We start from the raw sequence: 113,325 nt of genomic DNA on the forward strand, positions 1-113,325 counted from the left end.
GCGGGAAAACCCTCGAGCGCCGCGCTCACCCCTCGCCCAGCGCCCTCGCCACCAGGTCCGCCTGCTCGCGCGCATGGATCGCCTGCGAGGACGTCGCGCCCGATCCGTTGGCGGCGCGCGAGACGCAGCGCAGGCGCGCATGTGGCGGCATCGCCGGCTCCAGGTGCTCGCGAATGAAGCTCCAGGCGCCCTGCTGGCGATGCTCCTCCTGCACCCAGGTGATCTCGACCAGCGCCGGATAACGCGCGAAGAGCGCCGTCAGCGCGTCTTCCGGGAAGGGATAGAACTGCTCGATGCGCGCGACGGCCAGGTCCGCGCGCGCCACCGCGCGACGCCCGCGATCGAGGTCGTAATAGACCTTGCCGCTGCACAGCAGCAGCCGCTCGACCTGCTCGGGGCGCTCCACCGACACGTCGTCCAGCACCGCCTCGAAGCGCCCGCCGGTCAGCGCCTCGATCGATGCATGCGAGACCTTCTCCCAGTACAGCGTGCCCTTGGGCGACATCACCACCAGCGGCTTGCGCAGCGTGTCGAAGGCCTGCCGGCGCAGCAGGTGGAACCACTGCGCCGCCGTCGACGGACAGGCCACGCGCAGGTTGTCCGCGCCGCACAGCTGCAGGAAGCGGCTGAGGTAGGCGCTGGAGTGGTCCGGGCCGATGCCCTCGTGGCCATGGGGCAGCAGCAGCGTCAGCGAGGACGTGTCGCCCCACTTCTCCTCGCCGGAGCTGATGTACTGGTCGACGAAGACCTGCGCGCCGTTGACGAAGTCTCCGAACTGCGCTTCCCACACGGTCAGCGTGCGCGAGGCGCCGACGCTGTAGCCGTACTCGAAGCCCAGCACCGCCTCCTCGGACAGCGGTGAATTGAAGATGTCGAAACGGCCGACCGGTCCCGGTCCCGGCCCGTCCCCCGCCGTGACCTGACGCAGCGGCACGAACTCGGCGGCCGCCCCGGCCGCAGCAGGCGCTCCCCGCGCGGGTCCTGCCTCGGACGTCTCCTGCGAGGTCCACACCGCCTGCCGATGCAGGAAGGTGCCGCGCCGCACGTCCATGCCGGACACGCGCACGTGATGACCGCCGCGCAGCACCGTCGCGTAGGCGAGGTTCTCGGCGAAGCACCAGTCCACCGGCTGGGTCGTGTCGGCCAGCCCGGCCATGCGCTGCCAGTGCTCCACCAGCGTGCGCACCATCGCGTGCGGCTCGAAGCCCTCGGGCAGGCGCGTCATCGCCCGCACCAGCGCGCGCATGCCCTCGACGTCCAGCGGCGGCGCCTCGCCGGGGCGGCGCAGCGGCGCGGGCACCGACACCGCGCGATGCGGATCCGGATCGGCGAAGGCCTGATGCGCGCGCACCCGGCCATGGGTGACATGCGAGGCCATGTCGGTGTCCGGCGGCACGACGCCGTCGGCGCGCAGAGCCGCGGTATAACGCTCGACGATGGTCGGATGCGACTGCGTCAGCGCGTGGATGCGCGGGCGCGTCAGCGCGGGCACGTCGCTCTCGGAATGGCCCAGGCGCCGATAACCGATGAGATCGATGACGATGTCGCTGCCGAAACGCGCGCGCCAGGCCATCGCGATCGCGGCGGCGCGCAGCGCCTGCTCGGGCTCATCGGCGTTCACGCGCAGCACCGGCGCGTCGACCATGCGCGTGACGTCGGTGCAGTACTGCGCCGGCCAGGCGCTCATCGGATTGGGCTCGGTGAACCCGACCTGGTTGTTGATGATCACGTGCACCGTGCCGCCGACGGTGTAGCCCGGCTTGCCGCCCAGCATCAGCGTCTCCATCACCACGCCCTGGCCGGCGAATGCCGCGTCGCCATGCAGCATCAGCGGCAGCACCAGGCGTCGGCCGTCCTGGTCGGCGTGCTCGCGGCTCATCGCATCCTGGCAGGCGCGCGCCAGTCCGGTCAGCACCGGATGCACGCTCTGCAGGTGCGAGGGATTGTGCGCCAGCGTCAGCGTGAGCCGGCCTTGCGGCGTGTCCAGCTCGCGCTCGCCGCCCAGGTGGTAGACGAGGTCGGTGTGCAGCTCGGGATGGGGGGACTTGGGGTCGAAGTAATCGAGCACGCGCGCGGGCGGCAGGCCCATCAGGTTCACCAGCACGTTCACCCGACCGCGATGCGGCATGCCCAGGAACACGCGCCGCACGCCCAGTCCGGCGGCGTGCTCGCACAACGCGTCCAGCAGCGGGATCAGCGTCTCGTTGCCTTCCAGCGAGAAGCGCTTGGCATGCGGGAAGGCCTGCGCGACGTGCTGCTCCCAGCCCTCCGCGCGGATGAGGCGCTCCAGCAGCGCGAGGCGCCCGGCGGCGCTGTCAGGTGCGGGCGGCGCGGCCTCCATCTCGTGGAAGAGCCAGTCGCGGCGCGAGGCGTCGCGCACCGCGCTCGCATCCAGCGCCAGCGCGCCGCAGTAGGTCGCCTTGAGCGAGCGATCCAGGTCCGCAACCGTGCGCGCGCTCCACAAGGGCGTGCCGGTCGGAGAGAGCCACTCGCCCGGTTGCAGGCCGAAGCGCTGAGGATCGAGCAGTGTCGGATCGACCGGGCGCGACAAGCCCAATGGATCGAGCCTCGCGCTGCGATGGCCATCTCGGCGGTGCGCGTCGATGAAGGCGAGCACCTCGGGCCGCCAGCGCGCGGCGGGCACGCCGGTCGGCGCGGGTTCATGGATCCGGTCGTTCATCGATGGCTCCCAAGCTTTGCCACGGCCACTGGCCCTCACCCCCTAGGCGATCTCACAGCACAAACGCTCTGACTGCGTTGTTCAGATGCGCCGCCTCATCCTGCAGCGCACGGGCCGAAGCGGTGCTCTGCTCGACCATCGCGGCGTTCTTCTGCGTGGTGTCGTCCATCTGCAGGATGGCCGCGTTGACCTGCTCGATGCCCAGGCTCTGCTCGCGGCTGGACGCGCTGATCTCGGCCACGACGCCGCTCACGCGCCGGATGCCCGAGACGACTTCCGTCATCGTCGCCCCGGCCTGCTCCACGAGCCGGCTGCCCGTACCGACCTGCTCGGTGGACGCATCGATCAGCGACTTGATCTCCTTGGCCGCCGACGCCGACCGCTGCGCCAGCGCGCGCACCTCCGACGCGACCACCGCGAATCCCCGCCCATGCTCGCCGGCGCGCGCGGCTTCCACCGCCGCGTTCAGCGCCAGGATGTTGGTCTGGAACGCGATCCCGTCGATGGTGCCGATGATCTCGCCGATGCGCTGCGAGGACGCCGAGATCGAGCTCATCGTCGCGACCACCTCGCCCACGGCCTTGCCGCCCTGCCCCGCCACGTCCGACGCCGACGACGCGCTCGCATTGGCCTGATCGGCGTTGTCGGCGCTGAGCTTCACGGCCGCGGTGAGCTGCTCCATCGCCGAGGCGGTCTGCTGCAGCGCGCTGGCCTGCGCCTCGGTGCGCGCGGACAGATCGGCATTGCCCTGCGCCACCTCGCGCGCCGCGGCGGAGATGGTCTCGGCGCCCTGGCGGACCTCTGACACGATGCGGTGCAGGCTGCCCACCATGTGCTGCAGCGCGGCGATCAGCCGTCCGATCTCATCGCGGCTCTGCGGCAGGTCATGCGGCGTGAGATCGCCCTTGGCGACGTCCTCGGCCAGCGTGATCGCGCCCTGGATGCGGCGCGTGATCGAGCGCGTGATGCTGAACGCCGTGACCACGCCGAGCAGGATCGCCAGCACCGTCACCACGCCCATCCACAGCTTGGAGCGCCGCGCGTCGTCCTTGGCACGCGTCACGTCCTGGGCCATCGCCTGGGCCTGATGCTCGACCATCTTGTCGATCAGCGCGTAGTAGCGCACCTGCAGCTGCGCCATGTCGCCCTGGTAGACGCTCATCGCCTGCTCGCGCTGGCCGGCGGCGATCAGCTCGAAAAGCTTGCGCACCGCCGCGCCGTAGGCCTTTCTCGCCTCGGACTGCTCCGCGAAGATGGCCTTGGCCTCGTCGGTGTTGAGCAGCTTCTCGAAGCGCGCGAAGTTCTCGGTGTTGGCGGCGCGGACCACGGCGTAGTCGTCCATGTAGCGCTTGGCCTGCGCGGGGTCGGTGGCCATCAGCAGCCGCCCGATGACGATCACGCCGCGATCGCCCACGTTCTTGATGTTGCCGCTCAGCGCGATCTGCGCGTAGCGGTCCTCGACGACGCGGTCCATCGCGGCGTCGGTGCGGTTGAGCACCGACACCGCCACGGTCACGACGAGCAGCAACAGCGCGAGGACGACGGCGAACGCGGCGGCAAGGCGCGTGCCGATATTGAGGTTGGACAGCGTCGGCATGTTTTTTCTCCCTGAAAGCCCACGGTCAGACCTGTCGGGGGCAAGTCGCGGTCCGGGTCAACCCGGCCGCACCCGCCCGGGCATGGCTCACGCCTGTTCGGCGAAGGTCGCGATGTACTGGCAGGCGACGCGATCCGCGTGGGCCACGGCTTCGTCGACGGTGGGGAACTCGTCTTCCAGCTCATGCCAGGCGGTCACGCCGGGGCGGCCGTCCTCGTCACCCTTGACGACGAAACGGCCACGCCACGGGCCTGACGATTGCCCGAGGGTGTCGAGCACGTAGGAACGGCCCTTGTGCTGGCGGACGATGTGCGATGTCGGCATGGTCGGCAACGGACGTACGGACGCTGGAATGCCGGGTCGACGGGCGCGAAGGGAGGGGGCGCGCACGGACACGGGTGACGCGGTGCCCGTGGTTGTACACCGAAGGCCGCGTTCCGTGGATGAAAACTGCTCAGCGAACGCGGTTGCGGCCTTCGCGCTTGGCCGTGTAAAGCGCGTCGTCGGCCTCGGCGATGAGGCTCTCCAGCGTGCGCTCGTCATCGGGCACGCAGGCCGCCACGCCCAGGCTGACGGTGACCACCGGCCCGGCCGGCGAGGTCGGATGCGGCATCGCCAGCGACTCGATGCCCGCGCGGATGTGCTCCGCCACCATCAGCGCCGCAGCGCGGTCGGCACCCGGCAGCAGCACGACGAATTCCTCGCCGCCGTAACGCGCGGCCAGGTCGCCGGCGCGCCCGATCGAGGCGCCCAGCACGGCGCCCACCGCGCCCAGGCACTCGTCGCCCTTGAGGTGGCCCATCTGGTCGTTGTAGCGCTTGAACGCGTCGACGTCCGCGAGCACCAGCGCGAGCGAGGTCTGGCCGCGCCGCGCGCGGCGCCATTCCTCGTCGGCCGCCTCATTGAAACGGCGCCGGTTGGGCAGCCCGGTGACGGCGTCCAGGAAGGACAGCTGCTTCAGGTGCTCGTTGGCCTGGCGCAGTTCCTCGGTGCGCTGGGCCACGAGGCGCTCCATCTCGATCTGGCGCTGGCGGAGCTGCCGCATGCGCAGCGCGACGGCGCCGGCGAAGAACCCGATCGCGGCCAGCGCGACCAGGAAGTGGAACCAGCCCGTCTCGTGGAAACGCGGCCGCACCGTGACGGGGAGCGGCGTGTCGGATTCGCGCCAGCGCTGGCCGTCGGCGGAGGCCGCCAGCCGCAGCTTGTACTGACCGTGGGACAGCGCGGGGAAGGTCAGCTCGCGGTCATTGCCGACATCGGTCCAGCCGCGCGACAGCCCTTCCATCCAGAAGCGGAAACGCACGCGGTCCGCCTCGCGCAGCGTGGACGCGCCCAGGCTGACAGACAGCGCCACCGGACCCGGCGGGAGGTCCAGCGGCTGGCCGTCCAGCGCGAGGGGCTCGCCGTCGACCTGGATCCGCTCGATGCGCGCGATCGGGGGTTCGCCGCCGCCGGGCAGCCGGGCGGGATCGACCACGACCAGGCCGGCGGAGGACGGCAGCCAGGCGCGTCCCTGCGCGTCCATCGCGCCGGCGGCCTGCAGGTTGCCGGCGAAGCTGGTGGCCCGCAGCGTGTCGCCCGGGCCGAAGCCGGTCGAGCGCACCTGCTTGACGCGGCCTTCCAGGAAGGCGTCCAGGTCGGCGCGCGACACGCGATAGAACCCGCGGTTGCAGGTGATCCAGAACTGGCCGTCGCGGTCCTCGAGGAACACCTGCGACAGTCCGTCCCAGAGCCCGTCAGCGGGACGGATCGCGCCGATGCGGCCGTCCTTGAGGCGGTTGATGCCCTCGCCGTTCGTGCCGATCCAGAGTTCGCCGCGGCGGTCCTCGTGCAGCGCGATGACCCAGTCCGACAGCAGCCCGTCGGCGGTGGTGAACTGGCGCGCCTTGCCGTCGCGCCAGCGCACCAGCCCCTGGCCGGTGGTGCCGAACCACAGCGCGCCGGCGCGGTCCTGCAGGATCGCGGCCACGCCCTCGGTGGGCAGGCCCGGCGCGGTGAAGGTCTCGAAGCGGCGGCCGTCGAAACGCGCCAGTGCCGAGCGCGTGCCGACCCACACGGTGCCGTCGCGGTCCTCGAGGATGGCCCGCACCTCGACGCCGGGCAGTCCGGCCTCGACGCCGAAGCGCTCGATGCGGCCGTCGGGCAGACGTCGCGCCACGCCGGCGGTGTAGGTGCCGATCCAGAGCGTGCCGTCGCGCGCCTCGTGCAGCGTGGAGATCTCGTCGGTGGGCAGGCCGTCGGCCTGCCGCAGCGCGGTGATGGCGCCGTCCTTCAGCCGGTTGAGCCCGCCGCCGGAGGTCGCGGCCCAGATCGCGCCGTCGCGCGCGGCGACGACCGAGCGCACGTTGTCGTGGCTCAGGCCCTCGGGCGTGCCCAGCACCGTGAACGCGCGGTTGCGCAGGCGATTCAGTCCGTCGACCCAGGTGCCGACCCAGATGCTGCCCTCGCGGTCCGCGAGCATCGACCAGATCTGGCTGCCCGCCAGGCCGTTGCCGGTGGACACGGTGCTGAAGCGGCCGTCGCGCATCCGGCTCACGCCACCGCCCCAGCTGCCCACCCACAGATCGCCGCGGGCGTCGCGCGTCAGCGCGGTGAGGTGGTCGGAGGGCAGTCCGTCGGCGGTCGTGTAGACGCGCATCGCAGGCTGCTCGACGCCGTGCATCCGCACCAGTCCGGCGCCCGCGGTCGCGGCCCAGATGCCGCCAGCCGGGTCGGCCAGCACGAAGCGCACCTGCGGGTGCGGGAAGCCGTTGCTGGCGTCGAAGACCTTGAACTTGCCGTCCGGGGTCATCGCGAAGAGGCCGGCCCCGGTGGTGGCGATCCACATCGTGCCGGCGGTGTCGAAGGCCAGCGTGCGCAAGCGCGCGGTGGGCAGGCCGTCGGCCGGGCCGAAGATCTTGACCGCGCCGTCCTTCCAGCGGACCAGCCCGCCGTCGCCGGCGGCCCAGATCGCGCCGTCCTTGCCCTCGGCGAGCGACCAGATGCGGCGCTTGTTGACCTGGGCCTTGGTGACGGCCGTCGTGAAGCGGCCGTTCTCGTACAGCGTGACACCGCTGGGATGGCCGATCCAGAGCCGGCCCGCGCGGTCCTCGAGCAGCGCGAAGACCGGCTGGGACGCGACATCGGGCGCCTGCGCGGTCTCGAAGGTCACGAAGCGGCGGCCGTCGAAACGGGCCAGGCCGCCGGCGGTGCCGATCCACAGCCCGCCGTCGCGCGACTGCAGCAGCGCCTGCACGGTGTTCAGCGGCAGGCCCTGCTCGGTCTGCCAGAGGTCGATCTTGTATTGGCTGATCGCGCGGACCGGGTCGCTGAGATCGCCGACCGGCGCGGTCGCGGCAGGTGTCGCGGTAGGTGTCGCGGTCGCCTTGATCGTCTCGGCGGCCACGGCCGCGGTCATCGTCAGGCCCATCGACAAGGCCGTCGACAAGGCCACCGCGGCGACCGCCCCCACGACCTTCGCGAGCCGGCGCAGCGGCGTGCGGCTCGAGGCGTCGACAGCGGGGAGGAAGGACCTGAGGAAAGTCATAGGCGCGGAGTCGCCGATTGTGACCGTTCCCGCGCGGGCAGCCGGCCTGCCGTACGAGTCACGAGTGCGGATCGCGTGAAGCCTTGCCCGGCGACCACCGAGTCGGGGGGAGGGTCAGCGGCCTGTCAGCGCGCCGCGGCGACGCGGTCCCAGGACAAGCCGAACTTGAGCAGGTACTTGCGCAGCCGGTCGGCATCGTTGACCACCGCCCGGGCCTGGCGGCTGGCCTGGAACAGCGCGCGGCCGGCCTCGGACATCGAGCCCGCCGCCGCGCACACGCCCAGCACCGCCGACAGCTGCATCCGGTCAAAGAGGTCCATCGCGTCGATCGCCTCGGCGTCGAGGAGCGCGGACATCAACCCCTCGCCGGTCGAAGGGGCTGCGACGGGGGCCTCGCGCTCCCACAGCCATTCCAGGCGCGCGATCTCCGCTTCCACCAGCGGCAACCCGATGCGCCCGCCCTCGGCCAGCGTGACCAGCCGCGTGACGGAGGCCGACAGGTCGCGAAAGTTGCCGCTCCACGGCGCGCGGCCCGACTGCGCGAACGCCAGGTAGCGGACCTTGGCCTCGGCGTTGAAGCGCACCGCGCGCCCGCTCTCCCGGCCGACCTGCTGCACGAGGTGATCGACGTTGGGCTCGATGTCCTCGGGCCGGTCGCGCAGGCCGGGCAGGCTGTAGGTCCACAGGTTGATCCGCGCGAAGAGGTCATCGCGGAAGCGCCCCGCGGCCACCTCGGCGCGCAGGTCGCGGTTGGTGCCGGCGATCAGCTGGAAATCGCTCGCGACCTCGCGGTCCGCGCCCACGGGCAGGAAGCGCTTCTCCTCGATCGCCTTGAGCAGCATGGCCTGCTCGTCGAGGCCGAGCTCGCCGATCTCGTCCAGGAACAGCAGCCCGCCGTCGGCGGTGCGCAGCAGGCCGGCGCGGTCGGCCATCGCGCCGGTGAAGGAGCCCTTCTTGTGCCCGAACAGCGTGGAGGCCGCGCCGTCGCCGCGCAGCGTCGCGCAGTTGACCTCGACGAAGGCGCCGTCGAGCTGATGCCGCGACTGCTTGAGCTCATACATGCGCCGCGCGAGGAAGGACTTGCCCGCGCCGGTCGGCCCGGCCAGCAGCATGGGCGCGCGCGACTGCACGGCCACGCGCTCGATCTCCTCGATCAGGCCGTTGAAGCGGGCGTTGCGCGTCGCGATGCCGCTCTTGAGGAAGGCGACGGCGTCGTGCTGTTCGGCCTGGAAGCGCTGTGCGATGCGGTCGTAGCGTGACAGGTCCAGGTCGATCAGCGTCATCGTGCCCATCTCGCCCTCGCGCTGCTTGCGAGGCGGCGAGGTCTGCAGCAGCACGCCGGGGATGAAGCGGGCCTCGACCATCAGGAACATGCAGATCTGCGCGACGTGCGTGCCGGTGGTGATGTGGGCCCAGTACTGCTCGCGCGTCGTGTCGAAGCGGTAGGCGCGCACCCAGTCGTAGAGCGTGGCGTAGACCTCGCCGAAGTCCCAGGGATCCTCGGCGGGCATGGGGATCAGGCGGACCTCGGTCTCGGGCGAGAGCTTGGCGATGTCCTCGCTCAGCTGGCGCGCGAGGGCGACGTGCTGCGGCGCATGGAAGAGCTCCAGCCGATGCACGACGACGTCGGGCTGCGCGACCAGCGAGATCGTCGGCCGCCATTTCTCCCAGCGGCCCGCGCCCAGCCCGCTGTCCAGCTGCGAGCCGAGGTATCCGATCACCACATTCTTCTTGGCCATGGGCGGGAGTTTATCCGGGCCACTTCTTGCGCATATCTTTTTCGCTAGTTTCGTATCTCCTCAGCGAGTTCGTTTTGGTGGCGCGGATGAATGGAGGGGTGGGCGAATCAACGCAATTTGTCGTCTTTCTCCTTATCAATCAATGAGTTGAATCCTTCCGACGCAAGACCTGGCACGAGCTGGCACGGGCGTTGCAATGAAGAAGGCAAGACAACAAGACGCACCCTCGACAGGGAGGACAACATGGTCAACACGCAACTCTTCAAGACGACGCCCGGGCAACTGCCCGCCGCCGCGGACGCGGTGAACCAGTCCGGCGCCCGCGCCTATGCCTACAAGACCCGGCACCACCTGGCGCAACTGGCGGCCACCGGCTGCATGACGTCGACTTTCCACGCCGACGCGCAATCCCAGCTGGAGGACGCGCTGGCGCTGGCCCAGGATGTCGACACGGCCTTCCTGGCCAAGACTGCGGTCTACGCCCGTCAGTCCGGCCACATGAAGGACATGCCCGCGCTGCTGGCCGCCGTGCTGGCGCAACGCGAGATCGCGCTGCTGCAGCCCGTGTTCAGCCGCGTCATCGACAACGGCAAGATGCTGCGCAACTTCGTGCAGATCCTGCGATCGGGCCAGACGGGCCGCAAGTCGCTGGGATCGCGTCCGAAGAAGCTGGTCCAGCAATGGCTGCTGGGCGCGACGGAGCAGCAGTTGCTGCAGGCGTCGATCGGCACCGAGCCGACCCTGGCGGACGTGGTCCGCATGGTCCACCCGAAGCCGACTGAAGCCTGGCGCGCGGCCTGGTTCGCGTGGCTGATCGGCCGCCCCTTCGATGAAGCGGCGCTGCCGCCGGCGACGCAGGCCTTCGAGCGCTTCAAGCGCGCGCTGCTGTCGGGCGGGACGGAGGGTGCGACGGCGGAGGACCTGCCGCCCGTGCCCTTCCAGATGCTGACGGCGCTGCCGCTCAACACCACGCATTGGGCCCGCATCGCGGCGCAGGGATCGTGGCAGATGGTGCGGCAGAACCTGAACACATTCGCGCGCCATGGCGTGTACGAGCAGCCAGCCATGACGGCACGGCTGGCGAGGCGGTTGCGTGATCCGAAGGCCGTCGCCGCAGCGCGTGTACTGCCGTATCAGCTGATGACGGCATTCAAGGCCGCGGCGGGATCGCCCGGCGTGCCGGCGGAGATCGGTGAGGCGCTGCAGGACGCGATGGAGGCCGCGCTGGCCAACGTGCCGGCGATCGCCGGGCGTGTCGTGGTGTGCCCGGACGTGTCGGGATCGATGTCCTCGTCGGTGACGGGTTGGCGCGGGTCGGCGACCTCGACGGTGCGATGCATCGACGTCGCGGCCCTGGTGGCGGCGGCGCTGGTGCGCAAGAACCCGGGCTGCCGCGTGCTGCCCTTCGAGCAACGCGTCGTGCCGGTCGCGCTGAATCCCCGGGATTCGGTGATGACCAACGCGGCGAAGCTCGCGGCGATCGGTGGCGGCGGGACCTCGGTGAGCGCGCCGCTGCGGCAGCTCAACGAGGAGCGCGCCAAGGTGGACCTGGTCGTGATCGTGTCCGACAACGAGTCGTGGATCGACGCGCGCCGACATGGCGCGACGGAGACGATGACGCAGTGGGCGGCGATCAAGGCGCGATGCCCGCAGGCGAAGCTGGTGTGCATCGACGTGCAGCCCGGCGCCTCGACGCAGGCGGTGGAGCGCAAGGACGTGATGAACGTCGGCGGTTTCTCCGACGCGGTGTTCCGCATGGTCGGCGACTTCGCCGCCGGTGCGACCGAGGTCGGCCACTGGGTCCGCGAGATCGAGCAGGTGTCGATCGCGCCGCAGTGAACGAATGAAGCGATGAATGCTGTCGCGTGGCGAATGCCGATGGGGATTACATCTTTGCAATCATCCCCATCACCCGTTGGTCGCCACGCGGGGGCTGTGAACGAAGATGAAATGATGCAAGCCGTTGGCGGAGCCGGATCCGGTTCCCGCGGCGAGCGATGAATGCCGGTGGGACTACAGCGCTATCACCGCCCAGGTCGCGGGTTCGAATCCCGCCGGGATCCTCCGGGATCCCGTAGCTCAGTTGGTAGAGCAGGACTTGTCTCACCACTCCTTGTCATCGCTCACCGCGGGGACTGCCCTCCCCGATGGCGATTCCGAATGGAGAAGAACATGAAGAACTACAACGAGATGGAAGTCGCCGGCGGCGTGCCGGTGAAGATGTGGACGCAGGGCGTGCCTGTCGAGGACGAGGCCCGCAAGCAGCTGGCCAACGCGGCGAAGCTGCCGGTCGTGTTCAAGCACATCGCCGCGATGCCCGATGTCCACGTGGGCATCGGCGCGACGGTGGGGTCGGTTATCCCGACGCTGAAGGCGATCATCCCGGCCGCGGTCGGGGTGGACATCGGCTGCGGGATGATGGCCTGCAAGACCACGCTGCGCGCGGAGGACCTGCCGGACAACCTGGCGCCGCTGCGTTCCGCGATCGAAGCTGCGGTGCCTCACGGCCGCACGCCGAGGGGTCGCGACGTGGGCGCGTGGGAGAACCCGCCCGACATGGTTGATGCCGCCTGGGCCGGACTCGAGTCCGACTTCACCGAGCTGTGCCGCGACTATCCGAAGCTGAAGAACACCAACCACCACAAGCACCTGGGCACGCTCGGGACGGGCAACCACTTCATCGAGGTCTGCCTGGATGAGGTGGGGTTCGTGTGGTTCATGCTGCACTCGGGCTCGCGCGGCGTGGGCAACGCGATCGGCACGATGTTCATCGAGCTGGCGAAGAAGGACGCGATGCAGCATCAGGCGAATCTGCCCGATGCGAATCTCGCGTACTTCGAGGAAGGCGCGAAGTACTTCGGCGATTACGTGCGCGCGGTGAGCTGGGCGCAGAAGTTCGCCGAGACCAATCGCGAGGTGATGATGCGTCGCGTCATCGCGGCGGCGAGGAAGGTGATCGCCAAGTCCTTCGAGGCCCACATCGAGGCGGTGAACTGCCACCACAACTACGTGCAGAAGGAGACCCACTTCGGCCAGGACGTGTTCGTGACCCGCAAGGGCGCGGTGAGCGCGAAGCAGGGTCAGATGGGGATCATTCCCGGCAGCATGGGCGCGCGCAGCTACATCGTGCGCGGCAAGGGCAACGCGGAGAGCTTCGACAGCTGCTCGCACGGGGCGGGCCGCACGATGAGCCGCACGGAAGCCAAGCGTCGTTTCACGCTGAAGGATCAGCGCGCGGCGACCGAAGGGGTGGAGTGCCGCAAGGACGCGGACGTCATCGACGAGATCCCGATGGCCTACAAGGACATCGACGCGGTGATGGCGGCCCAGCAAGACCTGGTGGAGGTCGTGCACACGCTCAAGCAGGTGGTGTGCGTGAAGGGATGACGGGCGGATCGCCCGCATCGACAACAAGAAAGGTCGACCGGAACGCCGCGCGGTAGAGGAACCGCGCGGCGCCTGCCGGCGAATGAATCAGATGGACAAGAACAACAAGCTCATTGAACTGGACGGCTCGCACGGCGAAGGCGGCGGGCAGATCCTGCGTTCGGCGCTGGCGCTGTCGATGTGCACCGGCACGCCGCTGCGCATCGAGCGCATCCGCGCCAAGCGCCCCAAGCCCGGCCTGATGCGCCAGCACCTGACCTGCGTGCTCGCCGCGCAGGAGGTCTGCGGCGCCACCGTCATCGGCGGCGAGCTCGGCTCGCAGACGCTCGAATTCCGCCCCGGTCAGGTCCACGCCGGCGACTACCGCTTCGCCGTGGGCACCGCCGGCAGCTGCACGCTCGTGCTGCAGACCGTCCTGCCCGCGCTGATGCTGGCCGACGGCCCCAGTCGCCTGCACCTGTCCGGCGGGACGCACAACCCGCTGGCGCCGCCCTTCCATTTCCTGCAGCGCAGCTTCGCGCCGCTCATCGAGCGCGCGGGCACCAGGCTCGACCTCACGCTGCGCCGCCACGGGTTCTTCCCCGCCGGCGGCGGTGAGATCGAGGCCCTCATCACGCCCGCGGTCGACGGTCTCGCGCCCTTCGACCTGCTGGAACGCGGCGCGCCGTTGGACGCCTACGCGGAGGTCCTCGCCCCGGCGCTGCCGCGCGGCGTCCCCGAGCGCGAGCTCGAGGCACTCGCCCGGCTGACCGGTTGGGATCCCTCGCAGCTGCGCGTCATCCCCGCGCGTCAGAACGAGGGGCCCGGCAACGCGCTGATGATCACGCTCGCGCACGAGCACCTGACCGAGGTCTTCGTCGCCTTCGGTGAACGCGGCCTCGCGGCCGAGGACGTCGCGCGCCAGGTCTTCGCGCAAATGCGCGCGTACCAGGCCTCGGCCGGCGCTGCGGGCGAGCACCTCGCCGATCAACTGGCGCTGCCGCTGGCGCTCGCCGTCGCCGGGCGCGGCCGGCCCGCCGCGTTCAGCTGCACCGAGCTGACCGAGCACAGCCGCACCAATTTCGCGGTGATCGAGCGCTTCCTGCCGGTGCGTTTCGACTCGCGCCTGGAGGTCTCCCGCGCCGGCCAGCAATGGCGCGTGGACGTGCTGCCGGGCTGAGCGCGCCGTCAGGATCTCGCCAGGATTCCGACAAGATCGCGCCGCTATAGTGGCCTCCCAAAGAAGCTTCAGGGAGGACCGCGATGCGGCGTTTCGAGTTGATCGAGGGCAGTTCCAGCAAGTTCTGGGAGGTCTCGCGCGACGGCGAGAACGTGACGGTGCGCTTCGGGCGCATCGGCACCAACGGCCAGGAAAAGACCAAGTCCCACGCCAGCGAGGCCGCCGCGATCAAGGACGTCGACACCCTGATCCGCGAGAAGACCGGCAAGGGCTACAGCGAGGTCGGGGGCGACGGCGGCGCATCTGCGAGCGCTGCCACCGCGACCGCCGCGCCAGCCGCGTCCACGCCCGCTCCCGCGCGCAAGTCCACGTCACCGAAGACAGCTCCGTGCGCCGCGACGCCCGCCCCATCTGCGACAGAGCCGTCCATCGAGCCTGCCGAGCCAGCGCCCGAGACGGTCATCGCCGCGGTCTCGGTCGCACCCGCCGTCGCGCCCGCCCCGAGCGGCCCGCTGCCCGCCATCGACTGGCCCTCGGGCGGCCTCAGCTGGACGCCGGCGTTGATCGCCGCCCTGCCGCCGCTGCGCGGCGTGCACGCGCCTGAACGTCCGGCCTTGGCCTCGCTGGCGACCGAGCTGCCCAGGCACGCCGCCAACTATGTCCGCTACCACAGTCCTGACCTCGAGCGCAGCATCAACAGCGCCTGGCCGGGCTTCGTCGCATGGAACGCCGACCAGCTCAACCAGCAACTGCGACGCGACGTGCTGGATGGGCTCACGCTCGACGGTTGGGTGCAGTCTTTCCTGCAGGCCCTGGTGGCCGACTTCGTTGTCGGCCGCGAGGAGGCCATCAGCGGCAGCCGTCCCCATGCCGGTCTGCGCTGGTTGACCGAATGGGCCCTGGCGCTGCGCGGCGTCGTCTTCGCGACTGAAATCGCGCTGGCCCTTCAGCCGGTCATCGAGCGCCACTACTTCGCCACCACCTGGCTGCATGACTCCACGCTGCGTCCGATCCGCCGCGAACTGGCCCGCTGCGACGACGTCACGCATGCGCAGGTCGAGGCGCTGCTCGAGGGCCTCGACGCCACCGCCGTCGGGACGCAGCGCATTCGCGCGATGCTGTGCCCCCTGCGGCTGGACTGGGTCCGCCAACTCCCGATCCACCAGGACCACGCCGGCGCCTTCCTGGACTCCGCGCTGCCGCTGGACGAGATCCTGCCGCTCGCGCGCGAGTTCATCCGTCACCGCTACGTGTCGCAGATGAAGTCGGGCCTGCTGCTGCAGATCCGCCAGCACGGCGAGGCCGTCGCGCCGTTGCTGACCGGCCTGCTGGCCCTGGTCGCGGGCAAGGAGAACGCCACGACCGTCACCAGCCTGCTGCAACGCTTCCGCGCCCCGGCATTGCCGGGACTGCTCGCGACGATGCTGGACCGCTCGGAAGCCCGCGACCTCCTCGATCGGATCGCCGAGACCCACCCCGCCGCCGTCATCGCGAGCACCGCCGCCCAAGCGCTTTCCGGCAGCGACAAGCTCGTCGAGAGCTGGTTGCAACGCCTGGCCCTGCGCGCCCCCGAGGCCGTCGCCATCGCCGAGCAGGCCCTCGACGCCGAGCAACGCGAGCGGCTGCAGGCACTGCTCGTGCGCAACCTGGCCGCCGAATGCCCGCAGGACCAGCTGCCCACGCTACTGCGCGAGCCGCCGTGGACGCGCAAGGTCAAGCTCACACCGCTGCCCACGCTGGAACTCAGCGCCGCCGGCCATCCGGTGCGCATCACGCTGAGCCCCGCGGAAGTCGCCGCCGCCCGCGCCGTCAAGATCGAGCCGTCCGACATCCGCGGCGGCGAGAACCCGCTCGACGTGCAGATGTCGGAGATGCAGATCCGACCCGAGGGACGCGCCCGCATCATGGCCGGTCAGCCGCTCCAGGACGGCGACTTCGCCGTCACCAAGAGCTGGTTCTACGGCGCCAATACCGACATCCTGATGGCGCTGCCGCCCGCCGCGGCGCTCGCGCTGTGGAACAGCTATCCCGCGCGTCACTGGAACACGTGGTACTGGAAACCGTCGCACGGCCACGTGCTGCTGTACCGACACGGCGAGGCGGCGCTACCGGGGCTGCAGAACCTCGCCGCGGCGCTGCCTGAATTCGGCCTGCCGATCGCGCTGGCCGTCGACAGCGTGAGCCTGGTCCCGGCGGTGCTGCACACGCTGCGCAACCTCAAGAAGGCCAAGCCCGCGGCGATCGCCTGGGCCAACGCCTATCCGAAGACCTTCCTCACCGGCGCGCTCGTGATGGCCTTCAGCGCGGACAAGACCGCGCGCGAGGACGGCCAGCACGGCCTGCGCTGGTTTATCGGCGCGCACGGCGAGGCCCCGGCCCGCGAGGCCGCCGCGGCCTTCGGTCCCGAGACCGAGGCCGCGCTGCAGGCGCTCATCGATGCCGACCCGCTGCTCGTCCTGCCCGCGCGCATGCCCAAGCTGCCCGCGTTCGCCGTCACGCTGGCGATGCGCCGCCCGGTGCTGCGCGACAACGGCCTGATGCTGTCGGGCCCCGCCGCCGAGTCCGTCGCGCTGATGCTGGCCCTCAGCAAGATCGAGGCGCCCTACGCCGGCATCGTCCAGCTCAAGGAGCTCTGCACGCCGGCGTCGCTCAGCGCCTTCGCCTGGGACCTCTGCGAGTCGTGGCTGCAGAACGGCGCGCCCGCCAAGGAGGGCTGGGCCTTCCAGGCGCTGGGCCTGCTCGGCGACGACGACACCGCGCGCCGGTTGGCCGCGCGCATCCGCGAATGGCCCGGCGAGTCCGCACATCAGCGCGCGGTCTCGGGCCTCGACCTGCTCGTGGCCATCGGCACCGACGCCGCGCTGATGCACCTCAACGGCATCGCCGGCAAGGTCAAGTTCAAGGGCCTGCAGGACCGCGCCCGCGACAAGATCGCCGCGCTGGCCGAGGCGCGCGGGCTGACGCCCGAGGAGCTGGCCGACCGCCTCGTCCCCGACCTCGGCCTGGACGACGCCGGCACGCTGACGCTGGACTTCGGCCCGCGCCAGTTCCGCATCGGCTTCGACGAGTCGCTCAAGCCCTTCGTGCGCGACAGCGCCGGCGCGCGGCTCAAGGACCTGCCCAAGCCGATCCGCAGCGACGACGCCGCGCTCGCCACCGCCGCCACCGAGCGCTTCAAGCTGCTCAAGAAGGACGCCAAGGCCATCGCCAGCCTGCAGGTCATGCGCATGGAGCTCGCGATGACGGCGCGCCGGCGCTGGACCGGTGAGGAGTTCCGCCGCTTCTTCCTCGAGCATCCGCTGATGCGCCATCTGGCCGCGCGCGTGGCCTGGGGCGTCTACGACGGCGAGCACGTCACGCGGCTGTTCCGCGTCGCGGAGGACTGGACGCTCGCGAGCGCCGAGGACGACACCGCGCAGCTCGCCGACGACGAGACCGTGGGCATCGCGCATCCGCTGGAGATCCCGCCCGCCGAGCTCGCCGCGATGGGCCAGGTCTTCGCCGACTACGAGATCCTTCAGCCCTTCCGCCAGCTCGGCCGCGAGACCTACGCGCTGACCGACGCCGAGCGCACGAGCAAGGCCATCCTGCGTTTCGCCGACAAGACCATCGCCACCGGCAGCGCGCTGGGCCTGGTCAATCGCGGCTGGGAACGCGGCCAGGCGGAGGACGCCGGCTGGGTCGGCCAATTCGAGCGCCGGATCGGCGACGGCCTGTCCATCGAGCTGGAGCTCGATCCCGGCACCATCGTCGGCGACCCCACCTACGAACCCAAGCAACGCATCCCGCGCATCGTCCTGCGCCGTCAGGGCACCTGGGGCGACGACGGGCTGGAGACCTTCGAGCGCCTGCATCCCGTGCTGGCCAGCGAGGTGTTGCGCGACGCCGAGCTGCTCGCGCCCTGGAAGGAGCCGACGACATGACCCGCAAGACCGCCGCATCGGCATCGGCATCGGCATCGGCATCGGCATCGGCATCGGCATCGGCCGGCGCGCCGATGCAGCGCCCGCCCGCCGAGCTGCTCTACGCCGAGGAACTCGCGCGGCTGGCCACCGAGGACCGCGGCCCGGTGCCGCCGGGCTGGCGCCTGTCCATGGGCGCGGTGATCCGCTTCATCGCCGGCGGCGACGGCATCCGGCGCAAGCTGGTCTGCGCGCCCAGCCTGCTCGAGCGCGCGCTGGTGACGCTCGCGTCCAACCGCGCGCTGCTGCTGGTCGGCGAGCCCGGCACCGCCAAGAGCCTGCTGTCGGAACTGCTGGCCGCCGCGATCAGCGGCACCAGCACGCTGACCGTGCAAGGCAGCGCGGCGACGACCGAGGACCAGATCAAGTACGGCTGGAACTACGCGCTGCTGCTCAACGAGGGCCCGAGCGAACGCGCGCTGGTCGCCTCGCCGCTGATGCGCGGCCTGCGCGAGGGCCGCCTGGTCCGCTTCGAGGAGATCACGCGCTGCCCGCCCGAGGTGCAGGACGCGCTGCTCTCGGTGCTGTCGGAGCGGCTGCTGATGGTGCCGGAGCTGGCCGATGCGGGCACGGTCTTCGCGGCCCCCGGCTTCAACCTGATCGCCACGGCCAACATCCGCGACCGCGGCGTCAACGAGATGTCCGCGGCGCTCAAGCGCCGCTTCGCATTCGAGACGGTGTTCCCGATCGCCGACTACGACGAGGAACTCGCGCTGGTGCGCGCCGAGGTCGACCGGCTGCTCGCGCGCGACGGCCTGGCCGTCACGCCCTCGCCCGAGGTGCTGGAGGTGCTAGTGACCGCCTTCCGCGAGCTGCGCACCGGCGTCGGCCGCGACGGCCAGGCCGGCGAGCGGCTGTCCACCGTCGTCAGCACCGCCGAGGCGGTCAGCGTGGCCCATGCCGTCACGCTGCGCGGTCATTACCTGCGTGGCGACGCGGGACATCCCGCCGACATCGTGGAGGCGCTCGCCGGCGCCGCGGCCAAGGACAACGCCGACGACCTCAAGAAGATCCGCCGCTACCTCGAGCAGCGCGCCGCCAAGCGCGCCGGCGAGCACTGGCAGGCCTTCCACGCGGCGAGGCACCTGCTGCCGGAATGACGCCGCGCATCCTGGGCATCCGCCACCACAGCCCCGCCTGCGCGCGGCTGGTGGCGCGCACCATCTCCGAGATGCGGCCCCAGGCCGTGCTCATCGAGGGCCCGTCCGACTTCAACGCCCGGCTCGGCGAGCTGATGCTCGACCACGTCCCGCCGCTGGCGATCTACAGCCATTCGCACGGCGTGGACGTGCAGGCTCAGGGCGATGACAACGACGGCGATGACGATGACGATGACGATGGCGACGTGAGGCTCACCGGCGGTCCGGCGCAATGCTGGTTCCCGTTGCTGGAGCACTCGCCCGAATGGGTCGCGCTGCGCGAGGGCCATGCCGCCGGCGCCGAGGTGCGATTCATCGACCTGCCGCATTGGCGCTACCGCGCGCTGCCCGACGACGAGCGCCGCACCGCCGGTCAGCCACGCAGCCGGTACGCGCGCGTGGAGTCGCTGCTGCGCGAGCGCCTGCGCCAGGACAGCAGCGACGCGCTGTGGGATCACCTCTTCGAATCGCCGCAGGCGGAGACCTCCTCCGAGGGACTCGCGCGCCGGATCGATGCCTACTTCGACGAGCTGCGCGGCGACGACCCGGGCACGCCACAGGACCGTGCGCGCGAGGCGCTGATGGCCGAGTGGGTGCGCTGGGCCGCCGCGCGCCACGAGCGGGTGCTCGTGGTCTGCGGCGGCTGGCACAAGCCGCCGCTGGACCAGGCCTGCGCGACGACGCCAGACGGCGTCTGGCAACGGCCTGCGCCCGAGGACGCGCCCGAACCCGTGACGCCGGTCCCGTCGGACCCGCGCCGCCACGGCAGCTACCTCGTGCCCTACAGCGACCGCCAGGTTGACGCGCTGGGCGGTTACGGCGCGGGTCTGCCCTCGCCCGCGTATTACCGCTGGTTGTGGCGCGACGGCGCCGAGCGCGCATCGGACCAGGCGATGGCGGCCATCGTGCGCCGCCTGCGCCGCGCGCGCGTGGCGTTCTCCACCGCCGACCTCACCGCCTTCGAGCGAGGCACGCGCGCGCTGGCAGCGCTGCGCGGCCGCACGACGCCGCTGCGCGTGGACCTGCTCGACGGCTTGCTCGGCGCGGCGGTCAAGGAGGCCCTGGAGACCCCCGCGCCGTGGCACACCGGCGGACCGCTGCGGCCCGACCACCACCCGGTGTTGCGCGAGGCGCTGCTCGCCCTGACCGGCGACGAGATCGGCCGCCTGCATGGCGACACGCCGCAGCCGCCCTTGCTGCGCGATGCCGAGCGCCGGCTGGCCGAGGAAGGACTGCTGGTCACCGCGAGCGCGCAGGCGCTGGTGCTGGACCGCCGCGACGCGCGGGACCGGCCGCGCTCGCGACTGCTGTGGCAACTGCGCGTGCTGGACATCGGCGGCGTGCAGCTGCGCGGCACGGCGGCGCCGGGCGGCGCGCGATCGCTCTCGCCCGCCCTGCACTTCGAGGAACGCTGGCAGCTGCGCCGCGACGACCGCTGGCACGCCGACCTGATCGAGGCCTCGGTGCACGGCGCCACGCTGGAGGCCGCGGCGCGCCAGGCGCTCGCGCGACGCGCCCAGGCGCAGGGCGGTGATCCGCAGGCGCTCACGGGCACGCTGCTGGCGGCGATCCGCGCGGGACTGCTGGACATGGGCGAGGACCTCGCCGCGCGCTTGCGCGAGGGCCTGCCGCGCTGCCATGACCACGGCGCGCTGGCCGACGCGGCGCGCACGATGGCGGAACTCGCCCGCACCGGGTTCTGGAGCGACGACCCGCGCGCGATGCTCGAGGCCACGCTGGCCGAGATCGCCGAGCGGCTGCTGTGGCTGCTCGAGGATCGCGGCACGGGCGCGCCCGCCGGCTCAACCCCGAACGCGGCCTCGGCCTCCGCCTCGCCGCCAGGCTCGGCTTCGTCGACGCCGGCCACGCCGCCCGCGCTGGTCGAGGCCGACGTGCGCGCGGTGTCCGTCTTCGACGCGCTGCTGCGGCTGGACCTCGCGTCACCGTCGCGCGAGGCGGTGCTCGACACGATGGGCCGCCTGGCACGCGGCGCGACGCGCCCGCCCGCGCTGCGCGGCGCCTCGCTGGGTCTGGCGTACGCGCAGGATGCGCTCGGCGAGGATCAGGACGCCCGCGGCGCGGTCATGGCCGTGCTGCGCGCGATGCCCCCACGCGACGCGCTGGGCGACTTCCTCTACGGACTCTTCGCCTGCGCCCGCACGCTGGCCACCAGCGACGACGCCATCGCCCGCGCGCTGCACGCGACGCTGGAGGCCATCGGCACCGAGGACTTCCTGACCGCGCTGCCGGCGCTGCGTGCCGCGATGGGTTGGCTGCCGCCGCGCGAGCGAGGCGCGCTGGCCGCGCTCGCCGCGCGCCTGATGGGCGGCGCCAACGGCGCGTCCTCCCCCGACGCCACGGTCGGCGCCTTGCTGCCGACGCTGGTGGGATCGGGTCGACCCGACCTGCTGCTCACACGCCGCATCGAAGCCCGCGCGATGGCCGCGGCCCGGGAGCTGGGACTATGAGCCGCCCGCTGCCCGATCTCGACATCGCCGACCGCTGGCGCCTGCTGCTGGGCGAGGCCGGCACCGGCAGCCTCGGCGCGATCGGTCCGCAGGCCTTCGCGATGGACCGCGCGCTGGCCTGGCTCTACGGGCGCGACGATGGGAAGGACGGCCCGGGCGGACTCGCGCCGGAGGACCGGCTCGATCGCCACGGCGGTCTCGGGCCCTCGGCACTGAGCGTCCCGGACTGGATCAACGAGATCCACACGCTGTTCCCCAAGGAGACCATCGAGCGGCTGGAGCGCGATGCGATCGAGCGCTACGGCATCGATGAGGTCGTCACCAATCCCGAGGTGCTGGCGCGCGCCACGCCCAATGTCGCGCTGCTGCAGGCGGTGCTCAGGACCAAGCACCTGATGAACCCGGCGGTGCTGGCGATGGCGCGCACGCTGGTGGCGCAGGTCGTGCGCGAGCTGATGGAGAAGATGGCCCGTCGCGTCGAGCAGGCGTTCTCCGGCCGCCGCCAGCCGCAGCGCACGTCGGCGCGCGGCTCGGCATCGCAGTTCGCGGCGCGCGAGACGCTGCGCCGCAACCTGCGGCATTACGACGCGCGCAGCGGCCGGCTGGTGGTGCGCGAGCCGCGCTTCCGTGTCGACAGCCGCCGCGTGATGGAACCGTGGCAGCTGCTGATCCTCGTGGACCAGAGCGGCAGCATGCTGGGCTCCGTCATCCATGCCGCGGTGACGGCGGCCTGCCTCAGCGGACTGCCCGGCATCAAGACGCACCTCATCGCCTTCGACACCGAGGTCGTGGACCTCACCGGCCAGTCGGACGATCCCGTCGATCTGCTCATGAACGTGCAGCTCGGCGGCGGCACGCTGATCGGCAAGGCCGTCGGCTACGCGGCGGATCTGATCGAGGTGCCGCGCCGCGCGATCGTCGTGGTCATCAGCGATTTCTACGAAGGCGCGGAGGAGCACCTGCTGATCGGCCATGTGCGCGCGCTGACGGCGCAGGGCACGACGGTGCTCGGGCTGGCGGCGCTGGACGAGCGCGCCGACCCGGTCTATGACCGCGAGCTCGCGGCGCGGCTGGTGGACGCCGGCGCGCATGTCGGCGCGATGACGCCGGGTCAGCTCGCGGGCTGGCTCTCGGAGAAGCTCGGATGAGCGCGCCCGCCGACGCCCCGGTCCGCGAGGACCTGCTGCACCTCACGCCCGAGGCGCTGACCCACGCGGCCAACGCCGGCCTGGTCAAACGCGCGATGCGCGAGCTGGCCGGCGGCGATCGGCCCGAGCTGGACGTCGATGCCCAGGGGCTGCTCCAGGCGAGCTTCAAGGACGGTACCGTCTGCCGCTGGCCACGCGCCGTCGCGCTGCCCGATGTGCGCTGCAGCTGTGGCGCGCCGGGCATCTGCCGGCATCGGCTGATCGCGGCGCTGGCCTACGGACAGGCGGTGCACGAGTCCGCCTCCGCCCCGGCCGACGCCCCCGCGAGCGACACGCCCCGCGCGCCCATCGCCGGCCCGCGACCGGTCCACGAGGCCGACGAGACCACGCTGGTCGCGCTGCTGCCGCCCGCGGTGCTGAAGCACGCGCAGGCGCTGCGCGACCACGGGCTCACGATCGAACTGCGCCCGCGTGGGCACGGCGGCGACGGCGGCGGCGGCGGAGCCGGCAGTGGCCATGGCGGCGAGCCCTGTGATACGGCCCGGCTGCCCAGCGCCACCGTCCGCTTCTGGGCCGGCGCGGGACTGGAGGCCGCCCGCTGCGACTGCATCCGCGCGACAGCCTGCGAGCATGTGGCGCTGGGTCTGTGGGCTTTCCGGGAAGCGCATGCCCAGGGCTTGTCTGGCGCGGCGACGGTGCGTCTGGCTTCGACGAGCGCGGCCAGTGTCGCGCGGGCACCGTTCGAGGCACTCGCCGCCGCGCTGCTGCGACATGGCGCGGTGGGCGGTGCCTCGGCGCTGGCGCAGCCGCTCTCCCTCGCGCGATCCGCGTCAGGCGATGCGGCCTGGCTGCTGGGCGTGCTGGACGAGCTCGAAGCCTGGAGCGACGCCTACCTGCGCCGCAGCGCGCGATATGACGCCGCGGACGGCGCGGACTTGCTCGCCGAGCTCGGCCTGCGCGTGGCCGGCGGCGCGCGCCCCGGCCGAGCGGGCGATGCCTGGGGCACCGGCCAACCGGGCGAGGTCGAGCTCGACCGCGTGCGCCTGACCTGCCTGGGCGCGCGCACCCGGCGCGACGGCGCGGCACGGCGCACCTCGCTCGTGATGGCCGATCTGGACACCGGCACCCGGCTGCTGCTGCGCCACGACTGGTCCGTGCCGGAGGACCGCCTCGACACCGAGGCCGCGGTGCGCGGCAGCGAGCGGCTCGCGCCGGGCCTGCTGCTGTCGACGCTGGGCCACGGGCAGTTGCTCTCGCGACAGGCGCGGCGCCTGCCCGACGGCAGCCTGCGGCTCGCCAGGCATCGCAGCGACCGCAACCAGCCGCTGCCGCAGACGGCGGACTGGCAGTCGCTGCGCATGCCCTTGCGCGCGGACAGCGTCGCGGCGTTGCGGCGGGAACGCGCGCTGCATCCGCATCCGGACCTCACGCCGCGTCACGCGGCGCGCCGCTTCGTGATCTTCTCGCCGGCCGATTGGGGCGACCCCTTCTACGACGCGCACGAACAGACGGTCGCGACCGTGCTGCGTGACGCCGATGGCGCACCGCTGCTCGCGCGACGCGCGCATGAGCGCCACGCGCCTCAGGCGCTGGAAGCGATCGCGCAGGCGCTGTCGCCGCAGGCCGCGCCGCGCCATGTGGCCGGCATGCTGCGCTGGCGCGCGGGCCTGCCCGAGCTCGAGATCTGGGCCATCGCCGGCGACAGCGGGCTGACGGTCCCCGACCTGGCCGCCCGCGAGGGCCCGGCGCTCGCCGCGCTGCCCTTGGGTCACGTGCCACAGGTCGAGGCGCATGGCGGCGGCGCGCTTGGCGGCGACGGCCCCGGCGCCGTGCGCGCGCTGATCGCGACGCTGCTGCATCACGGCCGCTCGCAACTGCCGCCGTCCTGGCGCGGCGAGGCGCGTGCGTTGCAGCGTCGGATCGGCGTCGCGGGCTGGCGCGCGCTCGCCGAGGCGTTGGAGATCCTGCTCACCGCGCTCGATGAGCCCGATGAGCCCGCCACGGGTTCGGCCGGCGCTGCGTTGCTGCGCCTGCTGACGCTGCTGCGGCTGCACGAGGACGCGGCGGAGCTGGAACTCGGCGGTCTCGATGACGCCGGGGACCTCGACGGCGAATGAAACCCGCTTGAAACTCGGCGGCGCGAGGAGGGGCCGCCTGCGGCGTCACAATCGCGCACCCCGAGCGCCCCACCGGCGCCGTCCCTCCCACACGACGCAGGTCCCGCCATGAGTTCCGTGAGCCCCCTCCTCCCGCTGCAGCAGCACCTCCCCACCGCCAGCCCGCTCGCCTACGGCTGCATGGGCCTGGGCGGCGGCTGGGACCGTCAACCCTGGACCGAGGCCGACGTCGACCACGCCCAGGCCGCCGTCGACGCGGCGCTGGACATCGGCGTCACGCTGTTCGATCACGCCGACATCTACACCTTCGGCAAGGCCGAGTCGGTGTTCGGCGCGCTGTTCAAGCGCCAGCCCTCGCTGCGCGATCGCATCGTGCTGCAGAGCAAGTGCGGCATCCGCTTCGCCGACGAGGGCGGTCCCAAGCGCTACGACCTGTCGGGCGGCTACATCGTCGAGGCGGTCGAGGCCAGCCTGAAGCGCCTGGGCACCGAGCGCCTGGACATCCTGCTGCTGCATCGTCCCGATCCGCTGATGCAGCCGGACGAGATCGCCGAGGCCTTCCAGCGCCTGCGCGACGCGGGCAAGGTCTCACACTTCGGCGTGTCCAACATGAACGCCGGCCAGATGGCCTGGCTGGGCCGCGCGCTGGCGCAGCCGCTGGTGGTCAACCAGCTGGAGCTGGGCCTGGGTCATCTGGAGCCGCTGGACGCGGGCACCTGCTTCAACGATCGTCAGGCCGGGGCACGTCCGGGCGCGCTGGCGTGGCCGGGCACGATGGAGCATTGCCAGCAGCACGGCATCCAGGTGCAGGCCTGGGCCGCGCTGGCGCGGGGACGTTTCAGCGGCGACACCGCGCAGGATCCGGCCGACGAAGCGGCGCGCGCGCTGGTGCGGCAGCTCGCGGACGCGCACGGCGTCAGCACCGAGGGCATCCTGCTGGCGTGGCTGATGAAGCATCCGGCGCGCATCCAGCCGGTGATCGGCAGCGCCAATCCCGAGCGCATCCGCGCGTGCGGCGACGCGCTGCGCGTGCAGCTCAGCCGCGGCGAGTGGTACGCGCTGTACGAAGCCGCGCGCGGCGCGCCGCTGCCCTGAGCTCAAGGCTCCGTTTGCGGCCTAGAGGAAGCCCCTCTCCCGCGGAGCGGGAGAGGGGTTGGGGTGAGGGCTCGTGTGAGGGCACGGCGTCCTTCGCAGAGCCCTCACCCCCCGCCCTCTCCCGCTTCGCGGGCGAGGGGGCTCAAGGCGCACCGAGTGACCCCGTTGCTCTCCCGCTTCGCGGGCGAGGGAGCTCAAAGGGCTGACGCCGTAGCTCGTCAGAACGCCGCACTGAGCTCGGTGACGAGCGCGGCGGCGCCGATCTCGCGCAGTGCAGCGAAGTTCTGCCCCGCCCACAGCGGCGAGAAGTCGCCGCTGCCTTGCGCCTCGGCCTTGGCGCGCAGCGGCGCGATGCCGGAGGTCGCGAGCGGGAACTGCGGTGCGACCTCATTGAGCGGCCCGACCTCGCGCATCAAGCGATTGACGATGCCGCGCGCCGGGCGGCCGGTGAAGAGATTCGTCACCGCCGTGTGGTGATGCCCCGGGTCGCGCAGCGCGGCGCGATGCGGCGCGCTCGTCGTGGCTTCCTCGCACAGCAGGAAGGCCGTGCCCAGCTGCACGGCCGATGCGCCCAGCGCCAGCGCCGCGCGGATGCCCCGCGCGTCGACGATGCCGCCCGCGGCCACCACCGGCACCTTCACCGCGCGCACGATCTGCGGCAGCAGGGCCATCGTGCCGGGCTGGCGCGTCAGATCGTCGCTGAGGAAATGGCCGCGATGGCCGCCCGCTTCCCAGCCCTGCGCGATCACGGCATCCGCGCCGTGCGCCTCGAGCCAGCGCGCTTCATCCACCGTCGTCGCGCTGCCCAGCACCAGGCTGCCCCAGCCCTTCACGCGCGCGATGAGCTCGGGCGCCGGCAGGCCGAAATGGAAACTCACCACCGGCGGCCGGAACGGCTCGACCAGATCGGCGATGTCGGAGGTGAAGGGTTGGCGCCCCGACCCCGCGGCGATCGTGGCGGGGTCGATGCCGAACTCGGCGTAGTACGCGCCGAGCCGGTGCCGCCATCCCGCCTCGCGGGCCTCGTCGGCCGCGGGCGGTGTGTGGGCGAAGAAGTTGACGTTGAACGGCTTGGTCGTGCCGTCGCGCAGCGCCTGCAGCTGCGTGCGCAGCGCCTCGGGCGTGAGCATCGCGGCCGGCAGCGAACCCAGTCCGCCCGCGTTGCTCACCGCGACGGCGAGCCGCGCATCCTGCACGCCCGCCATCGGCGCCTGGATCAGCGGCAACCGGGTGCCGAGGAAGAACGGAGCGAAAGGCGCGCTGGAAGTGGGCATGGCGGCGGATCCTGGACGTCTCGAACGGAGACGCGATGATCGCGCAAGGCCCATGCCCTTGTCAGCCGCCCTCCCATTGGAGGGGCGGCCTGCGGAGACCCGCGGCGGGGCGGCCTTGGAGGGCCACCGCCGCGAGCGTCACTTGCAGGTGAAGCTCTTGGAATTCACTTCCTTGACGTTGCCGTTGCCGCAAGTGGCGGTGGCTTGCTCGCTCATCTTGCGCACGTCGTCCATGCGCTGGGTGTTGGCCTCGGTGGAGTTCGGGGCGATCACGCAGCCAGTGCTCAGGAGGGTGGTGGCGGCGGCGATCAGCAGGGTCAGCGGACGGATGTTCATGGTGGGTTCCCTCGGGGAGTGTTGATGTTGGCGCGCAGTCTAGGTCCGCCGCGCCGCCCCTCACCCGTCCTCCGACAGCCCGTCGTCCCGCGACGACGAACTGCAGCCTCAACCGACAGACCGGGGAACCAGACGCCGCCTGCCCCACGCGCCGATCACGGCCGGGCCAGGGCCTCCACCGGGTCGAGCCGCGCGGCGTTGCGCGCGGGCAGGAAACCGAAGATCACGCCGATCAGCGAGGACACCGCGAAGGCGCCGCCGATCGCCGTCATCGACACGATCATCCGGAAGCCCGCGCCGGCGGCGAAGTGGTTGAACAGCAGGCTGGCCCCAACCGCCAGCGACACGCCCAGCCCGCCGCCGATCAGGCACACCAGCACCGCCTCGATCAGGAACTGGCGCAGGATGTCGCCCTGGCGCGCGCCCACGGCCATGCGCACGCCGATCTCGCCGGTGCGCTCCGTCACCGACACCAGCATGATGTTCATCACCCCGATGCCGCCGACCAGCAGCGAGATCAGCGCGATCGACGAGATCAGCAGCGTGATCGTCGCCGTGGTCTGCTCCACCGTCTGGCGGATGCTGTCGGTGTTGAACAGGAAGAAATCGGTGGCGCCGTGGCGCTGCGTCAGCAGCGTCCGGATGCCCTGCTCCGCCGCGGCGTTGGGCACCGCGTCGTTGACCCGCACCGTGATGCCGCGCAGGTAGTCTTGCCCGGTCATGCGGCTCATCGCCGTCGTGTAGGGCACCCAGATGTTGATCGCGTCGTCGTTGCCGAAGGCGCTCGCCTTCTTGGCCGTCACCCCGACGATGCGCACCGGCACCGTGCCCAGCAGGATGACCTCGCCCAGCGCGGGCTCGCCGTTGGGGAACAGCGTCTTGCGCGCGTTCTCGTCGATGACCGCGTCCTGCGCCTGCGAGCGCACCGCCGCGGTGTCGAAGGCACGGCCCTGCGCCAGCGTGTAGCCCTTGACGCGGAAGTACTGCTCGCCCACGCCGGTCACGGTGGCGCTGACGTCCACGTTGCGATAGCGCAGGCCCGCGCTCACGCCCACCGAGGGCGTCACGCTGTCGACGTAATCGAGCTGCGCGAGCGCGTCCGCATCACCCGCGCGCAGCGTGCGGATCGCGCCGGCGCGGCGATCGCCGAAGCCCTCGCCCGGCATGACGTCGATGGTGTTGGTGCCCATGGCGCTGATGTCGGCCAGCACCTTCTCGCGCGTGCCCTGCCCCAGGCCGACCACCGACACCACCGAGGCGATGCCGATGATGATGCCCAGCATCGTCAGCAGCGTGCGCAGCCGGTGGGCCAGCATGGCCTTGAGCGCCATGCGCGTGGCCTCGGCGACGCGCCCGACCACGGCGGCCCACGCCGGTCCCGACGGCCCGGCATCGGGCTTGGCCAGCACCGCCGGCGCGCCCGCCTCGGGTTGGCGGCGGTCCGCGACGATGACGCCATCGCTGATCTCGATCACCCGTTCCGCATGCGCCGCGACCTGCGCGTCGTGCGTCACCAGGATCACGGTGTGGCCGTCGGCATGCAGTTCCTCGAGGATCTTCATGACCTCGCGGCCGCTGGCCTGGTCGAGCGCGCCGGTGGGCTCGTCGGCCAGGATCACGTCGCCGCCGTTCATCAGCGCGCGCGCGATCGACACGCGCTGCTGCTGACCGCCGGACAGCTGCCCCGGCCGGTGATGCAGCCGCTCGCCCAGGCCCAGTCGCGCGAGCAGGGATTTCGCGCGGGCATGGCGGTGCTCGGTGCGCGCGCCGGCGTAGATCGACGGGATCTCGACGTTGCCCACGGCGTCCAGGTCGTCCAGCAGCTGGTAGCGCTGGAAGATGAAACCGAAGTGCTCGCGCCGCAGCCGGGCGAGCTCGTCGGGCCCCATCGCGCCGGTCGCCTGACCCGCCACGCGGTAGCTGCCGCGCGTGGGCCGGTCCAGGCAGCCCAGGATGTTCATCAACGTCGATTTGCCCGAGCCCGACGGCCCCATGATGGCGACCATCTCGCCGGCCTCGATCGTCAGGTCGACGTCGCGCAGCACCGCGACGGTGCCCTCGCCGGCGGGGTATTCGCGGACCAGGCCGCGCAGTTCCAGGAGCGCCGCCATGCTCACATCCGCGGCGGCGGACGACGCCCCTCGGCCGATGCGCCCGGCGGCGCGGCCTCGGCGGTGACCACGCGTTCACCCTCCTTCAGCCCGTCCAGCACCTGCGCGCGCACGCGGTTGTTCAACCCGACGCGCACCGAGCGCGCCTCGATGCGGCCCTCGGGGCCGAGCACGCGGACCTGGTAGCGATCGGCCTTGGCGTCATGCGCGCCCAGCGCCGCCACCGGGATCGACAACGCCGCCTTGGCCTGCGCCAGCACGATGGTCGACTGGGCCGTCATGTTGATGCGCAGCGTGCCGTCGGGATTGGGAACGTCGAAGATGCCGTTGTAGTAGATCGCGCTCGTGCTGCTGGAGGAGCTGGACGTGGACGTCGTCGCGCTCGTGGTGTCGGCCAGCGTCGTGTCGCCGGGCTCCACCGCGCGCAGCGTGGCCTGGATGCGGCGGTCGGGCTCGCCAAGCAGCGAGAAGTGCACCGGCATGCCGGGCTTCACGCGCGGCACATCGGCCTCGGAGATGCGCGCCTTGATCGTCATCGTGTCCAGCCGGGCGAGCTTGATGATCGTCGGCGCCGTCTGCGCCGCGTTCACCGTCTGCCCCTGCTCGGTCACGATGGCCACGACGGTGCCGTCCATCGGCGCCAGCACCCGCGCGTAGGCGAGGTTCACCTGCGCCGAGTCCACGTTGATGCGCGCCTGCGCGACCATCGCCTGCTGGGACTCGACGTCGGCGCTCGCGGTGTTGAGCGCCGCCTCGGCGGCCTCCAGGTCCGCGCGTGCGCCTGCATCCGCCGCGGCCAGCTCGCGTTGGCGGCGGGCGCTCAGGCCGGCCTGCGCCAGCGTCGCCTTGCGCGAGTTGAGCAGCGCCTCGGCGCTGCGCAGCTGGGCCTGCGCGTCGCGCAGCGCGTTCTGCTGCGTGAGCGCGTCGATCTCCGCGATCAGCTGACCTTCCTTGACCTTCTCGCCCAGCGCCACCGCCAGGCGCTTCACCTCGCCGGTCGCTCGCGCGCCGACGCTGACGATCTTGAAGGCGTTGATCGTGCCGGTGGCCAGCACGCTGACCTCCAGGTCGCCGCGTTCCACCGCGGCCGACGTCACCTGCGGCGGTGGCGGCGGGCTGAGCCAGATCGCCTTCACCGCCAGCGCCGCGATCACCACGACCACCGCGACCGCCACGAGGCGGCCCGGTTTCATCCACTGCTTCATTGACTCGTCTCCCGCACCGGCGTCGCTTGTTCAGCCAGTGCCGCTTGCTCTGCTTGTTCCGCCTGTCCCGCCAGCCACCCGCCGCCCAGCACCTTGTAGAGCGTGATCCGATTGAGCTGCTCGCTCAGCCGCAGCGTGACCAGCGACTGCTGCGCGCCGACCAGCGAGCGCTGCGCGTCCAGCAGGTCCAGCTGGGTGGTGCTGCCCACGCGGTACTGCGTTTCCGCCAGCCGCAGCTGACGCTCTGCCGACGCGAGCAACGCCTGCTGCGCGGTCAACCGGTCCGCCAGCGTGGCGCGCACGGCCAAGGCATCGGCGACCTCGCGGAACGCGGTCTGCACGGTCTTGTCGTAGGTGGCCAGCGCGATGTCGCGGCCGGTCTCGACCTGGCGCACCGCGGCCTCGCGCGCGCCGCCATCAAAGATCGGCAGCGCCACCGACGGTCCGAAGTTCCAGGTGCCGCTGCCCGCCTGGAACAGGCCCGACAACGCAGAACTGCCGGTGCCCGCGCCGGCGGTCAGGCTGATGGACGGGAAGCGCGCGGCACGCGCGGCGCCGATGTCGGCGTGCTTGCCGATCAACGCGTGCTCGGCGGCCATCACGTCGGGACGGCGCTGCAAGACGCTCGAAGGCACGCCGGCCGGCAGGTCGACCAGCAGGCTGACCGTGGCCAGCGCATCGGACGCGCGGGGCTCGAGCGCCGTCGGCAGCGAGGCGCCCAGCAGCAGCTCCAGCGCATGCCGATCCTGCGCGAGCGTCGCCGGATAGGTCAGCGCGTCGGCGCGTGCGTTCTCGACCGCGGTCTGCGCCTGCGCGAGCACCAGCCCCGACACCGCACCCGCTGCATGACGGCGCTGCGTCAGCGCGAGCGAGCGTTCCTGGCTCTCCAGCGTCTGAAGCGCCAGGCGCTGACGCTCCAGGTCCGAGGCCCAGCTGAGCCACGCGCTGGCGGTCTCCGCGACGAGCGTGATCTGGACGCTGCGCCGTGATTCGACGGAGGCCAGCAGCGACTGCTCGGCCGACGCGCTGAGGTTGCGCACGCGTCCGAAGAAGTCGAGTTCATAACTGGCCATCGCCAGTTGCAGCGACACCTGCTGCGAGACCTGTCCCGCCGCGCCCGAACGGCTAGCCGCCGCCGAGGCGTTCAGCGTGGGCAGGCGCTGCGCGTCGGTCTGCCGGAACGCGGCACGCGCTTGCTCGACCTGCAGCGCGGCGACACGCAGGTCGCGGTTCTCGCGCACCGCCAGCGCGACGACGGTTCGCAGGCGCTCGTCCAGGAACACCGCCTGCCCGTCCAGCGTCGCGGCATCGGTGGTCGCGGGGATGGCGGCCGCGGTGCGCTCGGGCACGGCGGGAGCGGGCCGCTGATAGTCGGGCGCGAGGTTCACGCAGGCCGTCAGCATCGTGGCGATGGCCACCGCGATCGCGGAGCGCCACGCCACCGGAATGCGGGATGGAGACGCTGGGGATTGAGACAGGAGCGGGGGTCGAGGCATCGTCAAGGCAACGGGCAGGTCGACCCGGTCTTCGGACAGTGCCGCGAATGATGCATCAGGGCGAAGCGGGCGAATTTACGCAGCGGTAAAACCCGATGTCAGACCTGACGCAAGTCGACACACAGCCGGATTCATGGGACGTCGCGCGCGACGTGCGCATGCCGCGCAACAACCCCATTCACACGCGCTTGACGCAAGACAGCTAGCCTGTCGAGGTCGTCAAGCCAGACGACCAGGAGTAGCCGTGACTGACATTCGATCGTTCCAGCGCCCTGCGACCGCGGTGAGCGCCACGGTCGCGGTGTTGCTGTCCCTTCCCCTCGCCGTGATGCTGAGCGCCTGCGAGGCCGATGCCGCGGGACGCCAGGAGCCGCTCAGCGCCCAGGAGATCGCGCAGCATGACCGCTGCGTCGCGCTGCTGCGCCCCATGCTTCACGGGCAGCCGGTGCGCTCGACCTCGTTCGAGCGCGGCCCGCATGGGCTGGACTATGTGTGGATCAACGCCGAGGTCCATGACGACGAGGACGACATCGAGCGCCGCGTCGCCAAGGGCGCGCGCGTGGGCGGCCATTGCCAGTTCGACGATGGCGGCGCGTCGGTCCACTTGCACACCTACGCCCTGGACGTCCCCGACGATGAGGGCACGCCGGCCGGCGACTACCGCTTCGTCGCCGCCAAGGGCGAACTGGTCGCCAGCAGCGACAGCGCCGACCGCTGACCCTCGGCACGCCGCTTGCCAGACGCGCTCGCGCCCGTGGGGCGCGCCGGGGCCGCGTTCGTGTTGGACCGATACTCCCCGGAACCCTGACCTCGCGGGAGCTCGCTTGTTCGTCCCTTCCGATCCCCCCGTGACCTGGCCCTTCCTGGCCGGCGGTGGCGACATGGCCCGGCTCATCGCCGCCTTCGACTGGGAGCGCACCGCGCTGGGTCCGATCGCCGGTTGGCCCGACCACGTGCGCCATGCCACCGCGCTGATGCTGCGCTCGCGCACGCCGATCGTGATGCTGTGGGGCGAACCCGGCGTCATGATCTACAACGACGCCTACGGCGTGTTCGCCGGCACGCGGCATCCCCAGCTGCTGGGCAGCAATGTCCGCGAGGGCTGGCCCGAGGTCGCCGACTTCAACGACCACGTCATGCGCGTCGGCCTGGCCGGCGGCACGCTGCATTACGAGGACCAGGAGCTGGTGCTGCATCGGCATGGCCGCGCCGAGAGCGCCTGGCTGAACCTGGACTACTCGCCGCTGCTGGACGACGCCGGTCAACCGGCAGGGGTCATGGCCATCGTCGTCGAGACCACCGGCAAGGTGCAGGCCGAACGCCGCGTGAGCGGCGAACGCGCGCGGCTGAGCATGCTCTTCGAGCAGGCGCCGAGCTTCATGGCGGTGCTCGCCGGTCCGGAGCACCGTTTCGAGATCGTCAACCCCGCTTATCAGCGGCTGATCGGCGACCGCGACGTGATCGGACGCCGTGTCGTCGATGCGCTGCCCGACGCGGCCGCGCAAGGCTACGTGGGGCTGCTCGACGCGGTCTACGCGACCGGCCGGGCCTACACCGCGCAGGCCGCGCTGTTCGTGGTGGAGTCGTCCGACGGCCAGTCGCGCGAGCACTTCCTGGACTTCGTCTATCAGCCGATCCGCGATGAACAGGGCGCCGTGACGCACATCTTCGTCGAGGGCGTGGACGTCACCGCGCGCGTGCGCGGCGAGCAGCGCGGCGCGGCGCTGGCCGGCCTGAGCGAGCGATTGCGCGAGGTCGGGGCGTCGCCCGCGGACATCGGCTTCGCCTCGGCGCAGATGCTCGGGATGATGCTGACCGCGTCGCGCGCGGGCTACTGCACCGTGGACCATGACACCGAGACCGTGCGCATCGAGCGCGACTGGCGGCTGGCCGGTTTCGACAGCCTCGCCGGCGAACGACGCTTCGGCGATTACGGCCGCCTGGCCGAGCCGCTCAAGCGCGACGAGGTCGTCGTGATCGCCGACGTGCGCGAGCACGAGTTGACCCACGGTCATCGCGAGGCCTTCGGCGCCATGCGGGTGCGCTCGCTGGTGAACGTGCCGGTACTGGAACAGGGCCGGCTCGTGGCGCTGCTGTTCGTGCACGACGAGCAGCCGCGCGTCTGGACCGCCGACGACGTCGCGCTGATCCGCGAGGTGGCGCACCGCACGCGCGTGGCCGTCGAGCGCGCCCGCAGCCAGGCGGTCGCGCTTGATCGCGAGGAGCGGCTGCTGCGCTCCGATCGGCGCAAGGACGAGTTCCTCGCCACGCTCGCGCATGAACTGCGCAACCCGCTCGCACCGATCCGCAACGCGGTCCATCTGCTGGGCGTGGCCGATCGCGAGGGCCGCTTCGCGCCGTTGCGCGAGCTGCTGGAGCGGCAGGTCAATCACATGGTGCGGCTGGTCGACGATCTGCTGGAGGTCTCGCGCATCAGCCGCGGCCTGATCACGCTGCGCGACGAGCCGGTGAGCCTGAACACCATCGTCGATGCCGCCGTCGAGAGCAGCCGCCCGCTGATCGACCGCGAGCAGCACCGGCTGACGCTGCGCTTCGATGGTCCGCCGCCCTGGGTGCGCGGCGACCCGGTCCGACTGACGCAGCTGCTGGTGAACCTGCTCAACAACGCGGCGCGATACACCGATCCCGGCGGCCACATCGAGGTGCACATCGCGCGCGCGCCGGATGACACGGACGACGCCAACGATACGGGCGACGCCATCGTCACGGTCACCGACACCGGCATCGGCATCGCGCCGGAGCAGCTGCCTCAGCTCTTCGAGCTGTTCTCGCAGCTGGATCGATCGCACAGCCGGTCGCAGGGCGGTCTGGGCATCGGGTTGAGCCTGTCGCAGACCTTGGCCCGCCTGCACGGCGGTCAGTTGAGCGCGAGCAGCGCGGGGCTGGGACACGGCAGCCGTTTCGAGCTCCGCTTGCCGGAGATCGAGGCCCCGGCGGCGAGCGCGGCCGCCGCGACGCTCGACGACGAGCCCTTGACGGCGCGGCTGCTGCTGGTGGACGACAACCGCGACGCGGCCGACACGACGGCCGAGCTGCTGCGGCTGATGGGCGCGGAGGTCGCGGTCGCCTACGACGGCGCGTCGGCGCTGGGCACGGTGACCGAGTGGCGGCCCGACGCGATCCTGCTGGACATCGGCATGCCGGAGATGGACGGCCACGAGGTCGCGCGACGCCTGCGCGACATGAGCGCGACGATCGGGCGGCCGCGTCTGATCGCGCTCACCGGATGGGGTCAGGAACAGGACCGCGAGCGAACCCGTGAGGCGGGCTTCGACGACCACATGGTCAAGCCGGTCGACATCGACGCGCTACGCGTCACGCTGATGACCGCGCGGCGGTCGTCGAGGAACGGAACCGGGGAATGAGCCTGCTGCTGCGACTGCATCACGCCGCGATCATCTGCGCCGACTACGAGCGCTCGCGGCGCTTCTACACAGAGGTCCTGGGCCTGCGCGTGGTCGCGGAGACCTACCGCGAGGCGCGGCGCTCGTACAAGCTCGACCTCGCGCTGCCGGACGGCACGCAGATCGAGCTGTTCAGCTTTCCCGACGCGCCCCAGCGGCCCTCGTATCCCGAGGCGCAGGGCCTGCGCCACCTGGCGTTCGAGGTCGACGACGTCGAAGCGGGCAAGCGCGCGCTCGAGGCGATGGGCGTGAGCGTCGAGCCGGTGCGCGTGGATGAACTCACCGGCAAGCGATTCACCTTCTTCGCGGACCCCGACGGCCTGCCCTTGGAGCTCTACGAGCGCTGAGCGGGATCCGCCGCGAGGGCGCAGCCAGATCCCTTGCTCAGGCCTCGCTCAGTTCAGGCGGTAGTTCAGGCGCAGCCAGGTGACGGTGCCCTCGGGGCGATTGCGCACCGAGAACTCCTTCATGACCTTGAAGTCCACGCCCCAGTCGCCGCTTTCCGCCAGGTAGGCGATCAGCGGGCCGGCGGACAGCGCCTGCACCTTGTTGGCGGCCGAGTCGCCGCCTCGATCGGCGGTGAACTGCTTGAGCACGTAGCCCTGCACGCCGAACTTCCACTGGTCGTTGAGCTGATACGTGCCCGACCAGTCCGCGTGCAGGTACTGGCCCGAACGCACGCCGGTGTCGTCATTGCGCGTGTTGAACGAGTACGTGGCGCGCAGGCCGACGGCGAAGCCGTTCTCCCACACGCGCGACGCCACCAGCAGCGGCTTGAACGTCCAGAACTTCCCCGCGCCCGGATTGACCGCGCGATCGGCGTTGTACGAGCCCATCGGCGGATTGAACGCCACGCCCAGCGCGACGCGCGATTCGTCCTGCTGCCAGTCGAGGTAGGCGGCGATCTCGGGATCGGCCATGCCGCTGCGCTGACCCGACAGCGCGGCACCCGCGGCGCTCAGCTGCTGGTTGATCTGCGCGGCCGCGGCGGTCGGCAGACCGGCCGGCAGCACCGTCGTCAGCGTGAAGTCGTTGGTCTGCTTGACCATCGGGAACGCGGCGGAGAAGCCCAGGCGTCCGTCGGCCACGATCTTCTCGGTGACCCAGGTCAGGCGCGGCACGAAGACGTCGGCCTTGATGGAGCCGTTCACCGTGATGGGCAGCGTGCCCACGCCGGGCACGGTCAGCGCCTGCGTGGGCGTCTTGCCGTCGGCGTCACGCAGCTTGTCGGCTTCGTAATGCTGGTACCAGAACTGCGCGTACAGGCCGGGGAACTGCGGCGTCGAGATCTCGTAGGACGGCGCGCCGAGCAGTGCGCGGACCTGGCTGTTCTCGGTGGCGTGCGCGGCGGTGCCGAGCGTGCAGAGCGTGACGAAAGTGGCAGCGAGCGCGAACGGCCGCGCGCGGCATTGGTCGATGAACACGGGGACTCCTCCGGATGTTTCTGGATTTCGAATCGGGGCGCATCGTGCCAGCGGAACGACACGGGGCTTGTGCCAAACGTCACGTGAGACCGTCGTTTAGAGGCACGGCCCCAGTTTCCGGGGCTGACGCGCCACACCTTGCCGCGTTTTAATCCGGTCCGCACAGCGCCCGCGATCGCCGTCACCATCGGCTTGAACTCGCGTCGCCCCGGTTCCGACACCCCGTCGCCATCGCGACAAACGGGCCCGCGGTCCCCCTTACAACATGAAGCGCCACGCCCGCAGGAGACTTTCCATGATTCGTTCCGTTCTCGTCCGTTCCGCCCGGAACGCCCTGTTCATCGGTCTTGCGCTGACCGCGGCCGCGGGCCATGCCTTCGCCGCCGAGGTGGACGTGGAGGGCTACAAGTTCCAGGATGCCGCGACGGTGCATGGCCAGGCCTTGCAGCTGAACGGTGCCGCGACGTCGAGCATCCTGTCGACGCGCTCGACGGCGGTGGCCTTCTACCTGCCGCGCAAGCAGACGACGATGGAACTGGCGGTCGCCGAGAAGGGGGCCAAGCGCATCACCTTCTACATGATGCGCGACGTGTCCTCGCGGGACCTGGCCAACGCGATGCTCGACCGCATCCGTCAGAACGCGGCCGAGGAGTTCTCCAAGAACATCATCCAGACCGCGCAGCTGGGCGTGGTCTTCGGCAATCGCGCGAAGCTGCTCAAGGGCGACCTGGTCGTGATCGACTACGACCCTGCGAAGCAGACGACCGAGTTCAGCGTCAACGGCCAGAAGGTCGGCGACACCATCCAGGGCGAGAGCTTCTTCCCGATGATGATGAAGGTCTGGATCGGCCCGAAGGTGCGCGGCAGCACGCGCGACGGCCTGCTGGGCGCGCCGTCGAAGTGATCAGCGCTCGATCGACGCTGCGTAGAGCATCAGCCCGCGCTTGAGCAGCACGGGCTCCACGCGGGTGAAGCCCGCCTCGGCCAGCGCGACGCGCTGCTCCTCGATGCTCATGTAGAGCTGGTCGTTGCTCATGCCGCCGACACCGGCGAAGTGATCGCAGACGAGATAGCGACCGCCCGGCGCCAGCAGGCCGCGCACCTGCTCATGCAGCGCGCGCGTGTGGCGCTTGTGGCGGAGTTCATGCACGGCCTGGTTCGTGACGACGTGATCGAACACGCCGAGTCCCTCGGTCCAGCTCGCTTCACGGAAGCTGCGCTCGACGAAGCGCACGCGACGCGACGCGTTGCCCAGTCGTTCCTCGGCAAGCGCATGCATGGCCGGCGAGAAATCGAGCGCGACGTAGTCGATCTGGGGCAAGGCGCCGAGCAGATGCTCGGCGAGGAAACCCGGCCCTGAGCCAAGTTCCAGCACGCGCTGCGCGTGGCCGGCTTCCAGCTGCTCCGCGAAGGCGGCGAAGAACTCGGTGCGCCACGGCCTTTTGACCATGGCCTCGTCCGCCCACTGGCGGGCATCGTTCATCTCGCGGAGGTCGATCGGGCTGGGGACGTCGAGGTCGGCCATCAGCGGCCCAGCTGCTTGAGCGCGGCCTGAAGGCCGGTGACGCCGCCCACGCGCTGGTCGTTGATGAAGACCTGCGGCATCTGGCGCACGGCCGGGCCGCACTTCTCGTAGAAGGCCAGGCGCTCGGCCTCGTCGTCGATCAGGACTTCCTGGAAATCCATCCCGCGGGACTTGAGCAGCATCTTCGCCGTGTCGCATTGCGGGCAGGCGGACTTCGAGTAAACGACGATCTTCAGTTCCATGGGGCGGGAGTGTATGCGGCGCCCCTCGGACACGTCGCTGCGGGGTCTCCCTGAGCTCTAGCCCGCGATCGGGCCTGGCATCGGTCCTGTCGTCGGGCCTGAGATCGCGGCCTGGCATAAGCTGCGCCTCCATGGATGCCCTGGTCACCGCCGCAGCCCGTTGCCTCGCCGCTGGAGACGCGCTGGGCGCGCTGCAGCGCGTGGCCCTGCGCGACGATCCTCCGGCGCTGGCAATGCGCGGCATCGCGATGGCGCAACTCGGCGAGCATCCGCGCGCCCGCGAGCTGTTGCGCCGCGCCGCCAAGGCCTTCGGTGCGAAGGAAGCAGTGGCCCGCGCGCGATGCGTCGTCGCCGAGGCCGAGGTGGCGCTCGCGCTGCGCGATCTCGCCGACCCGCCGCGTCCGCTGCTGCAGGCGGCCGCGATCCTCGATGCCCACGACGATCGCGCCAACGCGCTGCTCGCGCGATGGATCGCCGCGCGGCGGCTGATCCTGCTGGGCCGCCTGGACGACGCCGCGAGCGCGCTGCCCGAGGCCGCCCCTTCGCCCTCCTCGCCCCTGCCGGCCTCGCTTGTGGCGATGGCGGAACTGACGCGGGCCGAGCTGGCCTGGCGCTTCCTGCGCAGCGAGGCCGCTCATGGCGCGCTCGATCGCGCGACGATCGCCGCGCGCCGTTCCGGCGTGCCGGCGCTGATCGCCGAGGCCGAGAGCCTGCGCGAGACGATGGCGCAACCCGTCGCGCATCGCCTCGATGCGGGCGAACGTGAGCCGCTGCGCCTGCCGGAGGTGGAAGCGCTGCTGCGGTCGTCCGCGATCGTCGTCGACGCCTGTCGGCGCGCGGTGCGCAGTGACGGGATCGCGGTGGATCTCGCGCGGCGTCCGGTGCTCTTCAGCCTGGCGCGGCTGCTCGCGGAGGCCGGGCCGGAAGGCGTCGATCGTGATCAATTGATCCTGCGCGTCTTCCGCATCCGCCACGCTGACGAGACGCATCGCGCGCGGCTGCGCGTGGAGCTCGGCCGGCTGCGCGCCCTGCTGGCGCCGGTCGCCGGCATCGAGGCGACGTCCAGCGGCTACGCGCTGGTGGCCGCGCCAGGCGTTCCGGTCACCGTGCTCGCGCCCCCGATCGAGGGCGAATCCGCCGCGCTGCTGGCCCTGCTGGCCGATGGCACGGCGTGGTCGACCTCGGCGCTCGCGCTGGCCACGGGCGCGAGCCAGCGCACGGTGCAACGCGCGTTGTCGGAGCTCGAAGCCGAAGGACGCGTGCGCGCGCAGGGACAGGCCCGCGCGCGGCGCTGGCTGGCGCCGGCGCTGACCGGATTCGCGACGATCTTGTTACTCCCGGCCTTGCCGCCGTCTGGATAGATTGCGACCCATGCGGCGGTGGTCGTCGCAAAGGAGATCCCGATGAGCACGAGTACTTCCGACGCCTGCGATCCGCATGCACAAGCCGAGATGGCCTCCAACGAGGGGCTGGTGTCGCCCCATCCCGCGGAGATCGTCCGCGAGTACGGACCGTATCCCGGCGCGCCCGCGGTGCATGGCGTGAGCCATGACGGCGATCGCGTGTGGGCCGCGACGGCGCTGGGCCTCCTGGCGATCGATCCGGCCAGCGGCGAGGTGCAGCGCACCCTGCCCTGCGCGGCCGATGCCGGCACGGCCTTCGATGGCCAGCACCTGTATCAGATCGGCGACGGCCTGATCCAGAAGATCGACCCGGCGAGCGGGCGCGTGGTGGGCTCGATCCCGGCGCCGTCCGGTCAGGGCAGCGACTCGGGGCTGACCTGGGCCGAGGGCAGCCTGTGGGTCGGGCAGTATCGGGACCGGCGCATCGTGCAGATCGACCCGGAGACCGGGGCGGTGCGTCGCACGATCGCGTCCAACCGCTTCGTCACCGGCGTGACCTGGGTGGACGGCGAGCTGTGGCACGGCACCTGGGAGGGCGACGAGAGCGAGCTGCGCCGCGTGGATCCGCGCGACGGCGCGGTGCTGGAGCGGCTCGCGATGCCCGCCAACGTGGGCGTCAGCGGGCTGGAGTCGGACGGCGGCGCGCTGCTGTACTGCGGCGGCGGGGGCAGCGGCAAGCTGCGCGCGGTGCGGCGTCCGGCGCGGGTCTGATCAGCGAGGCTTGGCCAGGTCCATCACCCAGTACTTGCTGTAGGTGTTGGACGAGGAGGCCGCGGGGCGGCAGCTGACGCCGACATCGACGAAGTTGGCCGACATCAGGTTGGCGCAATGGCCGGGGCTGTTGCGCCACGCGTCCATCACGGCCTGGACGGTGGGCTGGCCGGCGGCGATGTTCTCGCCGGCGGCGGACCAGCTGTAGCCGGCATTGGTGATGCGGGTGGAGAAGCTGCGCCCGTCCTGGCTGTCGTGGCTGAAGTAGTTCTTGTTGGCCATGTCCAGCGCGTGGCCGTCGGCGGCGGTGGTGAGCTTGTCGTTCCAGGCGACCGCCGGGACCGCGGGGAAGGTGCCCGAGCTGCCGCAGCTGGCGCCCGCGGCGCGAAGCGCGTTGATGCGGGTGAGCAGGTCCTGCTTGAAGTTGGGCAGGTCACAGGTGCCGGCGACCGTGGGCGGGTCGGTCGGAGTCGGATCCGTGGGGGTCGGCGTGGTGGGAGTCGGGGTGGGCGTGGTCGAGACGGGAGGGGTCGTGCCGGAGGCCGGCGTGTCGCCGCCACCGCCGCCGCACGCAGCCAGACCCAACGCCAGCAAGGCGGAGGCGATCATCGAAAGAGGAAGCTGCCGGTGGGCCGGCTTGTTGGAAGAGACGTCCATTCAGACATCTTAGGAAACGACTCGAAAGATTTCTGGAACGAAACGTACCAAACCGTCAGCCTCTCAATGGCGGCCGGCCGGAATTCCCCTCGCCCGCGCAGCGGGAGAGGGGTTGGGGTGAGGGCTCGTGTGAGGGCACAGTGCCCTTCGAAGAGCCCTCACCCCCCGCCCTCTCCCGCTGCGCGGGCGAGGGAGCCAACATGATCACATCAAGTCGTAACGGTCCAGGTTCATTACCTTGGTCCAGGCCTTCACGAAGTCACGAACGAAGACCTTCTCGCCGTCGGCCGACGCGTACACCTCGGACAGGGCCCGCAGCTGCGAGTTCGAGCCGAACACCAGGTCCACTGCCGTGCCGGTCCACTTCACCGCGCCCGTCTTCCGGTCCCGGCCCTCCAGCACGCCCTCTTCCCCTGCGGACTTCTGCCACTTCGTGCGCATGTCCAGCAGGTTGACGAAGAAGTCGTTGCTCAGCGTCTCCGGCCGGGTCGTGAACACGCCGTGCTTCGTGTGACCGAAGTTGGTCCCCAGCACCCGCATGCCGCCTACCAGCGCAGTCAGCTCGGGCGCGCTCAGCGTCAGCAGCTGCGCCTTGTCCACCAGCAGCTCCGCCGCGCCCTTCACCAGGTCCTTGCGCACGTAGTTGCGGAAGCCATCCGCCATCGGCTCCAGGAAGCCCACCGACTCAACATCGGTCTGGTCTTGCGACGCGTCCGTACGTCCCGCCGTGAAGGGCACGACCACGTCGTGGCCGCCCTGCTTGGCCGCGGCCTCGATGCCGGCGGAACCGCCCAGCACGATCAGGTCGGCCAGCGAGATCTTCTTGCCACCCGACGCCGACGCGTTGAACTCCTTGCGGACCGTCTCGAGCTTGGCGAGCACCTTCTCCAGCTCACTGGGCTGATTGACCGGCCATTCCTTCTGCGGCGCGAGCCGGATGCGCGCGCCGTTGGCACCACCGCGCTTGTCGCCGCCGCGGAAGGTGGAGGCCGACGCCCACGCCGTAGTCACCAGCTGCGACACGGTCAGGCCGCTGGCCAGCAGCTTGGCCTTGAGCGCGGTGACGTCCTTGTCGTCGACCAGCGGGTGGTCGACCGCCGGCACCGGGTCCTGCCAGATCAGCTCTTCCTTGGGCACCAGCTTGCCCAGGTAGCGCGACGACGGCCCCATGTCGCGGTGGGTCAGCTTGTACCAGGCGCGCGCGAACGCGTCGGCCAGCTGCTCGGGGTGCTGCATGAAGCGGCGCGAGATCTTCTCGTACGCCGGATCGACGCGCAGCGCCAGGTCGGCCGTGGTCATCATCGGCGCGTGCTTGCGGGACGGGTCATGCGCGTCGGGCACCGTGCCCGCGCCCGCGCCGCCCTTGGGCGTCCATTGATTGGCGCCGGCGGGACTCTTGGTCAGCTCCCATTCATAACCGAAGAGCGTCTCGAAATAGCTGTTGTCCCACTTGGTCGGCGTGGGCGTCCAGGCGCCCTCGATGCCGCTGGTGATCGTGTAGACGCCCATGCCGTCGCCGAGCTTGCTCTTCCAGCCCAGGCCCTGGTCCTCGAGATCGGCGCCCTCGGGCATCGCCCCGACGTGATGGGCCTCGCCCGCGCCATGGGCCTTGCCGAAGGTGTGGCCGCCGGCGACCAGCGCGACGGTCTCCTCGTCGTTCATCGCCATGCGCCTGAAGGTCTCGCGGATGTCGCGACCCGACGCGGCCGGATCGGGATTGCCATTGGGGCCTTCGGGGTTCACGTAGATCAGGCCCATCTGCACGGCGGCCAGCGGGTTGGCGAGGTCGCGATCGCCCGCGTAGCGCTCATCGCCGAGCCAGGTGGTCTCCGGGCCCCAGAAGATGTCGGTCTCGGGTTCCCAGACGTCGGCCCGGCCGCCGGCGAAGCCGAAGGTCTTGAAGCCCATGGACTCGAGCGCGACGTTGCCCGCGAGGATCATCAGATCGGCCCACGACAGCTTGCGGCCGTACTTCTGCTTGATCGGCCAGAGCAGGCGTCGGGCCTTGTCGAGGTTGCCGTTGTCGGGCCAGCTGTTGAGCGGGGCGAAACGCTGGGCGCCGGTGCCTGCGCCACCGCGGCCGTCCTGCACGCGGTAGGTGCCGGCGGAGTGCCAGGCCATGCGGATGAAGAACGGACCGTAGTGGCCGTAATCGGCGGGCCACCAATCCTGGGAGTCCGTCATGAGCGCGTGGAGGTCCTTGACGACGGCGTCGAGGTCGAGGGTCTTGAACTCGTGCGCGTACTTGAATTCCTCGCCCATCGGATTGGTCTTGGGCGAGTGCAGCGAGAGGATGGAGAGGTTGAGGGCTTCGGGCCACCAGTCCCGGTTGCCCTTGACGCCTGCGGCGGTGTGCCGGTTGCTGGAGCCGCCCGAGAACGGGCACTTGGAATCGCCTGACATGTCTGCCTCCTGAGTTGAGCCTTGGGGGATCAGTCCGCTTGTCCGCAAGGTGCGAGCGCGGATGAGTCTAGGACTGGGCCCGTGACGCAACAACAGTCGGGCTTTATCGGGGCGATAGTTTTTTCGGTGCCACAATCCGTCCCCTTCCCATCCCCTGGAGCCCTCCGTGGACAGTGCCCCCAGTCCCTTCGCGACGCGAGCCGATTCGGCCGTCGCACGACTGCCGCGCTGATCCGCACTCCGGCCGCGCGCCCGTCGCGTGGCTCCCTCGTTCTCCCGTCGCATCGCCCGCCCCTCGTGGCAACCGTCGGCCTCCACCGGCGACTCACCCGATCCGATCCACCTCGCAGCGCCTTGTCATCACACCCGCCCACGGCGTGTCCGACACTGCGCGACGGAGAACCCCCATGCGCTTCCTGCCGTTGGCCCTCTCGGCCGGCCTCCTCACGCCCGTCCTCGCCCTCGCCGCCGGCGGCCACCACGCCGTCGATGACGCCGCCATCGCCGACCCCGGCCAGTGCACCGTCGAACTCTGGGCCGAACGCGGCAACCTCGCCCGTCGACAACTCCAGCATGCCGGCCTGGGCTGCAACGTCCTCGGCGTCGAGGCCGGTCTCAACGTCGACCGCGAGACCGCCCGGGACACCGCCTCGCGCCACGTCCACGGCGCCCAGCTCAAATGGGCCACCGCCCTGCAGCCGCAACTGGCCATCGGTCTCGTGGCCGCGCTCAGCTGGCAAGACCAGACCCCGCGATCGCAATCCTCGCTGCTTGTCCCGCTGAGCTGGCGCCCTCGCGAGGACCTCGCGCTGCACCTCAATGTCGGCCGCAGCTTCCCGCGCGGAGACGCCGACCGCACCCAACGCGGTGTCGCCGTCGAATGGCAGGCCGCGCCGCAATGGCAACTGCTGGCCGAGGCCTTCCACGATGGTCAGAAGCCGCTCGCCCGGCTGGGCATTCGCCGCGACCTCAGCGATCGCCTGTCGCTGGACCTGAGCGTGGCCCGATCGAACGCATTCCGTCAGACGCCGCGTGAGACCTGGTGGACGGTGGGCGCGAACTGGACCTTCGGCCAGTGAGCGAGCCGGCGCCGGCCTCATGTGTCGCGCGCATGAACAAAGTCGCTGGCCGAGTAAGGCCATTGGGCAGACTCTCGTCGTCGTCAAGGGGGAGGACAAGAATGTCAGCCCCCTCCCCGATCCCTCGAAATGCCGAGGAGAATCGCCCGGTTCTGTCCGATCCACCCTCCTTGCGGGTGATCGCCGTTTCAACCTTGGAGCTCACCATGTCTCTGCGCATCAATGACACCGCCCCGAACTTCACCGCCAAGACCACGCAAGGGGAGATCGACTTCCACAGCTGGATCGGCGACAGCTGGGCGATCCTGTTCTCGCATCCGAAAGACTTCACCCCGGTGTGCACGACCGAGCTGGGCTACATGGCCAAGATCGAACCCGAGTTCACCAGGCGCAACGCCAAGCTGATCGGCCTGTCGATCGACCCGGTGGAGAACCACTCGAAGTGGGCGGCGGACATCCAGGAGACGCAGGGCGCCGAGGTCAAGTACCCGATGATCGGCGACACCGACCTGAACGTGGCCAAGCTGTACAACATGCTGCCCGCCGATGAGGCCGGCACCTCTGACGGCCGCACGGCCGCGACCAACGCGACGGTGCGGTCGGTCTTCATCGTCGGTCCGGACAAGAAGATCAAGCTGATGCTGACCTACCCGATGACCACGGGCCGCAACTTCGACGAGATCCTGCGCGTGCTGGACTCGATGCAGCTGACCGCCAAGCATCGCGTCGCCACGCCGGTGAACTGGAAGCACGGCGACGACGTGATCATCGCGGGCTCGGTCTCCGACGACGAAGCCAAGACGATCTATCCCGAAGGCTGGCAAGCCCCGAAGCCCTACCTGCGCATCGTCAAGCAGCCGAAGTGACTCGCGGCGCGGTCGCGCTCACGGCCATGGCCGCGGCGATGCTCGTCATCGCCTCGGCCGTCTGGCTGCTGCCGCCCTCGGGCGATCGCGTCGTCGCCTCCATCAGCGCCGACGCGGCGCACGACCGTTCCCGGTCGAGCACCTCCGTGAGCGCCGCCGCGGCGTCCACCTCGACCGACACCTCCCAGGCGCGCCCGGGCGCCGGATCCGCCTCGTCGGCCGGCATCGGCGCCGGGGCCGACATCCAGGACTACGGCCAACGCGTGCTGGCCGCGATCTATGGCGGCACGCCACGACAGGCCGCCGAGGCGGTCTTCCTGATCGACCGGTGCGACTCGCTGCCCCAGTCGCAGCGTTCCGTGCAGATGCTCAAGGACACCGGCCAGCTCGAGTCCGCGCAAGGCGAGCGCGCCCTGCGCGAGCTCGGCGACGAGAGCCGCCTGTGTCAATCCATCACCGCCGAGATGGCGGGCCAGATGAAGCCGCTCGTCGAGCGCGCATTGCTCGACCACGTGCCCGAGATCGCCGCGGTCTACGGCCGGCTGGTGAAGTACGCCCCCGAACCCGCGATGCGCCAACCGCTGGTGGATGGGCTGCGCGCGGACTTCCTGGCGGGCGAGCCCTTCTCCGCGCTCGCACTGGCCCGGCACCACGGGGACCTCGGCGTGTCCAACGTCGATGCGCGTGCCTACGAGCTCACGGTGCAGCTCGCCTTCCCGGAACTCAGCGACCTGCCGCGCTCGCGCCGCAGCTTGCGCGATGAAGCCGCCCTGACCGACGATGAACGCCGGCAGGCGCAGGCGCTCGCCGCACAATGGGTGACCTTGGTCAAACACCCGCCTGAGCATGGTCCCGGCTGAGCCAGAATTCCGGATCGACCAGAACGACGATCCAGGGAGGATCCATGGCTGACAAGAAGGCCGTCCGCGCGCGGATGAACGAGCTGCTCGCGCAAGGCGTGGGCAAGACCGAGGTGTTCCGGCAGCTCGCCACCACCGACATCAAGCCCCGCGTGCTCGCGGGCTGGCTCGCCGCCACGCCCGACATGAGCGCGCGCCAGGCCATGTCCGTGCACATCACGATCCTCTGCGGCCTCATGGTCGCGCAGGCGCTGATCGTGTTCATGGTGCTGCTCCCGGTCTCGCTCTTCTTCGCGCTCGTTATCGCGATGATCCCGCTGCTGTTCGCCTGGGGCTTCCGCAAGCCTGCAGCGGGCGCGTACAGCGGCTACATCCTGCTGTCGATCATCTCGATCGCGCAGAACGCCGCCAAGTTCCGCGGCATCGACACCCCCACCGTCATCGGCCTGGCCATCGGCATCGCGACGATCTGCTACGTCGCCTGGATCCAGTGGCGCGTCTTCCCCGACATGACCTTCGCCGGACCGAACCGCAAGAGCGGCGAGTACGTGTTCAAGACCTGACGCGCGCGCGCCCCAGGCGCCTCGGCCCGCTCAGGCCTTGGCGTCGAAGTAACCCGCTGACGCCAGGTCCTGGGCCAGCGTCGGATGCCTTGGCGTCCATCCGAGCGCCTCCCGCGTCACGGCGCTCGTCGCGGCCAGATCCAGTCCGGCGAACTTGGTGAACCAGCCGAAGTGCGCCGGAGCCTCCTCCGCAGACAGGCTCACCACCGGCACGCCGAGCTGCTCGCCGATCGCCGCGGCGATGTCCTTGAACAGCAGGCGTTCCTCAGCGACCGCATGCCAGCGTGCCCCCGCGCGCGGGGCCTCGATCGCGCGTCGATACACCACCGCCGCGTCACGGCGATGCACTGCGCTCCACGCGTTCATCCCCTCGCCGATGTAGGCCGATCGTCCGGTGCGTCGCGCGAGGTCGATCAGGATCGGCACGAAGCCGTGATCGCCTGCGCCATGCACCGTCGGTGACAGACGCACGATCGCCGCGTTCACGCCGCGCGCCGCCAACGCGAGCGCCGTCGGTTCCGACGCGCGCGGATAGCCCTCGGACACCGGCAGGCAGTCATCGCCTTCATGGCCCGGCCTGCCGGCGACCTGCATCGCCAGGCCCGAGGTGACCAGCAGCGGCCGCGACGATCCCTCGATCGCCGCGCCCAGCGCCTCGATGGCGACGCGATCACGAACGCAGTTCTCGGCGAAGCGCGAGAAGTCGTGATCGAAGGCCGTGTGGATGACGGCGTCGCACGCCGCCGCGCCAGCGCGCAGGCTCTCCAAGTCGTCGATCGAGCCGCGATGCACCTCAGCGCCGGTGAGCGCCAGCGCTTGCGCCGACGCGTCCGAGCGCACCAGGCCCAACACGCGGTGACCCGCGTCCCTCAATTCCTGTACGACCGCCGACCCGACAAAGCCCGTGGCACCAGTGACGAAAACTCGCATGGGGAAGTCCCTTTCAGATGAACGGACGCGATCGTCGGCGCAGAATCCATCCCGGTGTAGTAGTGACCGTATCCAGGTATACGCCCTAACAGGATGACCGACGCCCTTCCCCCACTCGGCAGCTACCTCCGCGATCGCCGCGAGCGCCTGGACCCCGCGGCCTTCGGCCTGCCGATGACGCGACGCCGCACGCCCGGTCTGCGTCGCGAGGAAGTCGCGCAGCGCGCGCATGTGAGCCCGACCTGGTACACCTGGCTGGAGCAGGGGCGGGGCGGTGCGCCGTCCGAGGTCGTGCTCGACCGCATCGCCACCGCGCTGCTGCTGACCGACGTCGAGCGCGAGCATCTGTTCCTGCTCGCCTTCGGCCGGCCGCCCGAGCGCCGCGCGACGGAGGGCGACGTCGGCGTGACGCCGCGCCTGCAGCGCGTGCTGGACGCGCTCACGCTGAGCCCCGCAATCGTGAAGACGCCGCTATGGGACGTGGTGGCGTGGAATGCCGCCGCGGCGGCGGTCCTGACCGACTACGGCCAGCTCGCGCCCGAGCAGCGCAACATCGTGCGCTTGATCTTCTGCGACCCGCGCGTGCGCGCCGCGCAGGACGACTGGGAGAGCGTCGCGCGTTTCGTCGTCGCGACCTTCCGCGCCGATGCGGCCCGCGCCGGGGATCCGGCCAAGGCCGAGGCGCTGGTGCGCGACATCAGCGCGCGCAGCCCGGAGTTCGAGGCCCTCTGGCGCAACCACGAGGTGCTGGCCTTCGGCGAGGGCATCAAGCGGCTGCGCCATCCGGTCGTCGGTGTGATCGGCTTCGAGTACTCGGCCTTCTCGGTCGATGGCCGGCCCGATCTGGGGCTGGTGGTCTACCAGCCGATGTCGGCGCAGGACGAGGAGCAGGTCAGGCGCCTGCTCGCGCTGCGGGAGCAGCAATTGATCTGAGCCTGACGCACCGAACTCACGGCGCGAAGAGCGCCTGAGCCTCCTCGAAGACGCGCCGCAGGTGATCCGCCACCGTGCGGATCGGACGGTCCTTGCGGTCCTGCCCGCGGATCAGCAGCCACATCTCCCGGGACTCGCGCACCGGCGTCAGCGCGCAAGGCCGGAGGCCAGGCACCTGTCGGCCGATGTAATGCGGCAGCATCGCCAGCCCTGCGCCCGCGCGCGCCGCGATCGCCTGCGACATGTGGTTGTTGGCGCGCAGGGCCACCCGCGCGCGCGGGAAACTCCGCGCGAGCCAGGTGGCATCGGGCATGTCGGCGTTCTCCTCGTCGAATCCGACGAACACCGGCGGCTCGCCGCGCTCGACCGCCTCGCAGCGCGCCGGCGTGCCGTAACACCCGAATCCCATCGTGCCCAGCGGCTGCGCGATGTAGTCGCCATCGCGCGGCCGCGAGAGCCGCACCGCGATGTCGGCCTTGTGCCGGTCCAGGCTGACCGCGCGCAGGTCGGTGGCCAGGTCGATGTCCAGCGCCGGATGCGCGACCGAGAGCGCCGCCAGCCGGTCGATCAGGAAACCCTGCGACAAGGCCGGTGGCGCGTTCACGCGCACCAGACCGCGCACCGCGCCGTCCGCGCCGTCCGCATCCCCCTCCCGCGCGAGCTGCAAGGCCGCGGCTTCCATGTCGCTGGCCGCGGACAAGGCCAGGCGCCCCGCCGCGGTGAGCAGGTAGCCATCGGGCCGGCGGTCGACGAGCTTCTCTCCCAGCCGCGCCTCCAGCGACTGGATGCGCCGCGAGATCGTCGCGTGATTGACCGACAGCGCGCGCGCCGCCGCGGACAGACTCCCGTGCCGCCCCAGCGCAAGGAAGACGCGCAGGTCCTCCCAGTCCACGCCTTGCCGAAGCCCTGTGCGTTTTTGCTCAGCCATTGAGACAGGATAGCGTCTACCGGCCGACAGGGTCCGCTCCTAGATTCATGCCAACGCCGATCGAATCCCGATTCAACCGGCGTCCGTCAATCCACGGGATCGCCCAGATCCCGCATGAACAGGAGCTTCCAACATGTCCGCCTCTACTTCGTCGTCCGCCCGCCAGGTCGCCATCGTCACCGGCGCCTCGCAAGGCATCGGCGCGGCGCTCGTCGCCGCCTATCGCGCACAGGGCTACGCCGTCATCGCCAATTCTCGCCACATCCAGCAGGGTGATGACGCCGACGTCGTCGCCGTTCCGGGCCACATCGGCGACCGGCTCGTCGCGCAGCGCGTCGTGCAGACGGCGCTCGATCGCTTCGGCCGCATCGACACGCTGGTCAACAACGCCGGCATCTTCATCGCCAAGCCCTTCACCGAGTACTCCGCTCAGGACTTCCAGGACGCGCTGGCCGTCAATGTGGCCGGCTTCTTCCACATCACGCAGCTCGCCTTGCCGCAGATGCTGAAGCAGCGCCACGGTCACGTCGTCCAGATCACGACAACGCTGGTGGATCAACCGATCACCGGTGTCCCGGCCGCGCTCGCCAACCTGACCAAGGGCGGGCTGGACGCGGTGACGCGCTCGCTGGCCATCGAGTACGCCAAGTCCGGCGTGCGCGTGAACGCGGTGCGGCCCGGCGTCATCAAGACGCCGATGCATGCGCCCGAGACCCACGAGTTCCTCGCCGCTTTGCACCCGATGGGCCGCATGGGCGAGATCAGCGAGATCGTCGACGCGGTGATGTACCTGGAACACGCGGCCTTCGTCACCGGCGAGCTGCTCAACGTGGACGGCGGCCAGCACGCCGGCCGATGATCCCCGCAGGTCCTCAACCGGAGCGCCCCATGCCCTACGTCAACATCAAGGTGACCCGAGAAGGCACCGCCCCCGGCGCCAGCGCCACGACCCCTGAGCAGAAGGCGGCCCTGATCCAGGGCGTCAGCGACCTGCTCTTCGAGGTGATGGGCAAGCCGCATCACATGACCTTCGTCGTCATCGACGAGGTCGAGCTCGAGAACTGGGGCGTCGGCGGACTGCCGACAGCGGAGTTCCGCCGCCGACAGTCCGGGACGCCGGGCTAGGGAGGCCCTGGAGATCGATTCAGTCGTGTGGTCCGGCGGCCGGATCCACAGCCGCTCAGCCGCCCTTGATCCGGATCGTGAAGGTCAGCTTGTAGCTGCCGCCGTCCCCGCTGTAGTTCAGCGGGGACAGCGCGGTCTCGGTGGTCACGTTCGGCACGACGAAGCTGTGCCAGCCGAGGTACTCGTCGTTGGACAGCGAACTCGACACCAGCGACGACAGCTTGGGCCCGACCACCGAGCGCAACTGCGCCGCGGTCAGGTTGGACCAGCCGCTCTGCCCGTAGATGTTCCAGAAGGACTGCATCATCAGCTGCAGCACCCCGCCGCTGCCGAGGTCCGGATCCCAGTCCTCCTCCAGCAGCCACGCGAAGACGAAAGCCCCGCCGCACTCGGCCTCGTCCACGATCTGACGCGTGTTGACCGTGCGGCCTTTCAGGAAGTGGTTGTCCCAGTCGGGATCCCGCACGCGGATGAGCTTGCCGCCCGGCACGTTGCGATGTGCCATGAACACGAGCACGTAGGGCGAATCGCCGCCATCACCCTCGCTGGTGTCGTCCAGGCACTTGATCTGCGTGACCATCAGTTGACGTGTCGGCATGGGACCTCCCTGCGTGTTCCGCATCGCGGCCACCGCCCGGATCGGGCCGTGAGAAAACCGTGAAACCGCCGTGACCCAGACTAGGCAGGCCACCATCGGGGGCCCATCCCTAGGTCCATCACGGACTCGGCGTTTCACCCCCCTAGAATCGCCCGACGCCAGGGGGAGAAGCACTTGAGGAAGATCGCATCCGCGACGCTGACGCGCGTTCATCCACGCGAGCGACGCTGCACGGTCGAGCTGGTCGAGCTCGATTTGCCAACCGGCCGCGACAGCACCGCCCGATATGTCGTGAACGTCCGCCAGGACAGCGGCGAGTCGTCGCTGACCGCCTCGCCCTGCACGCTCGCCGAGGCCGAACGCCGCGCCCTTGATTTCCTGCGTCGACGCCTCGCGGCCGGCGAGACACTCGTCCGCCGCGAGGGCTTCGATGCGCTCGGCGCCGAACCCACCAGCACCACGCCGGTTCAAGCCGCCGCAGCGACAACCACGACACGGGTCGCCGCCGCCGTGCCGGCCGGCCCGGTGCCGCCCGCCATCGCCGCCCTCGTCGCGCGTTTCGAGCCCGCCCGCTGGAAGCTCGAATCGGTGGACCGTCGCAGCCGCGCCGCCTGGCGTGTCGCCGAATGCAGTGACCTCAGCGAGGCCGACCCCGCCGCGCAACGCGCGCTGCGCGGCCTGGTGCCGCGCCTGGCCGAGTTGCTCGAGAGCGGCTCGGACCTGCTCGACCTCTGCCTCGCCGCCGCGATCGGCCGCCTGGGCGACGCCGGTGCCGCCGACGCGATGGCCGTGCTGGCCGAGCGCGGACGCAGCCCCGCGACGAAACGCTACGCGCATCAGGCGCACCTGATGCTGCTGTCGCCCGACGACCTGCGCGCGCGGACCGGCCTGATCGCGAGCCAGTGGGACGCGGAACTGGCGCTGCCGCTTCAGGGCCCGGCGCTCGTGCTCGCGCTGCTCGACTCGCTGGAGGCGCGGCGCCTGGACTGGCCCGACCTGATGCAGGACTGGTACGACCTGGCGCTCGCTCGGACCGAGGTCCGCGAGAAGGTGCTGGACCTGCTGCGCGCGCTGCCGGTGCAGGCGGAGGCCTTCCAGGCGATGCGCTACGTCTACAAGACCGCGGAGCTGCGCCGCGATGCGGAAGTCCTCGGCCTGCTGCATGCGCGTTTCGAGAACACCCGGCCGGCCCAGGGCCATCTCACGACGCGCAACTACCTCGACCCCAGCACCGGCGAGTGGATCGTCCGCAGCGGCGGCAGCAAGCGCAAGCCGGCGCGCGCCTACGGCCGCCGCACCCGCGAATACCTGCGCCTGCGCGGCTGGCGCGGTCTGCGCCGCCTCGCGGCGATCGGACATCCGCAGGCGGCGGACCTCGCCGTCGAGCTGCTGCTGGGCCTGCGCGACGACGAGGTGCCCGCCGCCTCCAACGAACCCAGCTACGAATGGACGCGCGGCGGCACGGTCCGCACCGACCGGTACTACTTCGCCGGCGCGCATTGGCTGATCGTCTCGCGGCTGCTGGTGCCGGGCCTGGCGACGCTGGGCACCGGGCCGCGCACGCGGCGCGTGTGGACGCGCGAGCCCATCGACGTCAGCCGGCCGCTGCCGCAACGCGTCGAGGGACTGCGCGGGATGTGGGACGCGCATCCGGAGGCGCTGCTGCGACTGGCGCTGGCCAGCCGCAGCGCGCTCGTGCAGGCCGTGGTCGCTCGCGCGCTCCAGGACCATGGCGACTTCATGCTGCGGCAGCCCGCCGCCGTGCTGGAGTCGCTGCTGCGCAGCCCCTATGCGACCGCCGCCGAGACCGGCTTCGCCGCGGCCCGCCGGCACATCGAGGCCGGCGACATCGCCGCGCAGGTGCCCTGGCTGAAGCTGCTCGCGTCGAGCACGCATGTCGGCGCGCGCGACTTCGCGCTGCTGCACATCGCCGCGGATCCCGGCAGCTTCGCGCGGCACGCGGACCTGGTGGTCTCGCTGCTGCTCAGCGCCCAGGACCGCGCGCGCAAGCAGGGCCACGGCCTGGCGCTGCTCGCCGAGCCGCAGGCGCTCATCGATGAACTGCTCGCCGCGCTGCTGGCCGCCGATCCCGCCGACCCTGGCCTGGCCGACGGCGTGGCGCTGATCGAGCAGCTGCTCGCCGGCCCGTTCGCGGAGCCCGCCGCTGCCGCGGTGATGCCGAGACTCGGCGCGCTGCTGCCGCTGCTGGACCACCCCGCCGCGGCCGTGGTGGGTGTCGGCGTCAGCTGGCTGCTGCTGCATCCCGCGGGCGTGGCCTTGCTGCCACCCGCGTTGATGTCGCGCCTGATCACCGCCGAGGATCCCGAGCGGCGCGCCAGCGGCGTGCGGCTGCTCGCCGCGCTGCCCGACGACGTGCTGCGCCGCCAGGTCGAATTGATCGGCGACCTCGCCACGCACGCCCATGCCGGCATCCGCGCCGCGATCGGGCCGGCGCTGCTGCGCGTCGCCCGTGACGATGCGGACTTCGCGCGCGAGATCGCCGATCGCCTGCACCGCTCGCTCTTCCACACGGAGGCTGGCGACGGCGCCCATGTCGACGCCTTGTGCTGGCTGACGCAGGACCTCGCCGCGCACGCACCGGCTCGCGATGCCAGCGGCGCGTGGCGCGCGCTGCAGGCCCGCAGCACCGGCGCGCAGCGTTACGGCGCCTGGGCGTTGTCGGGCCTGAGCGCGGACGACTTCAGCCTGCGCCAGCTCGCGACGCTGGCCCGCCATGCCGACGCGCAGGTGCGCGCCTGGGCGATGACGGGCCTCGACCATCGGCTGCCGCCGGTGCCCACGCCGGAGCAGTCCGAGCAGTTGCTGCCCTTGGCCGAGTCCACCTTCGATGACGCGGTCGAATACACCCGCACGCTGTTTGGCGAGCGGCTGCCGGACGATGCGCTCAGCGTCGAGTTGCTGATCACCTGGGTCGACCATCCGCAAGCCTGGGTGCAGGCACTGGGCCGCGCGCGGTTGGTGCGCCGCATGAGCGCGGCCGATGCCGCGTTGTGCCTCACGCGCCTGAGCCAGCATCCGGGCACGCAGGTGCAGCTCTTCGTCACGCAGTGGCTGCTGGAGCTGCCCACCGACGACGCGCCGCGCCTGGCCGCACAGTTGCGCGCGCTCACGCCCTACTTCCTCACGGTGCTCAGCCAGGTGCATCGCGGCCGCGCGGCGAAGTCCCGCATCACCGCCTTCCTGCGCGCGCAGACGGAGGCGCCCGAGACCGCCGCGGTGGTCGCCGAGATCTTCGCGCGGCAGGTCGTCACGGCCAGCCTCACCGACAAGCCGCAGTACGTCGCCGGACTGCGCGACATCGCCGCGCGCCATCCCGGCATCGCGCTGCCCTTCCTGACGTGGAAGACGCCCGCCGGCGCCACGTCGTCCCACGCTCCCACCGCCTGACGACGATGCAGTTCCGCTACAAGTACCACGGCAGCACCAGCGTCGACGACACCGCGGCGTCGCAGTCCTTCCACTTCGCCGCCGACGCGCTGCGGCCACCCACCGCCTTCGACGCGGCCTTGCGGCGCGACTCGCATGCGCACCTCGCGTTCCGCGAGGCCCTGTCCGCGCTGCACGCGGTGGTCGTCAGCGACCAGCGCTATCGCGGCCGCGACAAGTCCGCCTACCGCCAATGGCTCGCGGAGAACGAGCAGTCGCTGCTCGCGCGTTTCATGTCGCGCAGCGAGACGCTGAAGGCCGACGCCGAGGGCATCAACACCGAGCTGAAGTCGCTGCGCTCGCGCAAGCTGGAACTGCTCGCGCCCTTCTACAAGGCGCAGCAGGCCTACTTCAAGTGGCTGTACTGGAACCACCGCGACGCCTGGTACGTGCTGGATCCGGTGATCACCGTGCATCCGGAGCGGCTGCTGTTCGAGGCCTTCAGCCAGGACGAATCGACCTACTGCGCCGTCAGCGTGCGGCACGACGTCTTCGACCGCACCGGCGCAATGGCCTGCGGCACGACCAACATCGACTACTCGGCCAGCCTGTACGAGGAGTTCCAGAAGATCCGCGACTACAAGACGACGCGGCTGCAGCTGGACACCGCCGGCTTCACCGTCGGCACCGGCGATGACCCCGAATGGCGCGAGGAGAAGATCGACCTGCCCGACAGCTGGGTGCGCGGCTTCCTGCAGGTCTCCAGCGCGATGACGCTGCCGGCCACCGTCGTCGATCTGCATCCGATGGACCTGCACAACCTGTGCGCCGCGCTGCGCCAGCGCAAGGAACGCGCCGGTCCTCGCTCGCTGCGTTTCGAGCTTTTGCCGGACGGTCCCGCGCGCCTGGTGCTCGAGCCCTGGAACCTGGCCTTCACCGCGCGGCGCAGCGCGATCGTCGGCGCGCCCTTGACCGCGCCGCAGACGATCCGCGTCTGGGGACGGCGCCGCCTGCTGACGCTGGAGCGCCTGATCGCGCTGGCCACCCGCGTGCGCGTGCACCTGCTCGGCACGGGCCTGCCCAGCTTCTGGGTCATCGAGCTGGGCGACATCACCGTCACGCTGGGCCTGTCGGGCTGGAGCGCCAATGACTGGTCCGACGCCGGCCGGTTCAATCTGCTGCAGCCGCGCCAGGACGTCAGCGAGGCCACGACGCTGGCGGTCGCCGACGCGCTGCAGGCGCAATGGATGGGCTCGTCGAGCGAGCTCGCCGCGCGCACGCAGCTGCCACGCTCCGACGTCGACGCGGCATTGGGACTCTGGGTCCAGGCGGGACGCGCGGTCTTCGATCTGCCTTCGGGCCGGTATGCGTGGCGCGAGCTCTCGCGTGAGCCGCTGCCACTGGACACGCTGCGCTTCGCGAGTCCCGAGGAATCCGCGGCGCTGGCGCTGATCCACGACAAGCGCGTCAAGCTGCGCGACATCACCGAGCAAGGCACGCGGCTTGTCGTCGATGGCACGGCCCAGGTCAAGACCGGCGGCAAGGACGTGCAGCTCCAGCCGCGCCTGATCCTGAACGCCGATCACCAGCTGATCGACGGTCAGTGCGATTGCAACTTCCACCGCCAGAACCGGCTTCGCCGCGGGCCCTGCGCGCATCTGCTCGCGCTGCGCCAGCTCGCGCAACCGCGGCTGGCGGCGTGGTCCCCGCCTGTCACCGCGAGCACGAGCAGCGGTGCAACACCTGGCACCGCGAGCGTCCCTGGCATTGATCCGGAGGCGGCATGACGCGGGTTGTGGTTAAACTGATTTCGAGTGCAGCGCGCAGGCTCTTGCAACCCGGACGGTGTTTCGCCGTCCTTGCCACCTGCCGTTCCATGCGTCACGGGCGCCGTCTTCACTGTGCCGCGCAGGCCTACCGTCGCAGATTCCGATTTGGCTTCCCTGAAGCGAATCGTGCGACGGTAGGCCGCGCGGCGTCGAGTGGACATCGCCCGTCCCTCAAGCCTTTCAGGCTCTTCGACGAGAAGCGCGCTGCACTCCCCTTCTTCCTGCGGAGCTCCCGGCTGAGCTCCCCGCTCAGTTGCCCGCTGAGCTTCCCGTTCTTCGCTGCGGTCTCGCCGCGCCACCCCGGAGGCGCCGCATGAGCGACCGCGTGCCCACCCGCGCCGAGATCATCGAGCGCATCCGTGCGTCGTCCAAGGACGCGTTCATCCTCGAGGAAATGCAACGCCTGGGCTTCTGGCCCGCCGGCCAGGGCGAACCCGCGATCGAGGCCGCGCTGATCCAGCGCGAGGTCGAGCTGATGAAGGCGCTCGATCAGGTCCAGCAGGACCTGCGCGCCCACAGCGATCCCGAAGCCGCGCTCAAGCGCATGCGCGAGGAGCGCCTGGCGCAATCGCGCGCGAAGCGCGAGGCGACGGCGCAGGCCCGCGAGCAACGACGCCATGAACGCGCGCTGCGCTGGCACGATGCGCGCAAGACCGATGCTGGTTATCTGGGCGACGGCGTCTCCGGCGGCCTGCGTCCGCCCGCCACCGGTGCGCCCGCGCGTCCGCTGGCCGAGGGCCTGCCCGCGCTCGCCGAGCCGCTGGACCTGGCCCGCGCGATGGGCCTGACGCTGCCCGAGCTCAAGTTCCTGTGCTTCCACCGCGAGGTCGCGCGGACCACGCACTACCGCCGCTTCCTGCTGCCCAAGAAGACCGGCGGCCACCGCACGATCTCCGCGCCGATGCCGCGGCTCAAGCGCGCGCAGTACTGGGTGCTGGACCAGGTGCTGGCCAAGGTGCCCTGTCACGGCGCCGCACATGGTTTCCTGCCCGGCCGCGGCATCGTCAGCAATGCCACGCCGCACACCGGGCAGGACGTCGTGATCAACCTGGACATCCAGGACTTCTTCCCGACCATCGGCTTCCCGCGCATCAAGGGCGTGTTCCGGGGCCTGGGCTACGACGAGCGCGTCGCCACGATGCTCGCGCTGCTGTGCAGCGAGAACCCGTGCGATGAGCTTGAGGTCGACGGCGAGCGCTTCTTCGTCGGCGGCAAGGGACGCGACCGCGTGCTGCCCCAGGGCGCGCCGACCAGCCCGATGCTGACCAACGTGCTGTGCCGCAAGATGGACCGCCGGCTGCAGGGGCTCGCGGACAAGCTCGGATTCGTGTACACGCGCTACGCGGATGACCTGACCTTCTCCGCCTCGGGCGAAGCCGCCGGCAAGGTCGGCACGCTGCTGCGCCAGGCGCGGCACGTGTTGAAGGACGAGGGCTTCACGCCGCATCCCGACAAGCAGCGCGTGATGCGAGCCGGGGCGCGGCAAGAGGTCACCGGGGTCGTCGTCAATGACAAGCCGTCGGTGTCGCGCGAGGAACGCCGCAAGCTGCGTGCCGCGCTGCACAAGGCCTCGCGCGAGGGCCTGGAGGCGGCCACCTGGCACGGCCAGCCGGCCACGCGCGAGGTGCTCGTCGGCTACGGCCGTTTCGTCGCCATGGTGGATCGCCAGCAAGGCGCGCCGCTGCTGCAGCAGGCGCTGGCGCTGCCCGGTGGATCGACGAAGCGCCGCTCCGCGTTCGGCGCGCTGTTCCGTCAGAAGTCCGCGGCCGGTGAGACCCCCGCGCTCGCGCGCGGCGCGTGGTGGTTGCCCGCCGAGCGCCCGCTGCCCGAGCTGCAGCAGACCGCCGGCCAGATCAAGGCGGCCCGTCAGGCCCGCATCAACGCCGAGCGCGCCGAACGCCGCGGCGACAAGCCACCGACGCTCAATCGCGCCGATCAACGCCGGGCCGCGCAAGCGCAGCGCCAGGCCGAGTACGAGGCCCGGCGCGCCGCCTACGCCTCGGGCGGTGGCGTCGGCACACCCGAGGCCGCGCGGCACGCGACCGGCGACTCACGACCCTGGATGCTGTACGTGAAGCAGTTCGCGGTGATGGGCGGCATCGCCCTCGCGCTGAAGGCACCGCTGATCTTCTACGCCGGCGTCATTCACCTGCTGCTGCGCATCAAGTCGCGCGACCGCACGTGGTGGGAGTTCTGGCTCGGCATCGGCGCGCTGATCCTGGTCAACGCGTGGCTGGTCCGGCGCTGAGCGCGCCGAGCGGCGTCACAGCACGGCGTAGCGGCCGGGCTTGTGGTTGACCGCGATGAAGAGATTCATCACGACGGCCGCGAGCACCGAGTACGCCACGCGCTGCGGCTCCACGACGGTGAGCGCGAGCAGCACGATGGCGCAGTCCATGCCCATCTGCACCTTGCCGGCGCGCCAGCCCTTGGCCTTCTGCAGGTAGAGCGAGACGATGGTCGCGCCGCCCAGGCTGGCCCGGTGCCGCGCCAGGAACAGGCAGCCCGAGCCCAGCAGCGCGCCGCCCAGCACGGCCGCGTAGGCCGGATGGATGCGGTCGATGGCGAAGAGCTTCGGTGAGAACTCGGTCAACACCGACAGCAGCGCGATCGAGATGAAGGTCTTGATCGTGAACTCGCGGCCCATGCGGGTCCAGGCGAACCAGTAGAACGGCAGGTTGATCAGGAAGAACAGCTTGCCCAGGCTGATGCCGGTGGCGTAGTGCAGCACGAAGGCCGCGCCCGCCGTGCCGCCGGTGAGCAGCCCGACCTGCGCGAACAGGATCAGCGCGAGCGACACGAACAGCGTGCCGGTGAAGATCGCCTGGGCGTCCTCGAACAGCGTGTGCGAGCGGATCGCGAGGTCAGCGAGCGGCTCGACGGCTGGCGGCGTCGCGGTCGTGGGTTGGGGGTCGGGGCTGGCGCTCATCCCGGGCAAGCAGCAGGAAACATGCCCGGGAGTGTCGCAGCAGCGGCGGCTCCCGTCAGCGTCCCTGCGCCTTCAGGCGCGCGTCCAGGCGAGGAAACACCCGCCGCGCGTTGCCCTCGTACACCAGTTGGCGCTCGGCCTCGTCCAGGTGCGGCGTGGCCTCGATGTAGCGCCTGGTGTCGTCGAAGTAATGCCCGGTCTCGGGATCGATGCCGCGCACCGCGCCGATCATCTCCGACGCGAAGAGCACGTTCCTCACCGGGATCACCTGGGCCAGCAGGTCGATGCCGGGCTGGTGATAGACGCAGGTGTCGAAGAACACGTTGTTGAGCAGGTGCTCGTCCAGCAGCGGCTTCTTGAGCTCCTGCGCCAGGCCGCGGAAGCGTCCCCAGTGATACGGCACCGCGCCGCCGCCATGCGGGATCAGGAACTTCAGCGTGGGGAAGTCCTTGAACAGATCACCGGTCAGGCACTGCATGAAGGCGGTGGTGTCGGCGTTCAGGTAATGCGCGCCGGTCGTGTGGAAACACGCGTTGCAGCTGGTGCTGACGTGGATCATCGCGGGGATGTCCAGCTCGACCATCTTCTCGTACAGCGGGTACCAGTGGCGATCGGTCAGCGGCGGGCTGGTCCAGTGACCGCCGGAGGGATCGGGGTTGAGGTTGATGCCGACGAAGCCGTAGTCCTTGACGCACTTCTCGAGCTCGGGGATGCAGCTCGCGGGGTCGACGCCGGGGCTTTGCGGGAGCATCGCCGCGCCGACGAAGTGCTCGGGGAAGAGCTCGGCCACGCGGGCGCAGAGCTCATTGCAGATCGCGGCCCAGGTCGATGAGGTCTGGAAGTCGCCGATGTGATGCGCCATGAAGCTGGCGCGCGGGCTGAAGATGGTGAGGTCGGAGCCGCGCTCCTTCATCTTGCGGAGCTGGTTGGTCTCGATGGACTCGCGCAGCTCGTCGTCGGAGATCTTGAGCGAGCTCGCGCTCGGCGCGCGGGCCGGGTCGTTGAGGGCCGCGATCTGCAGGTCGCGCCAGGCGCCCAGCGCCGCGGGGGCCGTCGTGTAGTGTCCGTGGACGTCGATGATCATGGGGGTCCTTCTGCCTTCAGCCTCGAGGGTCGCAACGCCGCATGGCGCGGCCGAGCCGGCGTCGACTGCGGCGGATTGTGGACACGAGCGCCCCGTCGTCCTAGTTATGGCCCGGACTAGCTGCTATTCAGATTCGGCATGGCGACGGCCAGGGGTGCTCTCACCACCCGAGCCGCCGCGGCCGATCAAGCCTTGAAGGTCACCCACGGCCGGAGCTTCACGACCGCGTCGATGAGCCCGGCCTCGGTCTGGGCCTCGATCACCGGTCCGATCGGCTTGTAGGCCTCGGGGGCCTCCTCGATGCGGCGTTCCTCGCGCAGCGTCACGCAGTGCCAGTCGGCGCCCTCGCGATCGACCGGTTGCAGCCGGCGCGTCTCCTGTCGTCGCACGCGGCGACCCGCGCCATGGCTGCAGGACCACAGCCAATCGGGATGCCCGCGACCAAGCGCGACATACGAGCCGTCGCCCATCGATCCCGGAATCAGCGCGAGCTGTCCTTCGTGGGCGGGCGTTGATCCCTTGCGATGGATGTTCAGGCCGTGCTCGCGCAGCACGACGTTGTGCGGCACGTCCACGACCAGATGTGTGTCGTCGGCGCCGAAGCACAGCGCGAACTCGCGACGCACCATCTCCGCCAGCACCACCCGATTGGCCCAGGCGTAGCGGGCCGCGACGCCCATGGCCTCGAGGTACTCGCCCGCAAGCGGCCCGGTGAGCGCATACAGCCGGCTCTCCGGGTGGCGCACGCCGGCCGGCCAGGCCTCGCGGGCGCGGTCCATCCAGCGCGCGCCGACATGGAAGCCCATGTCGCGCGAGCCGCTGTGGATCATGACGACGACATCGCCGACACGCAGTCCATGCGCATAGGCCGCGTGTCGATCGAGCACGCGCTCGACGACCTGCAGTTCAACGAAGTGGTTGCCGCCGCCCGGCGTGCCGAGGCAGGGATCGCGATAGCGTTCACGGCCATCGACGTAGGCATGCGGCGCGTGGCGCGAGTGCCCATCGAGGCTGTCGAGGCCCACGCAGCGCGCCACCTCGGCAGCGAGCCGGTCCCGGTCGACGCCGGCCCACAGGCCCTCGGGCGCGAGCCGGTCGATGAAGGCGAGCGGCCCTGCGTCGAAGAGCGCCTGGAAGGCCTGCGTGGGCGTGGGCACGTTGCGGGCGTTCTTCAGCAGGGCCGCCTTCAATCGCGCGATCAGCGCGGTCTGGTGGGGCGCGACCTGCGCCAGCGACAGGCCGGTCGTGATCAGGCGCATGCCGCAGTTGATGTCGGTGCCGATGGCTGCCGGGATCACGACGTCCGCGGGCGTGGCCACGACGGCGCCGACCGGCGCGATCGTGCCGGGGTGGAAGTCCGGCGTCGCGCAGGCGGCGCAGACAGCGTCGTCGCCGTCGGGCGTCTTCACCGAGGCGAAGTCCAGCAGTTGGCGAACCGCCTTTTCCTCCAGCGGCAGCGAGGCCGGCAGCAGGATGGTGGCTTGGGCGCGTTCGTTGCGGACGGTGTAGATGCCGTCCTCGAGACGCAGGTCGATGCGCGCGCGAGCGAAGGCGCGCTGGAGTCGATGGAAGTGGGACATGGTGCTGTGCACTCCGGGGCCGGGAGGCCTCCGAGGCCTGGTGGGTCCAGGCGAAAAGGGGCAGCCGCCGGCGAAACGCCGTGGCTGGGAGCCTTTCCTGCAGCAGCAGTCAGAAAAGTGGGCGCGAGTCTAACGAGCCGGACGAGATCCGGCAACCCGAGCCGGCTTCACTGCGTCCTCACTTCGTCCACACCACCCGATAGACGTCCTGGCCATCGCGCCAGTAGGACTTGTCGTGGCGCACCACGATGCCCAGCGACGGCGAGTCGCCGATGGTGTCGCCGTCCTTGATGACCGGTCCCTTCGAGACCAGATAGGTGGCCGTGCCGGTGATCAGCGACAAGACCTCCGACGCCGGGCGTTTCACATCCTTGGCCTCGAGCTCGCGCAGGTCATAGACGTTCATCCCCTCGGTGGACATCGACACGCCCTGCGGTCCGCCCGAGATGCGGAAGTCCACCCACAGCCAGACCGGTGGCAGGTCGCGGCTGGCGCGCGAACTGGCCTTGACGAACATGTCGCGAGGGCGCAGCGCCGACATCCAGTAGCTGGCGATCGCGTTGTCGTTGCCATCGAGCAGCGCCGCCGTCAGGTCGGTCAACAGCAAGGCGCGATCGAGCCGATCCAGCTTCGTGCCGAGCAAGCTCACGATGAGTTGCGCGCGATGCTGGGCAGCGTCAGCGCACGCGGTCTTCCAGAACCAGGCCGCCGCGCAGAGATCGTCGACCTGCCCGTCCGGCAGCGGCCGGTCCAGCACGCCGACCATGGCGGTCCCGCCCGCCACGCGGAACAGCATGACCTCGGGCTCCGAGGACGCTGGTGCGGCTTTGGACGCTGCCTTCGCCTCGGGCTCGACCTCCGTCACCGTCATCTGCCCCTTCACGCGCGCTCGCAGACGCTGCTCCAGGCGCGCTTTCACCGTCTTGGCGTCGGGCAGCTTGGGCTCGCGAAGCAGCACGAAAGTCAGGACGTCGTCCGACGCCTCCGCGGCATGGGCGGGCGTGCCCGTCAGGGCAAGAAGGGCGGCGAGAAGCAGTCGCATGGTTGATCGGCGAATTCGATGGCGCCGGGAGTATCGGCGAAGCCCCGCCCAGGCCCGATCGGGCGCATGCGGTAAGCTCCCGCGCCCGCAGCGATGCGCAGTTCGCGCGCCGCCGGGCATCGATTCAATGGACGAAGGGAAGCAGTTGTGCAGGATGTGGCGGACACCGATGTCGTGATCATTGGCGCGGGCGCCGCCGGGCTGATGTGCGCCTTCATGGCCGCGCAGCGCGGGCGCAGCGTGCGGCTCATCGACCACGCCAACAAGGCCGGCAAGAAGATCCTGATGTCGGGTGGCGGCAACTGCAACTTCACCAACCTGTACACCGAGCCGGCCAACTTCCTCTCGCAGAACCCGCACTTCTGCAAGTCGGCGCTGGCCCGCTACACGCAGTGGGACTTCATCGCGCTGGTCAACAAGCATCAGATCCCGCACCACGAGAAGAAGCTCGGTCAGCTGTTCTGCGACAACAAGTCCATCGACATCCTGCGCATGCTGCTCAACGAGTGCGAGGCCGCCGGCGTCAAGCCGGAGCTCGACACCTCGGTGCAGACGATCGAGAAGACGGACGCGGGCTACGTGCTCGCGACGTCCGCCGGCGCGATGCGTTGCCAGTCGCTGGTGATCGCCACGGGCGGCTTGTCGATCCCGACGATGGGCGCGACGGGGTTCGGTTATCAGGTCGCGAAGCAGTTCGGCCACCACCTGTTGCCCACGCGCGCGGGGCTGGTGCCGTTCACGATCACGGACCAGTTGAAGGACCTGTGCAATGAGCTGAGCGGCACCTCGGTGGACTGCCTGGTGAGCTGCAACGGCAAGAGCTTCCGCGAGAACATCCTGTTCACGCACCGCGGGCTGAGCGGCCCCGCGATCCTGCAGATCTCGTCGTACTGGCTGCCGGGGCAGGCGGTGGAGATCAACCTGCTGCCGGATCTGAACGTGCCGGAATGGCTCGCGCGCCAGCGCAACGACCGGCCCAACGCGGAGCTCAAGACGCTGCTGGCGGAGCTGTTCACGAAGAAGATGGCGACGCTGATCGGCGAGCAGTGGTTCGTTTCCAAGCCGATCAAGCAGTACACGCACGCGGAGCTGGAGCAGATCGCCGAGCGGCTGTCGGCGTGGCAGGTGGTGCCGGCGGGGACCGAGGGCTATCGGACGGCCGAGGTGACGCTGGGCGGCGTGGACACCAAGGAGGTGTCGTCCAAGACGATGGAATCGCTGAAGTCGCCGGGGCTGTACTTCATCGGCGAGGTGCTGGACGTGACGGGCCACCTCGGTGGTTTCAACTTCCAGTGGGCGTGGGCTTCCGCGCACGCGGCGGCGCAGTTCGTGTGAGGGGTGGCGGCACCGCGAGGTCGAGTCACGCCAGAAAGACAGACGGCCCCCGAAGGGGCCGCCGCGTTGCGGGGTTCTCTATCGCGTTGAACGCGAACTCCCATTCCAGCTGGGACCCGATCACTCGGGCGGCACTACCTATCTCACCCCACTGCGTGTAGATCTTCAGGAGAGGGAGTCTATGCGGCCCCACCATCGAGATCCTTAGTACCAAGCCTTCCCCGCATGCCGCCTAGCAGCACCCGGTAGGTGATTGACTTGGCACAGTGAGCAGAACACGGTCGAGTACTGATCGAAGGTTGCAAACACGCCACGCGGAATGCCATGCGAGGCCAACTTCCAACTCGCTTGATTCAGCGCAAACTGCGCCGACACCTTGAGAGAAAGCATGACGACCCGATCACGCACGAGGGTTCGCCGTCATGTGCAACGTCTCCGCCGAACGCGGGCCCCATCTTCAGGGCCTCGCGGACGATCTCTTCGAGGTCCCTATGGCTGACCACCAGGAGGTTGTTCGCCCCCACCACCGTTTCAAGAACGTGGTGCGATGCGGAAAGCCATGGGATCTCTCACATCTCGATCCGTTCGCATTCCGCGTTGATCCAGGACTCGGCTTCGAAGTGACCGTCGTGGTTCTCTTCTCAAGTCATTGCTTCACGCGCTCCGTTTCGCGCGATGGCCGCCCTAAGTCATCAATCCCAGTGGACGAACTTTTTGACGATGGTCGCGAGCTTCGTGTCCTCTGCGAGCGCAGGTACGAGTTGTCGAAACGCCATCTACCCGCGTTGGTCCGCGAATTGCGCCAACGTTCGATTCAAATCGCTCGCGACAACCCGCAGAATTTCGTGTCGATCAAACGGCCGGAAGGCTGCGACGACGGCGAGGGCCGACAACATTACGTCATGTTTTTTGAAGTCGTCCGTGACACCAAGCGCAAAGGCCGTCTGCTCATGCAGATTCAATCTGCGTACTCGGTGGATGCCTCATCGCAGGAGCGCTTCCGGCTCCGTCGCCGCATCGCATTCCTGAACCTCCTCAAGCTCACCTCTTTGCGCCGACGCATTTCCGGATGAGCACAAAGACAGACGGCCCCCGAAGGGGCCGCCGCATGCGGGGTTCTCTATCGCGTGAGACGCGAACGACCAGTCCAGCTGGAACCTGAGATTCAGGTGGCTCTACCCTTCACACTCCGCCCAGGTAGATCTTCGAGAGGCGCAGTCTAGTGGCCTGCGAAAGGCCATGCAAGATGGCCGAGTGACAACGTGTTGCCGTCAACCGGGGAGTGACGAATAGCCACGCCCCTCGCTGCCCGTTCCAATCGGCGCGTTGTCGACCAGGGAGAACCCATGACGAAGACTTTCGCGGCGCCGGCCTTGCGGCGCCGTTCCGTGCTCGCGGCCAGCCTGGCACCCCTCCTCGCCGCCACGCCCGCCTGGTCCGCCGCGACCGCCATCGCCAAGGCCGATGCATCGAGCGCGCGCACCGCCGCCGACTTCGACACCTGGGCCGCCCGCCTCGCCGCCGATCGCATGCGCGAGCAGCCCCAGCACGCCACCGCCATGCAGTACTTCGAGCGCCCGATCCAGGATCGGCTCGATGGGCAATGGGACTCGCTCTCGCGCGAGCATGAGCTCGCGGCCATGGCCCGCGATCGCCGGGCCCTCGCCGAGCTCGCACGTTTCCCGCGCGACGCCCTCTCACCCTCGCAACGCGCCTCGGCCTCGCTCATCGCCTGGGCCCTGCAGCAGGACGTCGACGATGCCCCGTTCATCGACCACGGCTACGTCTTCGAGCACATGGACGGCGTGCATGTCGGCCCGATCACCTTCCTGGTCCAGGAACACCCGCTGCGCGACGCTCGCGATGTACGCAGCTTCCTGCAACGCATGGCGGGCCTCGCCGCGCTGATGGACCAGGGCATCGCCCGCGCCCGTGCCGCGCAGGCCAAGGGCGTGTTGATGCCGCGCTTCATCACCGCCACATCGATCGGACAGATCGAGCAGTTCATCGCCGCCAAGCCCGCGGACAACCCGCTCGTGAGCACGCTCGCCGCGCGCATGGCCGCCCTCCCCGACATGACGCCCGCCGCGCAGCACCGCGCGCGGCGTCAGGCCGAGGCCATCGTCGCCAAGTCCGTCGTGCCGGCCTGGCGTCGCGGTCTGACGCTGCTGCGCGCGCAGCTGCCGCTGACCACCGACGACGCGGGCCTGTGGCGCCTGCCCGATGGCGACAAGCTCTACGCGCTGCGCCTGCGCGGCAACACGACGACCACGTTGTCGCCGGCCGAGATCCACGCGATCGGCTTGCAGCAGGTGGCGCGCATCGAGTCGGAGATGGACGGCCTGCTGCGCCACCTCGGCTACACCGACGGCAACATCGAGCAGCGCTTCCGCGCGATGGACGCGGACCGCCAGCCCAAGGAGGCCGCGCCCCAGGCGCAGCTGCTGGCGCGCTACACCGACTACCTGCGCGACGCGCAGCAGCGCGCGCGCAAGCTCTTCGACATCGTGCCGCAGGCCGCCGTCGAGGTCCGGCGCGAACCCGCGCTCACCGAACCCACCGCGTCCGCGCACTACACGACGCCCGCCCCCGACGGCACGCAGCCAGGCGTGTTCTGGGCGCCGCTCGGCGGCCCGACCTACGAGATCGCGGACATGCGCACGCTGGTCCATCACGAGGCGATCCCGGGCCACCACTTCCAGCTCGCGATCCAGATGGAAGCCAAGGAGCTGCCCTACTTCCGCCGCCGCCAGGTCTTCTCCGCGGGCTCGGCCTATGTCGAGGGCTGGGCGCTGTACGCCGAGCAGCTCGCCGTCGAGAACGGCTGGTACGAAGGCGATCCGGTGGGCCACCTCGGTCAGCTCTACGGCGCGCTCTTCCGCGCTCGACGGCTCGTGGTCGACACCGGCCTGCACGCGATGAAGTGGACCCGCCAGCAGGCCATCGACTACGGCATCACGCCGCAGGAGGTCGACCGCTACGTGACCTGGCCCGGCCAGGCCTGCGCCTACATGCTAGGCCGGCTGCGCATCGAGGCCCTGCGCGAGCAAGCGCGTCAACAGCTCGGCGACCGCTTCGACATCAAGCAGTTCCACAACACCGTGCTGCTGACCGGCGACGTGCCGCTCACGGTGCTGGAGCAGGTCGTTGGAGAGTGGGTCGTGGCGGTGGCGGAGCGCCCGCCGGGCTCGTCCCCGGCGCATGCCGCGCCATGAGCGACTCCACCCACTCAATGAAGACACGCAGCTTCGCGCTGACGTGTCGATGGGGCGGATAGGCCACGTACATCGGCATCGGATCGAGCGCCCAGTCCTCGAGCAGCGCGACGAGCTCGCCGCGCGCCGCGTGCGCATCGGCCATGTAGCGCGGCAGCCAGAGCACGCCCATCCCGGCGAGCCCCGCCGCGAGATAGGCGTTGCCATCGTCGACGGCCACCGCGTAACGCCCGCGCACGTCGACGGTCTCGTCACCGCGTCGCATCTCGATCGACGCAACGCGGCCCACGCTGGAGCGCAGGAAACCGACGATGCGGTGGCGCTCGTCCTCGATCTCGCGCGGATGCGACGGCGTGCCGGCCGCCTGGAGATACGACGGCGCCGCGTAGACGCCCAACGGCAGGTCCCCGATGCGTCGCGCGACCAGCGCCGACACCGTGACCTCACCGCCTCGCAGCACCGCGTCCACGCGGTCGCCGATCACATCGACGATGCGGTCGCTGACGCCCATGTCGAGCTGGATCTCGGGATACCGCGTGTGGAACTCGGGCAGCGCGGGCATGAGGATCAGCCGCGCGAAGGGACTCGGCACGTCCACGCGCAGCCGGCCGCGCGGTGAGGCGCTCGCGTCCGACAACGCGGTGTCGGCATCGTCGAGCTCCGACAGCACGCGCACGACGCGCTCGTAATACGCGGCGCCATCGGGCGTCACGCGGACCTGCCGCGTCGTGCGATGCAGCAGCTTCACGCGCAGCCGCGCCTCGAGCTGTTGCACCAGCTGCGTCACGGTCGTCTTGCTCAGGTGCAGCGTCTGCGCGGCCTTGGTGAAGCTGCCGGCCTCCACCACGCGGGCGAAGGCCTGCAATGCATCGAATCTGTCCATCGAGCGGTCCTGATTGTTTGGGATCCCCAAACAGTCATTGTGCGACCTGCCTGTTTATCGATGTCCGCGCGATTCCTAAAGTCCCTGCATCGCCTCCTCGTTTCCCTCGAGGCGTCTTCAGACTTCAAACAGGAACTTCCCATGACCGCACGCGATGTCGTTTTCCCTCCCGGCCGTCAGGCGCTGTACGAGCGCAACCGCTACTCGCCGGCGATCCGCGCCAATGGCCTGCTCTTCGTCTCCGGTCAGGTGGGCAGCCGCCCTGACGGCTCGCCGGAACCCGAGCTGGAGGCGCAGGTGCGCCTCGCCTTTGACAACCTCAATGCGATCCTCGCGGCCGCCGGCTGCAGCTTCGACGACGTCATCGACGTGACGGTGCTGATCGTCGATCCGGACCAGAAGTTCGAACGCATCTGGCCCATCGTCGGCGAGTACTGGGGCGAGGCACCGCATCCGACGCTCACCGGCATCGGCGTGACCTGGCTCTACGGCTTCGATTTCGAGATCAAGGTCGTGGCGAAGCTGCCGGAGGCCGCCTCGGGCAGCGCCTCGGAAGGCGCGGGCTGATAGATTCAGCCCCATCGCTCTGCGGAGCGCCCTGGAGCCCCGTCATGTCCCGCTTCACTGCCAGTTGCCTCTGCGGCGACGTGCGGCTGGTCGCCACCGGCCTGCCCTACCGCGCCGGCGTCTGCCACTGCCTGGACTGCCGCAAGCATCACGGCGCGCTCTTCCATGCCTCGGGCATCTTCCCCGAGGACGCCGTCGCCATCACCGGCCTGACCCACGAGTACCGCGGCCGGCACTTCTGCCCGCGCTGCGGCTCCTCGGTCTTCTCGCGCTCCGGCGACGAGATCGAGGTCAGCCTCGGCGCCCTCGACGCCCCGGATCAGCTGCGGCCGACCTACGAGCTCTGGACCGTGCGGCGCGAGGCCTGGCTGCCCGAATTCCCCGTGGCCAGACGCTACGAGCGTGACCGCCTCAACACGGATCGCCACGAGCCTTGAGCCCCCGGGCGCGTTTCCGGGCCATTTGCACGGACAATCGCGCATGACCCGCAACGACCCTTCCGGCGCCCGCGCACCCGCGCCAGCCGCCGCTTCCGGCGCCAACGCCGCCTTCGACAGCCTCCCGCTGCCCCCGACGATGCTGGCCACGCTGCAGCAGCTGGGCTACCTGTCGATGACCCCGATCCAGGCCGCCAGCCTGCCGCTGACGCTGGCCGGCCGCGACCTGATCGCGCAGGCCAAGACCGGCAGCGGCAAGACCGCCGCCTTCACGCTGCCGCTGCTGGCCAACCTGAATCCGCGCCGCTTCGCCGTGCAGGCGCTGGTGCTGTGCCCCACGCGTGAGCTCGCCGACCAGGTCACGCAGGAGATCCGCCGGCTCGCCCGCGCCGAGGACAACATCAAGACGCTGACGCTGTGCGGCGGTGTCCCGATCCGCAATCAGCTCGCCAGCCTGGCGCACGGCGCGCACATCATCGTCGGCACGCCGGGCCGCATCCTCGACCACCTGCAGCGCGAGACGCTGTCGCTCGAGGCGCTGAACACGCTGGTGCTCGACGAGGCCGACCGCATGCTCGACATGGGCTTCGCCGAGGACATCGCGCAGGTCGTCGCGCATTGCCCGAAGGCGCGCCAGACGCTGCTGTTCTCCGCGACCTATCCGGACGGCGTCGCGTCGATGGCCGGCAAGTTCATGCGCGATCCGCAGGAGATCACGCTGACCGAGCGCCACGCCGCCACGAAGATCCGCCAGCGCTTCTACGAGGTCACCGAGAGCGAGCGGCTGCATGCCGTGGGCCTGCTGCTCAACCACTTCCGCCCGGCCAGCACGCTCGCGTTCTGCAACACCAAGCAGCAATGCCGCGACCTCGTCGCGGTGCTGCAGTCGCAGGGCATCGTCGCGCTGGAACTGCATGGCGACCTCGACCAGCGTGACCGCGACCAGGTGCTGGTGCGTTTCGCCAACCGCAGCTGCAGCGTACTCGTGGCCACCGACGTCGCCGCGCGCGGCCTGGACATCGCGCAACTCGAGGCCGTCATCAACGTCGACATCACGCCCGATCCCGAGGTCCACGTGCACCGCGTCGGCCGCACCGGCCGCGCCGACGAGGAAGGCTGGGCCTTCAGCCTCGCGAGCCTCGATGAAATGGGCCGCGTGGGGCGCATCGACGTGCTGCAGGGCGGCGCCAGCGCCTGGCATCCGCTGTCGGAGCTGACCCCGGCCGCCGATGGCAAGACGCTGACGCCGCCGATGACGACGATCCAGATCCTGGGCGGCCGCAAGGAGAAGATCCGTCCGGGCGACGTGCTGGGCGCGCTGACCAAGGACCTCGGCATCGAGGGCACGAAGATCGGCAAGATCAACGTCAACGACTTCTCGACCTATGTCGCCGTGGACAGCGCGATCGCCAAGGACGCGCTGCGCGGCCTGAACGCGGGCAAGGTCAAGGGCAAGTCCGTGAAGGCGAGGCTGCTGTGAGCGAGTTCGCGACCCTGGGGCTGTCCTCCCCGCTGCTGCGCGCGGCCGAGGCGCTGGGCTTCGACGCCCCCACGCCCATCCAGGCCGCCGCGATTCCCGCGGTGCTGACCGGGCGCGACGTGCTCGGTTCGGCCGCCACGGGGTCGGGCAAGACGGTGGCGTTCGCGTTCCCGGTGCTGCAGCGCATGGACGCGGCTGGCCGGCCGGCGCTTCGCCGCACGCATGTGCTGGTGCTGGTGCCCACGCGCGAGCTCGCGGTGCAGGTCGGCGAGACCTTCCGTGAGATCGGCCGCCACCTCGACGACCCGATCAAGCTCAGCGTGCTGTATGGCGGCGTGTCGATCAATCCGCAGATGATGGCGCTGCGCGGCGGCGCGGACGTCGTCGTCGCGACGCCGGGCCGGCTGCTGGACATCGTGGCGCAGAACGCGCTCAAGCTCGGCGAGGTCGACTGCCTGGTGCTCGACGAAGCCGACCGGCTGCTGGATGCGGGCTTCGCCGAGGAACTGGACCGCGTGCTGGCGCTGCTTCCGAAGAAGCGTCAGAACCTGCTGTTCTCCGCGACCTTCCCCGACGCGGTGCAGGCGCTGACCGCGCAGCTGCTGCGCGATCCGATCCGTGTCGAGCTCGCGCATGAGCCGAGCTCGCAGGCGCGCATCGAGGAGCACGCGGTGGAGGTCGACGCGGCCAAGCGCACGCCGCTGCTGCGTCACATGATCGAGCGCGGCGAATGGTCGCGGGTGCTGGTCTTCGTGGCGACGCGCTACGCCTGCGATCACGTGGCCGACAAGCTGCGCCGCGCGGGCCTGGAGGCGGCGGCCTTCCACGGCGATGCGAGCCAGGGTGCGCGCATGCGCACGCTGCAGGACTTCAAGGCGGGCCGGATCCGGGTGCTGATCGCGACCGACCTCGGCGCGCGCGGCATCGACATCGCGCAGCTGCCGGTGGTGGTGAACTACGACCTGCCGCGCGCGGCGGCCGATTACACGCATCGCATCGGCCGGACGGCGCGCGCGGGCGCGGACGGCATCGCGGTGAGCTTCATCAGCGCGGACACCGAGGCGCACTTCCGCCTGATCGAGAACCGTCAGGGCCGGCGCGTGCCGCGCGAGCGCATCGAGGGTTTCGAGCCCAAGAACGCATCCGCCGACTCGCTCGCCGATGCGCCGTCCGCTGCGGACCCCACCAACGGCGGACTCGATCCCAACGGCGGCATCAAGGGCAAGCGGCCGAGCAAGAAGGACAAGCTGCGGGCGGCCGCGGCGCTCAAAGCGCCGGCAAACGGATCTCGGTGAGCTGCCAGGACGCGAAGCCGTGGCGCGCGAAGACGAGCGCCGTGCGGCGGTCCTCGGTCTGACCGGCCCGGCGCGCGTAGAGCACGAAGGTGTTCACGCCCTGGTGCTCGGTGCTCCAGATGGGGTCGTGTTTCTCGCCGGGCGCGTTGCCATCGCTCCGGCCCTCGGGGTCGGAGGGCGCTTCGCTGCGATCACGTGAGCGGCCCGATCGCGCGGGCATCAGCTTGCCTTCCTGCATGACGCGCATGACGGACTCGGGCCGCACTAGCGCATCAACCATGCGGTCCACCAGCGCAGTCGCGAGCAGCGAGCCGAAGGCCGCGCCGGCCCGGGCGATGTCGCTGCCCGATTCGGAGGACTGGCCCAGGCGCGCATCGGCCGCGGCGGCGAGCTGGACCTTGAGGCTCTCGCGCAGGCGCGGGTAATCGACGCGTTCGCTGAAGGCATCGGCATCGCCGGCCCGCGCGGCGGATCGCATCTGATGGATCGCCAGCCACGGCGACCAGTACCAGTACGCGGCCAGCGCCAGGATCGCGGCGACGACGCCGCCCTTGACGAGCCGTTGAGCGGTGGGGGTCATGGGTTGCGCAGAAGCGTCGAAGCGTCGAAGGGACGGTGTGGCGACTGTAGGCACTCCGCAGGAGCCGCGCGCATGGGCCACCTGGATCGGCCGTGTCGGACGACGCCGATCTCCCGCGCCAGACAACACCGCGTCATCGCTCGGCGAGCGGCAGGAGACGCGACATGGGCCCCCGGCTTGCCGTAGCCGCGCCATCAACATGGCGAGATGACGCATGGCCCAGCTTCCCCAGGATCCCCTTGTCCAGATCAGCACCGGCGCGAGCGGCCTGGACGACGTATTGCGGGGCGGGCTTCCCGCCGGGCACCTCTACCTCCTCGAGGGTTCCTCGGGCGCCGGGAAGACGACGCTGGGACTGCAGTTCCTGCTGGAGGGGCTGCGCAACGGGGAGCGCGTGCTCTGGTGCACGCTGGCGGAAACCGAGTCCCAGCTCATCGCGACCGCGCGCTCCCACCGCTGGGACCTGACGGGCGTTGACATCGTGAACCTGGCTGACGTGGAGGCCGAGGCAGAAGGGGATTACTCGTTCTTCTCTCCCAGCGATGTGGAGCTCAACGATGTCGTCGGGCGCATCCTGCGCGTCACCGAATCGATCCGCCCCCAGCGGGTCGTTTTCGACCCGTTCTCCGATGTCAAGCTGCTGGCCCGGGACCCGCTGCGTTTCCGGCGCCAGCTGCTGCGGCTGCGCGAGCACTTCTCGCAGCTCGGCGCGACGGTGCTGCTGATCCAGGAGTCCGGCATCGAGGTCGGCTCCGACACCGCGGGCGAGGGGGTCGTCCACGGCATCATCACGCTGTACCAGCACTCGCCGGATTACGGCAAGCAGCGCCGGCGCCTGCAGGTGCACAAGATGCGAGGCGTGCCGGTGCGCGAGGGCTATCACGACCTGGCCATCGAGACCGGCGGCCTCGTCATCTATCCGCGCCTGGTCGCCAACGAGCACGACGTGCCCGATGTGGTCGGCCGGGTGAGCAGCGGCAACGAGGCCCTGGACCAGATGATGGGCGGCGGCATGGACCTGGGGGCCAGCCTGCTCGTCACCGGCCCCTCCGGCATCGGCAAGAGCACGCTGTGCATGCAGTTCCTGAACGAGTCGGCCCGTCACGGCGCGCGGTCCGCCGTGTTCCTGTTCGACGAGACGCGGCGGGCCTTCCTGTCCCGCGCGGACGCGCTCGAGATGGCGACCCGCGATCACATCGATCGCGGCCTCATCGGCCTGCGTCAGATCGATCCCGCCGAGTTCTCCCCGGGCGAGTTCGCCCATCTGATCAGGCGCACGGTCGAGGAGGACGGCGTGTCGATCGTGGTGATCGACTCGCTCAACGGCTATCTCACCGCCATGCCCGACGAGAAACACCTGGCCATGCACATGCATGAGCTGCTGAGCTACCTCTCCAACCGCGGCGTCGCGACCCTGCTGACGCTGAACCAGCAAGGGGTCGTCGGGGAGTCCGCGACGCCGCTGGACGTCACCTACCTTGCCGACGTGGCCATCCTCATGCGCTACTTCGAAAGCGACGGCGAGATCCGCCGAGCCGCATCGGTGGTCAAGCGTCGCGTGGGACCGCATGACGCGACGATCCGGGAGATGCGGATCGCGCCGCCGGGTGTCCTGATCGGCCGGACGCTGAAGGACTTCCATGGGGTGTTGTCCGGGCTGCCTGAGACACGGGAGGCTGCGGACGCGAAGGAGCAGGCATGAGCGATCGTGCCGAGCAAGCCGCGGATGGCGGGATGACGGCGCGCCCCGGGATGGCGAAGGGGCGCGTGCTGGACGCGGCGTCGACCGATGTGCTCATCCTGGCCGCGCCGCGCGATGCCGAGCTGGCCGACCGGGCGCTGACGGGGGGCGGCTTCTCCTGCAAGCGCTGCGCGGACGAGTCGCAGTTGCTCGCCGAGCTCACCCCGGCCGCGGGGTCCCTGCTCATCGCGCAGGAGCGTCTGACACGCACGCTGCTGCGCCGGCTGGGCTCCAGCGTGAAGGCGCAACCGGCGTGGTCGGACCTGCCCGTCCTCATCGTCGCGAGCGCCGAGTCGGACCGCATGCCGCTGCGCGCCGTGCATGAACTGGGAAACGTCTCCATCATCCAGCGGCCCATGACGCAGGACGCGCTGCTGTCCACGGTGGCCTCGGCGCTGCGCGCGCGGCGCCGTCAGCTCGAGGTGCGCGATCTGCTCGACCAGCAACGCGAGCAGGCCGAGCGCAAGGATCAGTTCCTGGCCATGCTGGCGCATGAGCTGCGCAATCCGCTCACGCCGATCCGTTACGCGGCGCACCTGCTGCAGCGCCAGGGTCTGGCCGCCGACCGTCAGGCGCATCTGGCGCAGCTGGTGGACCGTCAGGTCGAGCACATGGGCCGGATCATCGACCAGCTGCTGGACGTGTCGCGCCTGACGCGCGGCATGATCCGGCTGAACAAGACGCGGGTCGACCTGTGCGCGCTGACCCAGGACATGCTGGCCGCCCATGCGATCGCGGCGCAGGCCAAGGAGATCCTGATCAGCTGTGATTGCAGCTGCTCGGCCTGGGTGTCCGGGGATGAGACGCGGCTGCGGCAGGTCCTCGACAACCTCATCGACAACGCCATCAAGTTCTCCCCGCCCGGTCACGACATCCAGGTGAGCGTCAGCGCGCAGGACGGCAAGGTGATCTGGCGCGTCAAGGACGATGGCGACGGCATCGAACCGCAGATGTTGCCGCTGCTCTTCGACGCGTTCGTGCAGGCGGACCGCTCGCTGGAGCGATCGCGGGGCGGGCTGGGATTGGGGCTGGCGCTGGTCAAGGGGCTGGTGACGATGCACGGAGGCACCGTGTCGGTGCACTCCGACGGTCCGGGCCGCGGCAGCGAGTTCACGCTGGAGCTTCCCGCCGAGCATGCCCCCGAGAGCCCACGCGACCTCGGGGCCGGCCTGGCCGGGAAGCGGGCGACCAAGGACGTGCTGATCGCCGAGGACAACGTCGATGCCGCGGAGGCCCTGCGCATGATCCTGGAGGGGCATGGTTACCGGGTGCACGTCGTCCACAGCGGACCTGCCGCGGTGGAGGCCTTGCGTCGCACGCGGCCGCAGGTGCTGATCTGCGACATCGGGCTGCCGGGCATGAGCGGCTACGACGTCGCGCGGGCCGCGCCTTCGGTGCACCGGCCCGAGCTGATGCTGGCGGTCACTGGATACGGCTCGGCGGAAGACCGGACGAACGCGCTCGCAGCGGGATTCGACGGCCATCTGGCCAAGCCCGTGGCCGTGTCCGACCTGCTGCGCGAGGTGTCGGTGGTGACGCCCGGGTGAGGACAGCGAGGCTCTTTCGCGCGACATCAGGGGACGAAAGTCACGCCCACGCGACATCGCCGGCAACACGCCGCGGGCCGCAGGGCTCAGACTGAGGGGTCCTCACTTTTCGGCGTCTCGCTGCGCCACTGCGGACCATGTCAGATCTCGCCGAGCTCGACGTCGCCTCCCTGGCGCCGGAAGCCCTCACGCTGCACACCGCATTCCAGCCGGTGTTCAGCCTGACCCACGGTCGCCTGGTGGGCCATGAGGCCTTGCTGCGCGCGCAAGGCGCCGATGGCCGCCCTGCGCCCCCCAGCGAGCTCTTCACCGCGATCACGACGCCCGCCTCCCTGGCCGCGCTCGACGCGCGCGCCGTGCGCCAGCATCTGTCGGCCTACGTGTCGGCGGGCAAGCGCGAGGCGGCGGAATGGCTCCTCCTCAACCTGCATCCGGTGTCGCTGCTGCCAGACACCGGCGCCCTGGACGACATCGTGCTCGCCATCGAGGAGAGCGGACTGCGCCCATCTCGCATCGTCATCGAGGTGCTCGAGTCTCCGCTCTTCGAGGACGATCGCGTCTACCCCGCCCTGCAGCGCTTGCGTGATCTGGGCTGCCTGATCGCACTGGACGACTTCGGGGCGGGGCACTCCAACTTCGAACGCATCTTCGACCTGCGGCCGCACCTGGTGAAGCTGGATCGCCGCGTGCTGCTGCGCGCCAAGGGCGACGCGAGGGCCAGACGGATCCTGCAGCGCATGGTCTCGCTCATCCAGGAATGCGGCGCCCTGGTGCTGATCGAGGGCGTCGAGACCCTGGCCGGTGCCCATGTGGCGCTCACCTGTGACGCGGATTTCGTCCAGGGCTATTACTTCGGACGGCCCGCCGCCGAGGTGCTCCCGGCGCAAGGCGAGCATCCCCCGCTGCTGCAGGCCTGGGACAGCTTCGACGAGGGGCAGTCGCGCGCCGACGATCGATGGCGCGAATCGATGGGCGCGCACTGCGACGATCTTCGGCTGGCCAGCATCCAGCTCGCGGCGGGCGCGTCGGTGGCCACCGCCTGTGCGGGATTCCTCGCCGCGGACGGCGCGACGATGTGCTACCTGCTCGATGACCGGGGTCACCAGATCGAGGAGGTCGCCTTCCGGGACGACGGGATGCGACGGCGGCTCGGGGGCACCGAGCAGTTCGAGCCGCTGCGCGACTGCGCAGGCGCCCGCTGGTCGCGCCGGCAGTATTTCCGGCGGGCCGTGTCCTTCCCCGGGGCGGTTCAGCTCACGCGTCCGTACCTCACGCTGCAGGGCGGCTGGATGTGCCTCACGGCATCGATCGCCTTCGAGATCGAGGGCCGCAGGGTGATCCTGTGCGGGGACCTGCGCATCGATCCGACGGAGGCCGCGGCATGATGCTGCCGCCGTTTCCGCAGGACGAGGCGTGGCGCCTGGACGTGCTGCGCCGGCATGACCTGCTGTCCTCCGCGCACGACCCCTTCCTGGACGCGCTGGCGACGACCGTCGCGCGCTCCTTCCGGGTCCCGATGTCGGCGGTGTCGCTGATCGATGCGGAGGGTCAGTTCTTCAAGGCCCGGGTGGGCCTTCCCGTCCGCAGCACGCCGCGCAGCTGCTCCTTCTGCGCCCACACGCTGTGGTGGCCCGCGCCGCTGGTGGTGCTCGATGCCTTGGAGGACGAGCGCTTCAACGACAACCCGCTGGTGACGGGCGATCCCAGGATCCGCTTCTACGCCGGCGCGCCGATTCACCTGCATGGCGTCTGCCTGGGCACGCTGTGCGTGCTGGACCATCGCCCGTGGAGCGATTTCGGCGATGCCGAGATGCGCTTCCTGCGAGGCGCGTCGATGGCGGTGGAAGAGCGCTTGATCCAGATGACGAGGTCGCCGCAGGCCGAGCAGGGGGTATCGGCGGCTGAGGATCGGGCGGCGTGAAAACGGGACGTGTGTTCGGCTTGGCGGTCAGCGCGGCCGCGGCGCTCAAAGCGCCGGCAAACGGATCTCGGTGAGCTGCCAGGACGCGAAGCCGCGGCGCTCGAAGACGAGCGCCGTGCGGCGGTCCTCGGTCTGACCGGCCCGGCGCGCGTAGAGCACGAAGGTGTTCACGCCCTGGTGCTCGGTGCTCCAGATGGGGTCGTGTTTCTCGCCGGGCGCGTTGCCATCGCTCCGGCCCTCGGGGTCGGAGGGCGCTTCGCTGCGATCACGTGAGCGGCCCGATCGCGCGGGCATCAGCTTGCCTTCCTGCATGACGCGCATGACGGACTCGGGCCGCACTAGCGCATCAACCATGCGGTCCACCAGCGCAGTCGCGAGCAGCGAGCCGAAGGCCGCGCCGGCCCGGGCGATGTCGCTGCCCGATTCGGAGGACTGGCCCAGGCGCGCATCGGCCGCGGCGGCGAGCTGGACCTTGAGGCTCTCGCGCAGGCGCGGGTAATCGACGCGTTCGCTGAAGGCATCGGCATCGCCGGCCCGCGCGGCGGATCGCATCTGATGGATCGCCAGCCACGGCGACCAGTACCAGTAGGCGGCCGCCGCCAGGATCGCGGCGACGACGCCAACCTTGACGAGCCGTTGAGCGGTGGGGGTCATGCGTTGCCTTCTGCGGGAGCGGTGCTGGCGAGGAGTGTAGGCATTCCGTCATGCCAAGGCAGCCGGCTGGTGCAATGCGAGAAGTTCTGCCGCGCACGACGTTGACATTGCTGTTGGCAAAGCCGCGAATCGGTGCCGTTGCCGCCTTGAGCCACGGTTGCAGAATTTGGTGGTCACCGGACTGGCGCTACTGGCAATGCGCCATGGTTTCAGGAGGGCGTCGTCCTCGACCAGCGTATGAAGCAAGAGCTGCACGACCACCTTCCCAGCGATCTTGCTGTGGACACGCAGAAGTGTCGTACAGCGGATCGATCCGGAATGGCAGGCAGACTTCCTTGCGCCGCTTGCCATTCAACTTCCATCGGCCGGTGAGTGTCCTGCCGTGTTCTTCGACCTTTGGTTCAACACCTTTCACCGCGCGAGCGAGTCGTCTACCAAGTAGCGGCCGCCGACCTCTAGAACCGTGAACGCGGCCAAGCAGGTCACTTGGGAGGTCACTCGAGGCCTGGGTCGGCTCACAAGCAGCGGACATTCCGGGGGGGAAGTTCACGTTCTCACGTTGCCCGACGTAGCGGACCGGTGCTGTACACCGCTAGAGTCGGCGAGAAGTCCACTACAACCAGCTGCCCACCGCGTCCGCGGTCGAGCGGCGCCACACCGAACATGCCAACCTCTCCTGCGTTGCTGGCGCGCCTGAAAAACAACGACGATCCCGACGCCATGGTCCTCTTGAGGATGGCCGAGCTGGGCGCGGACCTCTCCCTCCCGCACCAGCCCGAGTTCACCTTCGATGCATCGTCTCAGACGATGGCGATGGCAGTAGCAGAAGAGGTCGCGGGTTTGGACTTCGACGTGCAGGTCTTCGCGCCGGAGCCCGGTGAACCCTCCTGGCAAGTGGTCGCATCGCGACGCATGGTGCTAGACCTCGATGCGGTGGTCGAGCTATCCGCGAGGTTCGAGAAGCTGGCGGACGCGCGCGGCGCGGTCTACGACGGCTGGGGAGCGCCGGTGGAGAGCTGAGGTCGTGCCTCCTTGTCGGATGCGACTTCCAAAGCCAAGCTACGGTCGCTCATCGTGAAGACACCGCAGCGGGGATGGACGCGATGGGAAGCTCCAGATGCGGCCGCCCGTGAGCCTCACTCCACCGTCACACTCTTCGCCAGATTCCGCGGCTTGTCCACATCCGTGCCGCGCGCGCAAGCGGTGTGATACGCCAGCAGCTGCAGCGGCACCGTGTGCAGGATCGGGCTCAGCGCGCCGTAGTGCTCGGGCATGCGGATCACATGCAGCCCGGGCTCGCTGTCGATCTTCGTGTCGCCATCGGCGAACACGAACAGCTCGCCGCCGCGCGCGCGCACTTCCTGCATGTTGCTCTTCAACTTCTCCAGCAGCGCATCATTCGGCGCCACCGTCACCACCGGCATCTGCGCCGTCACCAGTGCCAGCGGACCATGCTTCAACTCGCCCGCCGGATACGCCTCGGCGTGGATGTAGCTGATCTCCTTGAGCTTCAGCGCCCCCTCCAGCGCGATCGGGTAATGCAGCCCGCGACCCAGGAACAGCGCGTTTTCCTTGCGCGCGAATTCCTCGCTCCACGCGATCACCTGCGGCTCCAGCGCCAGCACCGCCTGCACCGCCACCGGCAGGTGACGCAGCGCCTTCAGATGCTCCGCTTCCTGCTCGTCGCTCAGATGACCGCGCGTCTGCGCCAGCGCCAGCGTCAGCAGGAACAGACCCACCAGCTGCGTCGTGAACGCCTTCGTCGACGCCACGCCGATCTCCGCGCCCGCGCGCGTGATGTAGGCCAACTCGCACTCGCGCACCATCGCGCTCGTCGACACGTTGCACACCGTCAGCGTGTGCTTCATCCCCAGCGAGCGCGCATGCTTCAGCGCCGCCAGCGTGTCCGCCGTCTCGCCGCTCTGGCTGATCGTCACCACCAGCGTGCGCGGATTGGGCACGCTGTCGCGATACCGGTACTCGCTCGCGATCTCCACGCTGGTCGGGATCTTCGCGATGCTCTCCAGCCAGTACTTCGCCGTCGAGCCCGCGTAATAGCTGGTCCCGCACGCGAGGATCAGCACCGAGTCGATCTCCTTGAACACGCGGTACGCGCCATCGCCGAAGAGCTCCGGGCTGATGCCCGTCACCGCGTCCAGCGTGTTGGCGATCGCCACCGGCTGCTCGAAGATCTCCTTCTGCATGTAATGGCGATACGGACCCAGCTCGGCCGCACCGCTGTGCGCGTGCACCGTCTTGACCTCGCGCTCCACCGTGACGAAACGGCCCGTCGCCGCGTCCTTGTGGCTGATCCAGTAGCGGCCCAGCTGCAGGTCGACGACATCGCCCTCCTCCAGATACACGATCTGATCGGTCACGCCGGCCAGCGCCATCGCGTCGGAGGCCACGAAGTTGGCACCGGCGTTGTCGTCCTTGCCCACGCCCAGCACCATCGGCGAGCCCTCGCGCGCACCGATCACGCGATGCGGCTCGTCCTTGTGGAACACGGCGATCGCATACGCGCCGCGCAGCTGGCCCACCGCCGTCTGCACCGCTTCCAGCAGGTCGCCGTGGTAATGGAAGTCCACCAGGTGCGCGATGACCTCGGTGTCGGTCTGGCTCAGGAACACATAACCCTTGGCCTTGAGCTCGGCGCGCAGCTCGTCATGGTTCTCGATGATCCCGTTGTGGACCAGCGCCACGCGGCCGGGTTGCTGCGTCGGCGCGTCGGCGCCAGGGCCGTGCGAGAAATGCGGATGGGCGTTGTGCACCGCCGGCGCGCCGTGCGTGGCCCAGCGCGTGTGCGCGATGCCCGTGCCCGCGGCCACGCCGTCCTGCGCGGCCAGCGCCTGCAGCTCCGACACCCGCGAGGTGCTGCGCGCGCGGCGCAATTGACCGTCCTGATGCACCGCCACCCCGCAGGAGTCATACCCGCGGTACTCGAGCCGCTTCAGGCCCTCGATCAGGATGGGAACGATGTCCTTTTGGCTGACTGCCCCGACGATGCCGCACATGCTTGGTCTCCCCGGTGTTCCGGTTGAATTTGCGAATGGCGGAATGCTAGGCAGGTCGACGAGGTGGTTGCTTTCAATGTTCTTGTGTTCATGAAAGAATCCATCACGTCATCGACGTGGTGATGTTTTCTTTCATTTCCATTGAGTTCATGGAATCTTCAATCACTCTGGATGCCATCGACCTGAGGGTGCTGGAGTTGCTCCAGCAGGACGCCTCGCTGTCCAACCAGGCGCTGGCGGAGCGCGCCCATGTGTCGCCAGCGACCTGCCTGCGCCGGGTGCGGCGGCTGGTGGAGTCCGGCGTCATCGAGAAGCAGGTGGCGATCCTGTCGCCGGACAAGCTGGGGGCGGGGCTGTCGGCGCTGGTCGAGATCACGCTGGACCGCCAGGGCGCGGAGCACCTCGATGCCTTCGAGGCGATCGCCGTGGCGGCGCCCGAGGTGCAGCAATGCTGGCGCGTCGCGCCGGGGCCGGACTTCGTGCTGGTGCTGCAAGTGCCGGACATGCCGGCGTATCACGCGCTGGTGCAGCGGCTCTTCACGCAGCAAGCCAACGTCCGCAACGTGAAGGCCTTCTTCAGCGTCAAGCGCGCGAAGTTTGAACCCCGCCTGACTCTGCCCGCCCCGCGCCCCTGAGCCGCTCAGCGCTTGAGGATCAGCAATCCCTTGAGGTACTCGCCCTCCGGGAAGTAGATGGTCTGCGGATGGTCCGGCGTCGCGCCGACGCGATCGAGGATCAAGCCATCGGTGCCCGCGTCGATGCCCGCGCCGGCGACGATCTTGTGGAAGAGTTCCGGCCCCACGCCGCCCGAGCACGAGAACGTGAAGAGCAGCCCGCCCGGCTTGAGCAGCATCAGCCCCAGCCGGTTGATGTCCTTGTAGGCGCGCGCGGCGCGGTCCGCATGCGCGGCGGTGGGCGCGAACTTGGGCGGATCCAGCACGATCGCGTCGAAACGCCGCCCCTGCTTGAGCATGTCGCGCAGCGTGTGGTTCACGTCGGCATCCAGCGCCGTGTGCCGCGCCGGATCGAAGCCGTTGAGCGCCACGTGCGCCGTCGCCCGTGCCAGCGCCGGACCCGAGGAGTCGACGCTGATGACCTCGGTCGCGCCACCCGCGAGCGCCGCCACCGAGAAACCGCCGGTGTAGCTGAAGCAGTTCAGCACCGACTCGCAGCCGTACTGGCGGACCGCCTCGGCGAACTTGCGACGGTTGTCGCGCTGGTCGAGGTAGTAGCCGGTCTTGTGGCCCTCGGCGACATCGAGGCTGAGCTTCCAGGTGTTCTCCGAGATCACGATCTCGGTGTCGCCCTCGCCCCGCAACCAGCCGGTGACGGGCGCCATGCCCTCGAGCGCGCGCACGTTGGCGTCGGAGCGCTCGTAGATGCGCGCCAGGCCGGTCTGCGCGAGCAGCTGATCGGCCAGCGTCTGCTTCCAGCGCTCGGTGCCGGCGGACAGGAACTGCGCGCTGAGCGTGTCGCCGTAGCGGTCGACGATCAGCCCGGGCAGGCCGTCGGCCTCGCCGTGGATGAGGCGGACCGCGTCGGAGTCGATGGGCATGCGCGCGCGCAGCGCGAGGGCCGCGGCGATCTTGCGTTCGAAGAAGGCGGCGTCGATGCGCTCCTGCTCATCGAAGCTCCAGGCGCGGACGCGGATCAGGGAATTGGGGCTGAACGAGGCCCAGCAGAGGAAGGCGCCCTCGGCGGACTCGACGCGGACGGTCTCGCCGGCGTCGGCCTTGCCCTTGGCGATGGAGCCCTCGAACACCCAGGGGTGGCGGCGCAGCAGCGAGCGGTCACGGCCCTCGCGCAGACGGATGATCTTCATAGGGGCGCGATTGTCCCTGATGACAACCACCCGGTCGCTTCGGCCGCATGGCATCGAGCGAGTCCCGAGGCTCCGGTCAGGCAGCTTTCAGATCGCGTCCGAGCGTCAACCTGCGGACGCTCGAGCCATAGAACGGCGATGCGTTCGAGCGAACGAGCCGTGCGAGAGCGTCTTCGGACTGGCTCGACATGATCAAGCCCAGTCGACATAACCCGGGTCGATTCATCTGATCGCGCGCGGACTTCAACGAGAACATCGCGGCCCAGTCATCGGGATGAATGTCCTGCGTCAGATGCTCGATGCCATCGAGCATCAGGATGACGGCATGGTTGCTGACGCGCTGCAGTCGCTGCAATCCATAGAGCAACGGCAAGCGGTCACACGCGGCACTCTCGTGCGGGAGGTCGACTGTTTGCGCCGCCATCATCCGGCCCACCGAGGCTGCAATCGCGGACCACAACTCACCGCGAGCGACGTCCGCCATCGTCAGGTGGATGACCGTCGCGCCAGCGCCCTCGAACCCGTCGCGCAGCTCACTGCCAACGAATCCCGTCACAGCGGCGTCGTACGTCAAGAGAAAGAGACCATGTGACGCGTCCTCGAACACCGTCGGGGCCAGCATGGCCCCACAGAGTTGACGAGCAAGCGTTGAGCGGTCGCATGTGTCCATGATTCATCGGTCCACGACTTGGGACCGATGATTCTGGAGCCACCTGCTCAGGCCAAATCTGCAGCTTGGCGGTGGTGTGGCGTCACCGCTTCGCCGCCGGCCCCAGCGTCCCGAACGCCCAGCCGATGTTCAGGCTGACCATCGGCGTGCTTTGCTTCTGGCCGCCGAGCGCCTTCCACTGGCCCACTCCCACCTTCACCCGCAGCCGGTCCCGGCCCGTGCCTTCCCATTGGCCCCAGAGCTCGCCCTGCGTCACCGCGCCGCCGCCGACATCCACGCCACCACCGCCGGCCGCGCCCACCAGCGCCTCCGCGCCGAAGCGCATGCCGCTCCACTTCGGCGACTGCGCGCCCAGGCCGAACATGCCGTACGAGAACGCCCCCGCCTTGCCCAGCGCCGCGCTGCCCGCGTGCGCCACGCCGTACCACGGACCACCGAAATCACGCGTCATCCCCAGCCCCAGGCCGGTCACGTTGTCGCGGCTGCCGTCCTTGAAGCGGAATTCCTTGAAATACGGCATCGACAGGTACCAGGTCTGCGCCCGCACCGTGCCCGCTTCCAGCGGCGGCGAGTCCAGGATGCGCGACACCTTCTCCAGCGGCAGCGCCAGCGAGCCCCGCACCTGCACCGAGTCGTAATGGCCCCACGGCGCCTTCATGTAGCCCGCATCCAGCCGCAGCGTCGGCCCCCACGGCGTGATCCAGCGCAGCGTCGGCCCGACCCGCACCAGCCAGCCGTTGCCGGTGTCCATGTCGCCGCCACCGCCCAGGCCGAACGACACCTGGCCGCCCACCCGCAGCCGCGGGCTGCCGATGCCCCAGTCCTGGCCCGCGTTGGCCAGGATCTCCATGTAGCCGTCATGTCCGCCCGAGGCCGCGCCCGAGGCCTCCAGGCCCCACCACGACGAGCCGTCGCCGAAGTACTGCCGCAGGTCGCCGCCGGCCTTGCCCTTGCGGCCCGTCAGCGGCGCCCCACCCCGCGTGCGGCTGCCGCTGCGCGGCTTCTCCACGCCCGCGCTCAGCGCGATCTCGTCGAAGCCCATCCCCGTGCGGTCGCCCGTCCGGCCCGCCAGCCCGGAATCGCTCGGGTTGAAGCTCAGGAATCGGTCCATCCGGCCGATCGTGAACGCCACGCCGGTGTCCTTGATGTTGCCGTTCCCATTGGGGAAGGTCGTGTGCGACACACCCACCCCGGCGTACCAGTTGCCGAACTCGCCGCGCAGCGACAGCTCCGGCCGCAGCATCAGGCCGCCGCCCGGACGCACCCGGTCGGAGCTCACCCCGCCACCCGCGCCCGCGTACAGGCTCGCGGCCAGGTGCACGTTCTGCGCGACGCGGAATCGCCGCTGCACGTTGAAGCCGACCGTGAACAGGCCGCCGAACTCGCCCTTGGCCGTGCCGTAGGCGGCCGGCCCCAGTCCCCAGTCCTCGTTGATCGCGACCATGTAGCTCGCGCCCAGGAACGCCGTCTTCTGCCCCGTGGGCATCTTGATCGGCGACCAGTTCAGCTCGAAGGCCGCGGGCCGGCTGTCGGTGGCGGTCACCACGCTCGCGGCCGGCGACTCGGCGGCGGTGGACGTCTGCCCTTGCGCGTGCGCCTGCGCCGCGATCAGCGCGGAGCACAACAGCAGCGGGCGGGATGGGAAGGCGGAGGTCGAGGCGTTCAGGACAGAGCGGAGCATCGGGGATTCAATCGGTTATTTCTTGCGGGCACGCGGGTGCGCCGCGTCATAGACCTTGGCCAGGTGCTGGAAGTCCAGCCGCGTGTAGACCTGCGTCGTGCTGATGTTGGCGTGGCCCAGCAGCTCCTGGACCGCGCGCAGGTCGCCGCTGCTTTGCAGCAGGTGCGACGCGAAGGAGTGGCGCAGCATGTGCGGATGGACATGCGTGGGCATGCCCGCGGCCAGCGCGCGCTGCTTCAAGCGCTTGCGGACCTGGTCGGCGCTGAGCCGGTGACCGCGCGGCCCCACCAGCAAGGCCGGCTCGTCCGCGGCCGCCCACTGGCCGCGCTGCGCCAGCCAGTCGCGCACCGCCGCGAGCGAGGGGCCGCCCAGCGGCACCGCGCGCCGCTTGGCGCCCTTGCCCAGCACCTGCGCCTCGTTGTCCTCGGGCACCAGCCAGCCGGCCGACGTCGCGTGATGCCGCACGTCCAGGCCCACCAGTTCAGACACCCGCAACCCGCTGCCGTAGAGCAGCTCGACCACGCAGCGCTCCAGCGCCTCGGCCACCGGATCGGCGGGCGACTGGTGGTGTTCGGCGAGCCGCACCGCGTCGTCCACGCCCAGCGCCTTGGGCAGCGGACGCCCCTGCTTGGGCGCGTGCAGGTCGGAGATCGGATTGGCGTCGACCAGTCCCTGCTGGCCCAGCCAGCGGTACCAGCCCCGCCACGCCGACAGGATCAGCGCCAACGTGCGCGGCTTGAGCCGGTCGGCATGCAGGGTCGCGAGGAAACGCCGCGCCTGGTGCGCGCTCAGGCGCAACAGGTCCAGCCCCTGCGCCGAGGCGAAACCGGTCAGCCGCTGCAGCGCATCCGTGTACAGCGTCAGCGTGCGCTCCGCCAGGCGGCGCTGCACGCGCAGATGGTCCAGGTAACGCTGCTGCTCGTCAGTCAGGCTGACGGTCGACATCGCGGGCGGCATGGGGGTCGGCATCCAGGAGACGCGACAGCGCCGCGCTCGCGATCTCGCCGACACGGGCCAGGAACTCCGTGCCCATCTCGGCCGTGTAGCGCGTCGGATCGGGCGAGCCCAGCACCAGCAGCCCGAAAGGCTGCGCCGGTGCGCCCGCCGTCAGCGGCACCAGCGCCAGCGAGGCCACGTCGTCCTCCAGCCAGCGCGCCGCCTCGAAGCCCGAATTGATGCCGCAGTACGGCTGGTTCAGGCTGCCGACGAAGGACTTCACGTCCGCGCTGACCTCCGCCGCGAACGGCGCCAGCGCATGGCCGGCGTCCACGTTCCACAGGCGCAGGTTGGCTTGCGGGATCAGGAACTGATGACGCAGCTCGCGCAGCAGCACCTCGGGCAGCTGGCTGTCGTCGCGCGTGAGCATCAGCGCCAGCGTCCAGCGGTGCAGGCGGTCGGCGATCGCGACGTTCTCCTGCCCGTTGCGGATCATCTCGACGATCTTGTGCTCCAGGCCGCGGATCTTGTCGCGCAGCAGCTCCGCCTGGCGCTCCTGCAGCGACACCGCGCGCTGACCGTGCGGATGCGAGATCCGGACGTTGGCCAGCAATTCGGCGTGACGTTCGAAGAACGCCGGGTCATTCGCCAGGTAATCGGCGATGTCTTGTTCGGTGATGCCTTCGATGCCGCTCACAGTTCGATTTCTCCTTCAAAGACCGTCTGTGCCGGCCCCGTCATGTAGACCGGGGCGCTGAGCCCCGGGCCTCCCGGCGTCATGCCGGCCCATTCGATGCGCAGGTCGCCGCCGCGCGTGTGCACTTCCACCGCCGCGTCCAGCCAGCCCAGCCGGATGCCGGCGACCACCGCCGCGCACGCGCCCGTGCCGCAGGCCAGCGTCTCGCCGGCGCCGCGTTCGAACACGCGCAGTTTCACCTCGCCGCGGCTGATGACCTGCAGGAACCCCGCGTTCACGCGGCGCGGGAAGGCCTCGTGCGTCTCGACCAGCGGCCCGACGATGCCCACCGGCGCGTGGTCGACGTCGTCGACCCGCTGCACCGCGTGCGGATTGCCCATGGACAGCACGGCGACCTCCGCCGTCATGCCGTCGCCCAGCTCCAGCGGCCAGCGCTGGAAGCCGTTCTCGTCGCGCGCGCTCGTGTCGCGCGGATCGAAGGGAATGCGAGGCAGGTCGAAGACCGGCGCGCCCATGTCCACCGTCACGCGGCCGTCCTCGCGCAGGCGCAGCTCCAGCAGCGCGTTCACGGTCTGCACGCGGATCGTCCGCTTGTCCGTCAGGCCCTTGTCCACGACGTAGCGCACGAAGCAGCGCGCGCCGTTGCCGCACTGCTCCACCTCGGACCCGTCGGAATTGAAGATGCGGTAACCGAAGTCCACGTCCGGCGTCCGCGGCGCCTCGATCACCAGCACCTGGTCGCAGCCCACGCCGAAACGGCGATCGGCGACACGCCGCAGCTGCTCGGGCGTCAGCGGCATCGGATGGCGCGTGGCGTCCAGCACGACGAAGTCGTTGCCGGCACCCTGCATCTTGGTGAAGCGCAGTTTCATGGGGGCGGATTATCGGGAATACAGCGACGCCTCGCCGGGCGGCCGCGTCTTGAATCGCTTGTGGACCCAGAAATACTGGGCCGGATTTTCCAGGATGCGCTGCTCGAGCCAGCGATGGAAGTGGTTGGCGTCGGCCTCCAGGTCGCCGCTGGGGTAGTTCTCCAGCGGCTCATGCGCGTGGATCACGATGCCCTCGCCCTTGGGCAGCATCGTGACGACGACCGGCTGCACCACCATCTGCATGGTCTGGGCGATCTTGGCCGGGGCCAGCAAGGTGTTGGCCGGCACGCCGAAGAACGGGATGAAGGCCGAGTCCTTGGGACCGAAGTCCATGTCGGGCAGGTTCAGGAAGGAATACCCGTCGCGGATCGCCCGCAGCACGCTGCGCACGCCGTCATGGCGGTCCACCAGCTTGGTCGTCCCGAAGCGCGAGCGCGCCTTGCGCAGCGCCTCGTCGAAGACCGCGTTGCTCTGGCGCTGGTAGATGCTGGCGCCGGGCCGCGCCTGGTTGAGCATCAGCGCCGGACCGATCCAGTCCAGGCCCACGAAGTGCGGCATCAGCCACATCACCGGGCGCTCGACCTGCTCGGAGAGCTTGATGTTGCCCTCGATGCGCATCAGGCGCACCAGGCGGCGGTCCGAGGCGAACCACAGCAGGCCGCGCTCCAGCAGGCTGCGGCCCAGCCATCCGAAGTGCTCGCGCACGAGCGCCTCGCGCTCGGCCAGCGGCATGGCCGGGAAGCAGAGCTCGACATTGCGCAGCGCCACGCGCCGGCGCGATCCGGCGACCTTGTGCAGCAGCGCGCCCAGCCCCCATCCGAGTGCGGCCAGCCAGCGCAGCGGCAGCCAGTGCAGCAGCCACAACAACCCGATCACCGCATGCGTCGCAAGCTTTCCCATCAACCGTCCAACGCCATGTTCAGGCTCTTTCCTATAATGCGCCCCTGTCGCCGAGTTAATCTGGACAACTTGCGGGGCGACTCATAAATCCCGCTAAAGCGTTCGCCGCCTGACTCCCAGGTTTCGGCAACGCCCGAAGACTTGAATCACAGGAGTTTAAATTGGCGAGCGATTTCCTCTTCACCTCGGAATCCGTGTCTGAAGGCCATCCCGACAAGGTGGCCGACCAGATCTCCGACGCCATCCTCGACGCGATCCTGGCCCAGGACCCGCGCTCGCGCGTCGCCGCCGAGACGCTGTGCAACACGGGTCTCGTGGTGCTGGCCGGCGAGATCACGACCAACGCGCACGTCGACTACATCCAGGTCGCCCGCGACACGATCAAGCGCATCGGCTACGACAACACCGAGTACGGCATCGACTACAAGGGTTGCGCCGTGCTGGTCGCCTACGACAAGCAGTCCAATGACATCGCCCAGGGCGTGGACCAGGCCTCGGACGATCACCTGAACACCGGCGCCGGTGACCAGGGCCTGATGTTCGGCTATGCCTGCGACGAGACGCCCGAGCTGATGCCCGCGCCGATCTACTACGCGCACCGCCTCGTCGAGCGCCAGGCCCAGCTGCGCAAGGACGGCCGCCTGCCCTTCCTGCGCCCGGACGCCAAGAGCCAGGTCACGATGCGCTACGTCGACGGCAAGCCGCACAGCATCGACACGGTCGTGCTGTCGACGCAGCACTCGCCGGAAATGTCGCTGGGCGACAAGATGAAGCCCGAGTTCTATGAGGCCGTCATCGAGGAGATCATCAAGCCGGTGCTCCCCAAGGAATGGCTGCAGGACACGAAGTACCTGGTCAACCCGACCGGCCGCTTCGTCATCGGCGGCCCGCAGGGCGACTGCGGCCTGACCGGCCGCAAGATCATCGTGGACACCTACGGCGGCGCGTGCCCGCACGGCGGCGGCGCGTTCTCGGGCAAGGATCCGACGAAGGTGGACCGCTCGGCGGCCTACGCGGCGCGCTACGTGGCCAAGAACATCGTGGCCGCGGGCCTGGCCAAGCAGTGCCAGATCCAGGTGGCGTACGCCATCGGCGTGGCGCGTCCGATGAACATCACGGTCTACACCGAGGGCACCGGCGTGATCGCCGACGAGAAGATCGAAGCGCTGGTCCGCGAGCATTTCGACCTGCGTCCCAAGGGCATCATCCAGATGCTGGACCTGCTGCGTCCGATCTACTCGAAGACGGCTGCCTATGGTCATTTCGGTCGCGAGGAGCCGGAGTTCTCGTGGGAGCGCACGGACAAAGCCAAAGCGCTGCGCGCCGCCGCCGGGCTGTAAGCCCTCTCGCCGAGCCGGGGTTTGCGGTCATATGCCGCAGATTCCCGCCGCGGCGAAAACTTGATCCCCCGAAGTCAGGGCCGCCTCGAGCGGCCCTGAGCTTTTCGACCGGGGCCTTCGCGCGGCAGAATCGCCGGATGCATCCCCTGCCTCACGCGCCCACCCCGCTCACCATCCTGATCGTCGACGACCAGAGCGCCACCCGCGTGGCCCTGACCGCCGAGCTCGACCGGGCCGGGCACCGGGTGCTGGAGGCCGACAGCGCGGAATGGGCGCTGGAGCTGTTCCGCCGCTACCGGCCCGACCTGGTGCTGCTGGACGTCGAGATGCCGGGCCACGACGGCTACTGGACCTGCCGCGAGATGCGCGCCGCCGAGCCGGGCGGCTGGACGCCGATCATCTTCCTGAGCCAGTTCAACCAGGACGAGGACGTCTGGAAGGGCATCGAGTCGGGCGGCGACGATTACCTCATCAAGCCCGCCTCCGCGATGATCCTGCACGCCAAGCTGCGCGCGATGCAGCGCCTGGCGCAGATGCGCACGCGGCTCGTGCAGATGTCGGAGGACCTGCGCGCGGCCAACGCCCAGCTCGAGGAGCTCTCCAGCGTGGACGCCCTCACCGGCCTGATGAACCGCCGGGCGCTGGATGCCCGGCTGCAGCAGGAACTGGACCTCGCGCGCCGCGAAGGCAAGCCGCTGACGCTGATGCTGTGCGACGTCGACCACTTCAAGCGCTACAACGACACCGCCGGCCATGTCGCCGGTGACGCCTGCCTGCGCCGCATCGGCCAGTTGCTCAAGGAGACCTGCCGCCGTCCCAGCGACTGCGCCGGACGCTACGGCGGCGAGGAATTCGCGCTGATCCTGCCCAACACGCCGCGCTCCGGTGCGATGACCTATGCCCGGGCATTGATGCGCACGGTGGAGCTGGCGGCCATCCCCCATCCGGATTCGCCCACGGGCGAGCGGATCACCCTCTCGGGTGGCATCACGACCTGCCTGCCCGACGACAGCACCAGCGCCGAGGGGCTGATCATCCGCGCCGACGACGCGCTGTACAACGCCAAGTCCACCGGCCGGAACCGCTTCTTCAGCTACGAGATGCAGATGGACACGGCCGAGCAGCGCCGTCAGGCGGCACCCGCGGTGCCCGCGGCACCTGCAGCGTCCCCCGCCGGGGTGGCATCGCCCCCGCCGGCGTCCCCCACTTGAGGCATACCCCAGGTCCTTTCGGCGGGACCGGCTGCGCATAATCGACGCCGGCACATCTGGTTGCCGCTGCTGTTGATGCCCGGCCATGGACGTTTCCGCCTCGCTGCCGCCTCTTCGCATCCTGGTCGTGGATGACCAGGCCAGCACGCGCGGATTCCTGTGCAGCCAGCTCCAGGCCATCGGCCACCACACGCTGGAGGCGGACGGCGGCGACAGCGCGCTGGCCCGCTTCGACGGCGACCATCCCGACCTCGTGCTGCTGGACGTGGAGATGCCCGACCACGACGGGTACTGGGTCGCCAGCCAGATGCGGGCGCACGAGAACGGTGGCTGGACGCCGATCATCTTCCTGTCCAGCCGCGATCGCGACCAGGACCTCTGGCAGGGCATCGAGTCCGGCGGCGACGACTATCTGGTCAAACCCGTCTCCAACACCGTGCTGCAGGCCAAGCTGCGCGCGATGCAGCGGCTGCGCCGCATGCAGGCGCGGTTGCAGGAGGTCTCCGACGAGCTGCGCGACAGCAATCAGCGCCTGGAGAAGCTCTCGGGCGAGGACGCGCTGACGCGGCTGTTGAACCGCCGCGCCTTCGATGCGCGGCTCGCTCAGGAGATCGCCTGCTGCCGCCGCGATCAGCAGCCGCTGACGCTGGTGCTGTGCGACATCGACCACTTCAAGCGCTACAACGACAGCTACGGCCACATCGCCGGCGATGCCTGCCTGCAGCGCGTGGCGCAGCTGCTGCAGCAGACCTGCCGCCGCCCGCGTGATTGCGCGGCGCGCTACGGTGGCGAGGAGTTCGCGCTGATCCTGCCGGGCACGCCCCGCTCGGGTGCGATGACCTTCGCGCGGGCGGTGATGCGCACGCTGCGCACCTGCAACATGCTGCACCCGGATTCGGTCGAGCCCCACGTGACGCTCTCCGGCGGCATCACCACCTGCGTGCCTGACGCGGACACGTCGGTGGAGGGGTTGCTGCGGCGCTCCGACGACGCGCTGTACACGGCCAAGTCGCGCGGACGCAACCGCTTCTTCAGCTTCGAGATGCAGATGGACACGGTCGAGCAGGCCCCCAGCGGCTTCGCGCCGCTGTAGGCCTGCTGACAGAACCCGCGCCCCGACGCGGTTACCGTCACGTCTTTCGATGACCGCCGCTTCCGAATGCCTGTGATCGACCACGACGCGCTGCGCCGCCACGCCATCGCGCGCACCTTCTTCAAGCCGACGACCCTGCTGCGGGCGATCCAGCGCCTGGGCTTCGTGCAGGCCGACCCGATCCGCGCGCCGGCCCGCGCGCAGGACCTGATCCTGATGCACCGGGTCAAGGACTACCGCGCCGGCCAGCTCGAGTCCCGCTACGCGCGGCTCGCCGTCGAGGAGGACTGCCTCGTCAACTACGGCTTCCTGCCGCGCGAGACGCTGGCGCTGCTGCACCCGCGCGTGGCCCGCCGCGCCTGGGATGACGCGATGAACAGCCGCGCGGCCGAGGTCCTGGACTTCGTCCGCGCCCGCGGCCGCACCCATCCGCAGCACGTCCAGGCGGCCTTCAGCCATGGCCGCGTCGAGGGGTACTGGGGCGGCGAGCTCAACGCGAGCACGCACCTGCTGGACGGCATGCATTACCGCGGCCTGCTGCGCGTGGCCCGGCGCGACTCCGGCACGCGCGTGTACGAGGCCATCGATCACCTGCCGCAGGACGACAGCCCCGAGGCCCGGCGCGCACGCGCGGCCGCGCTGCTGGACATGATCGTCGCGCTGTACGCGCCGCTGCCCGCGCCCAGCCTCGGCTACCTCACCTCGCTGCTGGGCTACGGCGCGCCGCACCTCAAGGTCGAGGCGAGGCAGGTGCTCAAGGACGCCAAGGCCCGATGGGGACACGCCAAGGTCGACGGCGAGCTCTGGTACTGGCCCGCCGACGAGACGCCCACCTCACGCGCGCACCGCGTCGCCCCCGACCGCCTGCGCTTCCTCGCGCCCTTCGATCCGCTGGTCTGGGACCGGCGCCGCTTCGAGCGCCTGTGGGGCTGGGCCTACCGCTTCGAGGCCTACACCCCGGCGGCCAGGCGCACGATGGGCCATTACGCGCTGCCCATGCTCTGGGGCGAGCAGGTCATCGGCTGGGCCAACCTGAAGGTCGAGGCCGGGACGCTGATCCCGGACCTCGGCTTCATCGACAAGCGCCCGCGCGATGCGGCCTTCCGCCTCGCGCTCGACGAGGCGTATCACGACATGGGCAGCTTCCTGGGCCTGCACGAGGCGTGAGGCCCCATCAGCGCCCCACGCGGATCAGGCGTATCAGGCGTTCACGAGCGCCATGGACACCTCGGGATAGCGCTCGCCGGCGACCGGATGCTCGTCGAGCAGATCGCGCAGCTCCTCGCGCAGCACGTCGTTCAGGCGCAGGCGCGCGGCCATCGCGTTCTCCTCCAGGCGCGTGATCGAGCGCGTGCCCGGGATCGGCACGACATCCGGACCGCGGTCCAGCAGCCAGGCGAGCGCGAGTTGCGCCGGCGCGAGGCCGTGGTCGCGGGCCAGCGCGACGATCGCATCGGCCAACGCGAGGTTCTGCGCCAGGTGATCGCCCTGGAAGCGCGGATTGACGCGCCGCCAGTCATTGGCGGCCAGCTGATCGGCGCTGCGGATGGCGCCGGTCAGGAAGCCGCGTCCGAGCGGGCTGTAGGGCACGAGCGCGATGCCGAGCTCGCGGCAGGCCGGCAGCACCTCGGCCTCGACGTCGCGCGTCCACAGCGAGTACTCGGACTGCACCGCCGCGATCGGGTGCACCTTGTGGGCGCGGCGGATCGTCTCGGCGGACGCTTCCGACAGGCCCAGATGGCGCACCTTGCCCGCGCGCACCAGCTCGGCCATCGCGCCCACGGTCTCCTCGATGGGCACGGACTTGTCGACGCGGTGCAGGTAGTACAGGTCGATGTGGTTGACGCCGAGCCGGCGCAGGCTGGCATCGCAGGACGCATGGACATGGGCCGGCTGCCCGTTCACGCCGGCCGACAGGCCGTCGGCATTGCGCACGATGCCGAACTTCGTGGCCAGCACCACCTCGCGGCGGCGGTTGGCGAGCAGTCCGGACAGCAGGCGCTCATTGGCGCCGTTGCCGTAGATGTCGGACGTGTCGAGGAAATTCATCCCGAGGTCCAGCGCGCGGTGCAGGACGGCCATCGACGTGGCCTCGTCCGCGGGCCCGTAGAAATCGGACATCCCCATGCAGCCGAGCCCGAGCGCGGAGACCTCCGGGCCGTGCGCCCCGAGGCGGCGGCGCGGCAGTTGCGGCAGGTTGTTGAGCGGTTCCCTGGACATGATGGTCATGGCGCGACTCCTTCAGACGATGTGAACGCGGCAGCGCCCCTTGGGCCACCGCGATGTCCATCACTGTAGGAATCCGGCCCCCTTCGGAACCAGCGCAATGCTCGCCCGTCCTTGCCCAATCCTCCGGAACCCCGGCCGCCGCGCGCGCAGGCGCTGGCGGCGCGCGCGAGGCACTTGCACAATCCGATGCATGGTCGCTCCCACCCCGATTTCCCTGGCTGACGGCTTCCCCGACGCGCTGCAGGCCCTGCGCGCGCAGATGGTGGACCTGACGCTGCGCCACGTGGCCGCCACCGGCAATGGCGACGGCACCAGCCACACCGACATCCCCTGCCTGCAGCTGATCAAGGCCAGCTGCAGCACGCCCAAGACCGCGCCCGCGTTCTACGAGCCGGGCCTGGCCATCGTGCTGCAGGGCCGCAAGAAGGTCGAGCTCGGCACCGAGACGCTGTATTACGACCCGCTGCACTTCCTGCTGGTGTCGATGCCGATGCTGCCCAAGGGCGGCGTCATCGAGGCCACGCCCGACAAGCCCTACTTGTGCGTGCGCATCGACTGCGACACCGCGACGCTCGCGGAGCTGATGCTGGAGGTCGGCCCGGTGAGTTCCGACGCGGCGCCCTCGACCGAATCCGGGCTGAACGTGGCGCCGGTGTCGGAGTCGCTGCTGAGCGCGGCGCTGCGCCTGATGCAGCTGCTCGACAGCCCGCAAGACCAGCGGGTGCTGGCGCCGCTGCTGCAGCGCGAGATCTTCTACCGCGTGCTGACCGGTCCGCTCGGGCCGCGCCTGCGCACGCTGGCGCAGCAGGACAGCGCGACGCGCCGCCTGGCGCGCGCGATCGACGAGATCAACCGGCGCTTCCACGAGCCCATCAGCATCGACGAGCTGGCCGCGGTGGCGCACATGAGCGCCTCGACGCTGCATCAGCGCTTCAAGCAGCTGACGAGCATGTCGCCGATGCAGTACCAGAAGCAGCTGCGGCTGCAGCACGCGCGTCGGCTGATGCTGGGCAGCGGACTGGACGCGGCGGCCGCGGCGCATCAGGTCGGTTACGAGAGCGCCTCGCAGTTCAGCCGCGAGTACCGCCGGCTCTTCGGCACGCCGCCGCGCGCGGACATCGAGCAGCTGCTCCGCGCGGGATGAGCACGGCGATGACGACGGCCATGGACGATCTCGGCGCGATGCTGCGCCGTCACGCGCCGCGCGAGGGCATCTGGCCGACCGCGCTGCCGCGCGTGTGGGCGATCCGGCTGGACCACCCCGGCGGCGAGCTGGCCCATGCGGTGCAGCCGGCGTCGCTGTGCGTGATCGCGCAGGGCGCCAAGGAGGTGCGGCTCGCCGAGGAGCGCTACGTCTATGACGCCGCGCGATTCATGGTCTTCACCACCGACCTGCCGGTGAGCAGCCGCGTGATCGAGGCCACGCCCGATCGCCCCTACCTGTGCCTGCGGCTGGACTTCGATGCGGCGGAGGTCGCCGAGCTGGTCGCGCGCAGCGGTCCGCCACGGGCGGTGCCTCCGTCGACCGCGGGCTCGGACAACGCGGCCGAGGACACGGGGCGCGGCCTCTTCGTCAGCGCGGTGACGGCGGACATGGTCGACGCCTCGGCGCGGCTGATGCGGCTGCTGGACCATCCCGAGGACCATGCGGCGCTGGCACCGATGGCGATGCGCGAGCTCGTCTACCGCGTGCTGCGCAGCGAGCAGGGCGAGCGCCTGGCGCAGGTCGCACGCGCGGACAGCCAGACGCAGCGCGTGCATCGGGCGATCCGCTGGTTGAAGGCGCATTACGCGCAGCCGCTGCGCATCGAGGCGCTGGCCCGGGAGGCGCACATGAGCGCGTCATCGCTGCACCACCACTTCCGCGCGCTGACCTCGATGAGCCCGCTGCAGTATCAGAAGCAACTGCGATTGCAGGAAGCGCGCAGGCTGCTGATCGCAGAGGGGCTGGAGGTCGCGCGCGCCGGCCATGCGGTCGGGTACGAAAGCCCCTCGCAGTTCAGCCGCGAGTACAGCCGGCTCTACGGCGCGCCGCCCTCGCGCGACGCGGCCCGCCGGCGCGACGCGACGGTGCATCGCTTGCCGGCCTGAACGCCGCCGAGCGTTCGGCGTCAGGCGCCGGAATCATTTGTTGTAGCAACTGCTCGACACCGACGGCGCGTCCTTCAGCCGGTCGTCGGTGGGATTGAGCGCGGCGATGCGGTTCTCGTAGACGCGCGCGCACTTGCTGCCCTGCCGGACGAGCTTGGACCCGGTGCCGCTGGTGGACACGCTGGTCACGATCGGCAAGGTGCCGGCGGCATCGGCGAGCGCGGACTCGACGGTGCGCGGCGCGGTGTGCGCGCGCTCGTCGTTGCGGATCTGCTCGGCCATCCGCGTGTGCGGATCCGCCTGCATCGCCGCCTTCGGCAGCGCGAGGTTGAGCGGTGCGCGCGAGCGGTCGTTCGGCGCCGAGGCGGCGGAGGCCGACGCAACGGGCGCGACAGCCGCCCGCACCGAGCGATCCGGAGGAACGCCGTTGGGGAAGTCGGAAATCGGCGGCACCACGATGGGCGCGGGCAGCCAGACCGCAGGTGGGCGCGGGGCCAGGGTGCGCCTCAGTTCATCGTCGCGCGTGCGTTCCGGCAGCGCGACGAGACGCACGGACGTGACGGCGGGGCCATTCAACCGATCGATCAGCACTCGCCCCGTCCCTCGCAACAGCAGCAGTAGAACCGTTGCCTGCACGACGAGCGCCGCCACGCCGGCGATCCGACGGTGCTGTCGATCTGCCGGCTGCCAAAGCATCGCCGTCATGCCGGCTCGCCGCATCCATCCATCGCGCCCTCCCCGGCCGACGTTCTCTCGGGGAGCGATGGTAGTCGCCCCAAGTGACCGTGGCGGAGGTCAGCCCGCAGCGGCGCGACGCCGAGGGTCAGCCCGCGTCACGATCCAGTGAGGCCGAGAGCGCGGCATGCGCCTCGACCTCCGCCAGGCGCTGGCCGAAGGTCTCGCGCGCCATGCCCAGCGCGTCCGAGCCCGCGACGAAGTGCAGCGGCGGGCGCGCCATCGCGGCCAGCTCGACGAACGCCCGTCCCAGCTTGGCCGGATCGCCCGGCTGCTGGTGGTTGTAGGCCTCGTAGGTCGACAGCGGCGGCGTGGGCAGCGCCGCGTAGTCCGCGATCGCCGTCGTGCCGTAGCGCACCGAGCTCGCATCGAGGAAATCGGTGCGGAAGAAGCCCGGCTCGACCACCGTCACGCGGATGTTGAAGCCGGCCAGCTCCGGCGCGAGCGAGGCGCTGAAGCCATCCACCGCGAACTTGGTGGCGCAGTACACCGCCGCGCCGTCGAAACCGCGGAATCCGCCGACCGACGCGATGTTGATCACATGACCGTCGCGCTGACGGCGCATCACCGGCAGCACCGCCCGCGTGACGTGCATCAGGCCGAAGACGTTGGTCGCGAACTGGCGCTCGATGTCGGCCGCGGCGATCTCCTCGAAGAGCCCGAGCTGTCCGTATCCGGCGTTGTTGACCAGCACGTCGATGCGTCCGAAACGCGCCACGGCCTGCTCGACCGCGTGCGCGGCGTCCGCCTCGCGGCTGACGTCCAGCGGCAGGCACAAGACGGCATCGGCGTTGCCGGTCTCCGCATAGGCCGCTTGGAGCGCCTCGACGCTGCGTCCGGTGGCGACGACACGATCGCCGGCGGCCAGCGCGGCCTTGGCGATTTCCAGACCGAAGCCGCGGTTGGCGCCGGTGATGAACCAGATCTTGCTCATGGGAATCCGTCCTTGGGGTGGGGGGGTGCGCCAGGCACCCGGGGTGGGAATTGGGGTGAGAAAGGGTGGGGATGGACAGATCCTAGGAATCTCCCGACCGGGCGACATGCCTGTTCCGGCGGACCGTTTGCACGATCCACCAACCCTGGGACAATCGCCGGAGATGCACAAAATCGGCGATTGCGCTACACTCCCCGACTTGATTCGCACAAGACCACCCTCTTCAGGTCTTCTTCTGCAGCCCCTCCGGTCCTTCCCACGGACCTTTCTGCGAGCGGCTCGCACCAGCATCACCCCCCGGTTCGTGCGCTTGAGCGTTTCTGGCTTCGGCCTGCCTGTTCGCCTTTCGGAGAATGGGTCAGAGGAGCCACTTTCCGTGCCACTGCTGTTCGTATCGTCGAATCGAAGTGGTACACCTTCCCAAACCGCGCCAAGACGGTTGCTTATTGCGATTGCCTGTCAAGGCGCACACCTCATGAGAACCATGCGAACCAAAAGCATTGAGGTGGGGCGATTCCTTGTCTCACCGATGACCAAACCCCATGCCGACGGCGGCTTTGCCGCGGCAGTCTCGATCCGATCGGGACGCGGCATGGCCAGCATTGATCGTGTCATGCGATTCGTGCCCGCCTTCGAGACCCGCCGCGCTGCGTTGCGCTACGCGGAGACCGAAGGCACCGCCTGGGCGCGGGGCCACTGAGCCTCGCGTCGTTGATTTCCGAGGCGATGGCCTGCGGCTCACCGCGGATCGCGCCCTTTTCATCTTCAAGCATGGAGACTGCCGAATGGCCAAGGAAGAACTGATTGAAATGCAGGGCGTCGTCAACGAAATCCTGCCGGACTCGCGCTTCCGCGTGACGCTGGAAAACGGCCACCAGGTCATCGCCTACACGGGCGGCAAGATGCGCAAGCATCACATCCGCATCCTGGCTGGCGATGCCGTGTCGCTGGAAATGTCGCCCTATGACCTGACCAAGGGCCGCATCACCTTCCGTCACCTGCAGCGTTCGAACCACTCCGGCCCGCCGCCGGTCCGTCGCGGCTGATCAGCGCGCGATCCGGGCCTGATCCGGGTTCATGAACGCCGATCCGATCGACGCCAGCGCGTCGCCGGCCGCCTCGCAGGCCGACGACCCGATGCCGCAGCCGCCCGTCCAGCCCGACCTGGACGCGTGCTGCGGGAACGGCTGCGATCCGTGCATCTTCGACTTGCACGATCTGGCGATGGACGAGTACCGGCAGGCGATGCGCGCCTGGAAGGCCCGGCACCCCGAGGCCGGCTGAGACGCCCCCACCCCACCCGAAAGGGCCGCTTGATGCGGCCCTTTCCTTTTGGGGCGTCCGGACGGGGGACTGCTCCCCCGTCCCCTCGGATGGAGGGGCGCTTGCGTTTCGTGACGTTTTGGGGGACATCCTCGGGTTCAGAACCCGCGCGCGCCCGCCGACATCCAGGACAGGCGCCGCGCTTGCCGCGCGGGCGCATCGCTCCCGTTGTCCGGAGGTCCCGATGTTCATGACCGGCCAGAACCGCTTCCACGTCGCGCGCTCCGACGCGCAGGCCAACCTGCGATTCGCGCTGGCGCGGCTGAGCACCGATTGGCGCGGCCTCGACCTGCTGGGGCTGGAGGTGCTGCTGCGCCACCTGCTGATGGCCGAGCACCGCTGCATGCCGCATCCCAGCGTGATCCGCGAGCGGCCCACCAACCGCTGGCTGCTGCCGCGCATCCGCCGCCGCCGGGTCGAGGTCGCCCTGCGCCTGGTCGCCCTGGGCGGCCGCGTCAGCCATGCGAGCCTGGCCCGCGTGCTGCCCCGCGGCAACGACTGGCCGGGGATCTCCGCGCTGGTCGGCCGCCACGCCTGGGATCCGGTCGAGGGCCGTCAGCCGCGCCCCCACCGGGCGGTGATCGATGATCCGGCGGGTCAGCCGGCTGGTCAGCCGGCAGCCGGTGCCTCGCGCCCCGCCAGGAACGCGCGGGCCACCTCGGCGAAACCGTCGCCGCGCTCCGCCGTCGTGACGTAGGCGGGCAGGTGGTCCAGCAGCGGCAGGAAACGCGCGATGTTGGCCACGCCCACCGAAACCGGCACGCGCTCGAACATCAGTTGGTCGTTGGTCGAGTCGCCCACGTAGACCCACTCGGCGGGATCGAACGCCTGTCCGGTCAGCCGCTGCACCGCCCAGTGCGCGGCGCTCCACTTGCTGTGGTCGCCGATCCAGCCGTTCACATGAATGGAGCTGACCGTCGCCACCAGCCCATGCGCGCGCATCCGGTCGCAGACGGCGGCGATCGCCTCGTCGTCCAGCGTGGTGAATTCGCTGTGATCGATGGCGATGTCGGTCAGCCGCCCCGCGCTGTCGCGCGCGAGCGTGGCGCCCGGCACGGTCGCGACGATCTCCCGCGCGCAGGCCTGCAGCCGCGCGAAGTTGGCCGCGCGCGTCGCGTCTTCCTGGGCGAACTCGGTGCGCAGGACTTCCCCCTCCCGGTGGAGCAGCACCCCGCCGTTCTCGGCGACGATCCCCCGCACGGGCCAGGCCATCGCGAAGGGTTCGCTCCATCCCGCGGGGCGGCCGGTGATGGCGATGACCGGCACGCCGGCGGCCGCCAGGCGATGCAGCGCGTCCAGCGCCGCCGGGGCGATGCCGCCCTCCCCCGTCAGGGTGTCGTCGATGTCCGTCAGCACCCCGCGCAGGGGGATCCAGGCGGAGGACGGGCAGTCGCCGAGCGGGGGAATCGTTCGCATGGGGGGCGATTGTGGCCCCGCGCGTGACGCTGTCATCGAGTCGCCAGGCTGAACGCGTCTACAATCGCGCCCTGTTCCGAGGAGCGTTGCGACCTCCCACCCCATCGAGGCCAGGCTCGGAACCGCCGCGCGACGACATGTCCGCGGCCATGGCAACCGCGCTCACCCGTCGACCCTTCGCAGGCCGGGTGAGGAACGAGCGGCATCCGCCCCTTCTCTCTGCTCCGCTGCTGATCGCAGGCGTCGACGGCCCTTCCTCGCAGGAGTCCGCATGAACGCCCAACTGAAGCCGCTGGCCCAAGACCAGTACCTGATCAAAGACCTGTCGCTGGCCGACTGGGGCCGCAAGGAAATCAAGATCGCCGAGAGCGAGATGCCCGCGCTGATGGCCATCCGCGAGGAATACGCCAAGGCGCAGCCGCTCAAGGGCGCGCGCATCACCGGCTCGCTGCACATGACGATCCAGACCGCCGTGCTGGTCGAGACGCTGCAGGCGCTGGGCGCCGAGGTCCGCTGGGCCTCGTGCAACATCTTCTCGACGCAGGACCACGCCGCCGCGGCGCTGGTGGCCGTCGGCACCCCCGTCTTCGCCTACAAGGGCGAGACGCTGGAAGACTACTGGGATTACACGCACCGCATCTTCGACTTCGGCGCCAAGGGCACCGAGGGCGAAGGTCCCAACATGATCCTGGACGACGGCGGCGACGCGACGCTGCTGATGCACCTGGGCCAGAAGGCCGAGAAGGACCTGTCCGTGCTGGCCAATCCGGGCAGCGAGGAAGAGCGCATCCTGTTCGCCGCGATCAAGAAGAAGATCTCGGAAGACGCGACCTGGTACACCCGCAAGAGCGCCGAGATCATCGGCGTGACCGAGGAGACGACCACGGGCGTGCATCGCCTGAAGGAAATGTCGGCCAAGGGCTCGCTGCTGTTCCGCGCCATCAACGTGAACGACTCCGTCACGAAGAGCAAGTTCGACAACCTGTACGGCTGCCGCGAGTCGCTGGTGGACGGCATCAAGCGCGCCACCGACGTCATGATCGCCGGCAAGATCGCCGTGATCGCCGGTTACGGCGACGTGGGCAAGGGCTCGGCGCAGGCGATGCGCGCGCTGTCGGCCCAGGTCTGGGTGACCGAGATCGACCCGATCTGCGCGCTGCAGGCCGCGATGGAAGGCTTCCGCGTCGTGACGATGGAATACGCCGCCGACAAGGCCGACATCTTCGTCACCACCACCGGCAACAAGGGCGTGATCCGTCATGAGCACATGGCCGCGATGAAGCACAACGCGATCGTGTGCAACATCGGCCACTTCGACAACGAGATCGACATCGCGTCGATCGAGAAGTACGAGTGGGAAGAGATCAAGCCGCAGGTGGACCACGTGATCTTCCCCGACGGCAAGCGGATCATCCTGCTCGCGAAGGGCCGTCTGGTGAACCTGGGCTGCGGCACGGGCCATCCGAGCTACGTGATGTCGTCGAGCTTCGCCAACCAGACGATCGCCCAGATCGAGCTGTTCGCGCACAAGGACGCCTACGCCGTCGGCCAGGTCTACGTGCTGCCCAAGCACCTGGACGAGCACGTCGCGCGCCTGCAGCTCAAGACGCTGAACGCGCAGCTGAGCGAGCTGACGGAAGAGCAGGCCGCCTACATCGGCGTCAGCAAGGCCGGTCCGTACAAGCCCGACACCTACCGTTATTGATCGACTGACCGTCGACCCACCCGAGACCGACCCGAGACCCGACCATGCGTGCTGACCAGCGGCTTCTTTCTCTTGGCCTGGCGCCCACGCGCTCGGCTGCCCAGCGGCTGATCGACGCACGCGCGGTTGAGTGGGAAGGCCCCAAGGGCTGGACCGTCGTGCGCAAGTGCGGCGAGGACCTGCCCGAGACCACCGCCATGCGCGTGACCGATGACGCCGAGCTGCGTTACGTCTCGCGCGGCGGGCTCAAGCTCGAGGGCGCGCTGGCCAAGGTCGGCATCTCGGTGGTCGGCTTCTCGGCGCTGGACATGGGGCAGAGCGCGGGCGGTTTCACCGACGTGCTGCTCAAGGCCGGCGCGGCGCACGTGACCGGCATCGACGTCGGCCACGGGCAGTTGCACGAGACACTGAAGGCGGACCCGCGCGTGACCGCGCATGAAGGCGTGCACGTGAAGGACTACGTCCCCGCCGAGCCCTTCGACCTCGTCGTGGGCGACCTGAGCTTCATCTCGATGATCGGCACGATCAAGCTCGTGGCCGGCTGGCTCAAGCCGCAAGGCCAGGCGCTGCTGCTGATCAAGCCGCAGTTCGAGCTCGGCCCCAAGGCGCTGAACAAGAACGGCATCGTCAAGGACAAGACGCAGTACGCCGTGGTCAAGGAGCAGGCCAAGACCGCCGCCGAGAAGCGCGAGCTCGTCATCAAGGGCTGGTTCGAAAGCCCCGTCACCGGCGGCGACGGCAACACCGAATTCTTCATCTGGGTCCAGAAACCATGACGACGCCCAAGACGCCTGTCAGCATCGAATTCTTCCCGCCCAACACCCCCGTCGGCACCGAGAAGCTGAAGACCGTCGTGCAGGAACTGCGCGCGGTGAATCCGCAGTACTTCAGCGTGACCTACGGCGCGGGCGGCTCCACGCGCGAGAAGACGCTGTCGACCGTCGCCGACATCGCCGCGCAGGGCTTCGACGCCGCGCCGCATCTGTCCTGCGTCGGCTCCACGCGCGAGAACATCGCGGAGATCCTGGCCACCTACCGCGCGCAGGACATCCGGCGCGTCGTGGCGCTGCGCGGCGACCTGCCCAGCGGCACCGCCACCGCGGGTGAGTTCCGCTATGCGGCCGAGCTGGTCCGCTTCATCCGCGAGACGCAGGGCGAGGACTGGGACATCGAGGTCGCCGCCTATCCCGAGTACCACCCGCAGCAGCGCTACGCCGCGCGCGACCTGCAGTTCTTCGCCGACAAGGTGCGCGCCGGCGCCAGCGGCGCGATCACGCAGTTCTTCTACAACCCCGACGCCTACTTCCACTTCGTCGAGGCCGCGCGCGCGATGGGCGTGGACGTGCCGATCGTGCCGGGCATCATGCCCATCAACAACTACGCGCGCATCGCGCAGTTCGCGCAGCGCGACGGCATCGAGATCCCGCGCTGGGTCGCGCTGAAGATGGAGGGTTACATGGACGACGCCGCCTCGGTGCGCGCGTTCGGCCTGGACGTCGTCACGCGGCTGTGCGAGCGCCTGATCGCCGGCGGCGTGCCGGGGCTGCACTTCTACACGCTCAATCAGAGCGCCCTCACGCTGGCGTTGTGCGAGCGCCTCGGCCTCGCGCCGAAAGCTTGATAAGCCGCAACCCGCTGGAACTGCCCAGGAGAACCGCGTCGGTTCCCTGGGCTTCCTTGTGAATGGTCAAGGCGGACTGCGGCGTACCCGCGTTCAATCAGGGTTTCCACCAACCCGGAGAGAACCATGTCCCGCACCTCGCTCCTGTCCCGCCCCTCCCTCTACGCCGCGGCGCTGGGCGCCCTGATCGCCACGGCCGCGCTGCCGACCTTCGCGCAGAGCACGCCCTGGCAGTACCGCGTGCGCGCCGTCAACATCGATTCGGCGGACAAGGACTCGACCGGCCTGGGCCTGTCGCTGAGCCGCAAGACCATCCCCGAGTTCGACATCACCTACTTCTTCACGCCGCACCTGGCGACCGAGCTGATCCTGACCGTGCCGCAGCGGCACAAGGTCTACAGCAGGGGCACGCAGATCGGCTCGGTGAAGCACCTGCCGCCGACGCTGACGCTGCAGTACCACTTCAACCCCGAAGGCACCGTCCGTCCCTACATCGGCGCGGGCGTCAACTACACGATGTTCTCGGGCGAGCGCTTCGAGCCCGGCGTGCAGGCCGTGCTGGGCCCCAGCATCAAGAAGAACAGCTTCGGCATGGCCGCGCAGATCGGCGTCGACCTGATGCTGAACAAGCAGTGGTCGATCAACCTGGACCTGAAGAAGCTCCAGATGGACACCGAGATCCGCTCGTTCGGCGCCAACGCCGGCAAGTTCAAGGTCGATCCGGTGCTGGTCGGCCTGGGCGTCGGCTACCGCTTCTGAGCGTCGGCATTCTTGACAGTTCCCGGCGGACCCTCGGATCAGCCGCCGGGAATTATTCACAGGAATAGCTTCAAACGCCTGTCACGATTGAACTTTGGGCGCCATCCCTAGTTTGTTGGCATGAGCTCTGCTTACAGGAGGTCACAAGCAAATCAATGGGATGAGGACCCTTCCATGAGCATCAAGCGCCTGCTGGCCATCTGCGCCGCGACCCTGACCGCCACCTTCGCCGCGCAAGCCGCCGTCGTGACCGTGTCGACCACCACGCCCGTCGCCATCTGCGACCTGTGCACGGTCGATTCGACGATCAACGTGACCGGCCACGGCACGCTGACCGACCTGAACCTGACGATCTTCAGCCTGACGCACACCTACGACAGCGACCTGGCGATGTGGCTGATCTCGCCGACCGGCACCTCGGTCCAGCTGTTCAACCATCGTGGTGGCAGCGGCGACAACCTCATCAACACCGTGTTCGATGACCAGGCCGCCACCGCGATCGGCAGCGGCGCCGCGCCGTTCACCGGTTCGTTCCGCGCGGAGCAGCTGCTGTCGGCCTTCAACGGCCAGGACATCTTCGGCACCTGGACGCTGCGCGTCGCCGATCAGGTCTCGCAGGATCGCGGCTCGCTGAACAACTGGGGCCTCCAGCTGACCACCGTGCCGGAGCCGGGCTCGCTGGCGCTGGTCGGCCTGGCCCTGGTGGGCCTGGGCGTCGCCCGCCGCCGCAAGGCCTGAGGACCGCGCGGGCGCAAGCCCGCTGGCCCACACGCCCCAACGACAAGGGCCCTCGCGAGAGGGCCCTTTTCTTTTTTCGCCGGCGATCCGCCTGGCGTCAGCCTTGCGCGCCGATCCCGTCCAGCGCATCCAACGCGTCGAACGCGTCGCGCGTGAGGTTCTCCGGCGCGCCCTCGGCGCGGCAGGCCACATCGTCCTCGATGCGCACCCCGCCGAAGGCGCTCAGGTGCTTCACCAGCGCCCAGTCCACCTGCGACGAGGCCGGTGTGGCGCGCAGTTGGTCCAGCAGCATCGGGATGAAGTACAGGCCCGGTTCGATGGTCACGACCATGCCGGCCTGCAGCACGCGGGTCAGGCGCAGATAGGGATGGCCTTCGGGCTTGGCGATGGCGCCGCCGTCCTCGCCGGCCATGAAGCCGCCGATGTCGTGGACCTGCAAGCCCAGCAGATGCCCGATGCCGTGCGGCAGGAAGGTGGCGGTCACGCGCTGCGCGACCATCGCCTCCTCGTCCATGCGCACGATGCCGAGCTGGCGCAGCACGCCGGCGATCTCACGGTGTGAGGCCAGGTGGATGTCGCGGTAATCGACGCCCGCGCGCACCTGGTCCACCAGGCGCAGTTGCGCCGCTTCCATCGCATCGATCAGCGCCTGGAAACTCGCGTCGCCGTTGCCCGTCGTGCGGGTGATGTCGGAGGCATAACCGCAGCTGTGCGCGCCGGCATCCACCAACAGCGACAGCGACTGGGCCGGCGCCTGCTGGTCCTGGTACTGGTAATGCAGCACGGCCGCATGCTCGTTCAGCGCGACGATGTTGCCGTAGGGCAGATCGCGCTCGGCGAATCCGCAGGCGGCCAGGTAGGCGTTGTGGATGCCCGCCTCGGAGAGGCCTTCGCGGAACGCGCGCTGCGAGGCCAGATGCGCCTTCGCGCCCAGCGCCGACGCCTCGCGCAGGCGCAGCAGCTCGTAGCCGGTCTTGGCCGCCCGCGCGAAGTGCAGCGGGTTCAGGACCTCGGGCGGGTTGTTCGGGACGATGTCGCCGAGCGCCGCATCCGCCTCGCCGACGATGGCCAGGCGCCCCGGCAGTTGCAGGTAGGGCAACGCGTCGGCGGGCTTGCGCACGACGATCAGCTCGAAGTGCTCGACCCAGAAACCGCTCGGCGCGGCCGGCGGCACATGCCAGTAGTCCTCGGGCTGGCAGTAGACCAGGCGCGGGCGATGACCCGGGCGGATCACCAGCCAGCTGTCGGTCTGGCGCACCAGCGGCACCCACAACTTGAAGTGCGGATTGGGCTGGAAGACATAGGGCCGGTCGTCGAGGAAGGCGAACTTCTCGACGCCGGAGGCGATCAGCAACGCATCGAAGCCGCCGCGCTGGAGCGCGTGCTCGGTGCGGCGCTGCTGCTCCGCGAGGTGGGCCGTGTACAGCGCATCAAGGCTGTCCGGGCTGTGGCGGACAAGAGGATCGGCGGCATTCATGCGCGCGGATTCTCCCAGACCACCCCCATCTCGGTCAGCATCGCATCGAGCCGGACATCGTTCGGCTGGGCGGTCAGCATCGGTTGGAAGCCGTGGCTGAAGCCCACCCCCACGACCACCGGCCGCGGCTGGATCTGCGCGATGGTCCGCAGCATGAAGCCGCCGCCATACCCCATGCGGATCCCGCCCGGCCCGTAGCCCAGGCAGGGGAGCAGCAGCAGTTCAGGATCGAAGGCGTCGGTGTCCTTGGGCTTGGTGATGCCGGTGGCGTCCTCTTCCATCGGACAGCCCGGGTACCAGACGTGGAAGCGCAGCCGGCCCTCCTCGCGGTCGACGACGGGCAGCCCGATGCGGCGGTCGCCGTCGACCTCGCTCCAGCGGAACAGCGCCGGCAGCGGATCGAATTCGCCCTTGATCGGCCAGTAGGCGGCGATGCGCTTTTCCTTGCGGCCGACCAGCCAGACGCGCAGCACGCCCTGGACGATGTCGGCGAGTTGGAGACGGCCCGGCAGGTCCAGGCGTTCGCGGATCAGGCGCTCGCGCAGCGCCTGGCGGTCTTCGGAGATCGGGAGCTTGTCGTTCGGATCCATCCGGCGTTTGCCTTCCCACGCGGACCCGACGAGGTCCGGAGCGGGCCATTGTGGCCGCGCGGCGCACACCGCGCCAGAGGTGGACTAGAGTCGGCGCCATGGCACGAGGCACCACCACCACGGGAACCGTCCGTCGCGTCAGCGGCGCGGGCAGCGACTTCGCCAACCATTGCATGGAGCTGCTGGCGCCGCTCGGGCCGGTGCTGGCCCGGCGCATGTTCGGCGGCTTCGGGCTGTACGTGGATGGCCTGTTCCTGGCCATCATCAGCCGCGACGAGCTGTATCTGAAGGCGGACGCCACCAGCCAGCCGCGTTACGTCGAGGCGGGCTGCGAGCCCTTCCGTTACTCGAAGACGGGCAAGGACGGCCAGGAGGCCGTCGCCAGCCTGAATTACTTCAGGCCGCCGGAGGACACGCTGGAGTCGCCCGCGCTGATGCTGCCCTGGGGGCGGCTGGCGATGGAGTCGGCCTTGCGCTCGGTCAACGCGAAGCCGAAAGCCAGCACCGCGAAGAAGAGCGCCGGCACGACGGCCGCGCCCAGGACCGACAGGAAGGAAAAGCCCGTCACGGCCGCGGCGGCGCCCATGGTCAAGCGTTCGCCAGGCGCTGGCCGAGCAATTGCGCGAAGGAAGGCAGGCGGTTGACGCGGCGCGCGGCCTTGGCGGCGCAGGCTTGCGGCGGCACCAGCAGCTGGAAGCGGGCCGTCGGCCAGGCTTCCACGACCAGTTCCGTGCCGCTGCCGACTTCCAGGGTCTCGCCGGCCGACAGCCAGAAGTCCTGGGCCGGCAGGTTCAGGTCACCGCGCTGGGTCACCCAGACCCGGCCGTCGAGCACATGCAGCTCGCGGCGACCCGGTCCGATCGGCAGGCTCATGGCCTCGCCCTGTGACAAGGTCCACGCGGCGTCGTCGTGGCTGACCTGGATTGATGAATTTTGCATGACGTTCATGATCGGCTCCCCGTCCAGCGGGCGGTCCGCGCACCGGCGGCATTCCTCGTGGACATGGCGTAATCCTAGGGTTCACCCGGACGCCGGTCCAATGAGTCTTCCAGCGTCGATTGATACCATCCGCGCATGAATAGCCCCCGCCACCGCCCGCTCGCCGTCGGTCCGTTGCGTGCCTTCGAGGCGGTCGCGAGGCGCCTGAGCTTCAGCGCCGCGGCCGAGGAGCTCTTCCTGACCCAGTCCGCCGTCAGCCGCCAGATCCGCTCGCTGGAGGAGGAGCTCGGCGCGACGCTGTTCCTGCGCGGCACGCGTCATGTGGAGCTCGCCCCCGACGGCAAGCTGCTGCTGTCGGCGGTGGAGCCGATGCTGGACCGGCTGGACGGCACGGTGCGGCAGATCCGGTCGACTCGCGGCCGTCGCGTGGTGAACGTGACGACCTTTGCGTCGTTCGCGTCCTTGTGGCTGATCCCGCGGCTGGAGGCCTTCCAGCGCGAGCATCCGGACATGGACATCCGCGTGTCGGCGCTGGATCAGCTGGTTGAGATCGACGACAGCGAATTCGACGTGGCCTTGCGCTACGCCGCGCCCAACCGCGTGGCGCCGCATGCGCAGCGCATGTTCGGCGAGATGCTGACGCCGGTGGTCAATCCGTGGGTGGCCAAGCAGGCGCAGGCGGGCCAGGGGCCGCCGCTGAGCGAGGCCGCCGACCTGCGCCAGTACACGCTGGCTGAGGAGGACGATCAGCGGCCCAGCGGCCTGTTCCTGAGCTGGCGGCGCTGGCTGGGCATCCACGGCGCGCCGGACCTGCAGCCGCGGCGCTGGATGTACCTGAACTTCACCTACCAGCAGATCCAGGCGGCGGTGTCGGGCCAGGCGGTGGCGCTGGCGCGGCTGCCCTTGATCTACGAGGCGCTGGAGCGTGGCGAGCTGGTCGAGCCCTTCGGCGAGGCGGGGCGGCTCGACTGCCCGACGGTGTACTGGCTGATGATGTCAGCGCACGGGCGGGCTCGGCCGGAGGTCGTGGAATTCGCCAACTGGATCGCCGAGCAGTCCGCGCTCACGCGCCGCGCGATCGGCGAGCCCGATCCGCCGGTGGATGAGAACTCGGGCTGAGCCTGATCTTCAGGACTGCCACGGCCACTGGCCCTCACCCCTGCCCTCTCCCGCAAGCGGGAGAGGGAGTCAGGGTGCGATGACCTCGCGCTCCGTGAGCACGACGGTCATCGCCTGGTCGTGCGGCTGGACCTCGAAGGCGGCCTCGCAGCAGTGCCAGGCCAGGCCGATCGTCGTCACGCCGGGATGGGCCTCCAGCCAGCGGTCGAAATAACCACCGCCGTAGCCGAGCCGGAAGCCCTCGCGCGTGTAGCCCAGGCAGGGCACGAGCAGCACCTCGGGCACGAGCACCGGCCCGGTGCTGCTGGGAATGCCGCACTCGTCCTTGACCGTCGGCTCCTGGCCGTTCCAGCGCCGGAACTCCATCGACGCCGGCCCGTGATCGCCCGCCTTGCGCGCGAACGGCAACGCGAGTTGCATCGTCCCCGAAAGCTTGTGGGTCGCCGCCCAGGCCACTGCGTTAAATTCCCCCTCCAGCGGCCAGTACAGGCCGAGGCTCAGGGGCTCGAGCTGACCCAGCAGCGGCAACAGACGTTCGCCGACCTGGTCAGCGGCGAGCCGGGCCTCGGCGCCGGCCGACCATTCGCGGCGGCGCGCCAGCAAGGCGCGTCGCAGTTCGCTTCGCTCATGGGGCCAGGTCTTGCCGGCAGCAGTGCCGGTGGCGTCGGGGGCCGTGGGGAAGTCATTCATCGCAGTTCGGCATGAAGTTCGCTCGGATCACTGTAACCGCCCTCGCCTGCGCCACCCTGCCCCTGGCGGCCGCGCTGCTCGCGCCGCCGGCGCTGGCGCAATCGGCCACGACGTTCAACGTCGTCGCCAATCCGCTGCCGCCGCTGCCGGACCTGGTCACCGACGCCCGCGAGGCCTGGCGCACCCGGGACCGCTCGCGGCTGGCGGCGATGCGGCAAGTCGCCTTCGACCAGCAGCACCCGCTCGCCCCCTGGTTTGATTACTGGGATCTGAACGCCCGCCTCTCCGAGGCCCAGCAGCCCGAGATCAACGCCTTCTACGCGCGCTGGCCGGGGGCCTACGTCGAGGACCGCCTGCGCAACGACTGGCTGCTCGAGCTGGGCCATCGCCGCGACTGGACCAATTTCCGGCGCGACCACGCGGCCTACAAGATGCAGGACGACCGCGAGGTCACCTGTTACGCGCTGCTGGCCGATCCCCCCTCGCGCGACCTGCGCGACAGCGCGCGCGCTGCCTGGCTCGCGCAACGCGACGCCGACGAGGGCTGCCACATGCTGGCCAGCACGCTGCATGAGAACGGCCAGTTCAAGGACTCCGACGTCTGGCGCAAGCTGCGCCTGGTCGTCGAGACCAACAAGCCCCGCGCGGTGAAGCAGACCGCGTCGCTGCTGTCCAAGGCGGACCAGGACGCCATCGCCGAACTGATGGACAAGCCCGATCGTTATCTCAAGCGCAAGGCCGCGGCGTCGCCGCGCGCCAAGGCCGAGCTGACGGTGCTGGCGCTGATGCGGCTGGCGGCGACCGACTACGACAAGGCCGACGACGACATCCGGCGCTGGGCGCCCAAGCTCCCCAATGACCTGGCGGCCTGGCTCTGGGCGCAGTACGGGCGACAGACCGCGCTGCGGCTCAAGGACGACGCCAACGAATACTTCGACCGCGCGCTCAAGCTGGCGGGCAAGGGCGGCGGCTCCGGGTCGTCCGAATGGAGCGACGACACGCTGGGCTGGATGGCGCGCGCCGCGCTGCGTGGCGACGCCGGGGCGAGCCGCCCCGAGCAGCTGCTGACGGCGATCTCCACGATGAAGCCGGGCGATCAGAAGGAC

General features: G+C 70.0%; 97 protein-coding genes and 1 riboswitch (1 of these 98 cut by a window edge). Of the genes, 56 read left to right on the top strand and 41 right to left on the bottom strand.

Annotated features, from left to right (window positions below):
• Positions 1–25: 25 nt before the first annotated feature.
• The 5 genes from ACNI65_RS19770 to rtcR form a co-directional block, all read right to left on the bottom strand.
• On the bottom strand, positions 26–2,680 hold the full coding sequence (locus ACNI65_RS19770) for a 2-oxoglutarate dehydrogenase E1 component (RefSeq protein ID WP_416758855.1): 2,655 nt from the start codon (positions 2,678–2,680) through the stop codon (positions 26–28).
• 52 nt (positions 2,681–2,732) lie between these two features.
• Complete coding sequence (locus tag ACNI65_RS19775) at positions 2,733–4,277, bottom strand: methyl-accepting chemotaxis protein (protein ID WP_416758856.1); 1,545 nt, start codon at positions 4,275–4,277, stop codon at positions 2,733–2,735.
• An 87-nt stretch (positions 4,278–4,364) separates the two neighbouring features.
• Positions 4,365–4,601, bottom strand: a complete 237-nt coding sequence (locus ACNI65_RS19780; protein ID WP_416758857.1) for a hypothetical protein — start codon at positions 4,599–4,601, stop codon at positions 4,365–4,367.
• 130 nt (positions 4,602–4,731) lie between these two features.
• Positions 4,732–7,803: a two-component regulator propeller domain-containing protein gene (locus ACNI65_RS19785; protein ID WP_416758859.1), complete on the bottom strand. Its 3,072-nt coding sequence runs from the start codon at positions 7,801–7,803 to the stop codon at positions 4,732–4,734.
• A gap of 125 nt (positions 7,804–7,928) precedes the next feature.
• Positions 7,929–9,542: an RNA repair transcriptional activator RtcR gene (rtcR, locus tag ACNI65_RS19790; RefSeq protein ID WP_416758860.1), complete on the bottom strand. Its 1,614-nt coding sequence runs from the start codon at positions 9,540–9,542 to the stop codon at positions 7,929–7,931.
• A 243-nt stretch (positions 9,543–9,785) separates the two neighbouring features.
• Between rtcR and ACNI65_RS19795 the strand changes: the two genes are divergently transcribed.
• The 9 genes from ACNI65_RS19795 (at position 9,786) to ACNI65_RS19835 (ending at position 26,017) form a co-directional block, all read left to right on the top strand.
• A complete protein-coding gene (locus ACNI65_RS19795) occupies positions 9,786–11,381 on the top strand; it encodes a vWA domain-containing protein (protein WP_416758861.1) in 1,596 nt (531 codons plus the stop codon).
• Positions 11,382–11,714: 333 nt separating this feature from the next.
• Positions 11,715–12,929, top strand: a complete 1,215-nt coding sequence (locus ACNI65_RS19800; protein WP_416758862.1) for an RtcB family protein — start codon at positions 11,715–11,717, stop codon at positions 12,927–12,929.
• Between the two features lie 91 nt (positions 12,930–13,020).
• Positions 13,021–14,088 carry an RNA 3'-terminal phosphate cyclase gene (gene rtcA, locus ACNI65_RS19805; RefSeq protein ID WP_416758863.1) on the top strand — a complete coding sequence of 356 codons (1,068 nt, stop codon included), beginning with the start codon at positions 13,021–13,023 and terminating at the stop codon, positions 14,086–14,088.
• Between the two features lie 83 nt (positions 14,089–14,171).
• Positions 14,172–18,011 carry a WGR and DUF4132 domain-containing protein gene (locus ACNI65_RS19810; RefSeq protein ID WP_416758864.1) on the top strand — a complete coding sequence of 1,280 codons (3,840 nt, stop codon included), beginning with the start codon at positions 14,172–14,174 and terminating at the stop codon, positions 18,009–18,011.
• Positions 18,008–19,150: an ATP-binding protein gene (locus tag ACNI65_RS19815; RefSeq protein WP_416758865.1), complete on the top strand. Its 1,143-nt coding sequence runs from the start codon at positions 18,008–18,010 to the stop codon at positions 19,148–19,150. Before ACNI65_RS19810 ends, ACNI65_RS19815 begins: the two co-directional genes overlap by 4 nt.
• Positions 19,147–21,657 carry a DUF5682 family protein gene (locus ACNI65_RS19820; protein ID WP_416758867.1) on the top strand — a complete coding sequence of 837 codons (2,511 nt, stop codon included), beginning with the start codon at positions 19,147–19,149 and terminating at the stop codon, positions 21,655–21,657. Before ACNI65_RS19815 ends, ACNI65_RS19820 begins: the two co-directional genes overlap by 4 nt.
• A complete protein-coding gene (locus ACNI65_RS19825) occupies positions 21,654–22,805 on the top strand; it encodes a VWA domain-containing protein (RefSeq protein ID WP_416758869.1) in 1,152 nt (383 codons plus the stop codon). Before ACNI65_RS19820 ends, ACNI65_RS19825 begins: the two co-directional genes overlap by 4 nt.
• Positions 22,802–24,922, top strand: a complete 2,121-nt coding sequence (locus tag ACNI65_RS19830; protein ID WP_416758871.1) for a hypothetical protein — start codon at positions 22,802–22,804, stop codon at positions 24,920–24,922. Before ACNI65_RS19825 ends, ACNI65_RS19830 begins: the two co-directional genes overlap by 4 nt.
• A 108-nt stretch (positions 24,923–25,030) precedes the next feature.
• On the top strand, positions 25,031–26,017 hold the full coding sequence (locus tag ACNI65_RS19835; protein ID WP_416758872.1) for an aldo/keto reductase: 987 nt from the start codon (positions 25,031–25,033) through the stop codon (positions 26,015–26,017).
• Positions 26,018–26,235: 218 nt separating this feature from the next.
• On the opposite strand, the gene ACNI65_RS19840 is transcribed toward ACNI65_RS19835, so the two are convergent.
• The 5 genes from ACNI65_RS19840 to ACNI65_RS19860 form a co-directional block, all read right to left on the bottom strand.
• Positions 26,236–27,291 (bottom strand): NAD(P)H-dependent flavin oxidoreductase, encoded by a 1,056-nt coding sequence (locus ACNI65_RS19840; RefSeq protein ID WP_416758873.1) that lies wholly within the window; start codon positions 27,289–27,291, stop codon positions 26,236–26,238.
• A 138-nt stretch (positions 27,292–27,429) separates the two neighbouring features.
• Entirely contained in the window at positions 27,430–27,627 is a 198-nt protein-coding gene (locus tag ACNI65_RS19845) for a hypothetical protein (RefSeq protein ID WP_416758875.1), read from the bottom strand.
• A 155-nt stretch (positions 27,628–27,782) separates the two neighbouring features.
• Positions 27,783–29,738, bottom strand: a complete 1,956-nt coding sequence (locus ACNI65_RS19850; protein WP_416758876.1) for a MacB family efflux pump subunit — start codon at positions 29,736–29,738, stop codon at positions 27,783–27,785.
• 2 nt (positions 29,739–29,740) lie between these two features.
• Positions 29,741–30,943 (bottom strand): efflux RND transporter periplasmic adaptor subunit, encoded by a 1,203-nt coding sequence (locus ACNI65_RS19855; protein ID WP_416758877.1) that lies wholly within the window; start codon positions 30,941–30,943, stop codon positions 29,741–29,743.
• Positions 30,940–32,385: an efflux transporter outer membrane subunit gene (locus ACNI65_RS19860; RefSeq protein ID WP_416758878.1), complete on the bottom strand. Its 1,446-nt coding sequence runs from the start codon at positions 32,383–32,385 to the stop codon at positions 30,940–30,942. Before ACNI65_RS19860 ends, ACNI65_RS19855 begins: the two co-directional genes overlap by 4 nt.
• Positions 32,386–32,683: 298 nt before the next feature.
• Here ACNI65_RS19860 and ACNI65_RS19865 point away from each other — a divergent pair, with 298 nt between their 5' ends.
• From ACNI65_RS19865 to ACNI65_RS19875, 3 genes are all read left to right on the top strand, one after another.
• Entirely contained in the window at positions 32,684–33,157 is a 474-nt protein-coding gene (locus ACNI65_RS19865; protein ID WP_416758880.1) for a hypothetical protein, read from the top strand.
• Positions 33,158–33,287: 130 nt separating this feature from the next.
• Complete coding sequence (locus tag ACNI65_RS19870) at positions 33,288–35,825, top strand: ATP-binding protein (RefSeq protein WP_416758882.1); 2,538 nt, start codon at positions 33,288–33,290, stop codon at positions 35,823–35,825.
• A gap of 2 nt (positions 35,826–35,827) precedes the next feature.
• Entirely contained in the window at positions 35,828–36,211 is a 384-nt protein-coding gene (locus ACNI65_RS19875; protein ID WP_416763659.1) for a VOC family protein, read from the top strand.
• A 48-nt stretch (positions 36,212–36,259) separates the two neighbouring features.
• Here ACNI65_RS19875 and ACNI65_RS19880 read toward each other — a convergent pair whose 3' ends face one another.
• Positions 36,260–37,288 (bottom strand): SphA family protein, encoded by a 1,029-nt coding sequence (locus ACNI65_RS19880; protein ID WP_416758884.1) that lies wholly within the window; start codon positions 37,286–37,288, stop codon positions 36,260–36,262.
• Positions 37,289–37,583: 295 nt separating this feature from the next.
• Here ACNI65_RS19880 and ACNI65_RS19885 point away from each other — a divergent pair, with 295 nt between their 5' ends.
• Positions 37,584–38,192, top strand: coding sequence for a chalcone isomerase family protein (locus ACNI65_RS19885; RefSeq protein WP_416758885.1), 609 nt, complete (start codon positions 37,584–37,586; stop codon positions 38,190–38,192).
• On the opposite strand, the gene ACNI65_RS19890 is transcribed toward ACNI65_RS19885, so the two are convergent.
• A complete protein-coding gene (locus ACNI65_RS19890; protein WP_416758887.1) occupies positions 38,193–38,813 on the bottom strand; it encodes a class I SAM-dependent methyltransferase in 621 nt (206 codons plus the stop codon).
• Positions 38,813–39,055: a glutaredoxin family protein gene (locus tag ACNI65_RS19895; protein WP_416758888.1), complete on the bottom strand. Its 243-nt coding sequence runs from the start codon at positions 39,053–39,055 to the stop codon at positions 38,813–38,815. Before ACNI65_RS19895 ends, ACNI65_RS19890 begins: the two co-directional genes overlap by 1 nt.
• A gap of 131 nt (positions 39,056–39,186) precedes the next feature.
• On the opposite strand from ACNI65_RS19895, the gene ACNI65_RS19900 reads away from it, so the two are divergent.
• Positions 39,187–40,416: a helix-turn-helix domain-containing protein gene (locus ACNI65_RS19900; RefSeq protein ID WP_416758889.1), complete on the top strand. Its 1,230-nt coding sequence runs from the start codon at positions 39,187–39,189 to the stop codon at positions 40,414–40,416.
• A 90-nt stretch (positions 40,417–40,506) separates the two neighbouring features.
• The gene (locus tag ACNI65_RS19905; RefSeq protein ID WP_416763660.1) at positions 40,507–41,169 is read left to right on the top strand and encodes a hypothetical protein; all 663 of its coding nucleotides are present in this window, start codon (positions 40,507–40,509) and stop codon (positions 41,167–41,169) included.
• Here the strand turns inward: ACNI65_RS19905 and ACNI65_RS19910 are convergent, their stop codons facing one another.
• Together ACNI65_RS19910 and katG are read right to left on the bottom strand one after the other, a co-directional pair.
• On the bottom strand, positions 41,170–41,826 hold the full coding sequence (locus ACNI65_RS19910; protein ID WP_416758891.1) for a CAP domain-containing protein: 657 nt from the start codon (positions 41,824–41,826) through the stop codon (positions 41,170–41,172).
• A 204-nt stretch (positions 41,827–42,030) separates the two neighbouring features.
• Complete coding sequence (katG, locus tag ACNI65_RS19915) at positions 42,031–44,229, bottom strand: catalase/peroxidase HPI (protein ID WP_416758892.1); 2,199 nt, start codon at positions 44,227–44,229, stop codon at positions 42,031–42,033.
• A 407-nt stretch (positions 44,230–44,636) separates the two neighbouring features.
• Here katG and ACNI65_RS19920 point away from each other — a divergent pair, with 407 nt between their 5' ends.
• The 4 genes from ACNI65_RS19920 (at position 44,637) to ACNI65_RS19935 (ending at position 47,597) form a co-directional block, all read left to right on the top strand.
• On the top strand, positions 44,637–45,308 hold the full coding sequence (locus ACNI65_RS19920) for a hypothetical protein (RefSeq protein ID WP_416758893.1): 672 nt from the start codon (positions 44,637–44,639) through the stop codon (positions 45,306–45,308).
• Positions 45,309–45,514: 206 nt separating this feature from the next.
• Entirely contained in the window at positions 45,515–46,174 is a 660-nt protein-coding gene (locus ACNI65_RS19925; RefSeq protein WP_416758894.1) for a peroxiredoxin, read from the top strand.
• Complete coding sequence (locus ACNI65_RS19930; protein ID WP_416758896.1) at positions 46,171–47,034, top strand: hypothetical protein; 864 nt, start codon at positions 46,171–46,173, stop codon at positions 47,032–47,034. Before ACNI65_RS19925 ends, ACNI65_RS19930 begins: the two co-directional genes overlap by 4 nt.
• A gap of 44 nt (positions 47,035–47,078) precedes the next feature.
• Positions 47,079–47,597, top strand: a complete 519-nt coding sequence (locus ACNI65_RS19935; protein WP_416758898.1) for a hypothetical protein — start codon at positions 47,079–47,081, stop codon at positions 47,595–47,597.
• Between the two features lie 30 nt (positions 47,598–47,627).
• Here the strand turns inward: ACNI65_RS19935 and ACNI65_RS19940 are convergent, their stop codons facing one another.
• Entirely contained in the window at positions 47,628–48,527 is a 900-nt protein-coding gene (locus ACNI65_RS19940; RefSeq protein WP_416758900.1) for an SDR family oxidoreductase, read from the bottom strand.
• A 93-nt stretch (positions 48,528–48,620) separates the two neighbouring features.
• On the opposite strand from ACNI65_RS19940, the gene ACNI65_RS19945 reads away from it, so the two are divergent.
• On the top strand, positions 48,621–49,460 hold the full coding sequence (locus ACNI65_RS19945) for a helix-turn-helix transcriptional regulator (RefSeq protein WP_416758902.1): 840 nt from the start codon (positions 48,621–48,623) through the stop codon (positions 49,458–49,460).
• Positions 49,461–49,476: 16 nt separating this feature from the next.
• On the opposite strand, the gene ACNI65_RS19950 is transcribed toward ACNI65_RS19945, so the two are convergent.
• Complete coding sequence (locus tag ACNI65_RS19950; RefSeq protein WP_416758904.1) at positions 49,477–50,388, bottom strand: LysR family transcriptional regulator; 912 nt, start codon at positions 50,386–50,388, stop codon at positions 49,477–49,479.
• A 133-nt stretch (positions 50,389–50,521) separates the two neighbouring features.
• Here ACNI65_RS19950 and ACNI65_RS19955 point away from each other — a divergent pair, with 133 nt between their 5' ends.
• On the top strand, positions 50,522–51,247 hold the full coding sequence (locus ACNI65_RS19955; protein WP_416758905.1) for an SDR family NAD(P)-dependent oxidoreductase: 726 nt from the start codon (positions 50,522–50,524) through the stop codon (positions 51,245–51,247).
• 29 nt (positions 51,248–51,276) lie between these two features.
• On the top strand, positions 51,277–51,513 hold the full coding sequence (locus ACNI65_RS19960) for a tautomerase family protein (RefSeq protein WP_416758906.1): 237 nt from the start codon (positions 51,277–51,279) through the stop codon (positions 51,511–51,513).
• A gap of 55 nt (positions 51,514–51,568) precedes the next feature.
• Here the strand turns inward: ACNI65_RS19960 and ACNI65_RS19965 are convergent, their stop codons facing one another.
• A complete protein-coding gene (locus tag ACNI65_RS19965) occupies positions 51,569–52,111 on the bottom strand; it encodes a hypothetical protein (RefSeq protein WP_416758907.1) in 543 nt (180 codons plus the stop codon).
• Between the two features lie 174 nt (positions 52,112–52,285).
• Between ACNI65_RS19965 and ACNI65_RS19970 the strand changes: the two genes are divergently transcribed.
• The 3 genes from ACNI65_RS19970 to ACNI65_RS19980 all read left to right on the top strand — a co-directional run bounded on the left by ACNI65_RS19970 (position 52,286) and on the right by ACNI65_RS19980 (position 59,575).
• On the top strand, positions 52,286–55,519 hold the full coding sequence (locus ACNI65_RS19970) for a hypothetical protein (protein ID WP_416758909.1): 3,234 nt from the start codon (positions 52,286–52,288) through the stop codon (positions 55,517–55,519).
• 5 nt (positions 55,520–55,524) lie between these two features.
• Entirely contained in the window at positions 55,525–57,285 is a 1,761-nt protein-coding gene (locus ACNI65_RS19975) for an SWIM zinc finger family protein (RefSeq protein ID WP_416758910.1), read from the top strand.
• Positions 57,286–57,640: 355 nt separating this feature from the next.
• Positions 57,641–59,575, top strand: a complete 1,935-nt coding sequence (locus ACNI65_RS19980) for a reverse transcriptase family protein (protein WP_416758911.1) — start codon at positions 57,641–57,643, stop codon at positions 59,573–59,575.
• Positions 59,576–59,590: 15 nt separating this feature from the next.
• Here ACNI65_RS19980 and ACNI65_RS19985 read toward each other — a convergent pair whose 3' ends face one another.
• The 4 genes from ACNI65_RS19985 to ACNI65_RS20000 all read right to left on the bottom strand — a co-directional run bounded on the left by ACNI65_RS19985 (position 59,591) and on the right by ACNI65_RS20000 (position 63,962).
• Entirely contained in the window at positions 59,591–60,256 is a 666-nt protein-coding gene (locus ACNI65_RS19985) for a YitT family protein (RefSeq protein WP_416758913.1), read from the bottom strand.
• A gap of 55 nt (positions 60,257–60,311) precedes the next feature.
• Positions 60,312–61,340, bottom strand: coding sequence for an amidohydrolase family protein (locus ACNI65_RS19990; RefSeq protein WP_416758914.1), 1,029 nt, complete (start codon positions 61,338–61,340; stop codon positions 60,312–60,314).
• Positions 61,341–61,525: 185 nt separating this feature from the next.
• Positions 61,526–62,920, bottom strand: a complete 1,395-nt coding sequence (locus ACNI65_RS19995; RefSeq protein WP_416758915.1) for an RtcB family protein — start codon at positions 62,918–62,920, stop codon at positions 61,526–61,528.
• A 178-nt stretch (positions 62,921–63,098) separates the two neighbouring features.
• A complete protein-coding gene (locus tag ACNI65_RS20000) occupies positions 63,099–63,962 on the bottom strand; it encodes a DUF4261 domain-containing protein (protein ID WP_416758916.1) in 864 nt (287 codons plus the stop codon).
• A gap of 156 nt (positions 63,963–64,118) precedes the next feature.
• Between ACNI65_RS20000 and ACNI65_RS20005 the strand changes: the two genes are divergently transcribed.
• The 3 genes from ACNI65_RS20005 to ACNI65_RS20015 all read left to right on the top strand — a co-directional run bounded on the left by ACNI65_RS20005 (position 64,119) and on the right by ACNI65_RS20015 (position 68,512).
• Positions 64,119–65,297 carry an NAD(P)/FAD-dependent oxidoreductase gene (locus ACNI65_RS20005; protein ID WP_416763661.1) on the top strand — a complete coding sequence of 393 codons (1,179 nt, stop codon included), beginning with the start codon at positions 64,119–64,121 and terminating at the stop codon, positions 65,295–65,297.
• 422 nt (positions 65,298–65,719) lie between these two features.
• A complete protein-coding gene (locus ACNI65_RS20010; RefSeq protein WP_416758917.1) occupies positions 65,720–66,370 on the top strand; it encodes a hypothetical protein in 651 nt (216 codons plus the stop codon).
• Positions 66,371–66,643: 273 nt separating this feature from the next.
• Positions 66,644–68,512 carry a DUF885 domain-containing protein gene (locus ACNI65_RS20015; RefSeq protein ID WP_416758919.1) on the top strand — a complete coding sequence of 623 codons (1,869 nt, stop codon included), beginning with the start codon at positions 66,644–66,646 and terminating at the stop codon, positions 68,510–68,512.
• Here ACNI65_RS20015 and ACNI65_RS20020 read toward each other — a convergent pair.
• Complete coding sequence (locus tag ACNI65_RS20020; protein WP_416758921.1) at positions 68,424–69,395, bottom strand: LysR substrate-binding domain-containing protein; 972 nt, start codon at positions 69,393–69,395, stop codon at positions 68,424–68,426. The genes ACNI65_RS20015 and ACNI65_RS20020 overlap by 89 nt on opposite strands.
• Positions 69,396–69,536: 141 nt before the next feature.
• On the opposite strand from ACNI65_RS20020, the gene ACNI65_RS20025 reads away from it, so the two are divergent.
• From ACNI65_RS20025 to ACNI65_RS20040, 4 genes are all read left to right on the top strand, one after another.
• Positions 69,537–69,962 (top strand): RidA family protein, encoded by a 426-nt coding sequence (locus ACNI65_RS20025; protein ID WP_416758922.1) that lies wholly within the window; start codon positions 69,537–69,539, stop codon positions 69,960–69,962.
• A 44-nt stretch (positions 69,963–70,006) separates the two neighbouring features.
• Positions 70,007–70,399, top strand: a complete 393-nt coding sequence (locus ACNI65_RS20030) for a GFA family protein (RefSeq protein ID WP_416758923.1) — start codon at positions 70,007–70,009, stop codon at positions 70,397–70,399.
• A 139-nt stretch (positions 70,400–70,538) separates the two neighbouring features.
• Positions 70,539–71,879, top strand: a complete 1,341-nt coding sequence (dbpA, locus tag ACNI65_RS20035) for an ATP-dependent RNA helicase DbpA (protein ID WP_416763662.1) — start codon at positions 70,539–70,541, stop codon at positions 71,877–71,879.
• Positions 71,876–73,174, top strand: coding sequence for a DEAD/DEAH box helicase (locus tag ACNI65_RS20040; protein WP_416758925.1), 1,299 nt, complete (start codon positions 71,876–71,878; stop codon positions 73,172–73,174). Before dbpA ends, ACNI65_RS20040 begins: the two co-directional genes overlap by 4 nt.
• On the opposite strand, the gene ACNI65_RS20045 is transcribed toward ACNI65_RS20040, so the two are convergent.
• Complete coding sequence (locus ACNI65_RS20045; RefSeq protein ID WP_416758926.1) at positions 73,146–73,754, bottom strand: DUF2939 domain-containing protein; 609 nt, start codon at positions 73,752–73,754, stop codon at positions 73,146–73,148. The genes ACNI65_RS20040 and ACNI65_RS20045 overlap by 29 nt on opposite strands.
• A 214-nt stretch (positions 73,755–73,968) precedes the next feature.
• Here ACNI65_RS20045 and ACNI65_RS20050 point away from each other — a divergent pair, with 214 nt between their 5' ends.
• The 4 genes from ACNI65_RS20050 (at position 73,969) to ACNI65_RS20065 (ending at position 78,963) form a co-directional block, all read left to right on the top strand.
• Positions 73,969–75,456 carry an ATPase domain-containing protein gene (locus ACNI65_RS20050; protein ID WP_416758928.1) on the top strand — a complete coding sequence of 496 codons (1,488 nt, stop codon included), beginning with the start codon at positions 73,969–73,971 and terminating at the stop codon, positions 75,454–75,456.
• A complete protein-coding gene (locus ACNI65_RS20055; RefSeq protein ID WP_416758930.1) occupies positions 75,453–77,042 on the top strand; it encodes an ATP-binding protein in 1,590 nt (529 codons plus the stop codon). The genes ACNI65_RS20050 and ACNI65_RS20055 overlap by 4 nt, the downstream gene beginning before the upstream one ends.
• A gap of 137 nt (positions 77,043–77,179) precedes the next feature.
• Positions 77,180–78,427 (top strand): EAL domain-containing protein, encoded by a 1,248-nt coding sequence (locus tag ACNI65_RS20060; RefSeq protein WP_416758931.1) that lies wholly within the window; start codon positions 77,180–77,182, stop codon positions 78,425–78,427.
• Positions 78,424–78,963: a GAF domain-containing protein gene (locus tag ACNI65_RS20065; RefSeq protein ID WP_416758932.1), complete on the top strand. Its 540-nt coding sequence runs from the start codon at positions 78,424–78,426 to the stop codon at positions 78,961–78,963. Before ACNI65_RS20060 ends, ACNI65_RS20065 begins: the two co-directional genes overlap by 4 nt.
• A 45-nt stretch (positions 78,964–79,008) precedes the next feature.
• Here ACNI65_RS20065 and ACNI65_RS20070 read toward each other — a convergent pair whose 3' ends face one another.
• The gene (locus ACNI65_RS20070; RefSeq protein WP_416758933.1) at positions 79,009–79,617 is read right to left on the bottom strand and encodes a DUF2939 domain-containing protein; all 609 of its coding nucleotides are present in this window, start codon (positions 79,615–79,617) and stop codon (positions 79,009–79,011) included.
• A 681-nt stretch (positions 79,618–80,298) separates the two neighbouring features.
• Between ACNI65_RS20070 and ACNI65_RS20075 the strand changes: the two genes are divergently transcribed.
• Entirely contained in the window at positions 80,299–80,637 is a 339-nt protein-coding gene (locus ACNI65_RS20075) for a ribonuclease E inhibitor RraB (RefSeq protein ID WP_416758934.1), read from the top strand.
• Between the two features lie 116 nt (positions 80,638–80,753).
• On the opposite strand, the gene glmS is transcribed toward ACNI65_RS20075, so the two are convergent.
• Positions 80,754–82,631, bottom strand: a complete 1,878-nt coding sequence (glmS, locus tag ACNI65_RS20080) for a glutamine--fructose-6-phosphate transaminase (isomerizing) (protein WP_416758935.1) — start codon at positions 82,629–82,631, stop codon at positions 80,754–80,756.
• A 149-nt stretch (positions 82,632–82,780) separates the two neighbouring features.
• Here glmS and ACNI65_RS20085 point away from each other — a divergent pair, with 149 nt between their 5' ends.
• On the top strand, positions 82,781–83,266 hold the full coding sequence (locus ACNI65_RS20085) for an Lrp/AsnC family transcriptional regulator (protein WP_416758936.1): 486 nt from the start codon (positions 82,781–82,783) through the stop codon (positions 83,264–83,266).
• A 5-nt stretch (positions 83,267–83,271) separates the two neighbouring features.
• Here ACNI65_RS20085 and ACNI65_RS20090 read toward each other — a convergent pair whose 3' ends face one another.
• From ACNI65_RS20090 to ACNI65_RS20120, 7 genes are all read right to left on the bottom strand, one after another.
• On the bottom strand, positions 83,272–84,453 hold the full coding sequence (locus ACNI65_RS20090; RefSeq protein WP_416758937.1) for a class I SAM-dependent rRNA methyltransferase: 1,182 nt from the start codon (positions 84,451–84,453) through the stop codon (positions 83,272–83,274).
• A gap of 76 nt (positions 84,454–84,529) precedes the next feature.
• On the bottom strand, positions 84,530–85,075 hold the full coding sequence (locus ACNI65_RS20095) for a hypothetical protein (RefSeq protein WP_416758938.1): 546 nt from the start codon (positions 85,073–85,075) through the stop codon (positions 84,530–84,532).
• Between the two features lie 130 nt (positions 85,076–85,205).
• On the bottom strand, positions 85,206–86,804 hold the full coding sequence (locus tag ACNI65_RS20100) for a hypothetical protein (RefSeq protein ID WP_416758940.1): 1,599 nt from the start codon (positions 86,802–86,804) through the stop codon (positions 85,206–85,208).
• A 15-nt stretch (positions 86,805–86,819) separates the two neighbouring features.
• A complete protein-coding gene (locus ACNI65_RS20105; RefSeq protein WP_416758941.1) occupies positions 86,820–87,761 on the bottom strand; it encodes a tyrosine recombinase XerC in 942 nt (313 codons plus the stop codon).
• Positions 87,727–88,437, bottom strand: coding sequence for a DUF484 family protein (locus ACNI65_RS20110; protein WP_416758942.1), 711 nt, complete (start codon positions 88,435–88,437; stop codon positions 87,727–87,729). Before ACNI65_RS20110 ends, ACNI65_RS20105 begins: the two co-directional genes overlap by 35 nt.
• Positions 88,434–89,309: a diaminopimelate epimerase gene (dapF, locus tag ACNI65_RS20115; RefSeq protein ID WP_416758944.1), complete on the bottom strand. Its 876-nt coding sequence runs from the start codon at positions 89,307–89,309 to the stop codon at positions 88,434–88,436. Before dapF ends, ACNI65_RS20110 begins: the two co-directional genes overlap by 4 nt.
• A 9-nt stretch (positions 89,310–89,318) precedes the next feature.
• The gene (locus ACNI65_RS20120; protein WP_416758945.1) at positions 89,319–90,209 is read right to left on the bottom strand and encodes a lipid A biosynthesis acyltransferase; all 891 of its coding nucleotides are present in this window, start codon (positions 90,207–90,209) and stop codon (positions 89,319–89,321) included.
• A gap of 161 nt (positions 90,210–90,370) precedes the next feature.
• On the opposite strand from ACNI65_RS20120, the gene metK reads away from it, so the two are divergent.
• The 4 genes from metK (at position 90,371) to ACNI65_RS20140 (ending at position 95,020) form a co-directional block, all read left to right on the top strand.
• A complete protein-coding gene (gene metK / locus ACNI65_RS20125) occupies positions 90,371–91,549 on the top strand; it encodes a methionine adenosyltransferase (protein WP_416758946.1) in 1,179 nt (392 codons plus the stop codon).
• A 137-nt stretch (positions 91,550–91,686) separates the two neighbouring features.
• Positions 91,687–92,760, top strand: a complete 1,074-nt coding sequence (locus tag ACNI65_RS20130; protein ID WP_416758947.1) for a diguanylate cyclase domain-containing protein — start codon at positions 91,687–91,689, stop codon at positions 92,758–92,760.
• 85 nt (positions 92,761–92,845) lie between these two features.
• A complete protein-coding gene (locus ACNI65_RS20135; protein WP_416758948.1) occupies positions 92,846–93,853 on the top strand; it encodes a diguanylate cyclase in 1,008 nt (335 codons plus the stop codon).
• Positions 93,854–93,919: 66 nt separating this feature from the next.
• Positions 93,920–95,020 carry a DNA glycosylase AlkZ-like family protein gene (locus ACNI65_RS20140; protein WP_416758949.1) on the top strand — a complete coding sequence of 367 codons (1,101 nt, stop codon included), beginning with the start codon at positions 93,920–93,922 and terminating at the stop codon, positions 95,018–95,020.
• A gap of 33 nt (positions 95,021–95,053) precedes the next feature.
• On the opposite strand, the gene ACNI65_RS20145 is transcribed toward ACNI65_RS20140, so the two are convergent.
• Positions 95,054–96,082 carry an aldo/keto reductase gene (locus ACNI65_RS20145; protein ID WP_416758951.1) on the bottom strand — a complete coding sequence of 343 codons (1,029 nt, stop codon included), beginning with the start codon at positions 96,080–96,082 and terminating at the stop codon, positions 95,054–95,056.
• Positions 96,083–96,272: 190 nt separating this feature from the next.
• Here ACNI65_RS20145 and ACNI65_RS20150 point away from each other — a divergent pair, with 190 nt between their 5' ends.
• Positions 96,273–97,226 carry an AraC family transcriptional regulator N-terminal domain-containing protein gene (locus ACNI65_RS20150; RefSeq protein ID WP_416758952.1) on the top strand — a complete coding sequence of 318 codons (954 nt, stop codon included), beginning with the start codon at positions 96,273–96,275 and terminating at the stop codon, positions 97,224–97,226.
• Positions 97,223–98,173, top strand: coding sequence for an AraC family transcriptional regulator N-terminal domain-containing protein (locus ACNI65_RS20155; protein WP_416758953.1), 951 nt, complete (start codon positions 97,223–97,225; stop codon positions 98,171–98,173). The genes ACNI65_RS20150 and ACNI65_RS20155 overlap by 4 nt, the downstream gene beginning before the upstream one ends.
• A gap of 33 nt (positions 98,174–98,206) precedes the next feature.
• Here ACNI65_RS20155 and ACNI65_RS20160 read toward each other — a convergent pair whose 3' ends face one another.
• A complete protein-coding gene (locus ACNI65_RS20160) occupies positions 98,207–98,824 on the bottom strand; it encodes a hypothetical protein (protein ID WP_416758954.1) in 618 nt (205 codons plus the stop codon).
• Between the two features lie 172 nt (positions 98,825–98,996).
• A complete protein-coding gene (locus ACNI65_RS20165) occupies positions 98,997–99,842 on the bottom strand; it encodes an SDR family NAD(P)-dependent oxidoreductase (RefSeq protein WP_416758956.1) in 846 nt (281 codons plus the stop codon).
• Between the two features lie 484 nt (positions 99,843–100,326).
• On the opposite strand from ACNI65_RS20165, the gene ACNI65_RS20170 reads away from it, so the two are divergent.
• The 4 genes from ACNI65_RS20170 to ACNI65_RS20185 all read left to right on the top strand — a co-directional run bounded on the left by ACNI65_RS20170 (position 100,327) and on the right by ACNI65_RS20185 (position 101,862).
• Complete coding sequence (locus ACNI65_RS20170) at positions 100,327–100,542, top strand: hypothetical protein (protein ID WP_416758958.1); 216 nt, start codon at positions 100,327–100,329, stop codon at positions 100,540–100,542.
• Positions 100,543–100,627: 85 nt separating this feature from the next.
• Positions 100,628–100,888 carry a translation initiation factor IF-1 gene (infA, locus tag ACNI65_RS20175; protein WP_416758960.1) on the top strand — a complete coding sequence of 87 codons (261 nt, stop codon included), beginning with the start codon at positions 100,628–100,630 and terminating at the stop codon, positions 100,886–100,888.
• Between the two features lie 31 nt (positions 100,889–100,919).
• A complete protein-coding gene (locus ACNI65_RS20180) occupies positions 100,920–101,126 on the top strand; it encodes an oxidoreductase-like domain-containing protein (protein ID WP_416758961.1) in 207 nt (68 codons plus the stop codon).
• 223 nt (positions 101,127–101,349) lie between these two features.
• Positions 101,350–101,862 carry a hypothetical protein gene (locus ACNI65_RS20185; protein ID WP_416758962.1) on the top strand — a complete coding sequence of 171 codons (513 nt, stop codon included), beginning with the start codon at positions 101,350–101,352 and terminating at the stop codon, positions 101,860–101,862.
• Here ACNI65_RS20185 and ACNI65_RS20190 read toward each other — a convergent pair.
• Positions 101,775–102,581 (bottom strand): HAD family hydrolase, encoded by an 807-nt coding sequence (locus ACNI65_RS20190; protein ID WP_416758963.1) that lies wholly within the window; start codon positions 102,579–102,581, stop codon positions 101,775–101,777. The genes ACNI65_RS20185 and ACNI65_RS20190 overlap by 88 nt on opposite strands.
• 72 nt (positions 102,582–102,653) lie before the next feature.
• Positions 102,654–102,752, top strand: a riboswitch (S-adenosyl-L-homocysteine riboswitch).
• A 100-nt stretch (positions 102,753–102,852) separates the two neighbouring features.
• Here ACNI65_RS20190 and ahcY point away from each other — a divergent pair.
• The 5 genes from ahcY to ACNI65_RS20215 all read left to right on the top strand — a co-directional run bounded on the left by ahcY (position 102,853) and on the right by ACNI65_RS20215 (position 107,404).
• Positions 102,853–104,286, top strand: a complete 1,434-nt coding sequence (ahcY, locus tag ACNI65_RS20195; protein WP_416758964.1) for an adenosylhomocysteinase — start codon at positions 102,853–102,855, stop codon at positions 104,284–104,286.
• 44 nt (positions 104,287–104,330) lie between these two features.
• Positions 104,331–105,062, top strand: coding sequence for a TlyA family RNA methyltransferase (locus tag ACNI65_RS20200; protein ID WP_416758966.1), 732 nt, complete (start codon positions 104,331–104,333; stop codon positions 105,060–105,062).
• Entirely contained in the window at positions 105,059–105,907 is an 849-nt protein-coding gene (gene metF / locus ACNI65_RS20205) for a methylenetetrahydrofolate reductase [NAD(P)H] (protein WP_416758967.1), read from the top strand. Before ACNI65_RS20200 ends, metF begins: the two co-directional genes overlap by 4 nt.
• A gap of 144 nt (positions 105,908–106,051) precedes the next feature.
• Entirely contained in the window at positions 106,052–106,666 is a 615-nt protein-coding gene (locus ACNI65_RS20210; protein ID WP_416763663.1) for an OmpW/AlkL family protein, read from the top strand.
• 174 nt (positions 106,667–106,840) lie between these two features.
• On the top strand, positions 106,841–107,404 hold the full coding sequence (locus ACNI65_RS20215; RefSeq protein ID WP_416758969.1) for a proprotein convertase P-domain-containing protein: 564 nt from the start codon (positions 106,841–106,843) through the stop codon (positions 107,402–107,404).
• 97 nt (positions 107,405–107,501) lie between these two features.
• Here the strand turns inward: ACNI65_RS20215 and pepQ are convergent, their stop codons facing one another.
• Both pepQ and ACNI65_RS20225 read right to left on the bottom strand, forming a co-directional pair.
• Complete coding sequence (gene pepQ, locus ACNI65_RS20220) at positions 107,502–108,881, bottom strand: Xaa-Pro dipeptidase (protein WP_416758971.1); 1,380 nt, start codon at positions 108,879–108,881, stop codon at positions 107,502–107,504.
• Positions 108,878–109,471: a 5-formyltetrahydrofolate cyclo-ligase gene (locus ACNI65_RS20225; protein WP_416758972.1), complete on the bottom strand. Its 594-nt coding sequence runs from the start codon at positions 109,469–109,471 to the stop codon at positions 108,878–108,880. Before ACNI65_RS20225 ends, pepQ begins: the two co-directional genes overlap by 4 nt.
• A gap of 98 nt (positions 109,472–109,569) precedes the next feature.
• On the opposite strand from ACNI65_RS20225, the gene ACNI65_RS20230 reads away from it, so the two are divergent.
• Entirely contained in the window at positions 109,570–110,115 is a 546-nt protein-coding gene (locus tag ACNI65_RS20230; RefSeq protein WP_416758974.1) for a TfoX/Sxy family protein, read from the top strand.
• Here ACNI65_RS20230 and ACNI65_RS20235 read toward each other — a convergent pair.
• Entirely contained in the window at positions 110,060–110,419 is a 360-nt protein-coding gene (locus ACNI65_RS20235; protein WP_416758976.1) for a DUF2917 domain-containing protein, read from the bottom strand. The two genes, ACNI65_RS20230 and ACNI65_RS20235, sit on opposite strands and share 56 nt — an antisense overlap.
• A gap of 126 nt (positions 110,420–110,545) precedes the next feature.
• Between ACNI65_RS20235 and ACNI65_RS20240 the strand changes: the two genes are divergently transcribed.
• Positions 110,546–111,529, top strand: coding sequence for a LysR family transcriptional regulator (locus ACNI65_RS20240; RefSeq protein ID WP_416758977.1), 984 nt, complete (start codon positions 110,546–110,548; stop codon positions 111,527–111,529).
• Between the two features lie 69 nt (positions 111,530–111,598).
• On the opposite strand, the gene ACNI65_RS20245 is transcribed toward ACNI65_RS20240, so the two are convergent.
• Positions 111,599–112,219 carry a 5-formyltetrahydrofolate cyclo-ligase gene (locus ACNI65_RS20245; protein WP_416758978.1) on the bottom strand — a complete coding sequence of 207 codons (621 nt, stop codon included), beginning with the start codon at positions 112,217–112,219 and terminating at the stop codon, positions 111,599–111,601.
• A gap of 11 nt (positions 112,220–112,230) precedes the next feature.
• Between ACNI65_RS20245 and ACNI65_RS20250 the strand changes: the two genes are divergently transcribed.
• On the top strand, positions 112,231–113,325 hold the 5' portion of the coding sequence (locus tag ACNI65_RS20250; RefSeq protein ID WP_416758980.1) for a transglycosylase SLT domain-containing protein. The gene runs 969 nt beyond the window's last position; the window shows 1,095 of its 2,064 coding nt (coding positions 1–1,095); the start codon lies at positions 112,231–112,233; its stop codon lies off the right edge, out of view.

The sequence above is a fragment of the Roseateles sp. So40a genome, assembly GCF_048081605.1.
In the GTDB taxonomy this organism is placed as follows: Bacteria; Pseudomonadota; Gammaproteobacteria; order Burkholderiales; family Burkholderiaceae_C; genus Roseateles.

Excerpts from the sequence above, each read along its gene's own strand:
- ACNI65_RS19935 (WP_416758898.1), top strand. The coding sequence starts at position 47,079 with ATGGCTGACAAGAAGGCCGTCCGCGCGCGGATGAACGAGCTGCTCGCG.
- ACNI65_RS19820 (WP_416758867.1), top strand. The coding sequence starts at position 19,147 with ATGACGCCGCGCATCCTGGGCATCCGCCACCACAGCCCCGCCTGCGCG.
- ACNI65_RS19990 (WP_416758914.1), bottom strand. The coding sequence starts at position 61,340 with ATGATCATCGACGTCCACGGACACTACACGACGGCCCCCGCGGCGCTG.
- ACNI65_RS19950 (WP_416758904.1), bottom strand. The coding sequence starts at position 50,388 with ATGGCTGAGCAAAAACGCACAGGGCTTCGGCAAGGCGTGGACTGGGAG.
- ACNI65_RS20015 (WP_416758919.1), top strand. The coding sequence starts at position 66,644 with ATGACGAAGACTTTCGCGGCGCCGGCCTTGCGGCGCCGTTCCGTGCTC.
- ACNI65_RS20200 (WP_416758966.1), top strand. The coding sequence starts at position 104,331 with ATGCGTGCTGACCAGCGGCTTCTTTCTCTTGGCCTGGCGCCCACGCGC.
- ACNI65_RS20020 (WP_416758921.1), bottom strand. The coding sequence starts at position 69,395 with ATGGACAGATTCGATGCATTGCAGGCCTTCGCCCGCGTGGTGGAGGCC.
- ACNI65_RS20100 (WP_416758940.1), bottom strand. The coding sequence starts at position 86,804 with ATGCTCCGCTCTGTCCTGAACGCCTCGACCTCCGCCTTCCCATCCCGC.
- ACNI65_RS19775 (WP_416758856.1), bottom strand. The coding sequence starts at position 4,277 with ATGCCGACGCTGTCCAACCTCAATATCGGCACGCGCCTTGCCGCCGCG.
- ACNI65_RS19995 (WP_416758915.1), bottom strand. The coding sequence starts at position 62,920 with ATGTCCCACTTCCATCGACTCCAGCGCGCCTTCGCTCGCGCGCGCATC.
- ACNI65_RS20030 (WP_416758923.1), top strand. The coding sequence starts at position 70,007 with ATGTCCCGCTTCACTGCCAGTTGCCTCTGCGGCGACGTGCGGCTGGTC.
- ACNI65_RS19960 (WP_416758906.1), top strand. The coding sequence starts at position 51,277 with ATGCCCTACGTCAACATCAAGGTGACCCGAGAAGGCACCGCCCCCGGC.
- ACNI65_RS20050 (WP_416758928.1), top strand. The coding sequence starts at position 73,969 with ATGGCCCAGCTTCCCCAGGATCCCCTTGTCCAGATCAGCACCGGCGCG.
- metF (WP_416758967.1), top strand. The coding sequence starts at position 105,059 with ATGACGACGCCCAAGACGCCTGTCAGCATCGAATTCTTCCCGCCCAAC.
- katG (WP_416758892.1), bottom strand. The coding sequence starts at position 44,229 with ATGTCAGGCGATTCCAAGTGCCCGTTCTCGGGCGGCTCCAGCAACCGG.
- ACNI65_RS19840 (WP_416758873.1), bottom strand. The coding sequence starts at position 27,291 with ATGCCCACTTCCAGCGCGCCTTTCGCTCCGTTCTTCCTCGGCACCCGG.
- ACNI65_RS19940 (WP_416758900.1), bottom strand. The coding sequence starts at position 48,527 with ATGCGAGTTTTCGTCACTGGTGCCACGGGCTTTGTCGGGTCGGCGGTC.
- ACNI65_RS19910 (WP_416758891.1), bottom strand. The coding sequence starts at position 41,826 with ATGGACGTCTCTTCCAACAAGCCGGCCCACCGGCAGCTTCCTCTTTCG.
- ACNI65_RS20165 (WP_416758956.1), bottom strand. The coding sequence starts at position 99,842 with ATGAGCAAGATCTGGTTCATCACCGGCGCCAACCGCGGCTTCGGTCTG.
- ACNI65_RS19800 (WP_416758862.1), top strand. The coding sequence starts at position 11,715 with ATGAAGAACTACAACGAGATGGAAGTCGCCGGCGGCGTGCCGGTGAAG.
- ACNI65_RS20010 (WP_416758917.1), top strand. The coding sequence starts at position 65,720 with ATGTGCAACGTCTCCGCCGAACGCGGGCCCCATCTTCAGGGCCTCGCG.
- ACNI65_RS20235 (WP_416758976.1), bottom strand. The coding sequence starts at position 110,419 with ATGAACGTCATGCAAAATTCATCAATCCAGGTCAGCCACGACGACGCC.
- pepQ (WP_416758971.1), bottom strand. The coding sequence starts at position 108,881 with ATGAATGCCGCCGATCCTCTTGTCCGCCACAGCCCGGACAGCCTTGAT.
- ACNI65_RS19895 (WP_416758888.1), bottom strand. The coding sequence starts at position 39,055 with ATGGAACTGAAGATCGTCGTTTACTCGAAGTCCGCCTGCCCGCAATGC.
- ACNI65_RS20025 (WP_416758922.1), top strand. The coding sequence starts at position 69,537 with ATGACCGCACGCGATGTCGTTTTCCCTCCCGGCCGTCAGGCGCTGTAC.
- ACNI65_RS19780 (WP_416758857.1), bottom strand. The coding sequence starts at position 4,601 with ATGCCGACATCGCACATCGTCCGCCAGCACAAGGGCCGTTCCTACGTG.
- ACNI65_RS20230 (WP_416758974.1), top strand. The coding sequence starts at position 109,570 with ATGGCACGAGGCACCACCACCACGGGAACCGTCCGTCGCGTCAGCGGC.
- ACNI65_RS19985 (WP_416758913.1), bottom strand. The coding sequence starts at position 60,256 with ATGAGCGCCAGCCCCGACCCCCAACCCACGACCGCGACGCCGCCAGCC.
- ACNI65_RS20060 (WP_416758931.1), top strand. The coding sequence starts at position 77,180 with ATGTCAGATCTCGCCGAGCTCGACGTCGCCTCCCTGGCGCCGGAAGCC.
- dapF (WP_416758944.1), bottom strand. The coding sequence starts at position 89,309 with ATGAAACTGCGCTTCACCAAGATGCAGGGTGCCGGCAACGACTTCGTC.
- ACNI65_RS19980 (WP_416758911.1), top strand. The coding sequence starts at position 57,641 with ATGAGCGACCGCGTGCCCACCCGCGCCGAGATCATCGAGCGCATCCGT.
- ACNI65_RS20120 (WP_416758945.1), bottom strand. The coding sequence starts at position 90,209 with ATGGGAAAGCTTGCGACGCATGCGGTGATCGGGTTGTTGTGGCTGCTG.
- ACNI65_RS19885 (WP_416758885.1), top strand. The coding sequence starts at position 37,584 with ATGATTCGTTCCGTTCTCGTCCGTTCCGCCCGGAACGCCCTGTTCATC.
- ACNI65_RS20090 (WP_416758937.1), bottom strand. The coding sequence starts at position 84,453 with ATGAAGATCATCCGTCTGCGCGAGGGCCGTGACCGCTCGCTGCTGCGC.
- ACNI65_RS19845 (WP_416758875.1), bottom strand. The coding sequence starts at position 27,627 with ATGAACATCCGTCCGCTGACCCTGCTGATCGCCGCCGCCACCACCCTC.
- rtcA (WP_416758863.1), top strand. The coding sequence starts at position 13,021 with ATGGACAAGAACAACAAGCTCATTGAACTGGACGGCTCGCACGGCGAA.
- ACNI65_RS19855 (WP_416758877.1), bottom strand. The coding sequence starts at position 30,943 with ATGAAGCAGTGGATGAAACCGGGCCGCCTCGTGGCGGTCGCGGTGGTC.
- ACNI65_RS20070 (WP_416758933.1), bottom strand. The coding sequence starts at position 79,617 with ATGACCCCCACCGCTCAACGGCTCGTCAAGGTTGGCGTCGTCGCCGCG.
- ACNI65_RS20085 (WP_416758936.1), top strand. The coding sequence starts at position 82,781 with ATGGAATCTTCAATCACTCTGGATGCCATCGACCTGAGGGTGCTGGAG.
- ACNI65_RS19825 (WP_416758869.1), top strand. The coding sequence starts at position 21,654 with ATGAGCCGCCCGCTGCCCGATCTCGACATCGCCGACCGCTGGCGCCTG.
- rtcR (WP_416758860.1), bottom strand. The coding sequence starts at position 9,542 with ATGGCCAAGAAGAATGTGGTGATCGGATACCTCGGCTCGCAGCTGGAC.
- ACNI65_RS19770 (WP_416758855.1), bottom strand. The coding sequence starts at position 2,680 with ATGAACGACCGGATCCATGAACCCGCGCCGACCGGCGTGCCCGCCGCG.
- ACNI65_RS19905 (WP_416763660.1), top strand. The coding sequence starts at position 40,507 with ATGGCCTCCAACGAGGGGCTGGTGTCGCCCCATCCCGCGGAGATCGTC.
- ACNI65_RS19890 (WP_416758887.1), bottom strand. The coding sequence starts at position 38,813 with ATGGCCGACCTCGACGTCCCCAGCCCGATCGACCTCCGCGAGATGAAC.
- ACNI65_RS19795 (WP_416758861.1), top strand. The coding sequence starts at position 9,786 with ATGGTCAACACGCAACTCTTCAAGACGACGCCCGGGCAACTGCCCGCC.
- ACNI65_RS19955 (WP_416758905.1), top strand. The coding sequence starts at position 50,522 with ATGTCCGCCTCTACTTCGTCGTCCGCCCGCCAGGTCGCCATCGTCACC.
- ACNI65_RS20145 (WP_416758951.1), bottom strand. The coding sequence starts at position 96,082 with ATGACCATCATGTCCAGGGAACCGCTCAACAACCTGCCGCAACTGCCG.
- ACNI65_RS19975 (WP_416758910.1), top strand. The coding sequence starts at position 55,525 with ATGCAGTTCCGCTACAAGTACCACGGCAGCACCAGCGTCGACGACACC.
- ACNI65_RS20135 (WP_416758948.1), top strand. The coding sequence starts at position 92,846 with ATGGACGTTTCCGCCTCGCTGCCGCCTCTTCGCATCCTGGTCGTGGAT.
- ACNI65_RS20245 (WP_416758978.1), bottom strand. The coding sequence starts at position 112,219 with ATGAATGACTTCCCCACGGCCCCCGACGCCACCGGCACTGCTGCCGGC.
- ACNI65_RS20180 (WP_416758961.1), top strand. The coding sequence starts at position 100,920 with ATGAACGCCGATCCGATCGACGCCAGCGCGTCGCCGGCCGCCTCGCAG.
- ACNI65_RS19830 (WP_416758871.1), top strand. The coding sequence starts at position 22,802 with ATGAGCGCGCCCGCCGACGCCCCGGTCCGCGAGGACCTGCTGCACCTC.
- ACNI65_RS19810 (WP_416758864.1), top strand. The coding sequence starts at position 14,172 with ATGCGGCGTTTCGAGTTGATCGAGGGCAGTTCCAGCAAGTTCTGGGAG.
- ACNI65_RS20225 (WP_416758972.1), bottom strand. The coding sequence starts at position 109,471 with ATGGATCCGAACGACAAGCTCCCGATCTCCGAAGACCGCCAGGCGCTG.
- ACNI65_RS20190 (WP_416758963.1), bottom strand. The coding sequence starts at position 102,581 with ATGCGAACGATTCCCCCGCTCGGCGACTGCCCGTCCTCCGCCTGGATC.
- glmS (WP_416758935.1), bottom strand. The coding sequence starts at position 82,631 with ATGTGCGGCATCGTCGGGGCAGTCAGCCAAAAGGACATCGTTCCCATC.
- ACNI65_RS20240 (WP_416758977.1), top strand. The coding sequence starts at position 110,546 with ATGAATAGCCCCCGCCACCGCCCGCTCGCCGTCGGTCCGTTGCGTGCC.
- dbpA (WP_416763662.1), top strand. The coding sequence starts at position 70,539 with ATGCTGGCCACGCTGCAGCAGCTGGGCTACCTGTCGATGACCCCGATC.
- ACNI65_RS19965 (WP_416758907.1), bottom strand. The coding sequence starts at position 52,111 with ATGCCGACACGTCAACTGATGGTCACGCAGATCAAGTGCCTGGACGAC.
- ACNI65_RS19785 (WP_416758859.1), bottom strand. The coding sequence starts at position 7,803 with ATGACTTTCCTCAGGTCCTTCCTCCCCGCTGTCGACGCCTCGAGCCGC.
- infA (WP_416758960.1), top strand. The coding sequence starts at position 100,628 with ATGGCCAAGGAAGAACTGATTGAAATGCAGGGCGTCGTCAACGAAATC.
- ACNI65_RS20215 (WP_416758969.1), top strand. The coding sequence starts at position 106,841 with ATGAGCATCAAGCGCCTGCTGGCCATCTGCGCCGCGACCCTGACCGCC.
- ACNI65_RS20155 (WP_416758953.1), top strand. The coding sequence starts at position 97,223 with ATGAGCACGGCGATGACGACGGCCATGGACGATCTCGGCGCGATGCTG.
- ACNI65_RS19920 (WP_416758893.1), top strand. The coding sequence starts at position 44,637 with ATGCGCTTCCTGCCGTTGGCCCTCTCGGCCGGCCTCCTCACGCCCGTC.
- ahcY (WP_416758964.1), top strand. The coding sequence starts at position 102,853 with ATGAACGCCCAACTGAAGCCGCTGGCCCAAGACCAGTACCTGATCAAA.
- ACNI65_RS19815 (WP_416758865.1), top strand. The coding sequence starts at position 18,008 with ATGACCCGCAAGACCGCCGCATCGGCATCGGCATCGGCATCGGCATCG.
- ACNI65_RS20185 (WP_416758962.1), top strand. The coding sequence starts at position 101,350 with ATGTTCATGACCGGCCAGAACCGCTTCCACGTCGCGCGCTCCGACGCG.
- ACNI65_RS20065 (WP_416758932.1), top strand. The coding sequence starts at position 78,424 with ATGATGCTGCCGCCGTTTCCGCAGGACGAGGCGTGGCGCCTGGACGTG.
- ACNI65_RS20170 (WP_416758958.1), top strand. The coding sequence starts at position 100,327 with ATGCGAACCAAAAGCATTGAGGTGGGGCGATTCCTTGTCTCACCGATG.
- ACNI65_RS20130 (WP_416758947.1), top strand. The coding sequence starts at position 91,687 with ATGCATCCCCTGCCTCACGCGCCCACCCCGCTCACCATCCTGATCGTC.
- ACNI65_RS20105 (WP_416758941.1), bottom strand. The coding sequence starts at position 87,761 with ATGCCGCCCGCGATGTCGACCGTCAGCCTGACTGACGAGCAGCAGCGT.
- ACNI65_RS20000 (WP_416758916.1), bottom strand. The coding sequence starts at position 63,962 with ATGCGACTGCTTCTCGCCGCCCTTCTTGCCCTGACGGGCACGCCCGCC.
- ACNI65_RS19925 (WP_416758894.1), top strand. The coding sequence starts at position 45,515 with ATGTCTCTGCGCATCAATGACACCGCCCCGAACTTCACCGCCAAGACC.
- ACNI65_RS19835 (WP_416758872.1), top strand. The coding sequence starts at position 25,031 with ATGAGTTCCGTGAGCCCCCTCCTCCCGCTGCAGCAGCACCTCCCCACC.
- ACNI65_RS20055 (WP_416758930.1), top strand. The coding sequence starts at position 75,453 with ATGAGCGATCGTGCCGAGCAAGCCGCGGATGGCGGGATGACGGCGCGC.
- ACNI65_RS20140 (WP_416758949.1), top strand. The coding sequence starts at position 93,920 with ATGCCTGTGATCGACCACGACGCGCTGCGCCGCCACGCCATCGCGCGC.
- ACNI65_RS20150 (WP_416758952.1), top strand. The coding sequence starts at position 96,273 with ATGGTCGCTCCCACCCCGATTTCCCTGGCTGACGGCTTCCCCGACGCG.
- ACNI65_RS20095 (WP_416758938.1), bottom strand. The coding sequence starts at position 85,075 with ATGCTGGCCCCGACGGTGTTCGAGGACGCGTCACATGGTCTCTTTCTC.
- ACNI65_RS19945 (WP_416758902.1), top strand. The coding sequence starts at position 48,621 with ATGACCGACGCCCTTCCCCCACTCGGCAGCTACCTCCGCGATCGCCGC.
- ACNI65_RS19850 (WP_416758876.1), bottom strand. The coding sequence starts at position 29,738 with ATGGCGGCGCTCCTGGAACTGCGCGGCCTGGTCCGCGAATACCCCGCC.
- ACNI65_RS20045 (WP_416758926.1), bottom strand. The coding sequence starts at position 73,754 with ATGACCCCCACCGCTCAACGGCTCGTCAAGGGCGGCGTCGTCGCCGCG.
- ACNI65_RS19900 (WP_416758889.1), top strand. The coding sequence starts at position 39,187 with ATGGATGCCCTGGTCACCGCCGCAGCCCGTTGCCTCGCCGCTGGAGAC.